We start from the raw sequence: 87046 nt of genomic DNA on the forward strand, positions 1-87046 counted from the left end.
GCGTCGACGACCTGCGGCTGCTCTCGCGCGACGAAGCGCAGGCGCTGGAGCCGCAGCTGCAATGCCATGCCGCGCTGCTGTCGCCCTCCACCGGCATCGTCGACAGTCACGGCCTGATGACCGCGCTGCTGGGCGATGCCGAGAACGCCGGTGCGGTGCTGGCGGTGCAGTCGCCGGTGCTGGCCGGCGCGATCACGGCGGACGGGATTCGGCTGGAAGTGGGCAGCGAAGATGGGGGCGCCACCACGCTGCTGGCGCGCACGGTGGTGAACTCGGCCGGCCTGACCGCGCCGGAACTGGCGCGCCGCCTCGACGGCATGCCCGAAGCCTATATCCCGCCGCAGTACTACGCCAAGGGCTGCTATTTCACGCTGGCCGGACGCGCGCCGTTCTCACGGCTGATCTATCCGGTGCCCGAGGCCGCCGGCCTGGGCGTGCACCTGACGCTGGATCTCGGCGGCCAGGCGCGCTTCGGCCCCAACGTGCGCTGGATCGACGATATCGAGTACAGCGTAGACCCGGCCGATGCCGACAGTTTCTATGACGAGGTGCGCCGCTACTGGCCGGGACTGGCCGACGGCGCGCTGCAGCCGGGCTATGCCGGCATCCGCCCCAAGATCAGCGGCCCGCACGAGCTGGCGGCCGACTTCCGCATCGACGGCCCCGCCGTGCACGGCGTGCCGGGGCTGGTTCACCTGTTCGGCATCGAGTCGCCGGGGCTGACCTCGTCGCTGGCGATCGCCGAGCGCGTCTGCGCCGCGCTGGCCTGAGTCGCATCGCCGCCTGCCGCACCTTCCGCGCGGAAGCTCATCGCCGCGCAGAAGGCGCCGGCCGCCGCGGCCACGGCGGCCAGCCCGAAGGTGTGTTCGGGCGCCAGCGCATTCCAGGTCCAGCCCATCACCAGCCCGCCGAGCGTGCCGCCGACGCCGTAGGAAATGCCCGTGTATAGCGCCTGCCCGCGCCCCTGCAACGGGCCGGCGAACCATGCCTGCAGCCGCTTCAGGCTGGCGCTGTGGTGCGCGGCGAAGGTGGCCGCGTGCAACACCTGCACCAGCGCCATCAGCCAGGCAAACTGCGCGAAGTAGCCGGTCAGGCCGAAGCGGACCGCCGCCAGCACAAAGGTGCCAGCCAGGATGGTGCGCAGCGCGAAGCGCGCGAACAACAGGCCCTGGTAGTAGAAGAAGACGATCTCCGCGACCACGCCGATGGTCCACATCACGCCAATGGCGAACTTGCTGTAGCCAAGCTTCTCCAGCCACAGCGAATAGAACACGTATAGCGCGGCATGCGCGAACATCATCAGGAAGGCCGACGCCAGGAACCACGCCACGTCAGGCCGGCGCAGCAGCGGCAGCGCGCGCGGCGCGGGCATGCGCGGCCCTTCGTCGGCGGCATCGCGCATGGTCAGCACCACGCCTGCCAGGATCGCCAGCAGGCCGCTGGCCACCCACGGGAACGCACGCATGCCAACCGCCTCGAACAGCGCCCCGCCGGCCAGCACCGCGCCGATAAAGCCGACCGAGCCGAACATGCGGATGCGGCCGTAGCTATGATCGAAGGCGCCATGGCGGCGCAGCGTGGAGATGGTGAGGGCATCGCCCAGCGGCGACATCGCACTGGTGAGCAGGCTCAGCGTCAGCATCATCGCCATCATGCCGCCGTAGCTGCCCACGCCGGGCAGCATCAGGAACGCCAGCAGCGAGGAGAACGCACTCACGCGCAGGATCCGCACGCGCGTGTGCATCACGTCGGACAGCCAGCCCCACAGGTAGGGCCCGACAATGCGGCTGACCTGGAAGCTGGCCATCAGCACGCCGATCTGCACCGGATTGAAACCGCGATCGGCGAAATACAGGCTCACATACGGCGAGATGACGCCGACGTAGCCGTAGTAGCCGAGGTAGAAGAGCCCGAAGCGGGCATAGTCCGGGCGAGCGGCGCCCGTCGCGCCACCAGCCCCACGGAGGGTGGCCAACTCAGCGCGATCAGCGCGTCTGGCCGGCCTGCGCCGGAATATGCGGCGTGTCGGTCCTGACGTCGCCGCACTGCGCGCGGTGGCGCAGCGCGTGGTCCATCAGCACCAGCGCCAGCATGGCCTCGGCGATCGGCGTGGCGCGGATGCCGACGCACGGGTCGTGGCGCCCGAAGGTCTCGACCGTGGCAGCGTTGCCGGCCTTGTCGATCGACTCGCGCGGCGTGCGGATCGAGGACGTCGGCTTGATCGCCAGCGACACGGTGACGTCCTGGCCGGTGGAAATGCCGCCGAGCACGCCGCCGGCATTGTTGGTGCGGAAGCCCTCGGCGGTCAGCTCGTCGCCATGCACGCTGCCGCGCTGCGACACGCTGTCGAAACCGGCGCCGATCTCAACGCCCTTGACCGCGTTGATACCCATCATCGCGTGCGCGATGTCGGCGTCGAGGCGGTCGAACAACGGCTCGCCCAGCCCGACCGGCACGTTGCTGGCCACCACCTCGATGCGCGCGCCGACCGAATCGCCGTCGCGGCGCAGCGCGTCCATATAGGTTTCCAGCTCAGGGATGATGTCGGCGTTGGGCGCGAAGAACGGGTTCTCGGGCACGTGCGACCAGTCGGCGAACGGCACCGCGATCTCGCCCAGCTGTGACATGTAGCCCCGGATCTCGGTGCCGTAATGCTCGCGCAACCACTTCTTGGCCACCGCCGCCGCGGCCACCACCGGCGCGGTCAGGCGTGCGGACGACCGGCCGCCGCCGCGATAGTCGCGGATGCCGTACTTCTGCCAGTAGGTGTAGTCGGCGTGGCCCGGGCGGAAGGTCTCGACGATATTGCCGTAGTCCTTGCTGCGCTGGTCGGTATTGCGGATCAGCAGGCAGATCGGGGTGCCGGTGGTCTTGCCCTCGAACACGCCGGACAGGATCTCGACCTGGTCGGGTTCCTTGCGCTGGGTGACGTGGCGCGAGGTGCCGGGCTTGCGGCGGTCCAGGTCGCCCTGGATATCGGCCTCGCTCAGCGCCATGCCCGGCGGGCAGCCATCCACCACCGCGCCGATGGCGGGGCCGTGCGATTCGCCGAAGGTGGTGACAGTGAAGAGCAGGCCAAGGGTGTTGCCGGACATGATGGAAACCGCACAGGAATTGGGGACGGCCTCCATTGTAAGGCCATTGCCCGCCCGCTGGCGGCCCGGCGGGCTCAGGCCGCCGCGGTTTCCGGTGCAAAGTCCGGGTAGAACTCCGCCCGCATCCGGTCCATGTAGGCGACCAGGTTGGCATGCCCTTCCGCCGCGGTGCGGATCGGCGTGTCGAACGTGGGGCACAGCAGGCTGCCGGCAAAGGCGAACAGCGTGGCGTCGGCGCCGCATGGCTTGTCGCCCATCAGGTAGCGCTTGTCGCCCAGGATATCGGCGATCGAGGTCACGCCCTTGCTGGCGAGCGCCACCAGTTCTTCCTCGCTGTGCCGGCCCAGCCCCTGCCCCCACAGCGTCTTCCTGACCTTGTAGCGCACCAGCCGCTCGGCCAGCCCGCGCACCGGTGCCGGCACGCCGCGGAAGAACTGCGCCGGGCCGCGCTCGAAATTGGCCTGGTCGAGCCAGCGCACCCGTGCCACCGCCCAGTACAGGTGGTCTTCCATCAGCTTCTCGGTGGCCCAGGCGATACCGCGCTCGGCCGGGCTCAGGCCGGCGTCGAAATCGATGTGGTAAGTCTTCTCGATATGCCAGCGGATCAAGGTCGAATCCGCCACGATCCGGCCCATGTCATCGAGATACGGCAGCTTGCCCTTGGGCGCGCGCCGCAGGCTGCCGGGGCGGGCGTGGTATGGCAGGCCGGCAAGCTTGAGCAGCATTTCGGCCTTGGTGACAAACGGGCTGGCGTCAGGCAGCCCGAAGGCCGGGCCGAAGGTATAGAGCGTGATCATCGTGGGTCCGGGTCCGCGTGGGAGAACCTGCGTTCAGCGCCAGTCGCCGCGCAGGGCCTGCACCATCTGCTGCAGCCCCTCGGGCGTGGCCGCTTCCGGCGGCACCGGCTCGCCCACCACCAGTTCCAGCCGGTTCAGGATGCCGCGGCGGAACGGCCGCGACATCGCCGGCGCATCCTTGCGCGAGAAAAAGCTGCCCCACAGCCCGCGCAGCGCCATCGGCACCACCGGCACCGGCGTGCGGCGGATGATCTGCTGCACGCCCTGGCGGAACGGATTGATCTCGCCGTTGGCGGTGATCTTGCCCTCCGGGAAGATGCAGACCAGGTCGCCCTCCTCCAGCGCCTGCGCCACGCTGTCATACGCGCGCCTGAGCATGTCCGGGTGTTCGTGCGCGGGCGCGATCGGGATCGCGCGGGCCTGGCGGAAGAACCACGACAGCAGCGGCACGCTGAAGATGCGGTAGTCCATCACGAAGCGCACGGGACGCGGGCTGCATGCCATCAGCACCACCGCATCGGCGAAGCTGACATGGTTGCAGACCAGCACTGCGGGCCCATCGGCGGGAATGCGCTCGGCGTTCACGCGGCGCAGCCGGTACAGCGTATGCACCAGGATCCAGGCGATAAAGCGCAGCAGGAATTCCGGCACCAGCGAATAGATGTAGACCGCCACCACCGCGTTGAGCAGCCCTACCACCAGGTACAGCTGCGGGATGCTGTAGCCGGCCTTCGCCATCGCCACGCCCAGCAGCGAGGCCGCGATCATGAAGAAGCTGTTCAGGATGTTATTGGCGGCAATGATGCGCGCGCGGTGCGTGGGCGCGCTGCGGCTCTGGATCAGCGCGTACAGCGGCACGCTGTAGAAGCCGCCGAACATCGCCAGCAGGAACAGGTCGGCCAGCACGCGCCAGTGGCGCGCCTCGGCCAGGAAGCCGCCGATGCCGGTCAGCGCGGCCGGCGGCTGCCCCTGGCTGGCAAAGTACAGGTCGACGGCAAACACCGTCATGCCGATCGAGCCGAACGGCACCAGCCCGACCTCGACATGGCGCCCGGACAGCCGCTCGCACAGCAGCGAACCGGTGCCGATGCCCAGCGAGAACACCGCCAGCAGCAGCGTGACCACGTTCTGGTCGCCGCCCAGCACATCCTTGGCATAGCTGAAGAAGGAGGTCAGGAAGGTCGCGCCGAGGAACCACAGCCACGAGATCCCGAGCAGGCTCTGGAATACCGTGCGATTGCCGTGCGCCAGCACCAGGTTGCGCCAGGTCTCGGAAAACGGGTTCCAGTTGACGCGCAGTTCAGGCTGGGGCGCCGGCGACACCGGGATCCGGCCCGACATCACGCGCCCGGCCACGGCGATCGCCACGCACACGGCGCCGACATACAGCGGCCCCACCACCGTGCCGCCCTGCTGCAACCCCGCCAGCTCGCCGCCGACCAGCGTGCCGATCAGGATCGCGACGAAGGTGCCCATCTCGACCAGCCCGTTGCCGCCGACCAGCTCGCTTTCATCCAGGTGCTGCGGCAGGTAGGCAAACTTGACCGGCCCGAACAGCGTCGAATGCAGCCCCATCAGGAACGTGCCGGCGTAGAGTAGCGGCGCGCTATGCCAGGCAAAGCCGGCCAGCCCCAGCACCATGATGGCGATCTCCAGCGACTTGACCAGCCGGATCAGGCGCGACTTCTCGATCTTGTCGGCGACCTGCCCGCTGGTGGCGGAGAACAGCAGGAACGGCGCGATAAAGATGGCCGAGATCAGGAAGGCGGCACTGCGCGCGTCCACGCCCTCGAACAGCGCCGTGTGATAGGTCACCAGCGACGTGAAGGCGACCTTGAAGACGTTGTCGTTCATCGCCCCCAGGAACTGGGTCCAGAAGAACGGGGCGAAGCGGCGCGCGCCGAGCAGTCGGAACTGGCTGTGTTGGCTCATGGATGACCGGTCGGCCTGCTGGGGCCGCCGCGGAAATGGATACGCCGGCAAGTTTGCCGGAGCCGGAAACCGGCCGCCATCATGCCACCGCCACGCGGCCGCGCGGCGCCAGTCGCAACAATTTTCCGAAGGGGACTACGGGACAGGCTGCCCCGCCGCCGGCAGGGCGGGCGCAGCCGGGCGTTCAGGCCCGCTCTTCAGGCCAGTCGCGGATATAGGCCTTGAGCATCTTGTTCTCGAAGCTCTGGTCCTCGACCACCGCCTTGGCGACGTCATAGAAGGAAATCACGCCCATCAGCGTGCGGTTGTCGAGCACCGGCAGGTAGCGGGTGTGACGCTCAAGCATCATCCGGCGGACTTCGTTCACATCGGTTTCCATGGTGCAGGTCAGCGGCGCATCGTCCATCACCTTGCGGATGCTGCTGGTGCCAAGGGTGCCGCCGTTGCGGGCCAGAGTCTCGATGATTTCGCGGAAGGTCAGCATGCCGACCAGGTCGCCGTATTCCATCACCACCAGGGAGCCGATGTCGCGCTCGGCCATGGTGTTGACTGCGAGCAGCAAGGAGGTGTCAGGCGTCACGGTGTAGAGCGTATTGCCCTTGATCTGCAGGATGTCGCTGACTTTCATGTTGGTCTCCGCTGCCTTGTACTGAGCTGTGCTGATTTGCGCCGGCCACATCGCGGGGGCGATGCCGGTCACTTCGTTATCTGTCCGGGATGTGCGGGCAGAGATGCCCGTGCGTCCGATCCTAGCCCAAACCAGCCGGCAAAGTAAAGCAGGAGGCCGGTTTGCGGGTGATCTGCCAGCGTGGGCGTGCGCACGATGCTACGATGCTGGCCGGAGATAACTACACCCGACCGACCATGTCCGGAACCCGCTTCGATACGCTGGCGCTGCACGCCGGCGCCGCGCCAGACCCCGCCACCGGGGCGCGCGCCACCCCCATCCACCTGACCACCTCGTTCGTGTTCCGCGACAGCGAGCACGCGGCGTCGCTGTTCAACATGGAGCGGGCGGGCCACGTCTATTCGCGCATCTCCAACCCGACCGTGGCCGTGCTCGAAGAGCGCATCGCGGCGCTGGAGAACGGCGCCGGCGCGATCGCCACCGCCTCCGGCCAGGCCGCGCTGCACCTGGCCGTGGCCACGCTGATGGGGGCCGGCTCGCACGTGGTGGCGTCGTCGGCGCTGTACGGCGGCTCGCACAACCTGCTGCACTACACGCTGCGCCGCTTCGGCATCGAGACCACCTTCGTCAAGGCGCGCGACATCGACGCCTGGCGCGCCGCGATCCGCCCCAATACCAAGCTGCTGTTCGGCGAGACGCTGGGCAACCCGGGCTTGGACGTGCTCGACATCACCACGCTGGCGCAGCTCGGCCAGGACCACGGCATCCCGCTGCTGGTCGATTCGACCTTCACCACGCCCTACCTGTTGCGCCCGTTCGATCTCGGCGCGGGCCTGCTCTACCACTCGGCGACCAAGTTCCTGGGCGGCCATGGCACCACCATCGGCGGCGTGCTGGTCGAGGGCGGCACCTTCGACTTCGAAAAATCGGGCCGCTTCCCCGAGCTGTCCGAGCCCTATGAAGGCTTCCACAACATGGTGTTCACCGAGGAAAGCACGGTGGCGCCCTTCCTGCTGCGCGCGCGCCGCGAAGGCCTGCGCGACTTCGGCGCCTGCATGAACCCGATGGCCGCGTGGCAGCTGCTGCAGGGCGTGGAGACGCTGCCGCTGCGCATGAGCCGCCATGTCGACAACACCCGTAAGGTGGTGCAATTTCTGGCCTCGAACCCGATGGTGGAGTCGGTGTCCTACCCCGAGCTGGAATCGCACCCCGACTACGAACTGGCCAAGCGCCTGCTGCCGCGCGGCTGCGGCGCGGTGTTCAGCTTCAACCTGAAGGGCAACCGCCTGGCGGGCCAGCGCTTTATCGAAAGCCTGTCGCTGTTCTCGCACCTGGCCAACGTGGGCGATGCGCGCTCGCTGGTGATCCACCCGGCGTCGACCACGCACTTCCGCATGGACGCGGCGGCGCTGCAGTCGGCCGGCATCGCCGAGGGCACGATCCGCCTGTCGATCGGCCTGGAAGACCCGGACGACCTGATCGACGACCTCAAGCGCGGCCTGAAGGCCGCCGAGAAGACCATGAGCAAGGGAGGGCAGGCCTGATGGAACTGAACGTTGCAGGCCAGCCGGCCTACGCCTATACCGGCGGCAAACCCTTCGATCCCGCCCTGCCCTGCGCGGTGTTTGTCCACGGCGCGCAGAACGACCACAGCGTGTGGGCGCTGCAGACGCGCTGGTTCGCCAACCACGGCTTCTCGGTGCTGGCGGTGGACCTGCCCGGCCACAACCGCAGCCAGGGCACGCCGCTGGCCACCGTCGAGGCCATGGCCGACTGGGTGATGGCGCTGGTGGCCGCCGCCGGCGTCAAGGCGCCGGCCTTCGTGTTCGGCCACAGCATGGGTTCGCTGATCGCGCTCGAATGCGCGGCGCGGCATCCGCAGGCGGTGCGCGGCATCGCCTTGCTCGCCACGGCCTATCCGATGAAGGTTTCCGATGCGCTGCTCGATGCCTCGCTGAACCGTGAGAGCGAGGCCATCGCCATGGTCAACGCGTGGTCGCATTCGAGCCTGGCCAACAAGCCCTCATCGCCGGGCCCCGGCGCCTGGATGCACGGCGGCAGCCAGCGGCTGATGGAGCGCGTATCGCGCAACAACCCGCAGGCGCATGTGTTCCACAACGACTTCTCCGCGTGCAATGCCTATGCGCACGGCGAGGAAGCCGCCGCCGCGGTAGCCTGCCCGGCGCTGTTCATCACCGGCAGCAAGGACATGATGACCTCGCCCAAGGCGGCGCAGGCGCTGGCCGGCAAGATGGCGAAGGCCAGCCTGGTATCGGTGCCGTGCGGCCATGCGCTGATGGGCGAGCGCCCGGACGAAGTGCTGGACGCGCTGGCGGCCTTTGCGCGCAAGGTGGTCGCGGCGGGCTGACAGCTGCGCCGGATGGCCGGCCATGCCGGCGGCCATCCTCCCTTCAGGGGCATGGGGGCGTGGAAGGTCTACACTGCACAACATAAGACCTGCCGGAGACAGCCATGGCCCACGCCCACAGGCGCGAGTTCGAGAACTTCGCGGCCTTCTACCCCTACTACCTGAGCGAGCACCAGGACCGTACCTGCCGGCGCCTGCATTTTGTCGGCTCGACCGTGGCGCTGCTGTGCCTCGTGGCGCTGGTAGTGACCGGCAATGCGTGGTGGCTGCTGGGCGCCGTGGTCGCCGGCTACGCCTTCGCCTGGGCCGGTCATTTCGGCTTCGAGAAAAACCGGCCCGCAACCTTCCGCCATCCGCTCTACAGCCTGATGGGCGACTGGGTCATGTACGCCGAAATCTGGCGTGGCAAGATTCCTTTCTGACGCGGCCGCCGCCCAGGGCTCACACTTGCCCGTGCCAGCCCGGCGGCACCACCTCCAGCGTGCGCCGTTGCGGCGCCCCATCTTCCGCCGCAGGCGGCAAGTCGGCCGGCTGCTGGCGGAAAACCGCCTCCAGCGTCTGGTCCAGCTGCGGATTGTCCAGCAGCGACCGCAGCGACTCGGCGCCACGCAGCTGCTGCGCCAGCGCGGTGCGCGGCAACCGCGGCAGGTTCAGCACCAGCCGGTCGTGCAGCATGCGCAGCGTCACCTGCGACGGATCGCACAGCAAGGCCCAGTGCGCCTGCCCGCCCTCCTGCTGCAGCCGCCCGACCAGGTGCATGGCCCTGAGCTTGCCGAGCAGCCCCGCCAGGTAATCCGCTTCAACGCGCAGCTTGCGTCCCAGGTCCAGTTCGCCCACGCTGCGCGGCACCTCGTCGCGGGCGCGGTAGAGCAGCAGCAGCACGCCCAGTGCATCGAAGAACTCGCTGCCGGCAAAGGTGCGGCGGCGCCAGTAGCCCTGCCGGATCACCGGCATGTTGGCAGCGATGGTGGCGCCCAGCAGCGTCACCAGCCAGCTCAGGTAGATCCACAGCAGGAAGATCGGCAGCGCCGCGAAGGTGCCGTAGACCGCCGTATAGGCCGGGATATGCGTGACGAAATAGCCGAAGCCGCGCTTGGCGAACTCGAACGCGATCGCCGCCACTACGCCGGCGACGATGGCATCGCGCCACTCCACATAGGCATTGGGCACCGCGGTGTACAGGAAGGCAAAGGCCAGCGCCGACAGCACCACCGGCGTCGCGCTGACCAGCAGGCCGATCCCCACCGGCATGGTGCCGACGTAGCCCGCCGAGATCGAGATCAGGTAAGAACTGATCGACAGGCTCGCGCCGATCAGTACCGGCCCGAAGGTCAGCACCGCCCAGAACACCAGCACCCGCTGCGCCAGCGGGCGGCGCTGCTTGACGCGCCAGATCGCATTGAGCGCGTCCTCCACCGTCAGCATGGTGAGCACCGACGTCACCATCAGCCCGCCCAGGCCCAGCGCCGTCAACCCGCGTGCGCTCTTGGCGAACTGGCCGATGTAGCGCGAGATCGATTCGCTGACGTTGCCGGGAATCAGGTTCTGGAACAGGAACGCCTCGATGGCATTGCGGAAGTCGCGGAATACCGGGAACGCGGCCAGCAGCGCGAACGCCACCGTCAGCACCGGCACCACGGCCAGCACGGTGGTAAAGGTCAGGCTCGCGGACACCTGCGGCAGCCGGTCTTCGCCGGCGCGGCGCACGACATAGCGCGCCAGTGCGCGGACCTTCTGCAGGTTCCATTCCCTGCGCAGACGGGCAACGCGGGTACCAAGCATGCGGCAGCAATCTCCTCGTGGATGGATGGATCGATTTGAACGTTGGCAGCGCCGGCGGGCGGACGGGCATCTGCCGGGATGCGGAAGCGGCGCTTCGCCGGGGAGCGCGCGCGGGGGCACATCTATAATACGCGCATTGCCTGCGGCACCCGCCGCCTCCTTCCGGCAGCGCCGGCCATCCCGCTCCATGACCGACATCCTCGTCCTGTATTACAGCCGCCACGGCAGCACCCGCAAACTCGCCGAACTGATTGCCCACGGCATCGACAGCGTCCCCGGCGCCCAGGCGCGCCTGCGCACGGTGCCGCCGGTCTCGACCGTGTGCGAGGCCACCGCCCCCGACATCCCCGCCGACGGCCCGCCCTATGCCGAGCTGCGCGACCTGGAAGAGTGCGCGGGCCTCGCGCTGGGCAGCCCCACGCGCTTTGGCAACATGGCCGCGCCGGTCAAATACTTCCTGGACGGCACCGTGGCCCAGTGGCTGTCGGGCGCGCTGACCGGCAAGCCCGCCTGCGTGTTCACCGCCACCGGCAGCCTGCACGGCGGCCAGGAGACCACGCTGCTGTCGATGATGCTGCCGCTGCTGCACCACGGCATGCTGATCATGGGCCTGCCCTATTCCGAGAAGGGCCTGATGACGACCACGTCGGGCGGCACGCCGTACGGCCCCAGCCACCATGCCTACGTCGACAACCGCGGCCCCATCACCGACGACGAAGCGGCGCTGGCGATGGCCATGGGCCGGCGCCTGGCGCAAACGGCGCTGTGCCTGGCCGGAGCGCAGGCATGAACCGGCCCGCCGACAGCGACAACGCGCTGCACAGCCCCTGGCTGCACCGGATCAGCGCCGGCAGCCTGGTGGCGCTGATGGTGCTGTGCATTGCCTGGGAATGGTTCCTGGCGCCGCTGCGTCCGGGCGGCTCCTGGCTGATCATCAAGTTCGTGCCGCTGCTGCTGCCGCTGCGCGGCGTGCTGACGCGCAACCGCTACACCATGCAGTGGTCGTCGATGCTGATCCTGCTGTTCTTCACCGAGGGCATCGTGCGCGCCACCAGCGACCGCGGCTTCTCCGCGACGCTGGCCTGGGTGGAGGTGGCACTGACGCTGGTGTTCTTCACCAGCACCATCCTGTACCTGCGGCCGTACAAGCGCCGCGCCCGAGCGGCCGCCAAGGCAGCGCCGCAAAAGCGCTGAGCCGGCGCTCCCCACGGATCGATTTCCCGCCCATGACCTCGTCCCAAGATTCCTTACTCGCCCTGTGTCGCGCCGCGCTGGGCCCGCAGCACGTGCTGACCCAGGCCGCCGACAAGGCCCCCTACCTGACCGACTGGCGCAAGCGCTACAGCGGCGAGGCGCTGGCCGTGCTGCGCCCCGGCACCACCGAGGAAGTCGCGGCCGCGGTCCATGCCTGCCATGCGCACAAGGTCGCGGTGGTGCCGCAGGGCGGCAATACCGGCCTGTGCGGCGGCGCCACGCCGGCGGCCGGGCGCGATGCGGTGGTGCTGTCGCTGCAACGGCTCAACCGCATCCGCCAGGTCGATCCGCTCAACAACACCATCACCGTCGAAGCCGGCGTGGTGCTGCAGCACCTGCAGGACGTGGCGCGCGAGCACGGCCGGCTGTTTCCGCTGAGCCTGGCGGCCGAGGGCAGCTGCACCATTGGCGGCAACCTGTCAACCAATGCCGGCGGCACCGCAGTGCTGCGCTATGGCAATACGCGCGAGCTGTGCCTGGGGCTGGAGGTGGTGACGCCGACGGGCGACACCTGGCATGGCCTGCGCGGCCTGCGCAAGGACAACACCGGCTATGACCTGCGCGACCTGTATATCGGCGCCGAAGGCACGCTCGGCATCATCACCGCCGCCGTGATGAAGCTGTTCCCGCTGCCGCGCGCCTCGGTCACCGCGCTGGCCGCGGTGCAGAGCCCGCGCGCCGCGCTGGCGCTGCTGGCGATCGCGCAGTCGCATGCGGGTGCGATGCTGACCGGCTTCGAGCTGATGTCGGCGCGCTGCATGGCGCTGGTGACGCAGCACTACCCCCAGCTGCGCTACCCGTTCGCCGACATCCACCCGCAGCTGGTGCTGATGGAGCTGTCCGACAGCGAGGGCGAAGCCCACGCGCGCGGCATCTTCGAAACGCTGATGAACGCCGCCTTCGACGCCGGCGTGGTGCTTGACGCCGTGGTGGCCGAGTCGGTGCAGCAGTCGCGCGATTTCTGGAACCTGCGCGAGCATATCCCGCTGGCGCAGGTCGAGGACGGCAAGAACATCAAGCACGATATCGCCGTGCCGGTCTCGCGCGTGGCGGACTTCATCGAGACCACCGACGCGCTGGTGCAGAACGCCTTCCCCGGCGCGCGCATGGTGACCTTCGGCCACCTTGGCGATGGCAACCTGCACTACAACGTATCGCCGCCGGAAGGCGTCGACCATGACGCCTTCCTGGCCAACCAGGACCAGGTCAACCGCATCGTGCACGACAGCGTGCGCTCGCACTGCGGCTCGATCTCCGCCGAGCATGGCGTGGGCCAGCTCAAGCGCGAAGAACTGCAGCACTACAAGAGCGAGGTCGAGCTGGCGCTGATGCGCGCGATCAAGGGCGCGCTCGACCCGCTGGGGCTGATGAACCCGGGCAAGGTACTCTGAGCACGCTCACGCGCTCACTTACGCGCCGCGCGCCAGCTCCGCGCGGATATGGTCCGCAACGCGCTCGAGCAGCTGGTCGAGATGGCCGCGCAGCCGGGCAAACCCGTCATGCGGCACGAAGCGCGCCTCGTCCAGGTACAGCGCGCGGTTGATCTCGATCTGCAGGCTGTAGCGCCCGCGCGCCGGGTCCGAGTACGCCGTCACCAGTTCCGCGCCCTTGTACGGCCAGTTGATGCCGACCTGGTAGCCAAAGCCGCGCAGGCATTGCCCCACCAGTTCGACAAACGCCTCAGGGCAAGTCGTGCCGTCGCGGTTGCTGAGGACGAAGTCCGGCCGCTCGGAGCCGTGGTCCACGTTCATGGCATTGCCGCGCGACTTCATCGAATGGCAGTCGAGATGCCACACCGCGCCGAAGCGCGCATGGTGCCCCGCCATCGCGCGGGCAAGCGCGGCATGGTAGGGATCGTAGTAGGCCTTCAGCAGTTGCTCGGCCATGGCAGGCGTCAGCGGCGCGCCGTAGACCGGTACGCCCGGCAGCGCCAGCCGGCGCAGCACGCCCATGCCGCGGCAGGCCTTGTCGCTGGGCCGCAGCGCGAACGGCATGGCACCGTCGACCAGCGCCGGGTCGATATCGTCGCGGGCGCGGTTCACGTCCACCAGCCAGCGCGGAAAATCCGCGCACAGCAGCGTGCCGCCCACCGCCGGCGCATGCGCGAACAACTCGTCGACATAGGCATCCCAGCCCGTCAGCAGGGCTTCGGGCGGAGCGGCCAGCGGCAGCGAGGACGGCAAGCCGCCGGCTCGGGCCTGCCCGCTGTGCGGGGAATCGACCACCAGCGGCAACGCCGCGCCAGCCGGTTCGATCAGCGTATAAGGAAGCGTCATACTCAAAATTTGTGCTGGATGCCGATGCCGGCCGTGGTCACGGTATCACCGGCCCTGTGCGAGTTCGGGTCCTCGCGGTCGAAGAAGACATAAGGCATGGTGCGCTTGCTCAGGCGGTAGCCATAGGCGGCCTGGACCTTTATCAGCCGGCCCTGGGGGTCGCGCTGCACCGCGCGCACCATGTAGTTGACGGTCACGCTGTGCGCGCCGTACGGCACGGTGAAGCCGACCAGCCAGTACGGCACGTCGGTGCGCGTGGTGGCGGTGCCGACGTAGCGGTCGCGCCCGTAGAGCCCATACACGTTGACCACGGTGAAGTCATAAGACGCCACCGCCTGCACCTTGTCGCGGAAGTCGTTGGCGACCAGCCCGCCGGTCTTGGCATCGCGCGAATAGCCCAGGCCCGCGGCAAAGTTGCCGGCCGCATAGTTCAGGCCAATGTCGTACTGGCGGAAATCGTCTTCCGCCTTCACCGGCGAGCTGATGTTGGGCGTGGCCGGATCGGGGCCTGCCAGGTTCACGCGCGCCCGCACGGAAAAACCGCCAAAGGTGGGGGTCATGTAGCCCAGGGCATTGGACACGCGGTTGCGCGCATTCAGCACCCTGGTGCCGATCGCAGTGGCGCCGGCGTCGTGGATGGCAAAGTCCACGTTCTGCGTCACCTGCGAATAGATCGGCGAGCCGACGATGGTCGCCGAATCCAGCCGTCCCAGCGCAAACGCGCCAAAGCCGCCCTGCAGCCCGACAAAGGCATTGCGGAACTGCGGGTTGGTGGCCATGCCGCTGTCGGCGGAGAAGCCCTGCTCCAGGCCGAACGCGGCGCTCATGCCGCCGCCAAGCTGTTCGCTGCCGCGCATGCCCCAGCGCGAGGCGTTGTCGACCATCTGCGTGGCCGGGCCGTCCGGTCCCTTCTGGTATTCGATGTCGGTATCGATGCGGCCGTACAGCGTCACCGATGCGTCGGCCGCAGCCGACAGCAGCGCCAGCGCGCTGCCAATGCAGGCATGGCGGACTTGCCGCCGATATGGTCTGGCTTGGTTCATGGCTCTTCTCCCTTTCCTTGGTTGGCGATGCATGACTTCCCCCGTTGGATCTCCCGTCTGCCGTGGTCTTGTTCCTGCGCGCGGCGCGAACGCTCCCCCGCCGTCCCGCCATGGCAGGACGGCAGCGCAACTCCGGGAGGCAGGCGTGCCGCGCGCGGCGGCTAGCTAGTCATTCAGGTGGCAGGCGGACAGGCGACCGCCGATATCGCGCAGCAGCGGCACGTCGGCGGCGCAGCGTGCGCTGGCATGCGGGCAGCGCGGATGGAAGGCGCAACCGGCCGGCGGCGCCAGCGGGCTGGGCAACTCGCCGCGGATCGGCTGGTGGCTGGCGGTGCCGCCGCCCAGCCGCGGCGCATCGGCCAGCAGCGCGCGGGTATAGGGATGGTTGGGCGCGGCGAACACCGAGCGGGCATCGCCGCTCTCGACCACACGGCCCAGGTACATGATCGCGACCCGGTCGGACATGTGCTCCACCACCGCCAGGTTGTGGCTGATAAAGACGTAGGTCAGCCCATGCTCGCGCCGCAGCTGCATGAACAGGTTGATGATCTGCGCCTGCACCGAGACATCGAGCGCGGACACGGCTTCATCGCAGATCAGCAGTCGCGGGCGCAGTGCCAGCGCGCGGGCAATCGCCACGCGCTGGCGCTGGCCGCCGGAGAACTCGTGCGGATAGCGCTCGGCGTAGCTGGGGTCGAGGCCGACCTGCTGCAGCAGCTCGCCAGCCAGCTCGGCAGCCCGCGCGCGGCTGACCATGCGGTGGTAGACCGCGCCCTCGGTAATGGCCCGGCCGATGCGCAGCCTGGGATTGAGCGAGGCATAGGGATTCTGGAACACCATCTGCACCGCGCGGCGATAGCCGGCCGATGCGACATCCGCGGGCCGCCCTTCCCACGCGATCTCGCCGCCGCTCTGCGGCAGCAGCCCGGCGAGCATGCGGCCCAGCGTGGACTTGCCGCACCCGGACTCGCCGACCACGCCCAGCACCTCGCCCTTGCGCACCTGCAACGAGACCTCGTTGACGGCATGCACCGCCTGCACCGGTTTGCCGGCCATGCGGCCCAGCAGGCCGGGCCTCATTGAAAAGCGTTTCTGCAGCTGACGGGTTTCAAGCAGCACGGTCATGCCGACTCCAATGGATAGAAACAGCGAAGCGTGCGGCCGCGCACCGGGGTTGCCGCGGGCGGCTGGCTGCAGGCCTCGCGCACGCGCGGGCAGCGCGGCGCGAAGGCGCATCCCGGCGGCAGCGCCGCCAATGCCGGGGCGGCCCCGGGAATCGCGCGCAGCGTGGCGCCGCGCATTTGAGGCGTCGGCAAAGAGTCGAGCAGCCCGCGCGTGTACGGGTGCAGCGGCCGCGCGATCAGCTCGGCCACCGGCCCCTGCTCCACCACCCTGCCGGCGTACATCACGCAGACACGATCGACAAGGTCTTTGACCACGGCCAGGTCATGGCTGATCCAGATCGCGGCGGCGCCGGTCTCGCGCACCAGCTGCTTCATCTCGTACAGGATCTGCGCCTGGATGGTGACGTCCAGCGCCGTGGTGGGCTCGTCGGCAATGATCAGGTCGGGCCGGTTGATCAGCGCATTGGCGATCGCCACGCGCTGCCGCATGCCGCCGGAGAGCTCGTGCGGATAGGCACGCATGCGCTCCTGCGGCGCCGGGATGCCCACGCGCGCCAGCGCATCGACTGCCTGCGCATGCGCCTGCGCGCGGGTGCGGCGGTGGTGCACCCGCACGGTCTCGACCAGCTGGTCGCCGACGCGCATCACCGGGTTCAGCGACATCATCGGATCCTGGAACACCATCGCGATGCGATCGCCGCGCAGGGCCTGCCACTGGCGGGGCGAGCACGACAGCAACTCCTGCCCCTTGAAGCGGACCGAACCGCCACTGACGCGCCCGGGCGGGTCCAGCAGGTTCATCAGCGAGAACGCCGTCACCGACTTGCCCGAACCGGACTCGCCGACGATGCCGAGGATCTCGCCCGGCTCCAGCGTGAACGAGACATCGTCGACGGCCTTCAATGCCTTGCGGCCGCTGCCCAATGCAAAGCTGGTGCTCAGCCCGGAGACTTCCAGTAGTGCCATGTGTGTCTCCGTGGCCTCAGCCGTTCAGCCGCGGGTTCAGCACGCGGCGCAGGCGGTCGCCCACCAGGTTGATCGAGCCGATCAGCAGCACCAGGGCCACGCCCGGGAAGATGCTGATCCAGTACTTGTTCGACAGCATGTACTCGAAGCCGTTGGCGATCAGCATGCCGAGCGACGGTTGCGTGCGCGGCAGGCCGATGCCGAGGAAACTCATGGTCGCCTCCAGCGTGATCGCGTGCGCGATTTGCAGCGTGCCGGTCACCACCAGCGGCGCCATGCAGTTGGGAAGGATGTGCCGGAACATCACGCGCAGCGCCGGCAGCCCCTGGCCCAGCGCCGCCTCGACATACTCCTTGCGCCGCTCCACCTGCGCCGCGCCGCGCACCGTGCGCGCAAAGTAGGCCCACTGCACGATCACCAGCGCCAGCAGCGTCTTGTCCACGCCCTGCCCCAGCACGGCCAGCAGGATCAGCGCCACCAGCACCGCCGGCAGGCTCAGCTGCAGGTCGACGATGCGCATGATCGCGGCATCGACCACGCCGCCGAAGTAAGCCGCCGCAAGACCAACGGCACTGCCGACCATCAGCGCCACCACCGCGCTGATCACGCCGACGCCCACGCTGATGCGGATGCCATAGAAGATCGCGCTGACCAGGTCGCGGCCGGCGCCGTCGGTGCCGAGCCAGTAGTGCACGTTGCCTTCGTAGCCGGCGCTGCCGGGCGGCAGCTCGGAGTCGATGACGGACACCGTGGCCAGGTCGTACGGGTTCTGCGGGCTGATGACATGGGCCAGCGCGGCGATCAGCAGCAGTACTGCAAGCAGCGCCAGTGCCGCCGCCGCGACGCGGTTGGCGACGAAGCGCCGCAGCAGCGAGGGCCGCGCGGTTGGCAGCGGCGCTGCAGGCGCGGCGCTTGCCGCGAGCGCCGGCATGGCGGTGTCAGGTTGGGATGCAGGCAGGGACATCGATAGGTTCTCGTTCGTTTTCTATGGCTTCTGTTGGGCGTGGATGCAGCCGGGCTCAGGCCGCCTTGTGGCGCAGTCGCGGATCGAGCACCACGTAGAGCAGGTCGACCACCAGGTTCAGCACCACGAACAGCACCAGCGTGACCAGCAGGTAAGCCACCACCACCGGGCGGTCCAGCGCCAGCACCGAATCGATGATCAGCTTGCCCATGCCCGGCCACGAGAACACCGACTCGGTCACCACCGAGAAGGCGATCAGGTGGCCGAATTCCAGCCCGACCACGGTGACGATCGGGATCAGCACATTGGGCACCACGTGGCGCAGCACCAGCCGCGCGCCGCCCACGCCCTTGGCGCGGGCAAACTTGATGTACTCCTGCCCCGCCACTTCGCGCGTGCCGGCTTCGGCCAGCCGCGCCACCAGCGAGATCTTGAACAGCGACAGCGTCAGCGCCGGCAGCAGCAGGAAGCGGATCCCCTCCCAGCTGGTCACCGACAGCGGCATGCCGAGCACGCTGGTGGCCGGACCGCGCCCGCCCGAGGGCAGCCAGCCAAGGTTCACCGAGAACACCAGGATGCCGATCATCCCGACCCAGAACGTCGGCATGATCACGCCGCCCAGCGAGCCTGCCATCAGCGCGCGCGCCAGCCGGCTGTCCGGTTTGAGCCCGGCGAACACGCCGATCGGGATGCCGATGCCCAGCGACAGCAGCAGCGCGGTCACGGCCAGTTCCAGCGTGGCCGGCACGCGGCTGACGATCAGCTCGATCGCGGGACGGTTGTAGATGAAGGATTCGCCCAGGTCGCCGCGTAGCGCGCCCTGCATGAAGCGCAGGTATTGCTGCGGCACCGGCAGGTCCAGCCCGAGCGCGTGGCGCGCGTCGGCGGTTTCCTGCTCGGTGGCGGTGGGGCTGACCAGCAAGTGCACCGGGTCGCCGATCAGGTTGACGGCGCAGAAGGTCAGCACCGACATCAGCCACAGCACGACGAGGCTTTGCAGCAGCCGCTTCAGGAGGGTTTCGAGCATAGCGATCAGGACAGGAAGCGGTGGATCGGTCAGGGTTGCGCCGCAGGCGTCGCTGCAGGCGCAGCGGGGCGGATGTTGCCGGCGTAGGTAAAGCCGTCGGCGCGCGGCTTTACTTCCAGCCCGGCGCGATACGCCCAGGCGGCGCGCAGGTGGTGCAGCGGCACGATGCCGGCGTCGGCAGCCAGCAGTTCAGCGGCCCGGCGCTGCAACTGCTCGCGCGGCGCCGGCGCCATGGTGCGCATGGAGTTTTCCACCAGCGCGTCCAGTTCGCGATTGGCATAACCGCTGCGGTTGTTCGCACCCAGGCCGGCGGCCTTGTCCTGCGCATGCGCCACCGCCACCAGCGGTTCCAGCGAATCGCCGCTGACCGCGCCGATGCCGAGCAGGAAGGCGCTGAATTCCGGCTTGCCACCCTCGCCGCCGGAGGTGGCGCGAGTGATGTAGACCGAGTACGGCAACGTGCGCACCTCGGTGCGGATGCCCGCGCGGGTCAGCATCTGGCCCACCGCCTCGCAGGTCTTGGCGTCGTTCAGGTAGCGGTCGCTCGGGCAATGCAGCGTCAGGCGGAAGCCGTCGGGATAGCCGGCCGCGATGAGCAGCCGGCGCACCTCCGCGGTATCGGCACGCGGCGCCGCCACGGCCGGGGCAAAGCCGAAGAAGCCTGCCGGCACCATCTGCCCGGCGGGCACCGAATCCCCTTTGGTCACGCGCGCCGCGATCAGGTCGCGGTCGATCGCGACGCTGATGGCCTGGCGCACGCGCACGTCGCGCAACGGGTTGGCGGGCAGCGGCCGGCCGGCGGCATCCTGCACATAGGGCGAGACTGCCCGCCCCTGGTCGAGCTGCAGGTAGTTCAGCATGTACGAGGTTGCCGCCACCGTGCGGATGCGGCCGTTAGTGCGCGCGAAGGCTTCGGCAATGCTGGCCGACGAGGCATCGATCACGTCCACCAGCCCCGACAGCAGCGCCGACGCGCGCGCCGGCTCCTTGGGGATGAACTGGAACACCACCCGGTCCCACGGCTGCGCGCCGCCCCAGTAGCCGGGATTGCGCGCCAGCGTCAGCTGCTGGCCGTGTTCCCACGCCACCAACCGGTACGGGCCGGTGCCGATGCTCGCCTGGCCATGGGCGAAGTCCGCCTCGCGCACGCCCTGCCCCAGGCCGTGCGGCAGCATCGCCACCATGCCGATGTTCTGCGGCAACACCGGGTTGGGCGTGCGGGTGCGTACGCGCAGCGTCAGCGGGCCCGTGGCCTCGACCGCCTCGACCGACTTCAGGTAGGTGCGGAAGGTACGCGCGCCGGACAGCTTGCGCGCGCGCTCGATCGAATAGCGCGCATCCTTCGCGGTGAACGGCGCGCCATTGCTGAACTTCACCCCCGGGCGCAGCTGGAATTCCCAGTTGTGGTCGTCCAGCTGGCGCCAGCTGGTGGCCAGCAGCGACACCGGGCGCAAGGCGTTGTCGAGGCCTACCAGGGTCTCGTACACGTGGCCCCACAGGTTGCGGCCGGCGGCGTCCAGCACATGCGGATCGGCAGCACTTACCTCGGCCTTGTAGCCGATGCGCAGGTCGGCGGCATGCGCGGGACGGATCCCGCCCGCCAGTGCGGACAGGGCAAAAGCAGCGGCCAGCGCGGCCCCGGGAAATCTCGTTGATCGAAACATTGTTTCATTTACCGATACGATGTGTCGGAGAATAAAACATTCGGTCGCCGCCAGTAACAAGGGTTTACCCGGTGAGACAAAGATAAGCACGCAAAAAAAAACGGCGCCGAAGCGCCGCTCATGACCGGACAACCGCTACGCGATCGCGGCGTCAGCCGCCGGCATATCCCAACGCGCGGGACAGCGCCGCGGCCTCTTCCACCACCATCGCGACATGCCTGGCCAGCGCCTCGGGCGTGGTGCGGCTGGCCGGACTGGCAATGCTCAGCGATGCCACCACCGCACCGCCGTGATCGCGCAACGGCGCCGCCGCCGACACCGCATCGGCATCGCGCTCGCCCAGCGACACGGCGTGCCCTGCTGCACGGATCGCCGCAAGCTCCTCGCGCAGCTGCTCCGCGGTGACGATGGTGCGCTCGGTAAAGCGCTGCAGGCTGTGCGCCGCCACGGCGTCGACCACCTCGGGCGCGGCGAACGCCAGCAGCAGCTTGCCCGAGGCCCCCACATGCAGCGGCCTCCGGTTGCCGACCTCGGTATGCACACGCACCGATTGCGACGATTCGTGCCGCGCCACGCAGACCGATTCCAGCCCGTCGCGCACGCGCACGATCACGTTCTCGCCGCACGCCGCGCCGATCGCCGCCAGCCGCGGCGCCACCACCTTGACCAGGTCGAACTGGTCGCGCGCGGCATTGCCCACCAGCAAGGCGTTGTAGCTGAGCTTGTAGACCGCGGCCGCGGGCTCGCGCGCGATCATGCCGCGATGCTCCAGCGTGGCCAGCAGGCGAAAGGCGCGGGCCTTGGTCAGCCCCGCGCGGCGGGCCAGCTCAGTCACCCCCAGCGAAGGATGCTCGGCCACCAGCATCAGCAGGCCCAGTGCCTCGTCCACCGCGTCAACGATGTATGTCATCAAGTCTTCTTACATGTATTCAGAAATGTCCCATCGCGGATTGTAGCGGCCGGCGCCATCAGCGGGGCGGCGCACGCTTCCGCCCGGCAAACACTGCCTTCGGCAGATCCGAATTCCATAATCGCCGGGCGTCGCACAATACAGCCAGCCCGGCCCTGACCACGCGCCGGCCCAAGGACAAGGAAGCAAGAACGGAGACAACGGTGTACCTGACCCGAGCCCTGCACCGCTCGCTGCAACAGCAGCCGGACGAAATCGTCACCATCTTCCGCGGCCGGCGCCGCAGCTACCGCGAGTTCTGCGCGCGTGTCGCGCGCCTGGCCAGCGCGCTGCAGGCGCTTGGCATGCGGCCGAACGACCGCGTCGGCATCCTGGCGCAGAACTCGGACCGCTACCTTGAGTTCGCCATGGCTGCGTGGTGGGGCGGCGGCGTGCTCAACCCGGTCAACGTGCGCTGGAGCGTGCCGGAGGTGGTCTACTCGCTCGATGACTGCGACACCGGCATCCTGGTGGTCGACGACCAGTTCCTGCCGATGGCCGAGGGCATTCGCACCGCGGTGCGGCGCGAACCGGTGCTGATCCATGCCGGCGACGGCGACGCGCCCGCCGGCATGCTGTCCTACGAGCGGCTGATCGACGAGGCCTCGCCGGTTCCGGACGCGCAGCGCGGCGGCGGCGACCTCGCCATCGTCATGTACACCGGCGGCACCACGGGCTTCCCCAAGGGCGTCATGCAGACCCACAGCTCGCTGTGGTGCGGCACCCTGCAGCGCATGGCCGACACCCCGCCGCTGAAGGGCGGCCGCGTGCTGCATACCAACCCGTTCTTCCATATCGCGGCGATCGCGCGCGTGCTGATGCAGTTCATCGCGGGCGAGACCCACGTGATCCTGCCGTCGTTCGAAGCGCGCGAGGTACTGGAAACCATCGAGCGCGAACGCATCACCGAGCTGGGCATGGTGCCGACCACCATCCAGATGCTGATCCACCACCCCGACTTCGCCAGGTTCGACCTTGGCAGCGTCCGGCGGCTGGGCTATGGCGCATCGCCTATCAGCGCCGCGGTGCTGGAACAGGCCATGGAAAAGCTGCCCGGCGTCGAGTTCGCGCACTCGTACGGCATGACCGAATCGATGATCGTCACCACCAACCCGCCCGGCAACCATGGCAGCGCGGCGCGCGCGCAGGGGCTGCACCTGTCGGCCGGGTGCGCCGGCATCGGCATCGAGGTGAAGATCGCCGACGCCGAAGGCAACGAAGTGCCGCGCGGTACCGTCGGCGAGATCCTGGTGCGCAGCGGCGGCGTCACGCCCGGCTACTGGAACCGCCCCGAAGACACCGCCCGCGCGCTGCGCGACGGCTGGCTGCATACCGGCGACGGCGCGTACATGAACGAGCAGGGCTATATCTTTATCGTCGACCGCATCAAGGACATGATCGTCAGCGGTGGCGAGAACGTCTATTCGGCCGAGGTCGAAAACGTCATCGGCCGCCATCCCGCGGTGGCAATGAGCGCGGTGATCGGGGTGCCGCACGAGAAATGGGGCGAGGCGGTGCATGCCGTAGTGGTGCTGAAGGCTGGCGCGCAAGCGACGGAAGACGAGATCCGCGAGCATTGCCGGGCGCATATCGCCGGCTACAAATGCCCGAAGAGCGTCGAGTTCCGCCAGGCGCTGCCGCTGTCCGGCGCCGGCAAGATCCTCAAGCGCGACCTGCGCGCGCCGCACTGGGAAGGCAAGGCGCGCGCGGTGAACTGAGCGTCGATGGCCGTGGGGGGAATATGCCGGACCGGCGCCGTCCGCCTGCGGCCGTCTCAGGCCATCTTCAAAAGCGCGCGCGCTCAGCCGCCGTGCGCACAAGCACGCGCTAACGCAGGCCGGTGGCGACGCGAATGAGTGTGAAGGGTGCCTGCCTTGCGTGCCTGGACATATAGGCGTGCGTTTGTGCGCTGCAAAAGCGCATCTCGCCCTCCTACCTGATACGGGTGGGTCCGCCGGCAACGGTCCTTTGCTCTACTTGCCGGCAGGCGGCAACGCGCCGGCGTGGGCCGCGCTCGCGCCGCCGCCACACCACAGGAGAGAGCCGACATGGGCGTACTGAGCGGAATCCGCGTACTCGAATTCGAAGCCATCGGGCCGGGCCCGTTCGGCGCAATGCTACTGGCCGACATGGGTGCCGACGTGATCCGCATCGACCGCCCCGAGGCCCCCGCCGACCTTGCCCCGAAGAAGGCCGGGGGCGCCCGCCGCATCGACATCACCGGCCGCGGCCGGCGCTCGGTCACGCTGGACCTGAAGCAGCCCGAGGCGCAGCGCGCCGCGCTGGCGCTGGTCGAGCGCGCCGACGTCGTGCTCGAAGGCTTCCGCCCCGGCACCATGGAACGCCTGGGCCTGGGGCCGGAGGTCGCGCTCGCGCACAACCCGAAGCTGGTCTACGGGCGCATGACCGGCTGGGGCCAGACCGGCCCGCTGGCGGACCGCGCCGGGCACGACCTCAACTACGTGGCGCTGTCCTGCGTGCCGTCGGGCATCGGACGCGCTGGCGCAGCGCCGGTGCCCCCGCTGAACCTGGTCGACGACTACGGTGGCGGCGGCATGCTGCTGGCGCTGGGCGTGGTCGCGGCGCTGCTCAACGTGCAGCGCGGCGGCAAGGGCCAGGTGGTCGACGCGGCCATGACCGAAGGCGCGGCGCAGCTGGGCGCGGTGTTCTGGGGCATGCTGGCCTCGGGCACATGGAAGGAGGCACGCAAGTCGAACGTGCTGGACGGCGGCGCGCCGTGGTACGACAGCTACCGGACCCGCGACGGCAAGTACTTTTCGATCGGCCCGGTGGAGCAGCGCTTCTATGCCGAGCTGCTGCAACGTCTCGGGCTCGCCTGGACGCACTGGCCATGGAGGCGGTCGGCAACAGCCCGGCCGAGTTCCGGCGCGAGTTCGACGCCACCGAGCCGGTGATCGCGCGCATGATCAAGACCAGCGGCGCCACCGCCGAATAGGCAGCGGAATAGGCAGAGCGGAATAGGCAGAGCGGAATAGGCAGCGGAATAGGCCTGGGGCGCTGCGCGCCACCAGGCTGGCATCTTGGCGGCGCGAGACCTCTATCGCCGGGCTGCGGCTTCTGCCATACAATCGCAGCAACAGCCGCCCCTTGCCCCGCCAGCGCTGGACACCCTGGCGCCTGCGAGCCGCCAGCGCCGCCACTTGCATCGGCTTGCCCAGGCTGCCCTATCCCGCCGCTCCGATGCCCAACTCGCCAGCCAACCCTCCGTCGCCACCCGGCAGCCAGCCCACCACGCTGCCCTCGCCGCCCTCGCCGCCATCCCGCCCGCAATCGCTGCGCAGCGCCGCGCGCGTGGTCGCGCGCGAACGGTTGCTGGCGCAGCTGACCGAGGCGCGCCGGCGGCGCTGCATCGTGCTGCAGGGGCCGGCCGGCTATGGCAAGACCGCGCTGCTGAGCGCCTGGCGCCTGGACCTGCTGGCGCTGGGCTTCGACAGGGCCGCGCTGGCGCTGGAACCCGCCGACGACGAGCGCCAGCGCTGGCTCGACCGCCTGCTCGCGTGCCTGGCCGAAATCAGTTCCGACATCACCCGCGAGGCCGTGCTGCTGGCCGAGCGCGCCACCGACGACGAAGCCGTGGAGCGCGCCATCGTGGCGCTGGTGCGCGGCATCGGCGCGCATTCGCGCGAAGTGACGCTGGTGCTGGACGACGTGCAGCACCTGGCCTCGGCGCGCGTGCTGCAGCCGCTGCAATGGCTGCTCGAATACGCCCCGCCCAACTTCCACTTGGTGCTCGCCACGCGCGCGGCGCTGCCGCTGTCGCTCGGGCGCCTGCGCGACCAGGGCCAGCTGCTGGAGCTGGACCAGCGCGACCTGCGCTTCACGCTGGCCGAATCGCAGCACTTCCTGCGGGCCCAGCTGGCCGAGATCAGCGCGCGCGATGCGCGCCTGCTGCACGAGCTGGCCGACGGCTGGGTCGCCGGCCTGCAGCTATTCGCCGCGCACTGGAAGCGCAAGAAGGCCAGCGCCAGCGGCGTGACCTTCGCCAGCGGCCTGGTGCAGGCCAACGTGCAGGACGCCGGTGCCTTTGCCGAATATTTCGAGCGCGAAGTCCTGTCGCGGCTGGCACCCGACGAAGCCGAGCTGCTGGTACGCGCGGCCGCATGCGAGCGCTTTACCGCATCGCTGTGCCAGGCGCTGGGCGAACAGGCGATGGGCGAGCACGAGGTGCTGGCCCTGCTGACACGGCTGGAGCAGGAAAACCTTTTCATCACCCCCACGCCCGGCCCCGAACGCGAAGCCTGGTACCGCCTGCACCCGCTGCTGCGCGAGACCCTGGCCGAACGCTTCCGCGCGCGCAGCGAGGCGCAGCAGCGCGCCATCCACGGCGCTGCCTGGCGCTGGTTCCGCGACCACCGCATGCTGGCCGAGGCCGTCCGCCACGCCGTGCTCGCCGGCGATGCCGGCACCGCAGCCGAACTGGTGGAACGCTATACCGACACGCTGATGGCGCGCGGCGAAGTGCGCAAGGCGCTTGGACTGCTGCGCCTGCTGCCCGCCAATGAGATCCAGGCGCGCCCGGAGCTGCGGCTGCTGGCGCTGCGCATGCAGATGCTCACGCGCGACCTCGATGGCTGTGCCGCCGGGGCCGACCGGCTCGAAGCCGATATCGGCCCCGCGCCTGGCAACGCCTCGCTGCGCTACCGGCTGGCGCTGCTGCGCTTCAGCCTGGTGCTGCTGCGCGACGACACCGCCGGCGCGCTGGCACTGCTGCCCGAAATCGAAGCCGCCCCGGCGGACATCGCGCTCTTCTACCTGGGCTCGCGCAATAACCTGCTGTCGCTGCTGTACATGCACCTTGGCGACTACGAGCGCGCGCGCGCCATCCACGCCGAAACGCCGCCGCTGCTGGTCGACGGCGTGCCGCTGCTGGGCACCGCCAGCGGCATGCTCAATGGCCGCTGCCTGATCGGCTTCAGCCATGCGATGGAAGGCAACGTGACGCAGGTCGAGCGCATCAGCCGCGACGTGCTGCGCGAAGTCGAACTGGTGGGGCACGGCGGCGCGGGCGCCGAGCCGGAGTACTTTGCCGCCGCGCTGCTGGGCGAAGTGCTGTACGAGCACAACGACCTGGACGCCGCGCGCAAGCTGCTCGAAGACCGCGTCGACGTGATGGAGCGCGTATCGATCCCGGATTCCGTGCTGCGCGTGCATACCGTGCTGGCCGCGGCGCACTGGATCATCGGCCACCGGCTCGATGCCTTCGCCCAGCTGGAGCGGCTGGAGGACTACGGCACGCAGCAGGGCCTGGACCGGCTGGTGGCCCAGAGCCTGTCCAACCAGGTCCGCCTGCACCTGGCCGGCGGTGACCTTGCCACAGCCGAAGCGGTGCTGGCGCGGCTCGACGCCATTGCCGTGCGCCACCGCGCCGCGCCGCGCGGCTTCCTCGACGCGATCCACATGGTGACCGAGCGCGCCCACGTGATGGCCAGCCTGGCGCATGACGATCTGCGCGCCGCCTGGATGCGGCTGGCACCGCTGATCGCCTATTGCGAGGGGCGCGGCTGGCAGCGCCACGTGGCGCAGCTGCACATGCTGGCCGCGGTGGTCGCCACGCGCCGCGGCGATCCGGCCGCCGCGCACGAACATGCGCTCGAAGGCCTGCGCCGCGGGCACCGGCTCGGGCTGATGCGCAGCCTGATCGACGCCTCCCCCGGCTCGATGCGGCAGGTTGACGACATCGCCGGCACCCCCGGGCTCGACCCGGTGCTGGCGTTCTACATCGAGCGGCTGCAGCAGGCCGTGCCGGAGCCGGCGCCGGCCGGCGTGGCGGCAGCCGGCGCAACCTCCGCGGGACTGGCAGAAGGCCGCACAGAAGAACTGAGCGAGCGCGAGGCCGACGTGGTGCGCCTGCTCGGCCAGGCGCTGCCCAACAAGAAGATCGCACGCACGCTGGGGCTGTCGCCGGAGACGGTGAAATGGCACCTGCGCAACATCTTCCGCAAGCTCGGCGTGAGCAGCCGCGACGAGGCCGTGGCGCGCGTGCGCGACCGCGAACTCGGCCAGGGCGGCCAGCCGCCCGACGGGGCGCGCTGACACCGCTCAGGCGCGTCCGAGGGCACTCTCCCGCCCCTCGGCACGGGCCTGATACCGCTCCTCCTCCCCACCCTCCGGGGCGGCAACCCGCGCCCACCCACCACCTGAAGCGGGTGGTGTTCGCGTCCCCCCTCCCCCCAGTACCTTAGCGACATGCCAGTGGCCCGGCCCGCAACCAGCCGGCGACCTGTGCCCGAACCGCATTCCCAGAAAACCTGTCAGGCCGCGGACCGCACGGCTGACATCCGGAAACCTCCATGGAAATCCAACGCACGATCTTCCGCGACGACCACGAGATGTTCCGCACCACGGTGCGCCGCTTCCTTGAGCGCGAATGCCTGCCCCGGCAGGCCGAGTGGGACAAGGCCGGCAAGGTCGACCGCGAAACCTGGCTCAAGGCCGGCCGCGAGGGCCTGCTGTGCGTGACGCTGCCGACTGAGTACGGCGGCGGCGGCGGCGACTTCGGGCACTCCGCCATCTTCAACGAAGAGCAGGCGCGCGCCGGCATCAGCGGCCCCGGCTTCGGCGTGCACTCCGACATCATTGCGCCGTACATTGCCCGCATCGGCAACGAGGAACAGAAGCAGCGCTGGCTGCCCAAGGTCTGCTCGGGCGAATACATCCTGGCCATCGGCATGACCGAACCGGGCACTGGCAGCGACCTCAAGGCGATCCGCACCACCGCGATCCGCGAGGGCGACGAATACGTCATCAACGGCAGCAAGACCTTCATCTCCAACGGCCTGAAGGCGTCGGCCCGCAGGACATCGACGTGATCGAGCTGCACGACTGCTTCGCGCAGAACGAACTGCTGACCTACGAAGGCCTCGGCCTGTGCGAGGCAGGCGGCGCCGAGCAGCTGGTCAACGACGGCGACAACACCTACGGCGGCAAGTGGGTGGTCAACCCGTCGGGCGGACTGCTGTCCAAGGGACACCCGCTGGGCGCCACCGGGCTGGCGCAGTGTTTCGAGATGGTCAAGCAGCTGCGCGGCACCGCCGACAAGCGCCAGGTGGAAGGCGCCCGGCTGGCGCTGACGCACAACCTGGGGCTGGGCGGCGCCTGCGTGGTGACCCTGTACCAGAAGCACGCCTGAGTGCGCGCAATCACAGGAGACTATCCATGATCGACAAGAAACACATCGGCAAGGTGATTGCGGACTTCCGCACCTCCGTGCCGGCGAGCCAGCTGCGCTTCTTCGCCAAGGCCACCGGGCAGGCCGATCCGGTCTATATCGATGAAGCGGCGGCGCGCGACGCCGGCCATCCCGGCCTGCCGCTGCCGCCTACCTTCCTGTTCTCGCTCGAGCTGTCGCAGCCGTCCAATGCGTGGCGGGACGAGGTCGGCATCGTGCCGTCGCGCATCCTGCATGGCGAGCAGTCCTTTGCTTACCACCGCATGGCGTACGCGGGCGACACGCTGCATTTCAAGACCACTATCGCCGACATCTACGACAAGAAAGACGGCGCGCTGGAGTTCGTGGTGCGCGAAACACGCGTAAGCAACCAGGACGGCGAGCACGTAGCCGACCTGCGCAGCGTGCTGGTGCAACGCAACGGCTGAACGGAGACCCCACATGAGCAAACTGAGCTTCGACCAGGTCAAGGTGGGCGACACGCTGCCACCGCTGACGCTGGAACCGGTCAACCGCACCACGCTGGCACTGTTCGCCGGCGCGTCGAACGACCACAACGCCATCCACATCGACATCGACTACGCGCGCAAGGCCGGCATGCCCGACGTGTTCGCGCACGGCATGCTGTCGATGGCCTACCTCGGCCGCCTGCTGACGCAGTGGGTCGACCAGCGCCAGCTGCGCCAGTTCGGCGTGCGCTTCGTCGGCATCACGCACCTGGGCCATCGCATCACCTGCAGCGGCCGCGTGGTGGAAAAGCTGGAAGTGGATGGTCCGGATGGCAAAGAGCGGCGCATCAAGCTGGAAATCCAGACCGCCAACCAGTACGGCGAAACCAAGATCCTCGGCGACGCCGTCGTCGCCCTGTAAATCCAATCGAGCACGAGATCGAGCACTAAGGAGTCAGCAATGGGAGCACTTGAAGGCAAGGTGGCACTGGTCACCGGTTCGGGCCGCGGCATCGGCAATGCGATCGCCAGGCGCCTGGCACGCGAGGGCGCGCGCCTGGTCATCAACGACCTCGACGCCGAACCGGCGCAGCAGACGGTGGAGGAGCTGAAGGCGATGGGCGTTGAGGCGGTGGCGTGCGTGGGCAACGTGACCGCGCCGGATTTTGCCGACCGCTTCATCAACACGGCGATGAGCAGCTTCCAGAGCATCGACATCATCGTCAACAACGCCGGCTTCACCTGGGACGACGTGGTGCAGAAGATGAGCGACGAGCAGTGGTACGCCATCCTGGATTGCCACATGACCGCGCCGTTCCGCATCCTGCGCGCCGCCTACCCGCATATCAAGGCGCTGGCCGCAGCCGACAAGGAAGCCGGCCGCGAGGTGTACCGCAAGATTGTCAATATCTCGTCGACATCCGGCCTGAACGGCAACGCCGGCCAGATCAACTACTCCGGCGCCAAGGCTGGCGTGATCGGCATGACCCGTGCGATGGCGCGCGAATGGGGCCGCTTCAACGTCAACGTGAATGCGGTGGCCTTCGGCCTGATCCACACCCGCATGACCTCGGCCGGCGCGCATGCCGGTGCCACGGTCAACATCGAAGGCCGCGAGATCCGCGTCGGCCTGAACCCTGAAATGCTCAAGTCGCATGCCCAGCGCAACCCGCTCGGCCGCGGCGGCACGCCGGAGGAAGCGGCAGGCGGCGTGTACCTGTTCTGCTCGCCGGATTCGAACTACATCACCGGCCAGGTGATCGCGGTCGCGGGCAACGTGCAGTAAGTTGCCCGGCATCGCGGTTCCTGCAAGGGCCCCGCGGGGCCCTTTTTCTCTTCTTACCCGCGCGGGCTACTTCGCCCTTGTAGACGATCGTCACCGTCTCGAAGCCCCGGTGCGGATGCTGGCCCACGCCGCGTGGCGCCTGCGTCGGCGTAAAGTCCGCCGGGCCGGCGTAGTCCAGCAGCAGGAACGGGCTGAGCTGCCTGCCATGGCTCTGGTAAGAGAACATCGAACGCACCGGAAAGCCGTCTCCGACCCAGTGCGAACGCGGTGCGCTGTAGACACCCAGGATGCGCTTCATGTCGATCTCCGGAAGTGCCGGCCGGGACAGCCCGCGATGCGCGGGATCCTGCCGAGGCGGCCGGCGCCAGTTGATGGATCGATCATAGGTGTCGCGTGCCAGGTGCGGTAGACAGCGCCGGCGCATCGCAGTGTCCTGCCGCTGGAACGATGCGCTTGTGCAAGCAGGGCGCACATTCAGCGGCTGATGGTCTCCGCCTTACTTGGCGAACAACGACGACAGGTCGGCGAAGGCCTTGATCTCCAGCGCATTACCCGACGGGTCCAGGAAGAACATGGTGGCCTGTTCGCCAGGCTCGCCCTTGAAGCGGATGTGGGGTTCGATGATGAACTCGACGCCTGCCGCCCGCAGCCTTTCTGCCATCGCCTCCCATTCGGGAATCGACAGCACCGCGCCGAAGTGCCGCACCGGCACCTGGTCGCCATCGACCGCGCTGGTCTTGCTGTGGCCGACTTCCTCCGGCGCCAGGTGCGCCACGATCTGGTGGCCGAAGAAGTTGAAATCGATCCAGTCCGGCGAGCTGCGCCCTTCCGGGCAGCCGAGCAGCCCGCCATAGAATGCGCGCGCCTCGGCAAGGTCGCGCACGGGAAAGGCGAGATGGAAGGGAGGAATGCGGGGGGCGGTAGTAGTCATGGGCTCGGGCTGAGTGAAGCGTAGTGGGGAATAAATCTGGCGGCGGCTCTTTAGGCCTGTAACCAGGGCCTGCAACCGCCATCGTCCGCTTAGTCTAAGCATCGCCATTCACCATGAAAAGCGATATATTTTTGCTCTGAGCAACAATTATTTCGATCTATCGCGATGCTGCGCGAACTCCAGACTTTCCTCGCGGTGGTCCGCTACGGCACCTTTGCCAACGCGGCCGCCCATATCGGGCTGACGCAATCGGCGGTCAGCGCACAGATCCAGCGGCTGGAACAGGAACTGGGCTTTGCGCTGTTCGATCGCACCGGCCGCGCGGCCGTGCTCAATGCCGATGGCCGCGAAACGCTGGCGGTTGCCGAAGAACTGATGGCCGTGTACGCCAGGCTCGGCCGCCATGCGGGCAGCCCGCGCACCGGGCTGGTCCGCATCGGCGCCATCGCATCGGTCCATGTCTCTTTCCTTGCCGATGCGCTGGCCAGCTTCCGGCATGAGATGCCGGGATACCGAATCAAGCTGGTGCCGGGCGTGTCGCTGAACCTGCTGGGCCAGGTCGATTCGGGCGAAATCGATATCGCGGTGATGATCAGGCCGCCGTTCGCGTTGCCTTCCGACCTGCAGTGGCGCACGCTGCTAGCCGAACCGTTCGTGCTGCTGGTCCCTCGCGCCCAAGGCAAGCGGCCATGGCGCGAGTTGCTGGAGAGCGAGCCGTTTATCCGCTATGACCGCGGCTCGTTTGGCGGGCGCGTGGTCGACCAGTTCCTGCGCCGTGCGCGTATCCCGGTCAGGGACGCGATCGAACTGGACGACTTGCAGGGCATCGCGCAGCTGGTGCAGCGCGGCCTTGGCGTCGCGCTGGTGCCGATCACCGGCACGACGGCATGGCCGAAAGGCGTGGCGGCGCTCAGCCTCGGCGATGACACCTTCCATCGCGAGATCGGGCTGGTGGAGCGTCCGCACCATAGCCGCCAGGCGGCGGCCACGCTGCTGGCGCAACGCATCGCGCAGGCTGCGCAGAGCATGGCGCGGGCGCTGCCCTGACGCCGCGCTGCCGCGGCGCCAGCCACGTCACTGCGCCGGCTTCAGCTCGATCAGCAGGTCCTTCGCCGCCACCCGGTCGCCCTGCTTCACATGCACCACGGCGATCTCGCAGTCGCGGTCGGCGGCGATATGGGTTTCCATCTTCATCGCCTCGAGCGCCAGCAGCGTCGTGCCCGCGGCCACGCGCTGCCCCGGTTGCACGGCCACGGTCACGATCGAACCCGGCATCGGCGCGGCGATATGCAGCGGATTGTCGGGCTCGGCCACCGGACGGCTCTGGCGCGCGGATGCCGCCTGCGTGGTGATGCGTTGCTCGACCAGCGCCGTGCGCGATTGCCCGTTCAGCTCGAACTGGACCTTGATGCGGCCTTCCTCCGCATCGGGATGCGTGCCCTGCAGCGAGACCAGCAGCGTCTTGCCCGCGGCGATGTCGATGGCCACTTCTTCCTGCGGCTGCAGGCCGTACAGGAATGCCGGCGTCGGCACCACCGAGGTGTCGCTGTAGTTGCGCACATGCGCGTGGTAGTCCACCGCCTGCTTCGGGTACATCAGATAAGACGCCAGCTGGCGGTCGTCGAGCGGCTCCTCGCAGGCCGCTTCCGCGGCGGCACGCGCGGCATCGAGGTTGACCGGCGGAATCTGGTCGCCGGGCCGGTACGGAGCGGGCGGTTCGCCGCGCAGCACCTTGCGCGACAGTCCCGCGGGAAAGCCGTCGGGCGGGAAGCCCAGCTCGCCCTTGAACAGCGACACCACCGACTCGGGGAAAGCGATTTCCTTGCCCGGGTCGCACACGTCCGCGGCGCTCATGTCATTGGCCACCATCATCAGGGCCAGGTCGCCGACCACCTTGGAGGTCGGCGTCACCTTGACGATATCGCCGAACATCTGGTTGACCTCGGCGTATGCCTGCGACACCTCGGTCCAGCGATGCTCGATGCCGAGCGAGCGCGCCTGCTCGCGCAGGTTGGTGTACTGGCCGCCAGGCATCTCGTGCCGGTACACGTCGGCGGTGCCGGCGCGGATCTCGGATTCGAACGGCGCGTAGTAGCGGCGCACCCCTTCCCAGTACATCGAGGCTTCGTGCAGGCGCTCCAGGCTCAGGCCCGGATCGCGCTCGCTGCCGGCCAGCGCCGCGGCGATGCTTGACAGGTTGGGCTGCGAGGTCAGCCCGCTCATGGCGTCGAGCGCGCCGTCCACCGCATCGCAGCCGGCCTCGATCGCCGCCAGCGCCGACGCTGCCGAGATGCCGCTGGTGTCGTGCGTATGGAAATGCACCGGCAGCCCGGTCTCTTCCTTGAGCGCCTTGACCAGCGCGGCCGCCGCCTGCGGACGGCAGATGCCCGCCATGTCCTTGATGCCCAGCACATGCACGCCGGCCTGCTGCAGCTCGCGCGCGATGCCGACGTAGTACTTCAGGTCGTACTTGGCGCGCGACTTGTCGAACAGGTCGCCCGTATAGCAGATCGCGCCTTCGCACAGCGCGCCGCTTTCGCCCACCGCATCGATCGCCACGCGCATATTGCGCACCCAGTTGAGCGAGTCGAACACGCGGAACACGTCCACGCCGGCGCTGGCGGCCTGGCGCACGAAGAAGCGCACCACGTTGTCCGCATAGTTGGTATAGCCGACGGCATTGGAGCCGCGCAGCAGCATCTGGAACAGCACGTTGGGCACGCGCTCGCGCAATTGCTCCAGGCGCTGCCACGGGTCTTCCTTGAGGAAGCGCAGCGCCACGTCGAAGGTCGCGCCGCCCCAGCATTCCAGCGAGAACAGCTGCGACAGCTCGCGCGCATAGAACGGCGCGATCGGCAGCATGTCGGCGGTGCGCATGCGCGTGGCAAAGAGCGACTGGTGCGCGTCGCGCATAGTGGTGTCGGTCAGCAGCACCTGCTTCTGCTCGAGCATCCAGCGCGAGAACTTCTCGGCGCCAAGCTCGCGCAGGCGGTCGCGCGTGCCGTACGGCAGCGGCTTGCTGTTGTCGACCGCGGGCAGCACCGCTGCCGGCAGCGGCAACGGCGGCAGCGTGCGGCCGGCCATTTCCGGGTGCCCGTTGACGCAGATCTCGCCGAGATAGCGCAGCAGCTTGGTGGCACGGTCCAGGCGCTTGGTGAATTCAAGCAGCTCCGGCGTCTTGTCGATAAAGCGCGTGGTGACGTCGCCGGCGCGGAACGCCGGATGGTTGATGACGTTCTCCAGGAACTGTAGGTTGGAGGCCACGCCGCGGATGCGGAACTCGCGCAGCGCGCGGTCCATGCGGCGGATCGACTCGGGCGCCGTCGGCGCCCAGGTAGTGACCTTGACCAGCAGCGAGTCGTAGTACGGCGTAATTACCGCGCCACCATAGGCGGTGCCGGCATCCAGCCGCACGCCGAAGCCGGCGGCGCTGCGATACGCGGTGAGACGGCCGTAGTCTGGCAGGAAGCCGTTCTCGGGATCCTCGGTCGTGATCCGGCACTGCAGCGCGTGGCCGTTCAGATGGATATCCTGCTGGACCGGCACGCCCGCGGCGCGCACGACGATGTCGCCGTTCTCGTTGCGCGTGTTCTCGGTCATGCCGAGATAGCCGCCTTCCGTGATCCGGATCTGCGCCTTGACGATATCGACGCCGGTGACCATCTCGGTGACCGTGTGCTCGACCTGGATGCGCGGATTGACTTCGATGAAATAGAACTGGCCGGAATCGGCGTCCATCAGGAACTCGACCGTGCCGGCATGGGAATACCCGACCGCGCGCATCAGCCGCATCGCCGCCTCGCACAGCTCGGCACGGCCGGCATCGTCAAGGTACGGCGCAGGCGCGCGCTCCACCACCTTCTGGTTGCGGCGCTGCACGGTACAGTCGCGCTCGTACAGGTGCACCAGGTTGCCATGCGTGTCGCCGAGCGCCTGCACTTCGACATGGCGCGCGTTGCGCACCAATTTCTCGACATAGACCTCGTCGTTGCCGAACGCCGCCAGCGCCTCGCGCCGCGCCGCGGCCAGCGAGACTTCCAGGTCCTGCTCGCTCTCCAGGATGCGCATGCCGCGCCCGCCGCCGCCCCAGCTGGCCTTGAGCATCAGCGGATAGCCGATGCCCGCGGCCAGGCGCTTGCAGGCCTCCAGGTCGTGCGGCAGCGGGTCGGTGGCCGGCATCACCGGCACGCCCGCCTCGATCGCCGCATTGCGCGCGGCCACCTTGTTGCCGAGGCGGCGCATGACCTCGGGCGACGGGCCGATCCAGCGGATGCCGGCATCGATCACGGCCTGCGCGAAGTCCGGATTCTCCGACAGGAAGCCATAGCCCGGATGGATTGCATCGACCTTCGCATGGCGCGCGATGCGCAGGATGTCTTCGATATCGAGATAGGCCGCCAGCGGCTTCTTGCCCTCGCCGACCAGGTAGCTCTCGTCGGCCTTGAAGCGATGGAGGGCGAGGCGGTCTTCCTTGGAGTAGATCGCCACGGTCCGGATATTCATCTCGGCGGCGGCCCGCATGACGCGGATCGCGATCTCGGAACGGTTGGCAATCAGCAGCGATTTGATGGGAGCGTAGTTCATGGCACGCACAAGGAAACTGAGGGCAACCGAGACGCCGCGCAGGCAGCACGGCGGCTCGGGTCATTCGAAGGGACCGCGCCACGGCAGGTGCCGTGGGCGGCGGCTAGTCGAAATGCGCAAACTGCGCAAACGGGCTGTGTGAATCCATCCAGTCGTCATGCCTGGCCACGGCCGCCCAGGCCCAGTTGGTACGCTGTGGCGCCGGCTTGCCGCCGCAACGATCGTCGTGGTGGCGGCCGGCACGTGGCTGGCTGTCATCTGCGGCAAGCGCGCGGCTTTCTGCGCCAGCTGCGCCGGCTGCATTCGTTCCGTAGTACATCGCGGTGCATTCCTGTTCAAGACCAAGGGCGCCTGCCCTGCAACGCAATGCGATCGTCGGGTCACGGCAGCTTTGCCGGCACGACGGCTGGACGTGCGGCGGGTCTGGGAGCGCAAAAAGCGGGCCATACCGGATTTGGTTGATTTGCCAGGATTTCGCGCCGCAAACCCGGCATACGGGTTTCAGAATTGAAACCCCGGATTTCATCGCTGCGCATAACCCTATCCCGGGCGGGGTTCCGTCGACGTGGCCCGGGCACGCCGGCCGCTGCCGTTTTACAATACGCGTCGAAGTGGATCATTGCGTTCCCGTGATCCGCCGCCTTTGCCGGTAACTGCCGACAGGCGCACATGTCCGGTCACCATCCTCCCCGGCGGCTTGCCCGCGGGCCTTGGCGTTTCCTCCGATGAGCAACCTCTACCAGCAATCCATCCTCTCCGTTCACCACTGGACCGACACGCTGTTCAGCTTCACCTGCACGCGCGACCCGGGTTTCCGCTTCGAAAACGGCCAGTTCGCCATGGTCGGCCTGGAAGTCAATGGCCGCCCGCTGCTGCGTGCCTACAGCATCGCCAGCGCCAACTATGAAGAAACCCTGGAATTCTTCAGCATCAAGGTGCCGGATGGCCCCCTGACGTCGCGCCTGCAACACCTGCGCGAAGGCGACCAGATTTTTGTCGGCAAGAAGCCCACCGGCACGCTGCTGGTCGAAAACCTGCTGCCCGGCAAGACCCTGTGGCTGCTGGCCACCGGCACCGGCCTGGCTCCGTTCCTGTCGATCATCCGCGATCCCGAGGTGTATGCCCGCTACGACAAGATCGTGCTGACCCACACCTGCCGCTATATCGATGAACTGGCCTACCAGCAACTGCTGAACGAGCACCTGCCCGAGCACGAGTACCTGGGCGAGATGGTGCGCGAAAAGCTGGTTTATTTCCCCACCGTCACGCGCGAAGACTTCCACACGCGCGGCCGCATCACCGAGCTGATCGAGTCGGGCGAACTGTTCGAGCGCCTGGGCGTGCCCCCGTTCTCGACCGAGAACGACCGCCTGATGCTGTGCGGCAGCCCCGACATGCTCAAGGAAATCCGCGTCATGCTGGAAGAGCGCGGCTTCGAGGAAGGCAATATGAGCGAGCCCGGCCACTTCGTGCTCGAAAAGGCCTTCGTCGGCTAAGCGCCGGCACTTCGCAGGCGCAGGCCTGCTTCCTGCGGGTCGTCGCGCCCGCAGGTCCTTCCCGCCTATTCGAAGCGCTCCGTGAGCACCACTGCCTCAACCTGGCGCTTCTTCCAGAACAGATGGTTGATGCGCGGCTGCAGCATCCGCAGCGCGGCGTCCTCTACCGCGTGGAAATGCACCGCCACCGCCGGGCGCGAGCCATCCCCCGGCAGTCGCTCGAGCTCGTCGAACGCCGGGAAGCCGTAGCGGATGAGGAAGTCGCGGATCTCGTCGTCGGTGGTTTCCATATCGACGTTCGAAAGCATCAGCACACTCATTGGCTTCTCCTGAAGTCCTGGAAGCCCTTGCGGGCATGTCCCTGAACTAGGTTTATGGCAGGCAAGGCCAGAACGCAAATCGTGGCCTGGCGGCGTGCCATCGCCCTTCCCTGCCCCGACAGGCGGCTCCGCCCTGCCGGCACCGGCGCCATCGGATTCTGGCAATTCCGGGCGCGGCACATATGATGGTTCTAGGAAGCCGGCCGGCTGCCCGGCAATCGAGGAGGGACAACATGCCGATATCGACAAGATGGCTGCTGACCGGCTTGCTGGCACTGGGCAGCGTCGCGACAGCCCTGGCACAGCAATCCCAGCCGAAGGGGGGCGCCGCAGGTGCCATTTCGGAAGCCGTGCAGGAAGGCGCCAATCCCTACCGCCCGCCGTCGGCTCCCACGCTCGACCCCGACCAGATCACGCGCGACAAATGCGAATCGCTGAAAGAGCAGTTCAACGCCACGCCGAAGAAGCGCACGTACCAGTCGACCACCTCGGCGACGCAGAACGCGCAGGGCCGGCCGATTCCGAAGGTCGAGCGCGACAAGTCGCGCAAGGAGCTGCAGCAGGCGTATCGGGACAATTGCACGTAGCGGTGCATGACGGCGCCGGCGGGTCGATGCAGCAGGCCACAGGTAACGGCGCGGCGAATATCGGATCGGCAAATATCGGCGCCACAAAAAACGCGCCACAAAAAACAAAACCCCGGAAGACCGCGATCTTCCGGGGTTCCGCCGCCAATACAGATGTAGTGGCGGAGACGGAGGGATTCGAACCCTCGATCCAGGTTTTGGCCCGGATGCTCCCTTAGCAGGGGAGTGCCTTCGACCTCTCGGCCACGTCTCCCAAACTTGCGTTGTGTGAGGGAGCCACACAACGAAGCGCGTATTCTAGCGACGCCACGCGGGTTGGTCAATGAAAAATCGATGACTCAACACAAAATCTGCAGCGCCGCCAGAAAATGCTTACGAACGGATCACGCCTGTTCCAGTTCGAAGGCCTTGTGCAGGGCGCGCACGGCCAGTTCCATGTACTTCTCGTCGATCAGCACCGAGATCTTGATTTCCGAGGTGGAGATCATCTGGATGTTGATGCCCTCTTCCGACAGCGTGCGGAACATCTTGCTGGCGATGCCCACGTGCGAACGCATGCCAACGCCCACCACCGACACCTTCGACACCTTCGGGTCGCCCGACACGCTGCCGGCGCCGATATGCGTCTTCACGCCGTCGTCCAGGATCGCCAGCGCGCGCTGGTAGTCGGCGCGCGGCACGGTGAAGGTGAAATCGGTCTTGCCGTCGACGGACTGGTTCTGGATGATCATGTCGACGTCGATGTTAGCGTCGGCGATCGGGCCCAGGATCTGGTAGGCGATGCCCGGCTTGTCCGGCACGCCCAGAACGGTGATCTTGGCCTCGTCACGGGCAAAGGCGATGCCGGAGATGACGGCTGCTTCCATTTCAGACTCTTCCTCAAAAGTGATCAGCGTGCCCGAGTGCATTTCCTGCTCGAGCGGCATAAGCGGGTCGGTCAGCGACGACAGCACGCGGGTCTTCACGCGGTACTTGCCGGCGAATTCCACCGAGCGGATCTGCAGCACCTTGGAGCCGAGGCTGGCCATTTCCAGCATTTCCTCGAAGGTGATCTGGTCCAGGCGGCGGGCGTCCTCGACCACGCGCGGGTCGGTGGTGTACACGCCGTCGACATCGGTGTAGATCAGGCACTCGTCGGCTTCGATCGCGGCGGCGATGGCCACGGCCGAGGTGTCCGAGCCGCCGCGGCCCAGCGTGGTGATGTTGCCGTCGTCGTCGATGCCCTGGAATCCGGTGATCACGACCACGCGGCCGGCGTCGAGGTCGCCGAGGATGCGCTCGTCGTCGATCGATTCGATACGCGCCTTGGTGTACGACGAGTCGGTCTTCACCGGCACTTGCCAGCCGGTGTAGCTGACCGCGTCGATGTTCTCGCCGTGCAGGGCGATAGCCAGCAGTGCCACGCTGGCCTGCTCGCCGGTGGAGGCGAGCATGTCCAGTTCACGCGGATTGGGCTGCGGCGAAATTTCCTTGGCGAGTCCCAGCAGGCGATTGGTCTCGCCCGACATGGCCGAAGGCACCACGACTACGCGGTGACCGGCGCGGTGCCACTTGGCAACGCGCTTGGCGACATTCTTGATGCGTTCCGTGGAACCCATCGAAGTGCCGCCGTATTTGTGAACGATGAGAGCCATCTTCTTGTCGACGCCAGCGATTGTGCAAAGCCCTTGAAAATACACGAACAAGGCTTGTCAGGCAAGGCGAAGCCGAGGTTTGCAGGCTTTCCCGATGTGATCGACGCGCTTCGTCATTGCCGCGGCGAGGCGTTCAGCGCGCCGCGCCCGGCACTTGCGGCGGCTGCGCATGCCATTCGACGCGCCAGCGCGGTGCCGCCGCCTCGGCCGGCCAGCGGCGGTGCATGCCGAGTCCGGCGGCAAGCACAAGGGTGTCGCCTGCCCACAGCAGCGGCAGCCACGCCCGCCGCCAGGCGGGGATGCCAGCCTCCTGGCAGGCTTGCTTGAGCGCGCGTGCCGGGCCGCCGGGCCGCAACACCAGCCGTTCGCCGCCGGCACGCGGCGCCAGCCGCAGCGGCTGGCGCAGCACGGCTTCGGGCACGCCGAAGCTGTCGTCGCGGAAGAAGCGCAGCTCGCCGCGCCATGCGGGCACGACGATGCGGTCCTCGCCGCGCCAGTCGAGCGACACGGTTTCGGGAGGCTGCGCGGGCGGCGGCGTGCACGCCAGCACGCGGCCGCGGAAGCGGCGCAGGACCAGGCCGTCATGGGCGATGGCTGGCTCGCCGCCCTCGTGCGCGACCAGTTGCGCGCGCATCGCCGCAAGGCGCGCGGTCGATGGCGCGCGCGTGCCGAGGTCGCGCAGCCACAGCCGCAGCACCGCATCGGCCTGCGCCGCCGGTAGTGCGCGCAAACCGGCTAGATCGAGTTCGGCGAGCGTATCGGCATCGCGGCCCGGATGCGCCAGCTGCGCCATCGCGGCGGCGGCCAGCTGGTCGATCAGCTCGTTGGCCTGCGCGAAATGCGCCGCGGCCTGGGCCACGTTGGCGCGCAATGCAGGGAAAGCCGTCACCAGCGCCGGCAGGTGCGCTCGCAGGGCGTTGCGGGCATAGCGCGCGTCGGCATTGGAGGGATCGTCGATCCAGCGCAGCGCATTGGCGGCGCAGTAGGCATCGATCTCATCGCGGCTCACGTCCAGCCACGGCCGCAGCAGCATCACGCCGCTGTGCGCATCGAGCGGGCGCAGCGCGGGCATGCCGGCCATGCCGGCCACCCCGGCGCCGCGAAACAGCCGCAGCAGCACGGTCTCGACCTGGTCGTCCTGGTGATGCGCGAACAGCAGCAGGCGCGCCCCGCTGCCGGCGCACATCGCCGCCAGCGCTGCATAGCGCGCGCGGCGCGCGGCAGCTTCCACGCCCTCGCCCGCCGCCTGCCGAACCGCGACCCGGCGCACGAAATAGCCGATCTGCCACTGCCCGCACAACTCCTCGCAGAAGCGGTCCCATTCGTCGGCGGCATCCTGCAGGCCGTGATGCACGTGCAGCGCGACCACGCGCGCCGCCGTGCCCTGCGTGGCGGCGCGCGCGGCATGCAGCAGCGCGACCGAATCGCGCCCGCCCGACAGCGCCACCGCGATCACCGGCGCGCCGTCCCCAGAAACAACAAAGGCCGCACCGCCCTGCAGGGCCTGTGCGACCTTGTCGGTCAGCCGGGCGGACGGATCATTCCGGGGCGCCGGTTTCCTTGAACTTGCCATAGGCCAGCAGGCGTTCGTAACGGCGCGCCTGTAGTTCCTTCACGCTGATGCCCTGGAACTGGCGCAGCGACTCGGCCAGCGTGCGCTTGAGCAGCGCCGCCATGGCCTTGTGATCGCGGTGCGCGCCGCCGAGCGGCTCGTTGACGATCTTGTCGATCAGGCCCAGCGCCTTCAGGCGGTGCGCGGTCAGGCCCAGCGCCTCGGCGGCTTCCGGCGCCTTCTCGGCGGTCTTCCACAGGATCGAGGCGCAGCCTTCCGGCGAGATCACGGCATAGGTGGCGAACTGCAGCATCTGCACCACGTCGCCGACGGCGATCGCCAGCGCGCCGCCCGAACCGCCTTCACCGATGATGGTGGCAATCAGAGGCACCTTCAGGCCGGCCATCACGTACAGGTTGTGGCCAATGGCCTCGGACTGGCCGCGCTCTTCCGCGTCGATGCCGGGGAATGCACCCGGGGTGTCGACGAAGGTGAAGATCGGCAGGCCGAACTTGTCCGCCAGTTCCATCAGGCGCTTGGCCTTGCGGTAGCCCTCGGGCTTGGGCATGCCGAAATTGCGCAGGGCGCGCTCTTTCGTGTCACGGCCCTTCTGGTGGCCGATCACCATGCACGCCTGGCCGTTGAAGCGCGCCAGGCCGCCGACGATCGACAGGTCGTCGGCAAAGGTGCGGTCGCCGTGCAGTTCGTGGAAATCGGTAAAGATCTCGCGCACGTAGTCCAGCGTGTAGGGACGCTGGGGGTGGCGGGCGATTTGCGCAACCTGCCACGGGGTCAGGTTGGCATAGATGTCTTTGGTCAGCTGCTGGCTCTTGCCGGCCAGCCGCGAAATCTCTTCGGAAATATCGACAGCCGAATCGTCCTGCACGAAGCGCAGTTCTTCGATTTTTGCCTCGAGTTCGGCAATGGGCTGCTCAAAATCCAGGAAGGTGGTTTTCATAAAATCACACGTACCTGTCTGTGAAGGGGCGCATTCTACCGGAAATTGGCCGCTATCTTAGCGCCTGCCAGATAGCGTGCAACGCACCTGCTTGTGATTTTTGTTGTTCCGATGCCTAGTACGTCACAGGCAACGGGTCCAGACTACGCCACATATACCAGGTTGCCACCGTCCGCCACGGTTCCCAGTTGGCCGCCACCTCGCGCGCCTCGCTGCGCGTGACCGGTTCTCCGCTGAAATAGTTGGCGGAAATCGCATTGATCAGGCCGATATCGTCGAGCGGCAGCACGTTGGGCCGCATCAGATTGAACATCAGGAACATCTCGGCCGTCCAGCGGCCGATGCCGCGGATCTGCGTCAGCTCCGCGATCACCGCTTCGTCGTCCATCTGCGCCCATTCGGCCACGTGCACCCGGCCCGCCTTGAAGTGGTCGGCCAGGTCGATCATGTACTCGGCCTTGCGCTTGGACAATCCGCAGCCGGCCAGCTTCTCGGTGCCCGCGCGCAGGAACTGTGCCGGCGTCAGCTTGGGACAGGCCGTGTGCAGGCGCTCCCACACCGACTGCGCCGCCTTGACCGAGATCTGCTGGCCCACCACGGCGCGCGCCAGCGTGACGAACGGATCGCCGCGCGACACCAGGTGCGCCGGGCCGTAGCTCGGGATCATCTTGCGCAGGATGCGGTCGCGCTTCATCAGGTCGGCGCAGGCTTCGTCCCAGTAAGCGGGACGGACCGCGTCAATGACGGTCTCGACCGGCAGCGGCAGCGCGTCGGCCTCGGGCAATACCGCCTTGGCGTTGCGCGTGGACTTGGCCACCGCCTTGCCCGCCGCCTTGCCGTCGGACAGCGGTGCCTCGCTGGCGCTCGCCTTGGCCGGACGCGGGCCGGCCGCCTTCGACCGGCCCGCGGCTGCCGGCACGGCGGTGGCGTTGGCGGGCTTGCGCGCGGCAGCGTTCAAGCACGCCTCCACTCGGTCGCGCCACCCGGCTTGTCTTCCAGCACGATGCCGGCGGCAAGCAGTTCGGCGCGGATGCGGTCGGCTTCGGCGAAGTTGCGCTCGGCCTTGGCCGCCTTGCGCGCGGCGATGCTGGCTTCGATTTCCTCGGCGCTGGGGCCGTCCGCGGACTTGCCGCCCTGCAGGAAGGTATGCGGATCGCGCTCGAGCAGCCCCAGCGTGCCGGCCAGCGCCTTGAGCTGGCGCGCGGCGCTGGTGGAGCCGGTGCGGTTGATCTCGCTGGCCAGGTCGAACAGCACCGACATCGCGATCGGCGTGTTGAAGTCGTCGCCCATGGCTTCGGCGAAGCGCTTCGCGTGCGGCTCTTCCCAGTCGACCGCGCAGCCGCCGGGCTGCGTGTCCTTCAGCGCGGTGTACAGGCGCGTCAGCGCATGGCGCGCGTCGTCCAGGTGCGCGTCGCTGTAGTTGAGCGGGCTGCGGTAGTGCGCGCGCAGGATGAAGAAACGCACGACTTCGGCGTCGTACGCCTTCAGCACTTCGCGGATCGTGAAGAAATTGCCAAGCGACTTGGACATTTTTTCGTCGTTGATGCGCACGAAACCGTTGTGCATCCACATGTTGACGAACGGCTTGCCGCTGGCCCCTTCCGATTGCGCGATCTCGTTCTCATGGTGCGGGAACTGCAAATCCGCCCCGCCGCCATGGATGTCGAAATGCTCGCCCAGCAGCGCGCAGCTCATGGCAGAGCATTCAATGTGCCAGCCCGGCCGGCCGCTGCCCCACTTCGACTCCCACTTGGTCTCGGGCGGCTCGCTGGCCTTGGCGGATTTCCACAATACGAAGTCGAGCGGGTCCTGCTTGGCGTCGTTGGCACTGACGCGCTCGCCCGCGCGCAGGTCTTCCAGCGACTTGCCGGACAACTTGCCATAGCCGTCGAACTTGCGCACCGAGTAGTTTACGTCGCCATCGCTGGCCTGGTAGGCCAGGCCCTTCGCTTCCAGCTTGCCGATCATGTCGAGCATCTGCGGCACGTAGTCGGTCGCGCGCGGCTCGTGGTCGGGACGGATCACGCCCAGCGCGGCGGCGTCTTCGTGCATGTACTGGATGAAGCGCGTGGTCAGCGCGCCGATGGTCTCGCCATTCTCGGCGGCGCGGCGGATGATCTTGTCATCGATATCCGTGATGTTCTGCACATATGTCACCTCGTAGCCGGCGGCACGCAGCCAGCGATGCACCATGTCGAACACCACCATCACGCGCGCGTGGCCGACGTGGCAGTAGTCGTACACCGTCATGCCGCAGACATACATGCGGACCTTGCCGGGTTCGATGGGCACGAATGGCTGCTTCTCACGCGCGAGCGTGTTGTAGATGTTCAGAGGCTGCATGAAACGAAGTGAATGGTCGGGGGAGGCGGCACTGGCGCCACTGGCGCAATTCCGCCGCGCCCCATATCTTACCGGAAGGCGATGTGCCGGTAGACCGCGCGCCGGGGATTTGCCGCGGCCGCCCGCGCTTGCCGACGCTTGCCCGGACCATGGCTTTAGTGCCGGCCGTGCCGCTTTGCTAGAATGCCGCGGAGTATAACGGACCTGTCTTCAATGAGCCTGCTGCTGCCCTCCTCGCCTACCGCCGCGCTCGCCGCCGCGCTCCGCCCGCGTCCCGCATTGGCCGCCACGGCTGCCCTGGCCCTGGCCGCAGCGCTGGCCGGGCCCGCGCAGGCCCAGCAGGGACCGCTGTCGCTGCCCGCGCCCACGTCGCCGCTGGACGGCATCCGCTCGACCGACCCCGGCATGACCCAGGCCCAGCAGGCCGCCAACGCGCGCCGCTATGACGACGCCATCAAGGGCTTCGACCGCGTGATCGCGGCCAATCCGCGCAACGCGCAGGCACGGTTCCAGCGCGCCTGGGCGCTGGCGCAGTCCGGGCGCGAGGACGCCGCCATCCAGGCCTTCACGGAAATGGCGGCGGACTTCCCCGAATTGCCCGAGCCGCACAACAACCTGGCGCTGCTCTATGCCAAGCGCGGCGACCTGAAGCGCGCCGAGGCCGAACTGCTGCTGGCCACCGAGGTCAAGCCGGCCTTTGCCATCGCCTACACCAATCTGGGCGACGTCTACCGCCGCCTGGCCGAGCAGGCCTATGCGGAGGCGCTGCGCCGCAATCCGGCCGATACCCGTGCCAGCGCCGGGCTGCGCCAGTTGCGCCCCGAGGCAGCCACCGGCACGCCCGCGGCGACGGGCACGAGCGGGACCGCGGCTGCGCCGTCCGGCAACCGCAAGCCGGCTCCGGCACAGCGCGCGGCCCCGGCCAGCGCCCCGGCAGCCAACTGACGCCCCTGCCAAGAATGTCCGGGCGCAATGGCGTCCGGGCCGTTTGCATCCCGACTCACCGGAGTTCCACCCATGATCCGTTCCCGTCGCATCGCCCTGGCCGCACTGACCGCAGGCGCGCTCGCGTTGTCGTCGTTCAGCGCGCTGGCGCAGCAGAAGGCCGCCGAGCGCGTCCAGTTCGTCACCAGCGCCGGCAAGTTCACGGTCGAACTGTACCCGGACGTCGCGCCCAAGACCGTGGCCAACTTCCTGGAATATGTAAAGAGCGGCTTCTATAGCGGCACCATCTTCCATCGCGTGATCAACGGCTTCATGGTGCAGGGCGGCGGCTTCGACCGCGACATGAAGGAAAAGCCCACGCGCGCGCCGATCCCGCTGGAAGCCCGCGGCGGCCTGAAGAACAAGGCCGGCACGCTGGCCATGGCGCGTACCAGCAACCCCGACTCGGCCACCGCGCAGTTCTTCGTCAATGTGGTGGATAATCCGAATCTCGACTACCCGCAGCCGGACGGCAACGGCTACGCAGTCTTCGGCAAGGTGGTGGAAGGCATGGACACGATCGACAAGATCAAGAGCGTGCCGACCACGGCCTACGGCCCCATGCGCAATGTGCCGGCCTCGCCGATCGTGATCGAGTCGGCCACTGTCGTCAAATAACACACCGAACAGAGGAAACCATGTCCAAGGTCCAGCTTCAAACCAACCAGGGTGTCATCACCATCGAACTCGACGCCGAGAAGGCGCCGAAATCGGTCGAAAACTTCCTGTCGTATGTCCGCAAGGGCCACTATGACAACACCATCTTCCACCGCGTGATCAAGAACTTCATGATCCAGGGTGGCGGTTTCGAGCCCGGCATGAAGCAAAAGGGCACCGACGCGCCGATCGAGAACGAAGCCGGCAATGGCCTGAAGAACGACCGCTACACGGTCGCCATGGCACGCACCAACGCGCCCCACTCGGCCACCGCGCAGTTCTTCATCAACGTGGTCGACAACGACTTCCTGAACTTCACCTCGCCGACGCCGCAGGGCTTCGGCTACGCCGTGTTCGGCAAGGTAGTGGAAGGCACCGACGTGGTCGACCAGATCAAGGGCGTGCGCACCGGCAGCTCGGGCTTCCACCAGGACGTGCCGCTGGAAGACGTGGTGATCGAGAAGGCCACCGTCGTCGAGTAATTGTCGACTAAATCGTCGACCAAGCGTCGAGCAAGCCATGCACCCTGATTGCGGTTACGTGCGCCCGGCCCGGCCGGCACTTCCCTCCCGGCCCCGCGCATGACCGCAATCCCCCGCACGCCGGTGGCCGGTCCCCTCGAGGTACAGGCGCCGGCGTGGTTCATTTCAGACCTGCATCTCACGCCCGGCATGCCACGTACGCTGGCAGCCTTCGAGCGCACGCTCGAGCGCGCCGCGCACGACGCGCGCACGCTGTTTATCCTGGGCGATTTCTTTGAATTCTGGATTGGCGACGAGGAAACCGACTCGCCGTTCGCACAACGCGTGGCCGGTGCCCTGCGCGCGCTGGCCGCGCGCGGCGTTGCCGTGTACCTGATGCATGGCAACCGCGACTTCCTGCTGGGCACGCGCTTTGCCGCCGCCGCGGGCGCGCAGTTGCTGCCCGATCCCACGGTGATCGATTGCGCCGGCCAGCGCGTGGTGCTCAGCCACGGCGACATGCTGTGCATCGACGACGAGCGCTACAACCGCTTCCGCCGCTGGACCCGCAAGGGCTGGGTGCAGCGGCTGTTCCTGGCGCTGCCGCTGCGTACGCGCCTGGGGATCGCGCGCAAGCTGCGTGCGGACAGCGAAGGCAACCGCGCGCGGCAGGCCGCCGAGGGCAACGGCGTACCGATGGTCTACGGCGACGTGACGCCCACTGCCGCGGCCGAACTCTTCGGCATGGCCGGGACCAGGCTGATGGTGCATGGCCACACCCATCGCCCGGCGCGCCACGAACACGCCGCGGGCGTGCGCTGGGTGCTGACCGACTGGGACCTGGACGGGCGCCATCCGCGCGCCGCCGTGCTGCAGCTCGACGGCGGCGGTTTCCGATTGCTGCCGCAGACCGACTGAGATCGCGCAAGATCGCGCGAAAAAAAAGCGGCCGTTGCCGGCCGCCCTCTTTCCCTACTTCATCAGCTTGCGCAACTCGCTCGCATCGAAGCGGTCGTTCGGCGTGTTCTCCAGGTGCTCGCCCAGCCGGTCCAGCGCGGCCAGCACGGCCTCGATGCGCTCGTGCTGGCGCGCGGCATTGTCGATCAGGCTCTTGAGCGCCAGCGACACCGGGTCGTCGGCGTTCGGCGTGATGCCATAGGCCGAGAACTCCTGCTTGGCGCCCTGCTGCGCCGCCGGCGCATCGGGCAGGATGATGCGCGCCGGCACGCCCACCGCGGTTGCGCCCGGCGGCACCGGCTTGAGCACCACGGCATTGGAGCCCACGCGCGCGCCGTCGCCCACCACGAAGCCGCCCAGCACCTTGGCGCCCGCGCTCACCACCACGTTGGCGCCCAGCGTCGGATGCCGCTTCTGGCCCTTGTACAGCGAGGTGCCGCCCAGCGTCACGCCCTGGTAGATGGTGCAGTCGTCGCCGATCTCGGCGGTCTCGCCGATCACCACGCCCATGCCGTGGTCGATGAACACCCGGCGCCCCAGCCTCACCGCCGGATGGATCTCGATGCCGGTCAGGAAGCGCGACCAGTGCGAGATCCAGCGTCCCAGCCAATGGAAGCCCCCGTTCCAGCACGCGTGCGCAAAGCGGTGGAAGACCACGGCGTGCAGGCCGGGGTAGCAGGTCAGGATTTCCAGGCGGCTGCGCGCGGCGGGATCGCGCAGCATGATCGTGTCGATATCTTCCTTAAGGCGAGAGAACATCTTGGTCGTGTCGTGTTGCCGCGCCGTGCGCCGCGCCACGCGAGGCTTGCGCCTGGGGCAGGGTCGCCGGCGAGGTCGGTGGCCGGTGGGGACGGGATCAGGGAGTGTAAGTGATTTGCGGCCGGCGTTCTGGCGCCGGCCATTGGCCCCGGATCCGTCAGGGATTTTGCAGCGGCAGTGCGGCGATCAACATCGCCCCGGCGCGCGCCAACCCGCCGCGACGGGCCGACAGCGTGCGCGCTTGCCACGTACGCCTGCGTCGTCCGTTCTCGGAATGCTGCGGGTTGCTGCCACTGTGCGTCTCTCCAGTTACGACTTGCGGTCCGGCTGGCCCTGCGCCATCAGCATATGCTTCGCGATGCCGCGCAGGATGTTGACTTCCTCGCGCTCCAGCCCGCTGCGGGCAAGCAGCCGGCGCAGCCGCGGCATCAGCTTGCGCGGATTGGCGGGGTCGAGAAAGCCGATCGCTTCCAGGCCCGCCTGCAGGTGCCCGAACATGGCCTCGACCTGCTCCGCCGTGGCCGGCTCACCAGCATAGCCGATATTGGCGCCCGCGTCCGCCGCCGCAACGGCAGGCGGGGCTGCATCGAGCAGCGCCAGCCGCATCTCGTAGGCGATCAGCTGCACGGCCTGCGCCAGGTTGAGCGAGGCATAGGCGGGATTGGCGGGGATATGCGTGACCGCCGCGCAGCGCTCGACCACGTCGTTGGGCAGGCCATAGCGCTCGTTGCCAAAGACAAAGGCGATGTCGCCGCTGCCGGCCAGCGTCTGGCATGCGCGCGCCGCAGCGGCGCGCGGCAGCAGCCGCGGCGGCCCGAACTCGCGCTGGCGCGCGGTCATGGCCACGGTCAGCGCCGCGCCGGCCAGGGCCGCGTCGATCTGGTCGACGATCACGGCGCCAGCCAGCACATCGTCGGCGCCGCTGGCCATGGCGATGGCGTCGGCATGGCCCAGCACGCCGGGTTCGCGCGGCGAGACCAGCACCAGGCTGCCGAAGCCCATGGTCTTGATCGCGCGCGCGACCGAGCCGACGTTGCCCGGGTGGCTGGTCTCGACCAGCACGAAGCGCACACGGCCGAAGGCATCGGGTTCTGCGCCGGCTGCGTGCGGCGCATCAGGCTCGCCTGTTGGGCGGCTCGTATCATTTGCCGGGTTCATATACAATTCGGGGTTCTTCTCTGGCGCGGCGCCAGGTCATGACGTGCCTGCGAGACTCTCGCGGCACATCCAGTAACCAGACCGGCGACGCCCTGCGTTCTTCTACAATCCGTTGTGTTGTCAGCTGCCCATGAGCGGGCGCGCGGTGCCGTGGCGCCCCGCCGCATCTTCATGGCCGGCCTGGAGAGATTCATGCATCCGATGCTCAATATCGCCGTCAAGGCGGCCCGCAAGGCGGGATCCATCATCAACCGCGCGTCGCTCGACGTCGATCTGGTGCGCGTCTCGCGCAAGCAACACAACGATTTCGTTACCGAGGTCGACCGCGCCGCCGAAGCCGCGATCATCGAGATCATCCGCACCGCCTACCCGGAACACGCCATTCTAGCGGAAGAGTCCGGCCAGTCCTGGGCCGAAGGCGAAGACGCCCACGAATACACCTGGGTCATCGACCCCCTCGACGGCACCACCAACTTCATCCACGGCTTCCCGCAGTACGCGGTCTCGATCGCCCAGCTGCACCGCGGCACGCCGGTGCAGGCCGTGGTCTACGATCCGACCCGCGACGAGCTGTTCACCGCCAGCAAGGGCGCCGGCGCCTTCCTGAACAACCGCCGCATCCGCGTGACCCGCCGCGACAAGCTGGCCGACTGCCTGATCGGCACCGGCTTCCCGTTCCGCGACCTGGAAGGCGTGGATGAATACCTCGAGGTCTTCTCGCTGATGACGCGCAGCTGCGCCGGCCTGCGCCGCCCGGGCGCCGCCGCGCTGGACCTGGCCTATGTCGCCTGCGGCCGCCTGGATGGCTTCTTCGAGCGCGGCCTGAAGCCGTGGGACATGGCCGCCGGCATGCTGCTGATCACCGAGTCGGGCGGCCTGGTCGGCAACTACAACGGCGAGCCGCGCCAGATGGAGCAAGGCGAAGTGCTGGCGGGCAACCCCAAGGCCTTTGCCCAGATGGTGCGCCTGCTGTCGCCGTACTCGCTCGACAACGCCAAGCCGGCCACTGCCTGAGTCGGTGGCATGGCCTGATGGCCATCGCCCGCAACACAAACGCCCGCCGCGCCCCGGCGGGCGTTTTGCTTTGCGGCCGCAGCGCTTGCCGGCGCGCAGAGACTATTCGCATATTTCCCGCCGCCCCGGCCGACCATGATCCCCGTCAAGGTCGCGCCGCCCTGCCCTCCCCAGAATGAATCCAAGCGCCACGCCCCGTGCGCGCGGATCAAGCCGAGGAGAGCCCGCATGTTTCCTGAATACCGCGACAAGATCTCGCTCCTGAAGACGCAGGACGCCCACTTCGCCCGCCTGTTCCATCGCCACAATGCGCTGGACCAGGAGATCCACAACATGGAGTCCGGCCTGGTGCCGGCCTCGGGCTTCGAAATCGAGCGGCTGAAAAAGGAGAAGCTGCAGATCAAGGACCAGCTCTACCAGATCCTGCGCCAGCGTGTGGCCTGAACGAAGGACTGCACATGACCGATCGCAATACGCCTGCCGCCCATGCCCACGCCCATGCGCACGCTCATACCCACGTCACTTCGCAGCCCCATGTCCGCCCTGCTGCGCGCGGCGATGTGCTGCCGACCAACACGGCCCTGTCGGCCGAACGCAATGAAATCAGCGATGCTGTCGATGCCGCCGTGCAAGTGGCCGCCAGCAGCATGCAGGACGTTCTCGCCAGCCGCGCCGGCCAGGGCGCCAGCATGCTCGACGCCATGCGCACGCTGCTCGACGGCCTGGCGCCCGATGAGGCCGCGCAGCTGCGCAGCCTGATCCTGGAAGGCGATCCCGGCGCCTGGCAGGCGGGCCGCCGGCGCCAGCCCGACGATGAACTCGCGGCCGGCTGGCGCGACGGGGCGTACCCTTACCAGAACCTGATGTCGCGCCGCAATTACGAAAAGCAGAAATACCGGCTGCAGGTAGAACTGCTCAAGTTCCAGGCCTGGGTGCGCGAGACCGGGCAGCGCGTGGTAATCCTGTTCGAAGGCCGCGATGCCGCCGGCAAGGGCGGCACCATCAAACGCTTCATGGAACACATGAACCCGCGCGGCGCCCGCGTGGTGGCGCTCGAAAAGCCGACGGAATCCGAACGCGGCCAGTGGTATTTCCAGCGCTACGTGCAGCACCTGCCGGCCGCCGGTGAAATCGTGCTGTTCGACCGCTCCTGGTACAACCGCGCCGGCGTCGAACACGTGATGGGCTTCTGCTCCTCGCGTGAGTACCAGGACTTCCTGCAGCAGGCCCCGGAGTTCGAGCGCCACCTGGTACGCAGCGGCATCCACCTGTTCAAGTTCTGGTTCTCGGTCAGCCAGAAAGAGCAGCGGCGCCGCTTCCGCGAACGCGAGATCCATCCGCTCAAGCAGTGGAAGCTCAGCCCGGTCGACATTGCGTCGCTCGACAAATGGGACGAGTACACGCGCGCCAAGGAGGCGATGTTCGCGCATACCGACACCGCCGACGCGCCGTGGACGGTGATCCGCTCGGATTGCAAGAAGCGCGCGCGGCTCAATGCGCTGCGCTACATCCTGGCGCGCTTCCCCTATGCCAACCGGGACACCACCGCCATCGGCCAGGCCGATCCGCTGATCGTCGGGCGCGCGCTGGCCAACTGATTCCCGGGCGGCAACGCAGGACGCCGCCTGCCCCCTTTCGCCTTACTCACCAGAAAAGGACCCCATGTTCAAGCACATCCTGCTCCCCGTCGACGGCTCGGAGCTTTCGCACAAGGCCGTTTCCGCCGCCATCCAGTTTGCCCGCACCACGGCGGCCAGGCTCACGCCATACATGTGCGTGGAGAGCTATCCGTATGTGCTGTCCAGCGACAGCTCGCACGAAAAGCGCGAGGTGTACCAGCAGCGCGTGGAAGCCGAGGCGCGCCAGGAACTCGCCAAGGTCGAGGCCGCGGCAGCGCTGGCGGGTGTGCCGTGCACCAGCCACGTCTCCAGCGCCTCGGTGCCGTACCAGGGCATCATCCATGCCGCCAGGGAACTGGGCTGCGACGTCATCTTCATGGCCTCCCACGGCCGCAAGGGACTCAGCGGGCTGCTGCTGGGCAGCGAAACGCAGAAAGTGCTGACCCATAGCGACATCCCTGTGCTGGTATTCCGCTGATCCAGGGCCGTACACCCCGTCTGCGGCGCATCGGCGGCGGCACCGTGCTGTACCATATCGCCCATATTCGAAAACGCCCCTTCGTGCCGCGGCCACAGGCCGCCGGACCAGTGCCCGGCCGCCCCCGCGGGGGCGCTTTTCCGCGACACGCAAGGCGGCGCTCCGAGCGGATCGGGCGGCACAACGCAGGCCCACCGCCAGACAGGCTAAATGGCAATGGGATTGCAGAAGAAAACCGACCCTGAACAGGCACAGGCAGACGCCGCAGGCAGCCGCCACACGCCAATGATGCAGCAATACCTTCGCATCAAGGCAGACCACCCCGACACCCTGCTGTTCTATCGCATGGGTGACTTCTACGAGCTGTTCCACGACGACGCCGAAAAGGCCGCGCGCCTGCTCGACATCACGCTGACCGCGCGCGGCGCCTCGAATGGCGTGCCGATCCGGATGGCCGGCATTCCCTTCCATTCGGCGGACCAATACCTGGCACGGCTGGTAAAGCTCGGCGAGTCGGTGGCCATCTGCGAGCAGATCGGCGATCCCGCCACCAGCAAGGGACCGGTAGAGCGCAAGGTGGTGCGCATCGTCACGCCGGGCACGCTGACCGACGCGGCGCTGCTGCCGGACAAGGTCGACACTTTCCTGATGGCGGTGCACCAGCAGACCACGCGCCGCGGCATCAGCAAGACCGGGCTGGCGTGGCTGAACCTGGCCAGCGGCGAACTGCGCCTGATGGAGTGCGAGGTGGCGCAACTGGGCCGCGAGCTTGAGCGCATCCGCCCGGCCGAACTGCTCTATGCCGACGGCATCGACCTGCCGGCGCTGGCCTGCGCGCGCACGCGCCTGCCCGAATGGCATTTCGACCAGGATGCGGGCTCGCGCCGGCTGCGCGAGCAGCTGGGCGTGGCGAGCCTCGATCCGTTTGGCTGTGCCGGTCTGGGCGCGGCGATCGGCGCCGCCGGCGCGCTGCTGAACTACGCCGCCACCACGCAGGGCCAGTCGCTGCGCCACGTGCAGGGCCTGAAGGTAGAGCGCGAATCGGAATACATCGGCCTGGATTCGGCCACGCGCCGCAACCTGGAACTGACCGAGACGCTGCGCGGCGGCGAGTCGCCGACGCTGTTCTCGCTGCTGGATACCTGCTGCACCACGATGGGCAGCCGCGCGCTGCGCCACTGGCTGCACCATCCGCTGCGCGACCCGGCCGTGCCGCAGGCGCGGCAACAGGCCATCGGCGCGCTGATCGACCAGGGTACCGATACGCTGCGCGCCGCGCTGCGCCGGCTGGCCGACGTCGAGCGCATCACCTCGCGCCTGGCACTGCTGAGCGCGCGCCCGCGCGACCTGTCCTCGCTGCGCGACACGCTGCGCGCACTGCCCGACGTGCAGGCCTGCATCCGCGACGAACAGGACAGCGCGCTGCTGGCGCAGACTCTGCAGGACCTGGCCGTACCGCAGGCGTCGCTGGACCTGCTGGTGCGCGCGGTCGCCGAGGAACCCGCGACCGTGGTGCGCGACGGCGGCGTGATCGCACGCGGCTACGACACCGACCTGGACGAGCTGCGCGATATCTCCGAGAACTGCGGCCAGTTCCTGATCGACCTGGAAGCGCGCGAACGCACGCGCACCGGCATCGCCAACCTGCGCGTCGAGTTCAACCGCGTGCATGGGTTCTATATCGAGGTCACCAACGGCCAGGCCGACAAGGTGCCCGACGACTACCGCCGCCGCCAGACGCTGAAGAATGCCGAGCGCTATATCACGCCCGAGCTGAAGTCGTTCGAGGACAAGGCGCTGTCGGCGCAGGACCGCGCGCTCGCGCGCGAGAAGCAGCTTTACGATGGTCTGTTGCAGGCACTGCTGCCGCATATCGGCGAGCTGCAGCGCGTGGCCGGCGCGCTGGCGCGCCTCGATGTGCTGGCGGCGCTGGCCGAGCGCGCGCAGACGCTGGACTGGTCCGCGCCCGAGCGTGTGCGCGAGAACGTGGTCGACATCGTGCAGGGCCGCCACCCGGTCGTGGAAGGCCAGCTGGCAGCGGAATCGGTGGCGTTTATCGCCAACGACTGCCAGCTCAACGAAGCGCGCAAGCTGCTGCTGATCACCGGCCCCAACATGGGCGGCAAGTCGACCTTCATGCGCCAGACCGCGCTGATCGTGCTGCTGGCCTGCGTGGGCGCCTACGTGCCGGCGCGGCGGGCCGTGATCGGCCCGATCGACCGCATCTTTACCCGCATCGGCGCGGCTGACGACCTGGCCGGCGGGCGCTCCACCTTCATGGTGGAAATGACCGAAGCCGCCGGCATCCTGCACCACGCCACGCCGTCTTCGCTGGTGCTGATGGACGAGATCGGCCGCGGCACGTCCACCTTCGACGGGCTGGCGCTGGCGTGGGCGATCGCGCGCCACCTGCTGTCGCACAACCGCAGCCATACGCTGTTCGCGACGCACTATTTCGAGCTGACGCAGTTGCCGCAGGAATTCCCGCAGGCTGCCAACGTGCACCTGTCCGCGGTCGAGCACGGTGACGGCATCGTGTTCCTGCATGCGGTGCAGGATGGCCCCGCCAGCCAGAGCTATGGCCTGCAGGTGGCGCAGCTGGCCGGCGTGCCGCAGCCGGTGATCCGCGCCGCGCGCAAGCACCTGGCATGGCTGGAGCAGCAATCGGCCGATGCCACGCCGACGCCGCAGCTCGACCTGTTCGCGGCGCCGACGCTGCCGGACACCGATGACGACGATGACGACAAGGGCGAAAGCCATGCCCCGGCCACGCCGCAGCGGGCCGCACTGGCTCCGGAGCATGCCGCGCTGATCGACACGCTGGCCGACCTGGACCCGGACAGCCTGACGCCGCGTGCCGCGCTCGATGCGCTGTACCGGCTCAAGTCGCTTGCAGGCGAGGCGGTCGGCACGGCATGAACGCCAGGCGCCGGCACGCCGGCCGCATCCTAGCCGCGGCATTGCTGCTGTGCGCGGCCAGTACCGCATGGCCGGCACCCGCCGGCCGCGGGGGCAAGGCCGCGCCCAAGCCGAAGGTGATGCGCGTCGCGCTGATCGCCGACCTGCCGCAATGGCCTGCCGCCGAGGCCAACGCCACCGCACTGCTCGACAGCTTTGCCGAACGCAGGCTCGACCTGGTGATCCACGCCGGCGGCATCAAGGGCGATACCGAATCCTGCAGCGACGCCATCCTGACGAGCCGCCAGCAGCTGCTGGCGCAGTCGCCGTTGCCGCTGCTCTACGTGCCGGGCGAAACCGACTGGGCCGAATGCCGGCTCCCGGTCAACGGCAAGTTCGACTCGGTCGAGCGGCTGAACCGCCTGCGCGAGCTGTTCTTCCCCGAGGACGCCACGCTGGGACAGCATCCGCGCCCGGTGGTGCGGCAGTCCGACCAGGCCCTGTTCCGCACCTTCCGCGAGAACGCGCGTCTCGTGCTCGGCGACATCCTGATCGTCGGCCTGAACGTGCCTGGCGACAACAACCACTACCGCAACGAGGGCGGGCGCAACAGCGAGTTCGAAGACCGGCGCGAGGCTAACCGCCAGTGGCTGGCACGCGCGTTCTCGCTGGCGCGGCAGCGCGACATGAATGGCATCGTCGTGGTGGCCCATGCCGACCCGCACTTCGCCAACGGCTGGGAGAAGAAAGGCCGCCCGACGCTGCTGGACGGGTTCATGCGCCACCGCACGCGCGACGGCTACCTGGAATTCAAGCGCCAGCTGCGCGACCTGAGCGCGCGCTTTCCCGGCCAGGTGCTGCTGGTGCATGCCGGCGAGAGTGGCTTCGGCATCGACAAGCCGCTGCGCGACAACGCCGGCAAGGTGCTGCAGAATTTCACGCGGGTTTCGCTGCCGGACAATACGGTGGCGCAATGGACCGAGCTGGTGATCACGCCGAACGCGGCGGCGCCGTTCTCGGTTTCGCTCCGGGACGCGCCGGCCACGCCCTGAGCCGCGGTGCCACGCCCATGCAAAACGCCCATGAAAAAAGCCGGCTAGGCCGGCTTCCTTCATGGGCCACGGAGGGCGCGGGATCAGTGCAGCGTGCGCGGGGTATCGTCGTCCTCGTCCTCGTCCACCACCTCGATACCCGAGGCGCCGTGGGCGTGGCCGTGCTCGATTTCCTCGGCGGTGGCCTCGCGCACTTCCGAGACCTTCAGCCAGAAGCGCAGCGCCATGCCGGCCAGCGGATGGTTGCCATCCAGCACCACCTTGTCTTCGGCCACGTCGGTCACGGTGTAGATGACGGAGTCTTCTTCATCGCCGTCCTCGGGCATGCCTTCGAACTGCATGCCGACTTCCAGAGGCTCGGGGAAGCGATCGCGCGGCTCGACCTTGACGAGTTCGGCATCGTAGTCGCCGAAGGCATCTTCGGGCTCGAGCTGCAGCTGGGTCTCGAAGCCGGTGTCATGGCCGTCGAGCGCTTCCTCGATCTTGGGGAACGTGCCATCATACCCGCCGTGCAAATAGACCATGGCTTCATCTGACTCTTCGATCAGATTGCCTTGCGCGTCCGACAGCTTGTACATCACGGACACTACCGTGTTCTTAGCGATTTTCAATTCTTGACTCCATGAACGATTCCGCATTATACGCACAGGCCCTGCCCCCTGGCCCCGTCGATCCAGACACTCCGCTCGACCTGCTTGGTGGCATGACGCCGGCTGCATTCATGCGGGATGTCTGGCACCGCAAGCCACTGCTGATTCGACAGGCGGTACCCGGAATCGTGCCGCCTGTGTCGCGCGATGCGCTTTTCGACCTTGCCGATCGCGACGAAGTCGAATCGCGCCTGGTGACGCACTTCCGCAATCGCTGGAAGCTCGAACATGGTCCATTTGCGCGCGAAAACCTCCCCGCCGTCAAGACCCGCCAGTGGACTTTACTGGTGCAGGGCGTGAACCTGCACGATGCCGCGGCGGCCGAGCTGATGGGCCGCTTCCGCTTCGTGCCCGACGCGCGCCTGGACGACCTGATGATCAGCTACGCGTCCGATGGCGGCGGCGTCGGTCCGCACTTCGATTCCTACGACGTATTCCTGCTGCAAGTCTCGGGCCGGCGCCGCTGGCGCATCTCGTCGCAGACCAGCCTGGAGCTGGTCCCGGACATGCCGCTGAAGATCCTTGCCGATTTCAGCGCCGAGGAGGAATGGGTGCTGGAGCCGGGCGACATGCTGTACCTGCCGCCGCAATACGCCCACGACGGCGTCGCCGAAGGCGAATGCATGACCTGCTCGATCGGCTTCCGCGCGCCGGCCTACCGCGAACTGGCGGGTCACTTCCTGGCGTGGCTGTCCGAGACGGTGGAGGACAACGAAGACCTGGGCGGGCGCTACGCCGATGCCGGCGAACGTGCGGCGACGAAGCCCGCGCAACTGCCCGCCGGTATGGCCAAGGCCGTGGCCGAGCGGCTCAAGGCGCTGCAATGGAATTCGCAGATGGTGTCGGAATTTCTTGGCTCCCATCTGTCAGAACCGAAACCCGGGGTCGAATTCGCGGAGATATCCGACCTGCCGCAGCGCCGTTATGAGAAACTTGCGGCCCAGCATGGCGTCGTTCTTGCACCCGCCTCGATTGCACTTTACGACCGGAACAATTTCTTCCTCAATGGGGAAGCCTACGAGCCGCCGGCCGAACTGATGCCCTGGCTGAAGAAGCTGGCCGATAATCGCCACCTTAGTGGCGATGATGTTGCCGCATGTGCCGTTCTTCCTGACCTGATGGAGACTTTTCATCACTGGACACAGGAGGGATGGCTACAATTGGGACCCCGGCTGTAATAATGCGTAACATTGCAATTCAGTAAATTTCGGCGCTACACAAGCCGGGAAAACGCGGATATAATCGTTGGCTGGCTAGTACTGTGGACCACTGCATATGTCGGCACCCGGGAGGGCCTCTATTTTGCAGTTCAAGAGCGATAATTACCGGTAATTATTCATCGCCTGTTTTCCGTTATTACAAGTTAAAGGACGAACAATGAAGAAGTCTCTCCTGATCGCATCGCTGCTGGCCGCTGTTGCTCTCGCCGCTTGCGGCAAGAAGGAAGAACCGGCTGCTCCGGCCGCTGACACGGCTGCTCCGGCTGCCGCCGCTCCGGCTGCTGAAGCTTCGGCTCCCGCTGCTGAAGCCCCGGCTGCTGCCGCTGCTGACGCCTCGGCCCCGGCTGCTGAAGCCTCGGCTCCGGCTGCTGACGCTTCGGCTCCGGCTGCCAAGCAGTAATCGGTTTCGACCGACAAAAAAACCGGCCTTCGGGCCGGTTTTTTTATTGGGCGCCGCAAGGCGCGTCGTGCTCGGTTCAGGCACGCACCGCTTGCCAGTCCAGCCCCATTTCCTGATCGGCTACCAACACTTCCGAAGGCAACGCGCCCAGCGCCGCAGCCAGCGCGCCCGTTGCCAGCTCACGCGTGTTGTTCTGCTTGCTCAGGTGTGCCGCCACGACGCGGTTCAGGCCGGCATGCGCGACCTGCCCCAGGATGCTCGCCGCCACCTCATTGGCCAGATGGCCGAAGTCACCGCCAATCCGCCGCTTCAGCGACGCCGGGTAGACCGAGTTGCGCAGCATCTCGCGGTCGTGATTGCACTCCAGCACCAGCGCATCGACACCTGAGAGGCGCGCCGTCACATAGGGCGTTTCCATGCCCGCGTCGGTCAGCACGCCCAGGCGCGACTGCCCATCAGACAGCACGAACTGCAGCGGCTCGCGCGCGTCGTGCGGGACCGTGTATGGCATCACCTGGATGCCGCCAATGGCAAAGGCGTGGTCTGCGCCGCAGACGCGCACATCGGCAAGGTCGGCGCCACGCATATGCGAGGTCGCCAGCCAGGTGCCGTGACTGGTGTGGACCGCCAGCCGGTGCCGTGCCGCAAAGGCGTAGGCCGAGCCGACATGGTCGCCATGCTCGTGCGTGACCAGCACGGCGTCGAGTTGGTCCGGCGTGACGCCAAGCCGCTCCAGGCGCCGCGCGGTCTCGCGGATGCCGAAGCCGCAATCAAGCAGCACGCGCGTGGTGGTGGTGTCTTCGCGGGATTCGATCAGCAGCGAGTTGCCCTCGCTGCCGCTGCCGAGGAAGGCGAAGCGCATCATGGCCACGCCCTCCCCGCCGTGCAGTTGGCAGGCCGGCCAGGACGGCCGGTGGTTGAGCCGGTCACCGCCGGCTCAGTGCAGTTGCTCGTCGAGCAGCGACAGGATGCGCTTGCCGATTTCGCCGTTCTCAGGCTGGCCGGCATCGTTGAGCACCGTCACCAGCGTGCCGCTGCCGGTGCCCTTGAGCGCCACGCGGTATTTCTTGGCGGTCTTGGGATCATCCGGCTTGGTGAACAGCTTGGAGAAGAAGCCACGGTTGTCGACGTTGGTGCGCGGATCCACGTAGCGCACGTAGTACAGGCCCTGAGCACGGTCGCGGTCTTCGATGGTGAAGTTGACGCGATCCAGCGACAGGCCGACCGAGCGCCAGGCGCGATCGAATGGCTCCGGCAATTGCAGCGCCGGGGCGCCATTGACCTGGGCCAGGTAAGACTTCTGTGCAGCGCCGCCGGCTGCGGCAGCCGTAGCACCGGCTGCGCCAGCCGCGGCCGCATCGGCCGTCGCGGCGCTGCTGCCGGCCGCCGCCGGATTCTTGGCCATGCGGTCGGCCTGTTCCTTCTGCACGCCCAGGCGTTGCGCCAGGCGCGACAGGAACTCGGCTTCCAGCTCGGGATCGGCCGGCCGCGGGGTCCAGACGGTGCTGGACTTGTCGATGCCGGTCAGTTGCTCCTGCGCGCCGCGGTGGCTGATGAACACTTCCAGCGTGCCGTTCTGCGCACGCTCGACGCGGGTGCGGAACTTGTCGCGCTCGGAGGTCGAGTACAGGCCGTCGAACACCTTGCCGATGGTATTGCGGATGATGTCCTGCGGGATCTTGGCGCGGTTCTCGGCCCAGTCGGTCTCCATGATGCCGGTCTCGGGCGAGTCCTGCACCAGCAGGAAACCGCTTTCCTGCCAGAAACCACGCAGTTGCTGCCACAGCTGGTCGCCGCGCATGCCGTTGCTGATCACCAGCCAGCGCGTGTTGCCGTCGCGCTCCATGCGGATGCCCTGCGCCGAGGGCAGTACGTTCTCGGTCGGGGATTGCTCGCGCACCTTGGTCGCCTGGCTATAGGTCGACAGCGTCGAAGTGCCGTTGGCATCGGGCACCGAGTAGCGGCGGTCGCCTTCCAGCTTGGTCAGGTCGGGCGGGATGTCCAGCGTAGGGGTGCGCTTCGACGCCGACGACTTGTAGTCGATCTTGTCGGGCTGCATCGCTTCGTTGAGGCTGCTGCAGCCGGTGATCACGCCCGCGGCCAGCACGGGCACAACCAGGGCGGCGCGGCGGACTTGCGTCGCGCCGCGGCGGTTAAGCTTCGATTTCATTGACACGCAATCCTAGTTGAGGGAGCGACAGCAAGACGCCGCGGTAAATCAGGCCAGCAGGCCGGCGGCGGCCAGTGCCTTGCGTACGGTTTCGTGGTTGGATTCCGACAGCGGGGTCAGCGGCAGGCGGATGCCGCCTTCCATCTTGCCCATCTGCTGCAGGGCCCACTTCACCGGGATCGGATTGGCTTCGACGAACATGGCCTTGTTCAGTCCGATCAGTTCCATGTGCAGGCGGCGCGCGGTGACGACGTCGCCCTTCAGTGCCGCCGCGCACATCTCGTGCATCTTGCGCGGGGCCACGTTCGCAGTGACCGAGATATTGCCCTTGCCGCCCAGCAGGATCAGCGCGACCGCGGTGGGATCGTCGCCGCTGTAGATGGCAAAGCTTTCCGGCGCGTCGTTGATCAGCTGCGCGGCCCGGTCGATATTGCCCGTGGCTTCCTTGACGCCGACGATGCCCGGCACCTGCGCCAGGCGCAGGATGGTGTCGTTGCTCATGTCGGCAACGGTGCGGCCCGGCACGTTGTACAGCAGCACCGGCAGCTCCACCGCTTCCGCGATGGTGCGGAAATGGCGGTACATGCCTTCCTGGGTCGGCTTGTTGTAGTACGGCACGACCTGCAGCGATGCGTCGGCACCCACCTTCTTGGCGAAGGCGGTCAGCTCGATGGCCTCCTTGGTGGAGTTGCCGCCGGTGCCCGCGATGATCGGGATGCGCTTGCCGGCCTGTTCCACGGCCACGCGGATCAGCTCGCAGTGCTCCTCGACGGAAACCGTCGGGGATTCACCGGTCGTGCCGACGATCACGATGGCGTCGGTACCCTCGGCGACGTGCCAGTCGACCAGTGCGCGCAGGGCCGGGAAGTCCAGGCTTCCGTCCTCATGCATCGGAGTGACGATGGCGACGATGCTGCCGGTAATCTGTGTCATAACGTTAAGGAATTCGGGATGCGAATAACGGGATTGTACCGGAACCGCAAGCGGCTTCGACCGCCGGCGGCAGGCAGGATGACTCGGGGTTGATACCAACTGTTTCAACGTGTGCAGCGGCATTCTCGCCGACAGCGCACACGCGCTTTCAGGGGTCCAGGCGGTAGCGTGCCGGGGTGGCCGCATCCGGCACGGCGGCGGCCTCGCGCACCGCACACAGGCGCTGCACGAAGGCCGTTTTCGGCACTTCCTGCACGCCGTCTTCATAGGCGATGACGCGCAGTCCATGCGTGCGCGCCACATCGAGCAACTCTCCGGGACGGAGCAGAAAGTCGGGCCGCGACGGCTTGCCGACGGTCTCGTTGCCCGCCGCGAAGGTCTCGTAGAGCCACACCCCACCCGGCGCCAGCGCCGCGGCCAGGTGCGGCCACAGCGGCCGGTGCAGGTAGTTGGTGACGACGATGGCGTCGAACGGCGCCTCGTCGGCCAGCGGCCAGGCCCCCTGCTCCAGGTCGGCCACGCGCCCGGTCACGCCGGACGGCAGCGCGGCAATGGCGGCGGCATCGCGGTCAACGGCCAGCACCGCATGCCCGCGCGCGGCCAGCCAGGCGGCATGGCGGCCGCTGCCACAGGCCAGATCAAGCACGCGGGCACCGGGACGCAGCAGGTGCGCCCAGCGGGTGACCCAGGCGGAAGGTGCGGACAGGCCGGCATGCGGCGCTGGAACGTCGCTCATGGCGCCCCCCGTCAGTGCAGCAGCATCACGACCGGGCGCAGCATCAGCTCGATCAGCGACATCAGCACGTTGACTACCGGCGTCATCCAGATAGTGGTGATCACGCCCGCGGCGACCAGCGCCAGCACCACGAAAATCCCGTAGGGCTCGATGCGCGACACCGCGCGCGCCACGCCCTGCGGCAGCAGCGCGGTCAGCACGCGGCCGCCGTCCAGCGGCGGCACCGGGAACAGGTTGAAGGCGGCCACCACCAGGTTGACGCGCACGCCGGCCAGCGCCATTTCGCCAAAGAAGGGTTCGCGCACGCCGGCCCACGTCAGGCCGATCGCCAGCAGCACCCAGACGAAGGCCTGCACCACGTTGCTGGCGGGGCCTGCCAGCGCCACCCACATGCCATGCCAGCGCGGATTGCGCAGGCGCTCGAACACCACCGGCACCGGCTTGGCATAGCCAAACACGAACTGGCCGCTGGTCATGATGTAGAGCAGCAGCGGCACCGCGATGGTGCCGATCGGGTCGATATGGCGGATCGGGTTCACGCTGACGCGCCCGAGCGAATAGGCCGTGTTATCGCCGAATACTTTGGCCACATAACCGTGCGACGCCTCGTGCAGCGTGATGGCGAACAGCACCGGCAGGGCATAGACCGCGAAGGTCTGGATAAGGGAGGAATCCATGTCGGCTATTGTAACGGGCCGCCGGCTTGCCAGGCGCACGGCGGCGCACCTGTGGCGGCGGCGCAGCGCGGGCCTGGCGCCCGAAGTCCAGAGCCCGGGTTCAGAGCCCGGGTTCAGAGCCCGAAGCGCGAGATGTCGCCGCGGCCGGCGCGCACCAGCTCGGGCTCGCCGCTGGTCAGGTCGATCACCGTGGTCGGCTGCGCCGGCGCCGGACCGCCGCAGACCACCAGGTCGAGCTGCTTTTCCAGCCGGGCGCGGATTTCCGCCGGGTCGTTGAGCGGCTCGTCGTCGCCGGGCACCTGCAGCGTGGCCGAGATCAGCGGCTCGCCCGCTTCGCCCAGCAGCGCCAGCGGGATGGCGTGGTCGGGCACGCGTACGCCGATGGTCTTGCGCGCCGGGTGCGACAGGCGCCGCGGCACTTCCTTGGTGGCTTCCAGGATAAAGACGTACGGCCCGGGCGTGGCGCCCTTGATCCAGCGGTACTGGCGGTTGTCGACGCGGGCGAAGTTGCCCAGTTCGGACAGATCGCGGCACATCAGCGTCAGGTGGTGGCGATCGTCGATGCCGCGCAGCCGGCGCAGGCGCTCGACCGCGTGCTTGTCGTCGAGCTGGCAGGCGAGCGCGTAGCTGGAATCGGTCGGCAGCGCGATCAGTCCGCCCTTCTGCAGGATCTGCGCGGCCTGCTTGATCAGGCGCGACTGCGGGTTGAGCGGATGGATCTCGAAGTACTGGGACATGCAGGGCGCCTTTGGTTTTGCTTTTCGTTGGGCTGGCTGGTTACCAGTCGTGCCAGACCGGCGTGACCGTGGACGGCAGCGGCGGCAACGTGCCGAGTTCGACCCGGCCTTCGCCGGGTCCGTGGAAATCCGAGCCGCGCGAGGCCAGCAGCCCGTAGTGGCGCGCCACCTCGGCATAGCGGCGGTACTGGTCCGGCGTGTGGCTGCCGGTCACGACCTCGACGGCGCCGCCGCCGAGCGACTTGAACTCGTCGAACAGGGCATCGTGCTGGGTGTCGGTGTAGTGGTAGCGGCCTGGGTGCGCCATCACGGCGATGCCGCCGGCGGTGCGGATCCAGCCCACGGCTTCGGACAGGCTGGCCCAGCGATGGCCGACATAGCCGGGCCGGCCTTCCGACAGGTATTCGCTGAACACGTCGCCGATGGTTGCGCAGTGGCCCTGGTCAACCAGCCAGCGCGCGAAATGGGTGCGCGAGATCAGGTCGGGATTGCCAACGTACTTCAGCGCGCCCGCGTAGGCGCCTTCGATGCCGACCCTGGCCAGCGCCTCGGCGATGTCGCGCGCACGCCGGGCACGTCCCGAACGGGTGTCGGTCAGGCCATCGATCAGCTCGGGACAGAACGGGTCGATCTGCAGGCCGACCACATGCACGGTCTGCCCGGCCCACGTCACCGATATCTCCACGCCGGGCACATAGCGCATGCCGAATTCTTCGGCCGCGGCGCGCGCCGCGGCCTGCCCGCCGACCTCGTCGTGGTCGGTCAGCGCCCAGTACTGGACGCCCGCATCGCGCGCGATCTCAGCCACCGCGCGGGGCGACAGCGTGCCGTCGGACACGGTGGAATGGCAGTGCAGGTCGGCGTTGATGGCGTGAGCGTTTTGCATGGGGCTCATTCTACTCCGATCGCCCTTTGCCAGCGCGGCGCCGGCGGCCTGCCGGAGATGGTCTGGCGTCCATGGCAAAGCCCTGCCGGCAACGCTGTCGTCGCCGGGAAACGGGCTGGCGCGGGGTATAGTCGGGCTTTGCACCATCTTCCGCGGGCCGTCCGTGCCCGCCTTGCCCACCATGTCTACCGACGCCACCACCGCCACCGCGACCACGTCCGCCGTCACCACCACTGACGTCCTGATCGTGGGCGCCGGCCCGGTCGGGCTGTTCGCCGCCTTCCAGGCCGGCGTGCTCGGCCTCCAATGTGAACTGATCGACGTGCTCGACCGCGCCGGCGGCCAGTGCACCGAGCTGTATCCCGAGAAGCCGATCTACGACATCCCGGCCGTGCCCGGCTGCCTGGCGCAGGAACTGGTGGACCGGCTGCTGGAGCAGTGCGAGCCGTTCGCCTTCCCGATGCATTTCGGCCAGCGCGCCGAAAGCGTGTCCGAAATCCCCGGCGCCCCAGCGCAGGACGGCCATCCGGCGCACCAGCGCATGCTGGTCACCACCGATGGGGGCAAGCGCTTCGACGTCGCGGCGGTGCTGGTCTGCTCCGGCGCGGGCGCATTCGCGCCGCAGCGCGTGGCGCTGCCGGAAGCCGCGGCGCTGGAAGACCGCCACGTGCACTACGCCGTGCGCGATGTATCGCGCTTTGCCGGCAAGCGCGTGATCGTCGCCGGCGGCGGCGACTCGGCGCTGGACTGGGCGCTGGCGCTGCGCAAGGTGGCCGCGCGCGTGACGCTGCTGCACCGGCGCGAAGGCTTCCGCGCCGCCGATGGCACCGTGGCCGAGATGCGCGCCGCGGTGGCGGCCGGCGAGATGGATTTCGTGGTCGGCATGCTCGGCACCCTGCGCACCGACGGCGATGCACTGGCCGAAGTGGAAGTGCGCACCCGCGACGGCAGCCAGATGCTGCCCGCCGATGAGCTGGTGGCGCTGTACGGCCTGGTGTCCGAACCCGGCCCGATCGCGCAATGGGACATGGACATGCGTGCCGGCCGCATCCTGGTCGACACCACCACGTACGAAAGCTCGCGCCGCGGCATCTTCGCCGCGGGCGATATCGCCTTCTATCCCAACAAGCAGAAGCTGATCTTGTCAGGCTTCCACGAAGCCGCGCTGGCGCTGCGCAAGGCGTATCACTACGCCTTCCCGGAGAAGGCGCTGGTGCATGTCCACACCAGCAACAACGCCGCGCTGAAGGAAAAGCTCACCCACGCCTGAACGCGGGCGCCGTCCCTAGCGGCAGAACGACTCGACCAGCTCGGCCACCGCGGCCGGCTGGTCATGGTGCAGCATGTGGCCGGCGTCATCGATCACGGCCTCGCGGAAATCGCGGAAGGCGCGGAAGCGCTCCTTGAACTCGTCGATGCCCTGCTTGTGGGCGATATGGCGCAGCGTCTCCGAATCGCGCGCCTCGACATGCAACACCGGCGCGCTGACCTGCTCCCAGATCGCCATCACTTCATCGAGCCGGTACAGCAACGGATTGACCAGCTTGTGCGCCGGGTCGCCCAGGATTTCCCAGCGGCCGTCGGCATTGCGGCGCGACCAGTGCGCGGCCAGGAACGCGGCGCGGTCGTCGGGCAGGCGCGGGTTGGTCTTCTGCAGGCGCGCGGCGACGCCGTCGACACTGTCGTAGGTCTTCAGCTCGGCGCCAATGCGCAACTCGTCCAGCCAGCGCGCGTAGCGTTTGGGGGCATGCGCCGGCCGTGTCGCCGTCATGCCGAAGCCTTCCAGGTCCACCACGCGGCGCACGCGTTCGGGGCGGATGCCGGCATACAGGCAGATAACGTTGGCGCCCATGCTGTGGCCGACCAGGTCCACCTGCCCTTCCGGCTGGTAGTGGTCGAGCAGCGCCTCCATGTCGGCGATGTAGTCCGGGAACCAGTACGACTGCGTGCCGGGATAGCGCGAAGGCCAGTCGGTCGCGCCAAACCCGCGCCAGTCGGGAGCGATCACGTGCCAGTCGCCGCGCAGGTGGTCGACCAGGAACTGGAACGAGGCGGCCACATCCATCCAGCCATGCAGCATGAACAGCTTGCGCGCGCCGGGCGTACCCCAGTGGCGCACGTGGTAGCGCAGCCCGCGCAACGTGATAAATTCAGACCGCGAGGTTTCCTTGATTGTCATTGTCTCCACCCTGGCGTCGGGTCTTCCTGCCGCGGGGGCTGGCGAAGGGAAGCCTCGACAAAATAGAACGATCGTTCGCTTGCTGGCATTATAGCGGCCAGCGCCATTTGCAGCTTGCCGCGCAGGGCGAACGGACAGCAGACCTTCAGGAGACCTTGGATGGCCGCAGCTGCCTTGCCGGCAAGCCGGCGCGACGACTACCGCGCGCTGTACGAATCCTTCCGCTGGGAAATCCCCCCAAACTTCAACATTGCCGAAGCCTGCTGCGGCCGCTGGGCGCGCGATCCGGCAACCATGGACCGCATCGCCGTCTATACCGAGCACGAAGACGGCCGGCGCAACGCGCATACCTTCTCCTACATCCAGGCCGAAGCCAACCGGCTCGCGGCGGCGCTGCGCGACCTGGGCGTGGCGCGCGGCGACCGGGTGGCGATCGTGATGCCGCAGCGGATCGAGACCGTGATCGCCCACATGGCGATCTATCAGCTGGGCGCGATCGCGATGCCGCTGTCGATGCTGTTCGGGCCCGAGGCGCTGGCCTACCGCATCGCGCACAGCGAAGCCAGCGTGGCGATTGCCGACGAAACCTCGATCGACAACGTGCTCGCCGCGCGCCCGGAATGCCCGGCGCTGGCCACCGTGATCGCCGCCGGCGATGCGCATGGCCGCGGCGACCATGACTGGGACGTGCTGCTGGCCGCGCAGCTGCCCACCTTCACCGCCGAAGAGACCAAGGCCGGCGAGGCCGCCGTGCTGATCTACACCAGCGGCACCACCGGCCCGCCCAAGGGCGCGCTGATCCCGCACCGCGCGCTGGTCGGCAACCTGACCGGCTTTGTCTGCTCGCAGAACTGGTATCCGCAGGACGCCGACGTGTTCTGGAGCCCGGCCGACTGGGCCTGGACCGGCGGGCTGTGGGATGCGCTGATGCCGGCGCTGTACTTCGGCAAGCCCATCGTCGGCTACCAGGGCCGCTTCTCTGCCGAGCGCGCCTTCGAGCTGCTCGAGCGCTACGCCGTCACCAACACCTTCCTGTTCCCGACCGCGCTCAAGCAGATGATGAAGGCCTGCCCCGAGCCGCGGCAGCGCTACGACATCAGGTTGCGCGCCTTGATGAGCGCCGGCGAAGCGGTTGGCGAGACCGTGTTCGGCTGGTGCCGCGACGCCCTCGGCGTGATCGTCAACGAGATGTTCGGCCAGACCGAGATCAACTACATCGTCGGCAACTGCACCGCGCAGAACGACGGCGAGCGCCTGGGCTGGCCGGCGCGCCCCGGCTCGATGGGACGCCCCTACCCCGGCCATCGCGTGCAGGTGATCGACGAAGAAGGCCGCCCCTGCGCGCCGGGCGAGGACGGCGAAGTTGCGGTCTGCGCCACCGATAGCGCCGGGCATCCGGACCCGGTGTTCTTCCTCGGCTACTGGAAGAACGAGGCGGCGACCGCGGGCAAGTACGTCGAGCGCGACGGCCTGCGCTGGTGCCGCACCGGCGACCTCGCGCGCATCGATGCCGACGGCTACCTGTGGTACCAGGGCCGTGCCGACGATGTGTTCAAATCCTCGGGCTACCGCATCGGGCCGAGCGAGATCGAGAACTGCCTGCTCAAGCATCCGGCGGTGTCCAACTGCGCCGTGGTGCCCTCGCCCGATCCCGAGCGCGGCGCGGTGGTCAAGGCCTTCGTGGTGCTGACGCCGGCGGTGGCGCGCTCATTCGACGCCGACGCGGCGCTGGTGGCGGAATTGCAGGCGCATGTGCGCGGGCAGCTGGCGCCGTACGAGTATCCGAAGGCGATCGAGTTTATCGACCAGTTGCCGATGACGACCACCGGGAAGATACAGCGGCGGGTGCTGCGCTTACTGGAGGAAGAGCGGGCGGCGCAGCGCCGGCAGTCGGCCTAGCCAGCCGACGCTTCCAGCCAGGCCAGCTCATCCTCATCAAACCCGGCCGCGCGCCGAGCATCGAGGTTGAATGGCCCGCGCAGCTTCGGCGCACGGTACTGCTCGGCCAGTTGCGCATAGGTAGCCACCGGCTCCAGCTTGCGCTGCGCGCACAGCCAGCGGTACCAGTGGTTGCCGATCGCAACATGGCCGACCTCGTCGCGCAGGATGATATCGATGATCGCCGCGGCGGCATGATCCCCGGCGCCGGCCAGCCTGGCGCGCACCGGCGGCGAGGCATCGAGCCCGCGCGCTTCCAGCGTGCGCGGCACCAGCGCCATGCGCGCCAGCACGTCGCCGGCGGTCTTGTCGGTCATCTCCCACAGGCTGTTGTGCGCGGGAAAATCGCCGTAGGCCGCACCCAGCGTGCCCAGATGCCCGGCCAGCAGCGTGAAATGCAGCGCCTCTTCGTCGGCCACGCGCAACCAGTCGCGGTAGTAGGCCGGCGGCATGCCGGCGAAGCGCCACACCGCATCCAGCGCGAGGTTGATGGCGTTGAATTCGATATGGCACAGCGCGTGGATCATCGCCGCGCGGCCGGCGGGCGTATGCAGCGAGCGGCGCCGTTCGACGCCCTGCGGCGCCACCAGCACCGGCCGCGCCGGACGTCCCGGGATGGTATGGCCCGCGCCGGCATCGATCGCCTCGTCCGCATGCAGCGCCGCATCGGACAGCGCCATGGCATCGCGGTACAACGCGCGCGCGGCGCCGGCCTTTTCGCGCGGATCGGTCATGCACAGCACCGCCAGCGCGCGATGGCGCGGCGAAAGTGACGGATCAGGCAAAGCGGCGGCGGGAGTTTTTTCTGGCATGGGCGTAAAATCCGGACTGCCGCCATTGTAGGGCCTCGCCGGCACCCACCCTTGTGCCTGGCCATGCAGTTCCCCACAGACCCGCTGACTCTTTAAAGTCCGGCGGCAACCCCCACTTCAACAAAAGCCTTTCGTGCAGGAGACCTCATGGCGCTTTACCAGCTCGGCGACGTCAAGCCCAATATCGACAGCGAAGCCTACGTGGCCCCGGAAGCCACCGTCATCGGCAACGTGACCCTCAAGTCCCGCGCCAGCGCCTGGCCCGGTGTCGTGATCCGCGGCGACAACGAGCCGATCGTGGTGGGGCATGACACCAATATCCAGGAGGGCTCGGTGCTGCACACCGACCCGGGCTGCCCGCTGACCCTGGGCGACAAGGTTTCGATCGGCCACCAGGCCATGCTGCATGGCTGCACTGTCGGCGAAGGCTCGCTGATCGGCATCCAGGCCGTGGTGCTGAACCGTGCCGTGATCGGCAAGGAATGCCTGGTGGGCGCGGGCGCCGTGGTCACCGAGGGCAAGGTCTTCCCGGACCGCTCGCTGATCCTGGGCGCGCCGGCCAAGGTGGTGCGGCAGCTGACGGATGAGGACGTCGCCAACCTCTATCGCAACGCCGAAACCTACGCCTCGCGGCAGGCCATGTACAAGCAACAGCTCAAGCGGATCGGCTGAACGCAGCCGCGACCGCGCCCATCGCATTACTCGACAGACAACGTGACTCAGACTACCCCCACCACCCCCGACACCCTGCAGAAGTTCCTGTTCGACGCCGCCCCGGTGCGCGGCGAACTGGTGCGCATGGAAGCCACCTGGCAGGAAGTGCTGGGCCGCCACCGCTACCCCACGCCGGTGCGCCGGCTGCTGGGCGAGATGATGGCCGCCGCGGCACTGCTGTCAGCCAACCTGAAGTTCAACGGCGCGCTGGTGATGCAGCTGCACGGCGACGGCCCGGTGCGGATGCTGGTGGTGGAATGCCTGTCCGACCTGTCGATGCGGGCCACCGCCAAGCTGGCCGAGGGCGCCGAGATTGCCGACGACGCCACGCTGGCCGACCTGGTCCATGCGCACGGCCACGGCCGCTTTGCCATCACGCTCGACCCCAAGGACAAGCTGCCGGGACAGCAGCCGTACCAGGGCATCGTGCCGCTGGCGGACGAGCACGGTCCGCTGCCGTCGATCAGCGCGGTGCTGGAGCACTACATGAAGGCCTCCGAGCAGCTCGACACGCGCCTGTGGCTGGCCGCCGACGATCGCGTGGCCGCCGGCATGCTGCTGCAGAAGCTGCCCTCCTACGGCGGCACCGCCGACGTAGGCGAAACCGGCGCGCCGCTGGCCAGCCATGCCCGGGCCCAGGACCTGGATACCTGGGATCGCGCGGTGCAGCTGGGCTCCACGCTCAAGGCCGAGGAACTGCTGGCCGAATCGCCCGAGACGCTGCTGCGCCGCCTGTTCTGGGAAGACCTGCAGGACGCCGGCCTGCGCGTGTTTGAGCCGATGACGCCGCATTTCCATTGCTCGTGCTCGCGGCCCAAGGTGGCGGGCATGCTGCAGTCGCTGGGGCGTGAAGAGATCGAGGGCATCATCGCCGAGCGCGGCAACGTGGAGATCCATTGCGATTTCTGCGGCCAGCGCTATGAATTTGACCCGGTCGACTGCGCCCAGCTGTTCTCGGCCACGCACATCGCCACCGGCGCCGGGGCCGGCGCGCACCAGCACCACTGAGGCGGCATTCCTCGGCTCGGCCCGTGGCGGGAGCGGCAGGGAGCGGCGAAATGGAAACATCCGGCGCGCCGCCCGGTCCAACGGCTGTACGATCGCTATACCCGCGAGCCGCGAGCCTGAGGACCGTCATGAACGCCGAAGCCTCCCTCCCGTTACCAGAATCCAGCGCCACGACAGCGGCCGCCACGCGCGGCTGCTTGCGTGGCGCTTTTGTTTTGGCCGCGGCAGGCGCCCTGCTGCTGGCCACCGGCTGCGCGCAGATCCCGCGCGACGCCAACGGCTCGCCGCCGACGGCGCGGCTCGCCCCGAATGCCATGCCGCCGGCCCGGCTGACGCCCGAAGCCCGCCAAAAGCTCGATGCCCTGAACCAGGAAGTGCTGCGCGAACAGGCCGACGCCATCGCGCGGCAGCAACAGGCCGAGGCCTATGCGCGTGCGGCATATGCCTATCCCAATACCAGCTGGAACCTGTTTTACGGAGGATGGGGGGGCGGCCACTGGGGTGGCGGCGTCAGCGTGGGAATGCCCGGCTACTGGGGCGGCTATCCGTACTGGTGGTGACGGCCACGGTGCCGCCGGGAAGGAAGCAGAACGTTGATCAGTGTCCGCCGCGCCCGGCGACGGAGTTCGCCGGCGGCGGCAGCGGCGGCGTGGCGCTGACCTTGGGAGCCGGTGCCACGAACTGCACGAACACCTCGCCTTCCCTCACCATGCCCAGCTCATAGCGCGCACGTTCCTCGATCGCGCCGGTGCCGTCCTGCAGGTCGGCAACTTCCCCTTCCAGCTTGGCATTGCGCAGCTTGAGCGTCTGGTTGCGGGTACCTTGCTCGGTCAGCTGGCGGTTCAGGTCCCAGACGCGCAGCCAGCCACCCTTGCCCAGCCAGAGCGGATACTGGACCGCGAGCAGCAGCACGAACAACAGCAGCGAAATCAGACGCATGAAAGGTTGCGGACGAGAAATTCCGCACAATGATCTGCGAAGTCGGCCCGGAAGGCAATTGCCAGGCAGATTTCGATACAAAAACGGCGGTGGCCGGATGTTATCCGTGCCACCGCCTTTTCACAGCCATCACGTCATGCCGCACTAACGCACTAATGCGCTAACGGGCACGACGGGCAAAGTTCAGCGCAGGTTGTAGAACGCGCCCTTGCCCGGGTAGCTGGCGATATCGCCGAGGTCTTCCTCGATGCGCAGCAGCTGGTTGTACTTGGCCATGCGGTCCGAGCGCGACAGCGAGCCGGTCTTGATCTGGCCGGCGTTGGTGCCCACGGCGATGTCGGCAATCGTGCTGTCTTCGGTTTCGCCCGAGCGGTGCGAGATCACGGCGGTATAGCCGGCGCGCTTGGCCATCTCGATGGCGGCGAAGGTTTCGGTCAGGGTGCCGATCTGGTTGATCTTGATCAGGATCGAGTTGCCGATGCCCTTCTCGATGCCTTCCTTCAGGATCTTGGTGTTGGTGACGAACAGGTCGTCTCCCACCAGCTGCACGCGCTTGCCCAGCTTGTCGGTCAGCGTCTTCCAGCCGTCCCAGTCGCCTTCGGCCATGCCGTCCTCGATCGACACGATCGGGAACTTGTCGCACAGGTTGGCCAGGTAGTCGGCGAACTGGGTCGAGGTCAGCTTCAGGCCTTCGCCTTCCAGCTGGTACACGCCTTCGCCTTCGTGGTAGAACTCGCTGGCGGCGCAGTCCAGCGCCAGCAGCACGTCTTCACCGGCGCGGTAGCCGGCCTTCTCGATGGCTTGCACGATGGTGTTCAGGCATTCCTCGTTGGACGAGAAGTTCGGCGCGAAGCCGCCCTCGTCGCCCACCGCGGTGGACATGCCCTTGTCGGCCAGGATCTTCTTCAGCGCGTGGAAGATTTCGGCGCCGCAACGCAGCGCTTCGCGGAAGCTGGTCTGCGACACCGGCATGACCATGAATTCCTGGATGTCCAGGCTGTTGTTGGCGTGCGCGCCGCCGTTGACGATGTTCATCATCGGCACCGGCAGTTGCATCGCGCCCGAGCCGCCGAAGTAGCGGTACAGCGGCAGGCCGGCTTCTTCAGCGGCGGCCTTGGCCACGGCCATCGACACGGCCAGCATGGCGTTGGCGCCCAGGCGGCCCTTGTTCTCGGTGCCGTCGAGGTCGATCAGGGTGCGGTCCAGGAAGGCCTGCTCGGAGGCGTCCAGGCCCATGATGGCTTCGGAGATTTCGGTGTTGATGTGCTCGACGGCCTTCAGCACGCCCTTGCCCAGGTAGCGCGACTTGTCGCCGTCACGCAGTTCGATGGCTTCGCGCGAACCGGTCGATGCGCCCGACGGCACCGCGGCGCGGCCCATCACGCCCGATTCCAGCAGCACGTCGCATTCGACGGTGGGGTTGCCGCGCGAGTCGAGAACCTCGCGACCGATGATATCTACGATTGCACTCATGAATTCCTCTCTGACTGTTGATTCTTGCTGCTGCTGATTACTTCAACCTGTGCCTGTGTCAGGCGCGTGTCAAACGGGCCGACAACCCTCAGGCAGCGCCTTCCACCACGATCATGTTCATCTTTGCCGCATGCTCGCGCGCCTTGCGGGCCGCGCGATAGGCTTCGCCGTCGTGGAACGACTTGGCGGCTTCATAGCTGGGGAATTTCAGCACCACGACGCGGCTCGGTGCCCACTCGCCTTCCAGCGGCTCGGTCTTGCCGCCGCGTACCAGCACCTCGGCGCCATGGATCTGCATGGCCTTGCTCGACAGCACTTTGTATTCTTCGTACTGCTGGGGGTCGGTCACGTCGACGTAGGCGATGATATAGCCCGCGGCCATGGAGAATCTCCCGATTTTTTGTATTGTCTTTCGATATGGTTTGTCACCACCGGCATTGCGGTGGTGACAAGACCGGGCCTGCTCAGGCGCAGGCCGGCCAGCCGAAGTTGTCTTCCAGGAAACCGGCGCGCTTGACCAGCGTGTCCAGTTCCTTGAGTACGGCCAGCAGTTCCTTCATGCGCGACAGCGGCACCGCGTTGGGGCCGTCGGACATCGCCTTGTTCGGGTCCGGGTGTGTTTCCATGAACAGCCCCGCCACGCCGGTGGCGACGGCGGCACGCGACAGCACCGGCACGAACTCGCGCTGGCCGCCGGAGCTGGTGCCCTGGCCGCCCGGCAGCTGCACCGAGTGGGTAGCGTCGAACACCACCGGGGCACCGGTCTCGCGCATGATCGCCAGCGAGCGCATGTCGGACACCAGGTTGTTGTAGCCGAACGAGACGCCGCGTTCGCAGGCCATGAAGACGTCATCCGGCAGGCCGGCTTCGCGCGCGGCGTCGCGGGCCTTGTCGATCACGTTCTTCATGTCGCCCGGCGCCAGGAACTGGCCCTTCTTGATGTTCACCGGCTTGCCGCTCTGGGCGCAGGCACGGATGAAATCGGTCTGGCGGCACAGGAAGGCCGGGGTCTGCAGCACGTCGACCACGGCGGCGACGGGCTTGATCTCGTCGATCTCGTGGATGTCGGTCAGCACCGGCACGCCGACTTCGCGCTTGACGGTCGCCAGGATCTCCAGGCCCTTCTCCATCCCCAGGCCGCGGAACGACTTGCCGGAAGAACGGTTGGCCTTGTCGAACGACGACTTGTAGATGAACGGGATGCCCAGTTCAGCGGTGATGGCCTTGAGCTCGCCGGCGGTATCCAGCGCCATCTGCTCGGACTCGATCACGCACGGACCGGCGATCAGGAAGAACGGCTTGTCGAGGCCGACCTCGAATCCACAGAGTTTCATGACAGACTCCTCTCTTGCCGCCTGGCCTCAGGCGCCCTTGCGCTGCTGGCTGGCCAGCGCGGCTTCGACGTAGGCCTTGAACAGCGGATGGCCGTCACGCGGCGTCGAGGTGAATTCCGGGTGGAACTGCACGCCGACGAACCACGGGTGCATCGACTCCGGCAGCTCCATCATTTCCGGCAGGTTCTCGGTCGGGGTACGGGCCGAGATCACCATGCCGGCGTTTTCCAGCGTCGGCACGTAATGGTTGTTGACCTCGTAGCGGTGACGGTGGCGCTCGTTGACCTCGGCGCCGTAGATGGCGTTGGCCTTGGTGCCTTCCTTGACCGGCACGCGCTGCGCGCCCAGGCGCATGGTACCGCCCAGGTCGGAATCGGCAGAACGCTGCTCGACCTTGCCTTCGCGGTCGACCCACTCGGTGATCAGCGCGACCACCGGGTGTTCGGTTTCAAGGTTGAATTCGGTCGAGTTGGCGTCGGCCATATTGGCCACGTGGCGGGCAAACTCGATCACGGCCAGCTGCATGCCGAGGCAGATGCCCAGGTACGGCACCTTGTTCTCGCGGGCGTACTGGATCGCGCGGATCTTGCCTTCCGTGCCGCGCTTGCCGAAGCCGCCCGGCACCAGGATGGCGTCGAGCGGGGCCAGCACTTCGAGGTGGCCCGATTCCAGTTCCTCGGAATCGATGTACTCGATGTTGACGCGCGTGGCGGTGTGCATGCCGGCGTGGCGCAGCGCCTCGATCAGCGACTTGTACGACTCGGTCAGGTCGACGTACTTGCCGACCATGCCGATGGTGATTTCGTGCTCGGGATTTTCCTGGGCGTTGACCAGCTTCTGCCACATCGACAGGTCGGCCGGGCGCGGGTCCAGGCGCAGTTCCTCGCAGATCAGGCGGTCGAGGCCCTGCTCGTTGAGCATCTGCGGAATCTTGTAGATGCTGTCCGCATCCCACACCGAGATCACGGCGTCTTGCGGGATATTGGCGAACAGCGAAATCTTGGCGCGCTCGTCGTCCGGGATCGGGCGGTCGGCGCGGCACAGCAGCGCGGTCGGCGAAATGCCGATTTCACGCAGTTTCTGCACCGAGTGCTGGGTCGGCTTGGTCTTCAGCTCGCCGGCGCTGGCAATGAACGGCACCAGCGTCAGGTGCACGAAGGCAGCGTGGTTGCGTCCCATGCGCAGGCTCATCTGGCGCGCGGCTTCCAGGAACGGCAGCGATTCGATGTCACCCACGGTACCGCCGATTTCCACCAGCGCCACGTCGGCCTTGCCGTCGTGCGAGGCAGCGGCGCCCTTCTCGATGAAGGCCTGGATCTCGTTGGTGATATGCGGAATCACCTGCACGGTCTTGCCGAGGTATTCGCCGCGGCGCTCCTTGCGGATCACCGATTCGTAGATCTGGCCGGTGGTGAAGTTGTTCGACTTGCGCATCTTGGCCGAGACGAAACGCTCGTAGTGGCCGAGATCGAGGTCGGTTTCCGCACCGTCTTCCGTGACAAACACCTCGCCATGCTGGAAGGGGCTCATCGTGCCGGGATCGACGTTGATGTAGGGATCTAGCTTGAGGAGGGTGACTTTGAGGCCGCGCGACTCAAGAATGGCCGCGAGCGAGGCAGCAGCGATGCCCTTGCCGAGAGAAGAGACGACGCCACCGGTGACGAAGACGAATTTGGTCATAAACCGAGCTTGCCGGGGAAATCGGGATTATACATGAGAGCCCGGTCCGCGCCGACCCGGAAATTGTGACAGCCCCGCCCGCCAATCGCCTGGCGGGCGGGGCTCTATGGGGATTTTCCGGGCCGCGCGGCAGGCTGCGCCGCATGCGCCGCTTGAAAATGATCAACGAAGGATCAGCGCCCGTCGCGGCGCATCGCTCCGATCAGGTCGCGCACCAGTTGCGCCGTTTCCTGCGGCCGCTCCATCGGGTATAAATGGCCGCCCTCGATAAAGCGCAGGTTTTCGCCCACGAGCTTGCGGGTCGCGGCAAGGCCGCACTGGCGCACCTCGCGCGAGCGCGTACCGGCGACAAAGCCGACCGGCACCGGCGCGCCCCGCCTGAGCTTGCGCCCCAGGCTGGTAGGCAGTGTGCGGTAGATCCAGTACTCGACCTCGCGGTCGAAGCGCAGGCGCCGCTCGTTGCCCTTGCCGGTCGGCTCGGTGCCATGGAGCGCATAGTCGCGCAGCACCTCCTGGTCCCACACGGCAAAATTCGGCTTGCCGCGGAAGTGCTGCCACACGGCCTCGGCATCGGGCCAGTGCGTGCGCCGGTTCTTCGTCACCGCCGCCGGGCCGGGCTTTTCGTCGATGCCGAGCACCTGCGCCGTCTTCAGCAGCGAGGCGCGCCAGCCGGCAATGATCGGCGAATCCAGCATCACCACGCCGCGCACCCATTCGGGCCGGCGCAGCGCCGCCATCATCGACAGGAAGCCGCCCAGCGAATGGCCCACCAGCCAGACCGGCTCGCGGTACTGGCGCCCCACTTCCTCGAGCAGTTCTTCCACCAGATGCGGCCAGCCACGCGTGACCGGAAACTGGGGCCGGTGGCCGTAACGGTCCACGGCGCGGAACTCGAACTCGCCGTCCAGTTCGCCGAACAGCTTGCGGTACGTCGTGACCGGAAAGCCGTTGGCATGTGAAAAATGGATGATCTCGCGCACCGCCCCGCCCCTCATTCCTGGGTGCGGGAGGGATTGCGCCTGGCGCGCACGGGCTGGCCCCAGCAGTCGCCCTCGCCGCTGCGCGCCAGCGGGAAGTCGGCCGGCAGGGCCGGGTCCCATTCGGGGTTGTGGATTTCGCCGAACACCTGGCGCAGCCGGTGCCCCCAGGTATCGCGGATCATGCGGAAATAGGCGTTGCGCTCGTCGATGTTGACGAAGCGCGTCACGCGCAGCGAATCCGCCTCGTAGACCAGCAGGTCCAGCGGCAAACCCACTGAAATATTGGACTTCAGCGTCGAATCCATCGAGATCAGCGCGCATTTTGCGCCCTCGGCCAGCGGCAGCGACGGATGCACGACGCGGTCGATGATGGGCTTGCCGTACTTGGCCTCGCCGATCTGGAAATAACAGTTTTCCGGCGTGGCTTCGACGAAGTTGCCGGCGGCATAGATGTTGAACAGCCGCACCCGCTCGCCGCGGACCTGGCCGCCGAAGATCAGGCTGACGTTGAATTCGATGCCGGCATCGCGCAGCGCATGCGCGTCGCGCTTGTGCACCTGGCGCACCGCGTCACCGACGATGGACGCGGCTTCGAACATGTCCCGCGCGTTCCACAACGAGCGCTTGTCGTCGTGGTTCTCCGCCAGGATCTGGCGCACCGACTGGCTGATGGCGAGGTTGCCCGCGGTCATCAGCACCATCACGCGGTCGCCTGGCTCTTCGAACACGGTCATCTTGCGTGCCGTCGAGATGGCGTCCACCCCGGCGTTGGTGCGGGAATCGGACAGGAATACCAGGCCGGCATCCAGCCGCATGGCTACACAGTACGTCATGGTCTTGTTCTGGTGTTCTTGTCGGACGGCCGGGAGTGGCCGGCCGGAGGGCTGCATTAACGGATTCTAGCGCCGCTGCCGTGTCTCGGTGCCGGTTCTGGAATGTGGCACCTAATTGGCGCGGCCGAAGCTAGACCGGATCGACAAGCGGCGTGATCACGACATTGACCTCGAGCGTCTCGCCGGCACCGCCCTCCAGGATGCCCCGGACCGGTGCGGCAGACTGGTAGTCGCGCCCCACGGCGAGGCGGACATGGCGCTCGTCGGTGAGGCAGCCGTGGGTGATGTCGATGCTGCACCAGATCTCGCGCTGGGGATCCAGACAAACGTCGGCCCATGCATGGCTGGCCAGTTCGGTGGCGGCGGGATCGTAGAAGTAGCCGCTCACATAGCGCGCCGGCACACCGAGCGCGCGGCACGCCGCCACCATCACTTGCGCCTGATCCTGGCACACGCCGCTGCCCAGGCCGAACGCCTCGGCGGCTGAAGTCCCGACATCGGTGGTATTGGGCTTGTAGCGGACGCGTTCGCCGATGGCCTGGGCCAGCGCCAGCAACGCGGGAATTTCATGGCCCGAGGCCAGGAAAGGCGCGGCGAAGGCCTGCATCTCGCGCGGCGCCGTGGTCAGCGGCGTGCTGCCGAGGAAGTACAGCGGCGACACGCGCGATTCGCCGGCCGGCGGCGCATCGCAGAAGGCATGGTGGCCGTCGCGGTCGAGGTCGCCATGCGGAGGCAGCACTTCCACTTCGCCGCTGGCTTCGATGGCAATGGTGTCCGCCGGGCCCGCCACGGTGAAGTTGTGCACGATGTTACCGAAGCCGTCGCACGCCGCCGACGGGTTGCCCGGCGTGCTCAGCTGCCAGCTGTGCACGGTCTGCAGCGGGCCCGAGCGCGGCTCGAGCCGCAGTTCGTGCACGCTGCGGCGCACCGGCTCGGCATAGCGGTAGACAGTATGGTGGTGGATCTTGTATTTCACGGTATCAGGGCGCGGCGCGGCGGCGGCAGCACATGGGCGTTGCCGGCGCGCCCATGTCAGGCCGCCTGCAGCGGTACCAGGAAGTCCCGGCTGATGCCATTGCCGAGATCGCCGATGCGCTCCAGGAAGCTGGTCAGGTACGCATGCAGGCCGACGGCAAAGATGTCGTCGATGCGCGCGTATTTGAGGTCGGCGTGGAGTTTACCAGCCTGCCGCTCGGTCTCCGCCGACTGCTGGTTGCGCACCATGGCCAGGATCGTCACCACCTCGTCCATGCTCGACACCAGCGAGCGCGGCATGTCGGGGCGCAGCACCAGCAGTTCGGCCACGCGCTGTGGCGTGACCACCGCGCGATACACCTTGCGGTAGACCTCGAAGCCGGACACCGAGCGCAGCACCGCAGCCCAGTGGTAGAAGTCGTTCTGCTCGCGGTTGGGATCGCTGTCGTCACTGCCCGAGGCCTGGAACTTGACGTCGAGGATCCGCGCGGTATTGTCGGCGCGCTCCAGGAAGGTGCCCAGCCGCATGAAGTGAAAGGCATCGTCCTTGAGCATGGTGCCGAACTGCACGCCGCGCGCCAGGTGCGAACGGAACTTGACCCATTCGAAGAAGCTCGACGGGTCTTCCCTGAGTACGCCGTCGGCGATCATGCGCTGCACGTCGAGCCAGGTCGTGTTGACGGTTTCCCAGACTTCGGTGGTCAGCGAGCCGCGCACCGCGCGCGCGTTCTCGCGTGCCGCGCGCAGGCAACTCATGATCGACGACACATTGGTCATGTCGCGCACCATGAAGTCGATCACGTCGTCGCGCGACAGCAGGCCATACTTGTGGTCGAAGGCCTGCGTCAGCTCCGAGATATCGAGCATCGCCCACCAGCCCTGCTCGGCCACCTCGGCCGACTGCGGCAACAGCGAGGTCTGGTAGTTGACGTCGAGCATCCGTGCGGTGTTTTCCGCGCGCTCGGTGTAGCGGGCCATCCAGAACAGGTGGTCGGCGGTACGGCTCAGCATGTGGGCTCTCCTGGCATGGCAGCGGCGGTGTTGATCGCGGTGTTGCTCGCGGTCTTGATCGCGTGAGGGGCTGTCGTCGTCATCGTTCGAGCACCCAGGTGTCCTTGGTGCCGCCCCCTTGCGAGGAATTGACCACCAGCGAGCCCTCGCGCAGCGCCACGCGCGTGAGCCCGCCGGGCACCATGCGCACCTCCTTGCCCGACAGCACGAACGGGCGCAGGTCGATATGGCGCGGGGCGATGCCCGACTCCACATAGGTCGGGCAGGTCGACAGCGCCAGCGTCGGCTGCGCGATGTACTGCTCGGGCCTGGCCTTGACCACCTCGCGGAAGGCATCGATCTCGGCGCGCGTCGCGGCCGGACCCACCAGCATGCCGTAGCCGCCGGCGCCGTGGGTTTCCTTGACCACCAGCTCTTGCATATGGTCGAGCACGTACTGCAGGTCGTCGGGACGCCGGCACATGTAGGTGGGTACGTTGTTGAGGATGACCTCTTCGCCGAGGTAGAAGCGGATCATGTCGGGCACGTACGGATAGATCGACTTGTCGTCCGCCACGCCGGTGCCGATCGCATTGCAGATGGTCACGTTGCCGGCACGGTAGACCGACAGCAGCCCGGCCGCGCCAAGCGCGGAATCGTGCCGGAACACCAGCGGGTCGAGGAAGTCGTCGTCGACGCGCCGGTAGATCACGTCGATGCGCTGCGGCCCCTGCGTGGTGCGCATGAACAGGTGGTCGTCCTCGACGAACAGGTCGCTGCCTTCGACCAGTTCAACGCCCATCTGCTGCGCCAGGAAGGCGTGCTCGAAGTACGCCGAGTTATACATGCCCGGAGTCAGCACCACCACCGTGGGATCGGCGATCGCCTGCGGCGATACGCCGCGCAGCATGTCGAGCAGCAGGTCGGGATAGTGCGCCACCGGCGCGACGCGGTTGCGTGCGAACAGGTCCGGGAACAGCCGCATCATCATCTTGCGGTTTTCCAGCATGTACGACACGCCGGAGGGCACGCGCAGGTTGTCTTCCAGCACGTAGAACTCGCCCTCGCCGGCACGCACCACGTCGATGCCGGCCACGTGCGCATAGATGTCGTGCGGCACGGTGACGCCGAGCATCTCGGGTCGGTACTGGGCGTTGTTGTAGATCTGATCGGGCGGGATCACGCCGGCCCGGATGATGTCCTGGCCGTGGTAGATGTCGTGGATGAACCGGTTCAGCGCAGCCACGCGCTGGCGCAGGCCTTTTTCCAGCAGCGCCCATTCGCTGGCCGGGAAGATGCGCGGGATCACGTCGAACGGGATGGTGCGCTCGGTGCCGCTGTTGGCTTCGTCCTTGTCGCCATAGACGGCAAAGGTAATGCCCACGCGCCGGAAGATCAGGTCCGCCTCGGCCCGCTTGTTGTCCATGGTGCCGCCGGACTGCCGCGCCAGCCAGTCAGCGAAATGCCGGTAATGCGGGCGTACCGCCCCGTCGGGCAATGCCTGCCCTGCCTGGATGACCGTGGGCGCCCCGTCGGCGCGCCAGTCCAGCATCTCGTCGAAAAACCGCCCTGCCATGATGGCCGTTCCTCCATGTAGTGGGCGTCGGGTGCTGCCACTGCCCCGCATCCGGCCGCCCTGGTTTGACCTGGCTGTCCTGCCACAAGCCCGCCGCGTTATTGCCCCGGGGCCCGGGAGGGTCTCCGATGGCATTGGCGCGGCGATACTGTCGAGTCACTGGCCCTTTCAGCATACCTGTACCGGCGAAAGCCGCAAGCTGGCGAATCCTGGCCGGCACGGAAAGTGAGCTAGCAAGATGTCTGCCAGCGCACGCAAAAACGGCCGCCGGCGAGGCTGGCGGCCGTCATGCGATGGCGCGGTGGATCGCGGGCGAAAGGCTCAGCGAGCGGAAGCCTGCAGGATGGTGTCCACCAGGACTTCGGGCGACTGGCGGATATCGAGCTCCAGCGCGTCGCGCGGCGCTTCCAGCGTATCGAACTGGCTCTGCAGCAGCTCGGGATTGAAGAAGTGGTCGGTGCGGGCGGACAGGCGCCCGGCGATCAGTGCGGCATCGCCCTTCATGTGGACGAAGGTCACGCCGCCGTCTGGCGGCGTGAGCCGGTCGCGGTACGCCTGGCGCAGGGCCGAGCAAGTGAACACGTGGGTCCGGCCTTCGGCGCGCGCCGTGTCGATGGCGGCGCGCATCGCCGCCAGCCAGGGCCAGCGGTCTTCGTCGGTCAGCGGGATGCCCGCGTGCATCTTGGCCTTGTTGGCCTCGCTGTGGAATTCGTCCGCATCATGGAAGCCGCAGCCCAGGCGCTGCGCCAGCAGCTGGCCGACCGTGGTCTTGCCGCTGCCGGAAACGCCCATCAGGATATAGATCATGTCTGCTCCGTCGGTCTTGGTATCGTCTTGCTGTCGTGAGGCAGGTGCGCAAGGCTATTGTGCGACGGTTTGCGCCGCCACGGCAGCGGCGGATGCGCCTGGCGCGGCGCCGGCATCCGCTTCGGACAGGTCGAGTGCGCTGCCCCCCTCTTCCGCGATGCGCGCATGGCGCCGGAACGAGCCAAACAGGCCGCGCCCGAGGCTGAACCGGGCAAAATCGTCGGCCGGGGCCGGCGCCGGCTCGCGCGCCGCGAACTCGCCCTCGTCGCCCAGCCATTGCAGCACGCCGGCGACCGCGTCGACGCGGATGCGGTCGCCGTCGCGCACGCGGGCCAGCGCGCCGCCGGCCAGTGCCTCAGGGCCGACGTGGATCACCGCAGGCACCTTGCCCGACGCGCCCGACATGCGCCCGTCGGTCACCAGCGCCACCTTGTGGCCGGCGTCCTGCAGCGCGCCCAGCACCGGCGTCAGGCGGTGCAGCTCGGGCATGCCGTTGGCGTTCGGCCCCTGGAAGCGGACCACGGCGACCAGGTCGCCATTCAGTTCGCCGGCGTCGAACGCGGCCTGCAGCGCTTCCTGCGCATCGAAGACGCGCACCGGCGCCTCAACCACGCGATGCTCGGGCGCCACGGCCGAGACCTTGATCACACCGCGGCCCAGGTTGCCCTGCATCAGCCGCAGCCCGCCTTCGGGCGAGAACGGCGCCGCGGCGCTGGCAACGACCTGGGCGTCGCCGCTTGCCGTCGCCCCCTCGCGCCATTGCAGCACGCCATCGCGCATCACCGGCTCCTGCGTGTAGCGCGCCAGGCCCGGGCCCGCGACGGTCTGCACGTCCTCATGCAGCAGCCCGGCCTGCAGCAGCTCGCGGATAATCAGCCCGGCCCCGCCGGCGGCATGGAAGTGGTTCACGTCGGCGGAGCCGTTCGGGTACACCCGCGCCAGCAGCGGCGTGATGCGCGACAGTCGGTCGAAGTCGTCCCAGTCGATGATGATGCCGGCGGCGCGCGCCATGGCCACCAGGTGGATGGTGTGGTTGGTCGAGCCGCCTGTCGCCAGCAGGCCGACCATGGCGTTGGCCACGGCGCGCTCGTCGACGATGCGCGCCAGCGGCAGGTAGTCGCTGCCGCGCGCACTCAGCGCAATCGCGCGCTGCGCCGCCGCGGCCGTCAGCGCATCGCGCAGGCCGCTGTCCGGGTGGACGAAGGCCGCGCCGGGCAGGTGCAGGCCCATGATCTCCATCAGGAACTGGTTGCTGTTGGCGGTGCCATAGAAGGTGCAGGTGCCGGCCCCGTGGTAGGCCTGGCATTCGGCCTCGAGCAGCGCATCGCGGCCAACCTGGCCGGTGGCGTAAAGCTGGCGCACGCGCGCCTTCTCCTTGTTGGACAGGCCGGTGGCCATCGGGCCCGCCGGCACGAACACTACCGGCAGGTGGCCGAACTGCAGCGCGCCCATCAGCAGGCCCGGCACGATCTTGTCGCACACGCCCAGCATCAGCGCCGCATCGAAGGTGTTGTGCGACAACGCGATGGCCGTGCCCATGGCAATCGCATCGCGCGAGAACAGCGACAGCTCCATGCCGGCGTTGCCCTGCGTGATGCCATCGCACATCGCCGGCACGCCGCCCGCCACCTGCGCCACGGCCCCGACCGCGCGCGCGGCTTCGCGGATGACGCCGGGGTAGCGCTCATAGGGCTGGTGCGCCGACAGCATGTCGTTGTACGCGGTGACGATGCCGAGATTGGGCGCATGGTCGACGCGCAGCTTCAGCTTGTCGTTGGCTGGCAGTGCGGCGAAGCCGTGCGCCAGGTTGGCGCAGGACATGCCGCGCAGCGGTCCCAGCTCGGCTTGCGCACGCTCGCAGCGTGCAAGGTAGGCGGCACGGCTGGCGCGGCTGCGGGCAACGATGCGTTCGGTGACGGCCAACAGCTCGGCATGGACGGCGATGGGCATGGCGGAGGCGTTCCTTTTGTCGGGGCGTAGCACCAAAGCGGCGCGATCGCATGTAGATTTTCTACATTATTACCGATAGCAATGCCGCCGTCGACTGGATCATGCATCACAATGGCGCTCAATCTTGCTTGTTTTCCCACATCACGGGCAAACCCTGACAGCCAGGCGGGCACGATTTCGGGCACGATGCCTCGCCAACGGATGTAGAATCTCTACATTAGAGAATCCCGAACAACCTGATATCCGCCCGCCGCCATGCGCGACCGAATCCTTGCCGTCTACGACACGCTCCGCCCCTCCGAACGCCGACTGGCGGACTACGTCGCCGAGCACGGCGCCGCCGTGATCCGCCTGTCGATGCCCGAACTGGCCGAGCGCGCAGGCGTGTCGCAGCCCACCATCGCACGGTTCTGCGCCGCACTGGGCTACGACGGCTTCCGCGAGTTCAAGCTGCAGTTCGCGCAGAACGTCGGCGGCGGCATGCCATTCGTGCACCAGGATGTGGACGCCCACGACCGCCCCGCCGACATCGCCGGCAAGGTGTTCGACCGCACCATCGCCACGCTGATGAGCGTGCGCAACGCGCTGTCGGCCGACCAGATCGAACACGGCATCCACCTGCTGGCGCGCGCCCGCCGCATCGAGTTCTACGGCTGCGGCAATTCCGGCATCGTCGCGCTCGACATCCAGCACAAGTTCTTCCGTCTCGGCATCCCGACCGTCGCCTATTCCGACCCGCATGTCTTCAGCATGTCCGCCGCGCTGCTCGGCGCCGGCGACGTGGCGGTGCTGGTGTCCAACAGCGGCCGCACCTGGGACATGCTGACTGCCGCCACGCTGGCGCGCAGCAGCGGCGCCAGCGTGCTGGCGATCACCCACAGCGGCTCGCCGCTGGCCAAGCTGGCCGACGTTTGCGTGTTTTCCGATGTCGAGGAAGACAGCGAGGTCTATACGCCGATGACCTCGCGCATCAGCCACCTGGTGCTTGGCGACGTGCTGGCCGCGGGCGTGGCACTGGAGCGCGCGGAAACGGTTGCCGCCGGGCTGCAGCGTGCCAAGGCCCACCTGCGCGAACGCCGCATCGCGGGCGCCGAGCCGGCACGCACGCTGCCGCCTGCCCGAGGCCGCGCCACGCCCCAGCCGGCTGCCGCCGACGCGCAACCTGCCCCGGCGGCCACCCGCGCGCGACGCCGCAAAGCCCGCTAGGCCCGCCAG

80 protein-coding genes, 1 tRNA gene and 4 pseudogenes (1 of these 85 running past the window's edge) are annotated in these 87046 nt (G+C 67.9%); 36 read left to right on the forward strand and 49 right to left on the reverse strand.

Annotation, left to right across the window (positions count from 1 at the left end; translation table 11 throughout):
• Positions 1-770 carry the 3' portion of an NAD(P)/FAD-dependent oxidoreductase gene (locus E1J61_RS29625; protein WP_133097460.1) on the forward strand. Its footprint begins 337 nt before the window's first position, so the window shows 770 of its 1107 coding nt (coding positions 338-1107); the start codon falls outside the window, past its left edge; its stop codon occupies positions 768-770.
• Here E1J61_RS29625 and E1J61_RS29630 read toward each other — a convergent pair.
• From E1J61_RS29630 to E1J61_RS29650, 5 genes are all read right to left on the reverse strand, one after another.
• Entirely contained in the window at positions 692-1975 is a 1284-nt protein-coding gene (locus E1J61_RS29630; RefSeq protein ID WP_133097461.1) for an MFS transporter, read from the reverse strand. The genes E1J61_RS29625 and E1J61_RS29630 overlap by 79 nt on opposite strands.
• A gap of 10 nt (positions 1976-1985) precedes the next feature.
• Positions 1986-3095 carry a chorismate synthase gene (aroC, locus tag E1J61_RS29635; RefSeq protein WP_133097462.1) on the reverse strand — a complete coding sequence of 370 codons (1110 nt, stop codon included), beginning with the start codon at positions 3093-3095 and terminating at the stop codon, positions 1986-1988.
• 74 nt (positions 3096-3169) lie between these two features.
• A complete protein-coding gene (locus E1J61_RS29640; protein WP_133097463.1) occupies positions 3170-3892 on the reverse strand; it encodes a glutathione S-transferase C-terminal domain-containing protein in 723 nt (240 codons plus the stop codon).
• A gap of 33 nt (positions 3893-3925) precedes the next feature.
• Complete coding sequence (locus E1J61_RS29645) at positions 3926-5824, reverse strand: MFS transporter (RefSeq protein ID WP_133097464.1); 1899 nt, start codon at positions 5822-5824, stop codon at positions 3926-3928.
• Positions 5825-6008: 184 nt separating this feature from the next.
• Positions 6009-6452, reverse strand: a complete 444-nt coding sequence (locus E1J61_RS29650) for a CBS domain-containing protein (RefSeq protein WP_133097465.1) — start codon at positions 6450-6452, stop codon at positions 6009-6011.
• 236 nt (positions 6453-6688) lie between these two features.
• Between E1J61_RS29650 and E1J61_RS29655 the strand changes: the two genes are divergently transcribed.
• From E1J61_RS29655 to E1J61_RS29665, 3 genes are all read left to right on the forward strand, one after another.
• Positions 6689-7996: an O-acetylhomoserine aminocarboxypropyltransferase gene (locus E1J61_RS29655; protein ID WP_133097466.1), complete on the forward strand. Its 1308-nt coding sequence runs from the start codon at positions 6689-6691 to the stop codon at positions 7994-7996.
• On the forward strand, positions 7996-8820 hold the full coding sequence (locus tag E1J61_RS29660) for an alpha/beta fold hydrolase (protein ID WP_133097467.1): 825 nt from the start codon (positions 7996-7998) through the stop codon (positions 8818-8820). The genes E1J61_RS29655 and E1J61_RS29660 overlap by 1 nt, the downstream gene beginning before the upstream one ends.
• Before the next feature lie 104 nt (positions 8821-8924).
• Complete coding sequence (locus tag E1J61_RS29665; protein ID WP_133097468.1) at positions 8925-9242, forward strand: Mpo1-like protein; 318 nt, start codon at positions 8925-8927, stop codon at positions 9240-9242.
• A 19-nt stretch (positions 9243-9261) separates the two neighbouring features.
• Here the strand turns inward: E1J61_RS29665 and E1J61_RS29670 are convergent, their stop codons facing one another.
• Positions 9262-10602 (reverse strand): YihY family inner membrane protein, encoded by a 1341-nt coding sequence (locus tag E1J61_RS29670; RefSeq protein ID WP_133097469.1) that lies wholly within the window; start codon positions 10600-10602, stop codon positions 9262-9264.
• Positions 10603-10789: 187 nt separating this feature from the next.
• Between E1J61_RS29670 and wrbA the strand changes: the two genes are divergently transcribed.
• The 3 genes from wrbA to E1J61_RS29685 are packed head-to-tail and all read left to right on the forward strand — an operon-like array spanning position 10790 to position 13247.
• Entirely contained in the window at positions 10790-11392 is a 603-nt protein-coding gene (gene wrbA, locus E1J61_RS29675) for an NAD(P)H:quinone oxidoreductase (protein ID WP_133097470.1), read from the forward strand.
• Positions 11389-11796, forward strand: coding sequence for a DUF2069 domain-containing protein (locus E1J61_RS29680; protein ID WP_133097471.1), 408 nt, complete (start codon positions 11389-11391; stop codon positions 11794-11796). Before wrbA ends, E1J61_RS29680 begins: the two co-directional genes overlap by 4 nt.
• A gap of 32 nt (positions 11797-11828) precedes the next feature.
• Positions 11829-13247 (forward strand): FAD-binding oxidoreductase, encoded by a 1419-nt coding sequence (locus E1J61_RS29685; RefSeq protein WP_133097472.1) that lies wholly within the window; start codon positions 11829-11831, stop codon positions 13245-13247.
• An 18-nt stretch (positions 13248-13265) separates the two neighbouring features.
• On the opposite strand, the gene E1J61_RS29690 is transcribed toward E1J61_RS29685, so the two are convergent.
• The 8 genes from E1J61_RS29690 to E1J61_RS29725 form a co-directional block, all read right to left on the reverse strand.
• Positions 13266-14132: an N-formylglutamate amidohydrolase gene (locus E1J61_RS29690; RefSeq protein ID WP_133097473.1), complete on the reverse strand. Its 867-nt coding sequence runs from the start codon at positions 14130-14132 to the stop codon at positions 13266-13268.
• A 2-nt stretch (positions 14133-14134) separates the two neighbouring features.
• The gene (locus E1J61_RS29695; protein ID WP_133097474.1) at positions 14135-15175 is read right to left on the reverse strand and encodes a porin; all 1041 of its coding nucleotides are present in this window, start codon (positions 15173-15175) and stop codon (positions 14135-14137) included.
• Between the two features lie 165 nt (positions 15176-15340).
• Positions 15341-16300, reverse strand: coding sequence for an ABC transporter ATP-binding protein (locus E1J61_RS29700; protein WP_133097475.1), 960 nt, complete (start codon positions 16298-16300; stop codon positions 15341-15343).
• Positions 16297-17265, reverse strand: coding sequence for an ABC transporter ATP-binding protein (locus E1J61_RS29705; RefSeq protein ID WP_133097476.1), 969 nt, complete (start codon positions 17263-17265; stop codon positions 16297-16299). Before E1J61_RS29705 ends, E1J61_RS29700 begins: the two co-directional genes overlap by 4 nt.
• A 16-nt stretch (positions 17266-17281) precedes the next feature.
• Positions 17282-18229, reverse strand: a complete 948-nt coding sequence (locus E1J61_RS29710; RefSeq protein WP_133097477.1) for an ABC transporter permease — start codon at positions 18227-18229, stop codon at positions 17282-17284.
• 55 nt (positions 18230-18284) lie between these two features.
• Positions 18285-19256, reverse strand: a complete 972-nt coding sequence (locus E1J61_RS29715; protein WP_133097478.1) for an ABC transporter permease — start codon at positions 19254-19256, stop codon at positions 18285-18287.
• 29 nt (positions 19257-19285) lie between these two features.
• Entirely contained in the window at positions 19286-20920 is a 1635-nt protein-coding gene (locus E1J61_RS29720) for an ABC transporter substrate-binding protein (protein ID WP_133097479.1), read from the reverse strand.
• A gap of 151 nt (positions 20921-21071) precedes the next feature.
• Entirely contained in the window at positions 21072-21830 is a 759-nt protein-coding gene (locus tag E1J61_RS29725; RefSeq protein WP_133097480.1) for an IclR family transcriptional regulator, read from the reverse strand.
• Between the two features lie 203 nt (positions 21831-22033).
• Here E1J61_RS29725 and E1J61_RS29730 point away from each other — a divergent pair, with 203 nt between their 5' ends.
• From E1J61_RS29730 to E1J61_RS29770, 8 genes and pseudogenes are all read left to right on the forward strand, one after another.
• Complete coding sequence (locus tag E1J61_RS29730; RefSeq protein WP_133097481.1) at positions 22034-23587, forward strand: long-chain-fatty-acid--CoA ligase; 1554 nt, start codon at positions 22034-22036, stop codon at positions 23585-23587.
• 330 nt (positions 23588-23917) lie between these two features.
• Positions 23918-24748 (forward strand): annotated as a pseudogene (locus E1J61_RS29735) (CaiB/BaiF CoA transferase family protein); the annotation flags it as partial.
• Positions 24749-25070: 322 nt separating this feature from the next.
• Positions 25071-27923 (forward strand): LuxR C-terminal-related transcriptional regulator, encoded by a 2853-nt coding sequence (locus E1J61_RS29745; RefSeq protein WP_133097482.1) that lies wholly within the window; start codon positions 25071-25073, stop codon positions 27921-27923.
• Positions 27924-28180: 257 nt separating this feature from the next.
• A pseudogene (locus E1J61_RS29750) lies at positions 28181-28675 on the forward strand (acyl-CoA dehydrogenase family protein); the annotation flags it as partial.
• Positions 28672-29019, forward strand: a pseudogene (locus tag E1J61_RS29755) (lipid-transfer protein); the annotation flags it as partial. The pseudogenes E1J61_RS29750 and E1J61_RS29755, both read left to right, overlap by 4 nt.
• A 26-nt stretch (positions 29020-29045) precedes the next feature.
• A complete protein-coding gene (locus E1J61_RS29760) occupies positions 29046-29486 on the forward strand; it encodes a MaoC family dehydratase N-terminal domain-containing protein (RefSeq protein WP_133097483.1) in 441 nt (146 codons plus the stop codon).
• 13 nt (positions 29487-29499) lie between these two features.
• Positions 29500-29928 carry a MaoC family dehydratase gene (locus tag E1J61_RS29765; RefSeq protein ID WP_133097484.1) on the forward strand — a complete coding sequence of 143 codons (429 nt, stop codon included), beginning with the start codon at positions 29500-29502 and terminating at the stop codon, positions 29926-29928.
• A gap of 39 nt (positions 29929-29967) precedes the next feature.
• Positions 29968-30792 (forward strand): SDR family NAD(P)-dependent oxidoreductase, encoded by an 825-nt coding sequence (locus tag E1J61_RS29770; RefSeq protein WP_133097485.1) that lies wholly within the window; start codon positions 29968-29970, stop codon positions 30790-30792.
• Between the two features lie 25 nt (positions 30793-30817).
• Here the strand turns inward: E1J61_RS29770 and E1J61_RS29775 are convergent.
• Both E1J61_RS29775 and E1J61_RS29780 read right to left on the reverse strand, forming a co-directional pair.
• A pseudogene (locus E1J61_RS29775) lies at positions 30818-31090 on the reverse strand (pirin family protein); the annotation flags it as partial.
• 198 nt (positions 31091-31288) lie between these two features.
• Positions 31289-31723, reverse strand: coding sequence for a VOC family protein (locus E1J61_RS29780; RefSeq protein ID WP_133097486.1), 435 nt, complete (start codon positions 31721-31723; stop codon positions 31289-31291).
• 165 nt (positions 31724-31888) lie between these two features.
• On the opposite strand from E1J61_RS29780, the gene E1J61_RS29785 reads away from it, so the two are divergent.
• Positions 31889-32770, forward strand: a complete 882-nt coding sequence (locus E1J61_RS29785) for a LysR family transcriptional regulator (protein WP_133097487.1) — start codon at positions 31889-31891, stop codon at positions 32768-32770.
• Between the two features lie 27 nt (positions 32771-32797).
• Here E1J61_RS29785 and E1J61_RS29790 read toward each other — a convergent pair whose 3' ends face one another.
• Positions 32798-36307, reverse strand: coding sequence for a pyruvate carboxylase (locus E1J61_RS29790; RefSeq protein WP_133097488.1), 3510 nt, complete (start codon positions 36305-36307; stop codon positions 32798-32800).
• 103 nt (positions 36308-36410) lie between these two features.
• On the reverse strand, positions 36411-36833 hold the full coding sequence (locus tag E1J61_RS38450; RefSeq protein WP_243737042.1) for a hypothetical protein: 423 nt from the start codon (positions 36831-36833) through the stop codon (positions 36411-36413).
• Between the two features lie 199 nt (positions 36834-37032).
• Between E1J61_RS38450 and E1J61_RS29800 the strand changes: the two genes are divergently transcribed.
• Positions 37033-37803 carry a ferredoxin--NADP reductase gene (locus E1J61_RS29800; protein ID WP_133097489.1) on the forward strand — a complete coding sequence of 257 codons (771 nt, stop codon included), beginning with the start codon at positions 37033-37035 and terminating at the stop codon, positions 37801-37803.
• Between the two features lie 65 nt (positions 37804-37868).
• On the opposite strand, the gene E1J61_RS29805 is transcribed toward E1J61_RS29800, so the two are convergent.
• Positions 37869-38123, reverse strand: coding sequence for an RNA-binding protein (locus tag E1J61_RS29805; protein WP_133097490.1), 255 nt, complete (start codon positions 38121-38123; stop codon positions 37869-37871).
• Between the two features lie 233 nt (positions 38124-38356).
• On the opposite strand from E1J61_RS29805, the gene E1J61_RS29810 reads away from it, so the two are divergent.
• The gene (locus E1J61_RS29810; protein WP_133097491.1) at positions 38357-38710 is read left to right on the forward strand and encodes a hypothetical protein; all 354 of its coding nucleotides are present in this window, start codon (positions 38357-38359) and stop codon (positions 38708-38710) included.
• Between the two features lie 159 nt (positions 38711-38869).
• Here the strand turns inward: E1J61_RS29810 and E1J61_RS29815 are convergent.
• The 6 genes from E1J61_RS29815 to cysS form a co-directional block, all read right to left on the reverse strand.
• Positions 38870-38963: transfer RNA gene (locus E1J61_RS29815), tRNA-Ser, on the reverse strand.
• Positions 38964-39093: 130 nt separating this feature from the next.
• Positions 39094-40344: an aspartate kinase gene (locus tag E1J61_RS29820; RefSeq protein WP_063238703.1), complete on the reverse strand. Its 1251-nt coding sequence runs from the start codon at positions 40342-40344 to the stop codon at positions 39094-39096.
• Positions 40345-40477: 133 nt separating this feature from the next.
• Positions 40478-41917, reverse strand: a complete 1440-nt coding sequence (gene tilS / locus E1J61_RS29825; RefSeq protein WP_207951278.1) for a tRNA lysidine(34) synthetase TilS — start codon at positions 41915-41917, stop codon at positions 40478-40480.
• Positions 41883-42854, reverse strand: a complete 972-nt coding sequence (locus E1J61_RS29830; RefSeq protein WP_029046926.1) for an acetyl-CoA carboxylase carboxyltransferase subunit alpha — start codon at positions 42852-42854, stop codon at positions 41883-41885. The genes tilS and E1J61_RS29830 overlap by 35 nt, the downstream gene beginning before the upstream one ends.
• Before the next feature lie 115 nt (positions 42855-42969).
• Positions 42970-43824, reverse strand: coding sequence for a DNA-3-methyladenine glycosylase (locus E1J61_RS29835; RefSeq protein WP_371704857.1), 855 nt, complete (start codon positions 43822-43824; stop codon positions 42970-42972).
• Positions 43809-45197 carry a cysteine--tRNA ligase gene (cysS, locus tag E1J61_RS29840; protein WP_133097493.1) on the reverse strand — a complete coding sequence of 463 codons (1389 nt, stop codon included), beginning with the start codon at positions 45195-45197 and terminating at the stop codon, positions 43809-43811. Before cysS ends, E1J61_RS29835 begins: the two co-directional genes overlap by 16 nt.
• Before the next feature lie 213 nt (positions 45198-45410).
• Between cysS and E1J61_RS29845 the strand changes: the two genes are divergently transcribed.
• The 4 genes from E1J61_RS29845 (at position 45411) to E1J61_RS29860 (ending at position 48217) form a co-directional block, all read left to right on the forward strand.
• Positions 45411-46142, forward strand: coding sequence for a tetratricopeptide repeat protein (locus E1J61_RS29845; RefSeq protein ID WP_133097494.1), 732 nt, complete (start codon positions 45411-45413; stop codon positions 46140-46142).
• 72 nt (positions 46143-46214) lie between these two features.
• Positions 46215-46799, forward strand: a complete 585-nt coding sequence (locus tag E1J61_RS29850) for a peptidylprolyl isomerase (RefSeq protein WP_133097495.1) — start codon at positions 46215-46217, stop codon at positions 46797-46799.
• A gap of 20 nt (positions 46800-46819) precedes the next feature.
• Positions 46820-47320, forward strand: coding sequence for a peptidylprolyl isomerase (locus tag E1J61_RS29855; protein ID WP_133097496.1), 501 nt, complete (start codon positions 46820-46822; stop codon positions 47318-47320).
• Between the two features lie 99 nt (positions 47321-47419).
• Positions 47420-48217 carry a UDP-2,3-diacylglucosamine diphosphatase gene (locus E1J61_RS29860; RefSeq protein WP_133097497.1) on the forward strand — a complete coding sequence of 266 codons (798 nt, stop codon included), beginning with the start codon at positions 47420-47422 and terminating at the stop codon, positions 48215-48217.
• Between the two features lie 54 nt (positions 48218-48271).
• On the opposite strand, the gene cysE is transcribed toward E1J61_RS29860, so the two are convergent.
• A complete protein-coding gene (cysE, locus tag E1J61_RS29865) occupies positions 48272-49015 on the reverse strand; it encodes a serine O-acetyltransferase (protein WP_133097498.1) in 744 nt (247 codons plus the stop codon).
• Between the two features lie 309 nt (positions 49016-49324).
• The gene (locus E1J61_RS29870; protein WP_133097499.1) at positions 49325-50173 is read right to left on the reverse strand and encodes an RNA methyltransferase; all 849 of its coding nucleotides are present in this window, start codon (positions 50171-50173) and stop codon (positions 49325-49327) included.
• Between the two features lie 192 nt (positions 50174-50365).
• Here E1J61_RS29870 and E1J61_RS29875 point away from each other — a divergent pair, with 192 nt between their 5' ends.
• From E1J61_RS29875 to E1J61_RS29900, 6 genes are all read left to right on the forward strand, one after another.
• A complete protein-coding gene (locus E1J61_RS29875) occupies positions 50366-51187 on the forward strand; it encodes an inositol monophosphatase family protein (RefSeq protein WP_133097500.1) in 822 nt (273 codons plus the stop codon).
• Positions 51188-51415: 228 nt separating this feature from the next.
• Entirely contained in the window at positions 51416-51631 is a 216-nt protein-coding gene (locus E1J61_RS29880; RefSeq protein WP_133097501.1) for a YdcH family protein, read from the forward strand.
• A gap of 14 nt (positions 51632-51645) precedes the next feature.
• Positions 51646-52785, forward strand: coding sequence for a polyphosphate kinase 2 (gene ppk2, locus E1J61_RS29885; RefSeq protein ID WP_243737043.1), 1140 nt, complete (start codon positions 51646-51648; stop codon positions 52783-52785).
• Between the two features lie 64 nt (positions 52786-52849).
• The gene (locus tag E1J61_RS29890; protein WP_133097503.1) at positions 52850-53284 is read left to right on the forward strand and encodes a universal stress protein; all 435 of its coding nucleotides are present in this window, start codon (positions 52850-52852) and stop codon (positions 53282-53284) included.
• A 216-nt stretch (positions 53285-53500) separates the two neighbouring features.
• Positions 53501-56203: a DNA mismatch repair protein MutS gene (gene mutS / locus E1J61_RS29895; RefSeq protein WP_133097536.1), complete on the forward strand. Its 2703-nt coding sequence runs from the start codon at positions 53501-53503 to the stop codon at positions 56201-56203.
• On the forward strand, positions 56200-57234 hold the full coding sequence (locus E1J61_RS29900) for a metallophosphoesterase (protein WP_133097504.1): 1035 nt from the start codon (positions 56200-56202) through the stop codon (positions 57232-57234). The genes mutS and E1J61_RS29900 overlap by 4 nt, the downstream gene beginning before the upstream one ends.
• A gap of 83 nt (positions 57235-57317) precedes the next feature.
• Here the strand turns inward: E1J61_RS29900 and E1J61_RS29905 are convergent, their stop codons facing one another.
• On the reverse strand, positions 57318-57845 hold the full coding sequence (locus tag E1J61_RS29905; RefSeq protein WP_029046911.1) for a peptidylprolyl isomerase: 528 nt from the start codon (positions 57843-57845) through the stop codon (positions 57318-57320).
• A gap of 11 nt (positions 57846-57856) precedes the next feature.
• Between E1J61_RS29905 and E1J61_RS29910 the strand changes: the two genes are divergently transcribed.
• Both E1J61_RS29910 and E1J61_RS38455 read left to right on the forward strand, forming a co-directional pair.
• Positions 57857-59062, forward strand: coding sequence for a cupin domain-containing protein (locus tag E1J61_RS29910; protein WP_195429607.1), 1206 nt, complete (start codon positions 57857-57859; stop codon positions 59060-59062).
• 199 nt (positions 59063-59261) lie between these two features.
• Positions 59262-59504: a hypothetical protein gene (locus tag E1J61_RS38455; RefSeq protein ID WP_084402413.1), complete on the forward strand. Its 243-nt coding sequence runs from the start codon at positions 59262-59264 to the stop codon at positions 59502-59504.
• A gap of 76 nt (positions 59505-59580) precedes the next feature.
• Here the strand turns inward: E1J61_RS38455 and E1J61_RS29920 are convergent, their stop codons facing one another.
• The 7 genes from E1J61_RS29920 to E1J61_RS29950 all read right to left on the reverse strand — a co-directional run bounded on the left by E1J61_RS29920 (position 59581) and on the right by E1J61_RS29950 (position 65643).
• Positions 59581-60369, reverse strand: coding sequence for an MBL fold metallo-hydrolase (locus tag E1J61_RS29920; RefSeq protein WP_133097505.1), 789 nt, complete (start codon positions 60367-60369; stop codon positions 59581-59583).
• A 72-nt stretch (positions 60370-60441) separates the two neighbouring features.
• On the reverse strand, positions 60442-61674 hold the full coding sequence (gene bamC / locus E1J61_RS29925; protein WP_133097506.1) for an outer membrane protein assembly factor BamC: 1233 nt from the start codon (positions 61672-61674) through the stop codon (positions 60442-60444).
• Between the two features lie 48 nt (positions 61675-61722).
• Positions 61723-62607 (reverse strand): 4-hydroxy-tetrahydrodipicolinate synthase, encoded by an 885-nt coding sequence (gene dapA, locus E1J61_RS29930; protein ID WP_133097507.1) that lies wholly within the window; start codon positions 62605-62607, stop codon positions 61723-61725.
• Between the two features lie 148 nt (positions 62608-62755).
• Positions 62756-63343: a bifunctional 2-polyprenyl-6-hydroxyphenol methylase/3-demethylubiquinol 3-O-methyltransferase UbiG gene (locus E1J61_RS29935; RefSeq protein WP_133097508.1), complete on the reverse strand. Its 588-nt coding sequence runs from the start codon at positions 63341-63343 to the stop codon at positions 62756-62758.
• Positions 63344-63354: 11 nt separating this feature from the next.
• Positions 63355-64020: a site-2 protease family protein gene (locus tag E1J61_RS29940; protein WP_133097509.1), complete on the reverse strand. Its 666-nt coding sequence runs from the start codon at positions 64018-64020 to the stop codon at positions 63355-63357.
• 113 nt (positions 64021-64133) lie between these two features.
• Positions 64134-64757 carry an L-threonylcarbamoyladenylate synthase gene (locus E1J61_RS29945; RefSeq protein ID WP_133097510.1) on the reverse strand — a complete coding sequence of 208 codons (624 nt, stop codon included), beginning with the start codon at positions 64755-64757 and terminating at the stop codon, positions 64134-64136.
• Positions 64758-64797: 40 nt separating this feature from the next.
• Positions 64798-65643: a 3',5'-nucleoside bisphosphate phosphatase gene (locus tag E1J61_RS29950; protein WP_133097511.1), complete on the reverse strand. Its 846-nt coding sequence runs from the start codon at positions 65641-65643 to the stop codon at positions 64798-64800.
• 181 nt (positions 65644-65824) lie between these two features.
• Here E1J61_RS29950 and E1J61_RS29955 point away from each other — a divergent pair, with 181 nt between their 5' ends.
• Positions 65825-66913, forward strand: a complete 1089-nt coding sequence (locus E1J61_RS29955) for an NAD(P)/FAD-dependent oxidoreductase (RefSeq protein WP_133097512.1) — start codon at positions 65825-65827, stop codon at positions 66911-66913.
• 15 nt (positions 66914-66928) lie between these two features.
• Here the strand turns inward: E1J61_RS29955 and E1J61_RS29960 are convergent, their stop codons facing one another.
• Positions 66929-67822 (reverse strand): alpha/beta fold hydrolase, encoded by an 894-nt coding sequence (locus E1J61_RS29960; protein ID WP_133097513.1) that lies wholly within the window; start codon positions 67820-67822, stop codon positions 66929-66931.
• Between the two features lie 159 nt (positions 67823-67981).
• Between E1J61_RS29960 and E1J61_RS29965 the strand changes: the two genes are divergently transcribed.
• A complete protein-coding gene (locus tag E1J61_RS29965) occupies positions 67982-69721 on the forward strand; it encodes an acyl-CoA synthetase (RefSeq protein WP_133097514.1) in 1740 nt (579 codons plus the stop codon).
• Here the strand turns inward: E1J61_RS29965 and E1J61_RS29970 are convergent.
• On the reverse strand, positions 69718-70572 hold the full coding sequence (locus E1J61_RS29970) for a ferritin-like domain-containing protein (RefSeq protein WP_133097515.1): 855 nt from the start codon (positions 70570-70572) through the stop codon (positions 69718-69720). The two genes, E1J61_RS29965 and E1J61_RS29970, sit on opposite strands and share 4 nt — an antisense overlap.
• A gap of 147 nt (positions 70573-70719) precedes the next feature.
• On the opposite strand from E1J61_RS29970, the gene E1J61_RS29975 reads away from it, so the two are divergent.
• The 3 genes from E1J61_RS29975 (at position 70720) to E1J61_RS29985 (ending at position 72854) form a co-directional block, all read left to right on the forward strand.
• Positions 70720-71244 carry a gamma carbonic anhydrase family protein gene (locus E1J61_RS29975; protein WP_063238435.1) on the forward strand — a complete coding sequence of 175 codons (525 nt, stop codon included), beginning with the start codon at positions 70720-70722 and terminating at the stop codon, positions 71242-71244.
• A 42-nt stretch (positions 71245-71286) separates the two neighbouring features.
• Positions 71287-72294, forward strand: a complete 1008-nt coding sequence (locus tag E1J61_RS29980; protein WP_133097516.1) for an Hsp33 family molecular chaperone HslO — start codon at positions 71287-71289, stop codon at positions 72292-72294.
• Positions 72295-72422: 128 nt separating this feature from the next.
• Positions 72423-72854, forward strand: coding sequence for a hypothetical protein (locus E1J61_RS29985; RefSeq protein WP_133097517.1), 432 nt, complete (start codon positions 72423-72425; stop codon positions 72852-72854).
• A gap of 37 nt (positions 72855-72891) precedes the next feature.
• On the opposite strand, the gene ftsB is transcribed toward E1J61_RS29985, so the two are convergent.
• The 12 genes from ftsB to edd form a co-directional block, all read right to left on the reverse strand.
• Positions 72892-73233, reverse strand: coding sequence for a cell division protein FtsB (ftsB, locus tag E1J61_RS29990; RefSeq protein WP_029046895.1), 342 nt, complete (start codon positions 73231-73233; stop codon positions 72892-72894).
• Positions 73234-73416: 183 nt separating this feature from the next.
• On the reverse strand, positions 73417-74706 hold the full coding sequence (gene eno, locus E1J61_RS29995) for a phosphopyruvate hydratase (protein ID WP_133097518.1): 1290 nt from the start codon (positions 74704-74706) through the stop codon (positions 73417-73419).
• An 88-nt stretch (positions 74707-74794) separates the two neighbouring features.
• Positions 74795-75088: a DUF1330 domain-containing protein gene (locus E1J61_RS30000; protein WP_133097519.1), complete on the reverse strand. Its 294-nt coding sequence runs from the start codon at positions 75086-75088 to the stop codon at positions 74795-74797.
• An 82-nt stretch (positions 75089-75170) separates the two neighbouring features.
• On the reverse strand, positions 75171-76040 hold the full coding sequence (kdsA, locus tag E1J61_RS30005; protein WP_133097520.1) for a 3-deoxy-8-phosphooctulonate synthase: 870 nt from the start codon (positions 76038-76040) through the stop codon (positions 75171-75173).
• 27 nt (positions 76041-76067) lie between these two features.
• Positions 76068-77720: a CTP synthase gene (locus tag E1J61_RS30010; protein WP_133097521.1), complete on the reverse strand. Its 1653-nt coding sequence runs from the start codon at positions 77718-77720 to the stop codon at positions 76068-76070.
• 173 nt (positions 77721-77893) lie between these two features.
• Positions 77894-78700 (reverse strand): alpha/beta fold hydrolase, encoded by an 807-nt coding sequence (locus tag E1J61_RS30015; protein WP_133097522.1) that lies wholly within the window; start codon positions 78698-78700, stop codon positions 77894-77896.
• 11 nt (positions 78701-78711) lie between these two features.
• A complete protein-coding gene (locus E1J61_RS30020; protein ID WP_133097523.1) occupies positions 78712-79533 on the reverse strand; it encodes a peptidase in 822 nt (273 codons plus the stop codon).
• A gap of 130 nt (positions 79534-79663) precedes the next feature.
• Positions 79664-80509, reverse strand: coding sequence for a transglutaminase family protein (locus E1J61_RS30025; RefSeq protein ID WP_133097524.1), 846 nt, complete (start codon positions 80507-80509; stop codon positions 79664-79666).
• Positions 80510-80565: 56 nt separating this feature from the next.
• A complete protein-coding gene (locus tag E1J61_RS30030; protein ID WP_133097525.1) occupies positions 80566-81519 on the reverse strand; it encodes an alpha-E domain-containing protein in 954 nt (317 codons plus the stop codon).
• Between the two features lie 79 nt (positions 81520-81598).
• Positions 81599-83074: a circularly permuted type 2 ATP-grasp protein gene (locus E1J61_RS30035; RefSeq protein ID WP_133097526.1), complete on the reverse strand. Its 1476-nt coding sequence runs from the start codon at positions 83072-83074 to the stop codon at positions 81599-81601.
• 321 nt (positions 83075-83395) lie between these two features.
• The gene (locus tag E1J61_RS30040) at positions 83396-83881 is read right to left on the reverse strand and encodes a gluconokinase (RefSeq protein WP_133097527.1); all 486 of its coding nucleotides are present in this window, start codon (positions 83879-83881) and stop codon (positions 83396-83398) included.
• 54 nt (positions 83882-83935) lie between these two features.
• Positions 83936-85831, reverse strand: a complete 1896-nt coding sequence (gene edd, locus E1J61_RS30045) for a phosphogluconate dehydratase (RefSeq protein WP_133097528.1) — start codon at positions 85829-85831, stop codon at positions 83936-83938.
• 255 nt (positions 85832-86086) lie between these two features.
• Between edd and E1J61_RS30050 the strand changes: the two genes are divergently transcribed.
• Entirely contained in the window at positions 86087-87037 is a 951-nt protein-coding gene (locus tag E1J61_RS30050; protein ID WP_133097529.1) for a MurR/RpiR family transcriptional regulator, read from the forward strand.
• Positions 87038-87046: the final 9 nt, after the last annotated feature.

This window comes from Cupriavidus sp. L7L, from assembly GCF_004353535.1.
Lineage (GTDB): Bacteria > Pseudomonadota > Gammaproteobacteria > Burkholderiales > Burkholderiaceae > Cupriavidus > Cupriavidus oxalaticus_A.

Excerpts from the sequence above, each read along its gene's own strand:
- aroC (WP_133097462.1), bottom strand. The coding sequence starts at position 3,095 with ATGTCCGGCAACACCCTTGGCCTGCTCTTCACTGTCACCACCTTCGGC.
- E1J61_RS29640 (WP_133097463.1), bottom strand. The coding sequence starts at position 3,892 with ATGATCACGCTCTATACCTTCGGCCCGGCCTTCGGGCTGCCTGACGCC.
- E1J61_RS29645 (WP_133097464.1), bottom strand. The coding sequence starts at position 5,824 with ATGAGCCAACACAGCCAGTTCCGACTGCTCGGCGCGCGCCGCTTCGCC.
- E1J61_RS29650 (WP_133097465.1), bottom strand. The coding sequence starts at position 6,452 with ATGAAAGTCAGCGACATCCTGCAGATCAAGGGCAATACGCTCTACACC.
- E1J61_RS29655 (WP_133097466.1), top strand. The coding sequence starts at position 6,689 with ATGTCCGGAACCCGCTTCGATACGCTGGCGCTGCACGCCGGCGCCGCG.
- E1J61_RS29660 (WP_133097467.1), top strand. The coding sequence starts at position 7,996 with ATGGAACTGAACGTTGCAGGCCAGCCGGCCTACGCCTATACCGGCGGC.
- E1J61_RS29665 (WP_133097468.1), top strand. The coding sequence starts at position 8,925 with ATGGCCCACGCCCACAGGCGCGAGTTCGAGAACTTCGCGGCCTTCTAC.
- E1J61_RS29670 (WP_133097469.1), bottom strand. The coding sequence starts at position 10,602 with ATGCTTGGTACCCGCGTTGCCCGTCTGCGCAGGGAATGGAACCTGCAG.
- wrbA (WP_133097470.1), top strand. The coding sequence starts at position 10,790 with ATGACCGACATCCTCGTCCTGTATTACAGCCGCCACGGCAGCACCCGC.
- E1J61_RS29680 (WP_133097471.1), top strand. The coding sequence starts at position 11,389 with ATGAACCGGCCCGCCGACAGCGACAACGCGCTGCACAGCCCCTGGCTG.
- E1J61_RS29685 (WP_133097472.1), top strand. The coding sequence starts at position 11,829 with ATGACCTCGTCCCAAGATTCCTTACTCGCCCTGTGTCGCGCCGCGCTG.
- E1J61_RS29690 (WP_133097473.1), bottom strand. The coding sequence starts at position 14,132 with ATGACGCTTCCTTATACGCTGATCGAACCGGCTGGCGCGGCGTTGCCG.
- E1J61_RS29695 (WP_133097474.1), bottom strand. The coding sequence starts at position 15,175 with ATGAACCAAGCCAGACCATATCGGCGGCAAGTCCGCCATGCCTGCATT.
- E1J61_RS29700 (WP_133097475.1), bottom strand. The coding sequence starts at position 16,300 with ATGACCGTGCTGCTTGAAACCCGTCAGCTGCAGAAACGCTTTTCAATG.
- E1J61_RS29705 (WP_133097476.1), bottom strand. The coding sequence starts at position 17,265 with ATGGCACTACTGGAAGTCTCCGGGCTGAGCACCAGCTTTGCATTGGGC.
- E1J61_RS29710 (WP_133097477.1), bottom strand. The coding sequence starts at position 18,229 with ATGTCCCTGCCTGCATCCCAACCTGACACCGCCATGCCGGCGCTCGCG.
- E1J61_RS29715 (WP_133097478.1), bottom strand. The coding sequence starts at position 19,256 with ATGCTCGAAACCCTCCTGAAGCGGCTGCTGCAAAGCCTCGTCGTGCTG.
- E1J61_RS29720 (WP_133097479.1), bottom strand. The coding sequence starts at position 20,920 with ATGTTTCGATCAACGAGATTTCCCGGGGCCGCGCTGGCCGCTGCTTTT.
- E1J61_RS29725 (WP_133097480.1), bottom strand. The coding sequence starts at position 21,830 with ATGACATACATCGTTGACGCGGTGGACGAGGCACTGGGCCTGCTGATG.
- E1J61_RS29745 (WP_133097482.1), top strand. The coding sequence starts at position 25,071 with ATGCCCAACTCGCCAGCCAACCCTCCGTCGCCACCCGGCAGCCAGCCC.
- E1J61_RS29760 (WP_133097483.1), top strand. The coding sequence starts at position 29,046 with ATGATCGACAAGAAACACATCGGCAAGGTGATTGCGGACTTCCGCACC.
- E1J61_RS29765 (WP_133097484.1), top strand. The coding sequence starts at position 29,500 with ATGAGCAAACTGAGCTTCGACCAGGTCAAGGTGGGCGACACGCTGCCA.
- E1J61_RS29770 (WP_133097485.1), top strand. The coding sequence starts at position 29,968 with ATGGGAGCACTTGAAGGCAAGGTGGCACTGGTCACCGGTTCGGGCCGC.
- E1J61_RS29780 (WP_133097486.1), bottom strand. The coding sequence starts at position 31,723 with ATGACTACTACCGCCCCCCGCATTCCTCCCTTCCATCTCGCCTTTCCC.
- E1J61_RS29785 (WP_133097487.1), top strand. The coding sequence starts at position 31,889 with ATGCTGCGCGAACTCCAGACTTTCCTCGCGGTGGTCCGCTACGGCACC.
- E1J61_RS29790 (WP_133097488.1), bottom strand. The coding sequence starts at position 36,307 with ATGAACTACGCTCCCATCAAATCGCTGCTGATTGCCAACCGTTCCGAG.
- E1J61_RS38450 (WP_243737042.1), bottom strand. The coding sequence starts at position 36,833 with ATGAAATCCGGGGTTTCAATTCTGAAACCCGTATGCCGGGTTTGCGGC.
- E1J61_RS29800 (WP_133097489.1), top strand. The coding sequence starts at position 37,033 with ATGAGCAACCTCTACCAGCAATCCATCCTCTCCGTTCACCACTGGACC.
- E1J61_RS29805 (WP_133097490.1), bottom strand. The coding sequence starts at position 38,123 with ATGAGTGTGCTGATGCTTTCGAACGTCGATATGGAAACCACCGACGAC.
- E1J61_RS29810 (WP_133097491.1), top strand. The coding sequence starts at position 38,357 with ATGCCGATATCGACAAGATGGCTGCTGACCGGCTTGCTGGCACTGGGC.
- E1J61_RS29820 (WP_063238703.1), bottom strand. The coding sequence starts at position 40,344 with ATGGCTCTCATCGTTCACAAATACGGCGGCACTTCGATGGGTTCCACG.
- tilS (WP_207951278.1), bottom strand. The coding sequence starts at position 41,917 with ATGGCAAGTTCAAGGAAACCGGCGCCCCGGAATGATCCGTCCGCCCGG.
- E1J61_RS29830 (WP_029046926.1), bottom strand. The coding sequence starts at position 42,854 with ATGAAAACCACCTTCCTGGATTTTGAGCAGCCCATTGCCGAACTCGAG.
- cysS (WP_133097493.1), bottom strand. The coding sequence starts at position 45,197 with ATGCAGCCTCTGAACATCTACAACACGCTCGCGCGTGAGAAGCAGCCA.
- E1J61_RS29845 (WP_133097494.1), top strand. The coding sequence starts at position 45,411 with ATGAGCCTGCTGCTGCCCTCCTCGCCTACCGCCGCGCTCGCCGCCGCG.
- E1J61_RS29850 (WP_133097495.1), top strand. The coding sequence starts at position 46,215 with ATGATCCGTTCCCGTCGCATCGCCCTGGCCGCACTGACCGCAGGCGCG.
- E1J61_RS29855 (WP_133097496.1), top strand. The coding sequence starts at position 46,820 with ATGTCCAAGGTCCAGCTTCAAACCAACCAGGGTGTCATCACCATCGAA.
- E1J61_RS29860 (WP_133097497.1), top strand. The coding sequence starts at position 47,420 with ATGACCGCAATCCCCCGCACGCCGGTGGCCGGTCCCCTCGAGGTACAG.
- cysE (WP_133097498.1), bottom strand. The coding sequence starts at position 49,015 with ATGTTCTCTCGCCTTAAGGAAGATATCGACACGATCATGCTGCGCGAT.
- E1J61_RS29870 (WP_133097499.1), bottom strand. The coding sequence starts at position 50,173 with ATGAACCCGGCAAATGATACGAGCCGCCCAACAGGCGAGCCTGATGCG.
- E1J61_RS29875 (WP_133097500.1), top strand. The coding sequence starts at position 50,366 with ATGCATCCGATGCTCAATATCGCCGTCAAGGCGGCCCGCAAGGCGGGA.
- E1J61_RS29880 (WP_133097501.1), top strand. The coding sequence starts at position 51,416 with ATGTTTCCTGAATACCGCGACAAGATCTCGCTCCTGAAGACGCAGGAC.
- ppk2 (WP_243737043.1), top strand. The coding sequence starts at position 51,646 with ATGACCGATCGCAATACGCCTGCCGCCCATGCCCACGCCCATGCGCAC.
- E1J61_RS29890 (WP_133097503.1), top strand. The coding sequence starts at position 52,850 with ATGTTCAAGCACATCCTGCTCCCCGTCGACGGCTCGGAGCTTTCGCAC.
- mutS (WP_133097536.1), top strand. The coding sequence starts at position 53,501 with ATGGGATTGCAGAAGAAAACCGACCCTGAACAGGCACAGGCAGACGCC.
- E1J61_RS29900 (WP_133097504.1), top strand. The coding sequence starts at position 56,200 with ATGAACGCCAGGCGCCGGCACGCCGGCCGCATCCTAGCCGCGGCATTG.
- E1J61_RS29910 (WP_195429607.1), top strand. The coding sequence starts at position 57,857 with ATGAACGATTCCGCATTATACGCACAGGCCCTGCCCCCTGGCCCCGTC.
- E1J61_RS38455 (WP_084402413.1), top strand. The coding sequence starts at position 59,262 with ATGAAGAAGTCTCTCCTGATCGCATCGCTGCTGGCCGCTGTTGCTCTC.
- E1J61_RS29920 (WP_133097505.1), bottom strand. The coding sequence starts at position 60,369 with ATGATGCGCTTCGCCTTCCTCGGCAGCGGCAGCGAGGGCAACTCGCTG.
- bamC (WP_133097506.1), bottom strand. The coding sequence starts at position 61,674 with ATGAAATCGAAGCTTAACCGCCGCGGCGCGACGCAAGTCCGCCGCGCC.
- dapA (WP_133097507.1), bottom strand. The coding sequence starts at position 62,607 with ATGACACAGATTACCGGCAGCATCGTCGCCATCGTCACTCCGATGCAT.
- E1J61_RS29935 (WP_133097508.1), bottom strand. The coding sequence starts at position 63,343 with ATGAGCGACGTTCCAGCGCCGCATGCCGGCCTGTCCGCACCTTCCGCC.
- E1J61_RS29940 (WP_133097509.1), bottom strand. The coding sequence starts at position 64,020 with ATGGATTCCTCCCTTATCCAGACCTTCGCGGTCTATGCCCTGCCGGTG.
- E1J61_RS29945 (WP_133097510.1), bottom strand. The coding sequence starts at position 64,757 with ATGTCCCAGTACTTCGAGATCCATCCGCTCAACCCGCAGTCGCGCCTG.
- E1J61_RS29950 (WP_133097511.1), bottom strand. The coding sequence starts at position 65,643 with ATGCAAAACGCTCACGCCATCAACGCCGACCTGCACTGCCATTCCACC.
- E1J61_RS29955 (WP_133097512.1), top strand. The coding sequence starts at position 65,825 with ATGTCTACCGACGCCACCACCGCCACCGCGACCACGTCCGCCGTCACC.
- E1J61_RS29960 (WP_133097513.1), bottom strand. The coding sequence starts at position 67,822 with ATGACAATCAAGGAAACCTCGCGGTCTGAATTTATCACGTTGCGCGGG.
- E1J61_RS29965 (WP_133097514.1), top strand. The coding sequence starts at position 67,982 with ATGGCCGCAGCTGCCTTGCCGGCAAGCCGGCGCGACGACTACCGCGCG.
- E1J61_RS29970 (WP_133097515.1), bottom strand. The coding sequence starts at position 70,572 with ATGCCAGAAAAAACTCCCGCCGCCGCTTTGCCTGATCCGTCACTTTCG.
- E1J61_RS29975 (WP_063238435.1), top strand. The coding sequence starts at position 70,720 with ATGGCGCTTTACCAGCTCGGCGACGTCAAGCCCAATATCGACAGCGAA.
- E1J61_RS29985 (WP_133097517.1), top strand. The coding sequence starts at position 72,423 with ATGAACGCCGAAGCCTCCCTCCCGTTACCAGAATCCAGCGCCACGACA.
- ftsB (WP_029046895.1), bottom strand. The coding sequence starts at position 73,233 with ATGCGTCTGATTTCGCTGCTGTTGTTCGTGCTGCTGCTCGCGGTCCAG.
- eno (WP_133097518.1), bottom strand. The coding sequence starts at position 74,706 with ATGAGTGCAATCGTAGATATCATCGGTCGCGAGGTTCTCGACTCGCGC.
- E1J61_RS30000 (WP_133097519.1), bottom strand. The coding sequence starts at position 75,088 with ATGGCCGCGGGCTATATCATCGCCTACGTCGACGTGACCGACCCCCAG.
- kdsA (WP_133097520.1), bottom strand. The coding sequence starts at position 76,040 with ATGAAACTCTGTGGATTCGAGGTCGGCCTCGACAAGCCGTTCTTCCTG.
- E1J61_RS30010 (WP_133097521.1), bottom strand. The coding sequence starts at position 77,720 with ATGACCAAATTCGTCTTCGTCACCGGTGGCGTCGTCTCTTCTCTCGGC.
- E1J61_RS30020 (WP_133097523.1), bottom strand. The coding sequence starts at position 79,533 with ATGACGTACTGTGTAGCCATGCGGCTGGATGCCGGCCTGGTATTCCTG.
- E1J61_RS30030 (WP_133097525.1), bottom strand. The coding sequence starts at position 81,519 with ATGCTGAGCCGTACCGCCGACCACCTGTTCTGGATGGCCCGCTACACC.
- E1J61_RS30035 (WP_133097526.1), bottom strand. The coding sequence starts at position 83,074 with ATGGCAGGGCGGTTTTTCGACGAGATGCTGGACTGGCGCGCCGACGGG.
- E1J61_RS30040 (WP_133097527.1), bottom strand. The coding sequence starts at position 83,881 with ATGATCTATATCCTGATGGGCGTTTCCGGCAGCGGCAAGACCACGGTC.
- edd (WP_133097528.1), bottom strand. The coding sequence starts at position 85,831 with ATGCCCATCGCCGTCCATGCCGAGCTGTTGGCCGTCACCGAACGCATC.
- E1J61_RS30050 (WP_133097529.1), top strand. The coding sequence starts at position 86,087 with ATGCGCGACCGAATCCTTGCCGTCTACGACACGCTCCGCCCCTCCGAA.